Annotated in this window: 100 protein-coding genes, 2 tRNA genes, 1 riboswitch and 1 other annotated feature (2 of these 104 only partly in view); of the genes, 40 read left to right on the top strand and 62 right to left on the bottom strand. The window is 54.3% G+C overall.

Features of this window, described 5'->3' with window-relative positions; all coding sequences use genetic code 11:
* Positions 1-423 carry the final stretch of an efflux RND transporter permease subunit gene (locus tag ELK40_RS14685; protein WP_127731570.1) on the top strand. The gene continues 2640 nt to the left of window position 1, outside the view, so 423 of the gene's 3063 nt are visible here — the last part of the coding sequence; the start codon falls outside the window, past its left edge; it ends in the stop codon at positions 421-423.
* Positions 420-1385 carry an acyltransferase family protein gene (locus tag ELK40_RS14690; protein WP_127731572.1) on the top strand — a complete coding sequence of 322 codons (966 nt, stop codon included), beginning with the start codon at positions 420-422 and terminating at the stop codon, positions 1383-1385. The genes ELK40_RS14685 and ELK40_RS14690 overlap by 4 nt, the downstream gene beginning before the upstream one ends.
* On the opposite strand, the gene pagP is transcribed toward ELK40_RS14690, so the two are convergent.
* Complete coding sequence (gene pagP / locus ELK40_RS14695) at positions 1382-1957, bottom strand: lipid IV(A) palmitoyltransferase PagP (RefSeq protein WP_045403108.1); 576 nt, start codon at positions 1955-1957, stop codon at positions 1382-1384. The two genes, ELK40_RS14690 and pagP, sit on opposite strands and share 4 nt — an antisense overlap.
* Positions 1958-2211: 254 nt before the next feature.
* Between pagP and shiA the strand changes: the two genes are divergently transcribed.
* The 3 genes from shiA (at position 2212) to ELK40_RS14710 (ending at position 6844) form a co-directional block, all read left to right on the top strand.
* The gene (shiA, locus tag ELK40_RS14700) at positions 2212-3525 is read left to right on the top strand and encodes a shikimate transporter (RefSeq protein ID WP_127731574.1); all 1314 of its coding nucleotides are present in this window, start codon (positions 2212-2214) and stop codon (positions 3523-3525) included.
* A gap of 73 nt (positions 3526-3598) precedes the next feature.
* Positions 3599-5053 (top strand): AMP nucleosidase, encoded by a 1455-nt coding sequence (locus ELK40_RS14705; protein ID WP_111966061.1) that lies wholly within the window; start codon positions 3599-3601, stop codon positions 5051-5053.
* An 18-nt stretch (positions 5054-5071) separates the two neighbouring features.
* Positions 5072-6844 carry an aminopeptidase P family protein gene (locus tag ELK40_RS14710; protein WP_127731576.1) on the top strand — a complete coding sequence of 591 codons (1773 nt, stop codon included), beginning with the start codon at positions 5072-5074 and terminating at the stop codon, positions 6842-6844.
* 136 nt (positions 6845-6980) lie between these two features.
* Here the strand turns inward: ELK40_RS14710 and ELK40_RS14715 are convergent.
* Both ELK40_RS14715 and emmdR read right to left on the bottom strand, forming a co-directional pair.
* Positions 6981-7056 (bottom strand) — tRNA-Asn (locus ELK40_RS14715).
* A gap of 103 nt (positions 7057-7159) precedes the next feature.
* On the bottom strand, positions 7160-8614 hold the full coding sequence (gene emmdR, locus ELK40_RS14720) for a multidrug efflux MATE transporter EmmdR (protein WP_127731578.1): 1455 nt from the start codon (positions 8612-8614) through the stop codon (positions 7160-7162).
* A 161-nt stretch (positions 8615-8775) separates the two neighbouring features.
* Between emmdR and ELK40_RS14725 the strand changes: the two genes are divergently transcribed.
* Together ELK40_RS14725 and ELK40_RS14730 are read left to right on the top strand one after the other, a co-directional pair.
* Positions 8776-8851 (top strand) — tRNA-Asn (locus ELK40_RS14725).
* 53 nt (positions 8852-8904) lie between these two features.
* On the top strand, positions 8905-9240 hold the full coding sequence (locus ELK40_RS14730; protein WP_115875766.1) for a gamma-glutamylcyclotransferase family protein: 336 nt from the start codon (positions 8905-8907) through the stop codon (positions 9238-9240).
* Between the two features lie 47 nt (positions 9241-9287).
* On the opposite strand, the gene ELK40_RS14735 is transcribed toward ELK40_RS14730, so the two are convergent.
* From ELK40_RS14735 to dacD, 4 genes are all read right to left on the bottom strand, one after another.
* Complete coding sequence (locus ELK40_RS14735; RefSeq protein ID WP_008499467.1) at positions 9288-9623, bottom strand: DUF496 family protein; 336 nt, start codon at positions 9621-9623, stop codon at positions 9288-9290.
* A gap of 158 nt (positions 9624-9781) precedes the next feature.
* Positions 9782-10840 (bottom strand): FUSC family protein, encoded by a 1059-nt coding sequence (locus tag ELK40_RS14740; RefSeq protein ID WP_127731580.1) that lies wholly within the window; start codon positions 10838-10840, stop codon positions 9782-9784.
* A gap of 91 nt (positions 10841-10931) precedes the next feature.
* A complete protein-coding gene (sbmC, locus tag ELK40_RS14745) occupies positions 10932-11405 on the bottom strand; it encodes a DNA gyrase inhibitor SbmC (protein WP_127731582.1) in 474 nt (157 codons plus the stop codon).
* A 119-nt stretch (positions 11406-11524) separates the two neighbouring features.
* A complete protein-coding gene (dacD, locus tag ELK40_RS14750) occupies positions 11525-12691 on the bottom strand; it encodes a serine-type D-Ala-D-Ala carboxypeptidase DacD (protein WP_032646438.1) in 1167 nt (388 codons plus the stop codon).
* A 207-nt stretch (positions 12692-12898) separates the two neighbouring features.
* Between dacD and sbcB the strand changes: the two genes are divergently transcribed.
* Positions 12899-14326, top strand: a complete 1428-nt coding sequence (sbcB, locus tag ELK40_RS14755) for an exodeoxyribonuclease I (RefSeq protein WP_181574069.1) — start codon at positions 12899-12901, stop codon at positions 14324-14326.
* Between the two features lie 122 nt (positions 14327-14448).
* Here the strand turns inward: sbcB and plaP are convergent, their stop codons facing one another.
* The 3 genes from plaP to ELK40_RS14775 form a co-directional block, all read right to left on the bottom strand.
* Positions 14449-15807 (bottom strand): putrescine/proton symporter PlaP, encoded by a 1359-nt coding sequence (gene plaP, locus ELK40_RS14760; RefSeq protein ID WP_023312362.1) that lies wholly within the window; start codon positions 15805-15807, stop codon positions 14449-14451.
* A 271-nt stretch (positions 15808-16078) separates the two neighbouring features.
* Positions 16079-17008, bottom strand: a complete 930-nt coding sequence (locus tag ELK40_RS14770; RefSeq protein ID WP_115875771.1) for a LysR substrate-binding domain-containing protein — start codon at positions 17006-17008, stop codon at positions 16079-16081.
* A 41-nt stretch (positions 17009-17049) separates the two neighbouring features.
* A complete protein-coding gene (locus ELK40_RS14775; RefSeq protein WP_111966141.1) occupies positions 17050-17874 on the bottom strand; it encodes an SDR family oxidoreductase in 825 nt (274 codons plus the stop codon).
* 175 nt (positions 17875-18049) lie between these two features.
* Between ELK40_RS14775 and hisL the strand changes: the two genes are divergently transcribed.
* The 9 genes from hisL (at position 18050) to hisIE (ending at position 25266) form a co-directional block, all read left to right on the top strand.
* Positions 18050-18100, top strand: a complete 51-nt coding sequence (gene hisL, locus ELK40_RS14780; protein WP_001364200.1) for a his operon leader peptide — start codon at positions 18050-18052, stop codon at positions 18098-18100.
* Positions 18076-18199, top strand: a sequence feature (His leader region). (Overlaps the previous gene by 25 nt.)
* A 45-nt stretch (positions 18200-18244) precedes the next feature.
* A complete protein-coding gene (gene hisG / locus ELK40_RS14785) occupies positions 18245-19144 on the top strand; it encodes an ATP phosphoribosyltransferase (RefSeq protein ID WP_127731584.1) in 900 nt (299 codons plus the stop codon).
* 5 nt (positions 19145-19149) lie between these two features.
* Positions 19150-20454 (top strand): histidinol dehydrogenase, encoded by a 1305-nt coding sequence (gene hisD / locus ELK40_RS14790; RefSeq protein WP_127731586.1) that lies wholly within the window; start codon positions 19150-19152, stop codon positions 20452-20454.
* Positions 20451-21512 (top strand): histidinol-phosphate transaminase, encoded by a 1062-nt coding sequence (hisC, locus tag ELK40_RS14795; RefSeq protein ID WP_115875773.1) that lies wholly within the window; start codon positions 20451-20453, stop codon positions 21510-21512. Before hisD ends, hisC begins: the two co-directional genes overlap by 4 nt.
* Positions 21509-22576: a bifunctional histidinol-phosphatase/imidazoleglycerol-phosphate dehydratase HisB gene (gene hisB / locus ELK40_RS14800; protein WP_127731588.1), complete on the top strand. Its 1068-nt coding sequence runs from the start codon at positions 21509-21511 to the stop codon at positions 22574-22576. The genes hisC and hisB overlap by 4 nt, the downstream gene beginning before the upstream one ends.
* Entirely contained in the window at positions 22576-23166 is a 591-nt protein-coding gene (gene hisH / locus ELK40_RS14805; RefSeq protein ID WP_127731590.1) for an imidazole glycerol phosphate synthase subunit HisH, read from the top strand. Before hisB ends, hisH begins: the two co-directional genes overlap by 1 nt.
* Positions 23166-23903 (top strand): 1-(5-phosphoribosyl)-5-[(5-phosphoribosylamino)methylideneamino]imidazole-4-carboxamide isomerase, encoded by a 738-nt coding sequence (hisA, locus tag ELK40_RS14810; RefSeq protein ID WP_127731592.1) that lies wholly within the window; start codon positions 23166-23168, stop codon positions 23901-23903. Before hisH ends, hisA begins: the two co-directional genes overlap by 1 nt.
* Positions 23885-24661, top strand: coding sequence for an imidazole glycerol phosphate synthase subunit HisF (gene hisF, locus ELK40_RS14815; RefSeq protein WP_111966136.1), 777 nt, complete (start codon positions 23885-23887; stop codon positions 24659-24661). The genes hisA and hisF overlap by 19 nt, the downstream gene beginning before the upstream one ends.
* Positions 24655-25266, top strand: a complete 612-nt coding sequence (gene hisIE / locus ELK40_RS14820) for a bifunctional phosphoribosyl-AMP cyclohydrolase/phosphoribosyl-ATP diphosphatase HisIE (RefSeq protein WP_111966135.1) — start codon at positions 24655-24657, stop codon at positions 25264-25266. Before hisF ends, hisIE begins: the two co-directional genes overlap by 7 nt.
* A gap of 38 nt (positions 25267-25304) precedes the next feature.
* On the opposite strand, the gene wzzB is transcribed toward hisIE, so the two are convergent.
* Positions 25305-26285: an LPS O-antigen chain length determinant protein WzzB gene (gene wzzB, locus ELK40_RS14825; protein WP_127731594.1), complete on the bottom strand. Its 981-nt coding sequence runs from the start codon at positions 26283-26285 to the stop codon at positions 25305-25307.
* Positions 26286-26477: 192 nt separating this feature from the next.
* On the opposite strand from wzzB, the gene ELK40_RS14830 reads away from it, so the two are divergent.
* Complete coding sequence (locus ELK40_RS14830; RefSeq protein WP_127731596.1) at positions 26478-27482, top strand: NAD-dependent epimerase; 1005 nt, start codon at positions 26478-26480, stop codon at positions 27480-27482.
* A gap of 49 nt (positions 27483-27531) precedes the next feature.
* Here the strand turns inward: ELK40_RS14830 and ugd are convergent, their stop codons facing one another.
* The 36 genes from ugd to ELK40_RS15010 form a co-directional block, all read right to left on the bottom strand.
* Entirely contained in the window at positions 27532-28698 is a 1167-nt protein-coding gene (gene ugd, locus ELK40_RS14835) for a UDP-glucose 6-dehydrogenase (RefSeq protein WP_111966133.1), read from the bottom strand.
* Positions 28699-28924: 226 nt separating this feature from the next.
* The gene (gndA, locus tag ELK40_RS14840; RefSeq protein ID WP_028013772.1) at positions 28925-30331 is read right to left on the bottom strand and encodes an NADP-dependent phosphogluconate dehydrogenase; all 1407 of its coding nucleotides are present in this window, start codon (positions 30329-30331) and stop codon (positions 28925-28927) included.
* 167 nt (positions 30332-30498) lie between these two features.
* Positions 30499-31869 carry a colanic acid biosynthesis phosphomannomutase CpsG gene (gene cpsG / locus ELK40_RS14845; RefSeq protein ID WP_127731598.1) on the bottom strand — a complete coding sequence of 457 codons (1371 nt, stop codon included), beginning with the start codon at positions 31867-31869 and terminating at the stop codon, positions 30499-30501.
* Between the two features lie 10 nt (positions 31870-31879).
* The gene (locus ELK40_RS14850) at positions 31880-33307 is read right to left on the bottom strand and encodes a mannose-1-phosphate guanylyltransferase/mannose-6-phosphate isomerase (protein ID WP_115875779.1); all 1428 of its coding nucleotides are present in this window, start codon (positions 33305-33307) and stop codon (positions 31880-31882) included.
* Complete coding sequence (locus ELK40_RS14855; protein WP_127731600.1) at positions 33307-34278, bottom strand: lipopolysaccharide biosynthesis protein; 972 nt, start codon at positions 34276-34278, stop codon at positions 33307-33309. The genes ELK40_RS14850 and ELK40_RS14855 overlap by 1 nt, the downstream gene beginning before the upstream one ends.
* Positions 34271-34819: a DapH/DapD/GlmU-related protein gene (locus ELK40_RS14860; protein ID WP_115875781.1), complete on the bottom strand. Its 549-nt coding sequence runs from the start codon at positions 34817-34819 to the stop codon at positions 34271-34273. The genes ELK40_RS14855 and ELK40_RS14860 overlap by 8 nt, the downstream gene beginning before the upstream one ends.
* A gap of 1 nt (position 34820) precedes the next feature.
* Positions 34821-35627, bottom strand: coding sequence for a glycosyltransferase family A protein (locus ELK40_RS14865; RefSeq protein ID WP_115875782.1), 807 nt, complete (start codon positions 35625-35627; stop codon positions 34821-34823).
* Positions 35624-36700 (bottom strand): glycosyltransferase family 4 protein, encoded by a 1077-nt coding sequence (locus ELK40_RS14870; protein WP_127731602.1) that lies wholly within the window; start codon positions 36698-36700, stop codon positions 35624-35626. The genes ELK40_RS14865 and ELK40_RS14870 overlap by 4 nt, the downstream gene beginning before the upstream one ends.
* Positions 36700-37833, bottom strand: coding sequence for an oligosaccharide repeat unit polymerase (gene wzy, locus ELK40_RS14875; RefSeq protein ID WP_127731604.1), 1134 nt, complete (start codon positions 37831-37833; stop codon positions 36700-36702). Before wzy ends, ELK40_RS14870 begins: the two co-directional genes overlap by 1 nt.
* Entirely contained in the window at positions 37826-38950 is a 1125-nt protein-coding gene (locus ELK40_RS14880; protein WP_127731606.1) for a glycosyltransferase, read from the bottom strand. The genes wzy and ELK40_RS14880 overlap by 8 nt, the downstream gene beginning before the upstream one ends.
* Positions 38937-40280 carry an O-unit flippase-like protein gene (gene wzx, locus ELK40_RS14885; RefSeq protein WP_127731608.1) on the bottom strand — a complete coding sequence of 448 codons (1344 nt, stop codon included), beginning with the start codon at positions 40278-40280 and terminating at the stop codon, positions 38937-38939. The genes ELK40_RS14880 and wzx overlap by 14 nt, the downstream gene beginning before the upstream one ends.
* Positions 40277-41107: an SDR family oxidoreductase gene (locus tag ELK40_RS14890; protein ID WP_127731610.1), complete on the bottom strand. Its 831-nt coding sequence runs from the start codon at positions 41105-41107 to the stop codon at positions 40277-40279. The genes wzx and ELK40_RS14890 overlap by 4 nt, the downstream gene beginning before the upstream one ends.
* Positions 41108-41659 (bottom strand): dTDP-4-dehydrorhamnose 3,5-epimerase, encoded by a 552-nt coding sequence (gene rfbC / locus ELK40_RS14895; protein ID WP_087822992.1) that lies wholly within the window; start codon positions 41657-41659, stop codon positions 41108-41110. It lies immediately after the preceding gene.
* Positions 41660-41674: 15 nt separating this feature from the next.
* A complete protein-coding gene (gene rfbA, locus ELK40_RS14900; protein WP_127731612.1) occupies positions 41675-42538 on the bottom strand; it encodes a glucose-1-phosphate thymidylyltransferase RfbA in 864 nt (287 codons plus the stop codon).
* Entirely contained in the window at positions 42535-43623 is a 1089-nt protein-coding gene (rfbB, locus tag ELK40_RS14905) for a dTDP-glucose 4,6-dehydratase (RefSeq protein ID WP_115875789.1), read from the bottom strand. Before rfbB ends, rfbA begins: the two co-directional genes overlap by 4 nt.
* Positions 43624-43978: 355 nt before the next feature.
* Entirely contained in the window at positions 43979-44875 is an 897-nt protein-coding gene (gene galF, locus ELK40_RS14910) for a GalU regulator GalF (RefSeq protein ID WP_017383282.1), read from the bottom strand.
* 176 nt (positions 44876-45051) lie between these two features.
* Positions 45052-46443 carry a colanic acid biosynthesis protein WcaM gene (wcaM, locus tag ELK40_RS14915; protein ID WP_047741609.1) on the bottom strand — a complete coding sequence of 464 codons (1392 nt, stop codon included), beginning with the start codon at positions 46441-46443 and terminating at the stop codon, positions 45052-45054.
* Between the two features lie 12 nt (positions 46444-46455).
* The gene (wcaL, locus tag ELK40_RS14920; RefSeq protein WP_127731614.1) at positions 46456-47676 is read right to left on the bottom strand and encodes a colanic acid biosynthesis glycosyltransferase WcaL; all 1221 of its coding nucleotides are present in this window, start codon (positions 47674-47676) and stop codon (positions 46456-46458) included.
* On the bottom strand, positions 47673-48953 hold the full coding sequence (wcaK, locus tag ELK40_RS14925; RefSeq protein ID WP_127731616.1) for a colanic acid biosynthesis pyruvyl transferase WcaK: 1281 nt from the start codon (positions 48951-48953) through the stop codon (positions 47673-47675). Before wcaK ends, wcaL begins: the two co-directional genes overlap by 4 nt.
* Positions 48954-48970: 17 nt before the next feature.
* Positions 48971-50449, bottom strand: coding sequence for a colanic acid undecaprenyl disphosphate flippase WzxC (gene wzxC / locus ELK40_RS14930; RefSeq protein WP_044596701.1), 1479 nt, complete (start codon positions 50447-50449; stop codon positions 48971-48973).
* A gap of 1 nt (position 50450) precedes the next feature.
* Positions 50451-51845 (bottom strand): undecaprenyl-phosphate glucose phosphotransferase, encoded by a 1395-nt coding sequence (gene wcaJ / locus ELK40_RS14935; RefSeq protein WP_115875793.1) that lies wholly within the window; start codon positions 51843-51845, stop codon positions 50451-50453.
* Between the two features lie 46 nt (positions 51846-51891).
* A complete protein-coding gene (gene cpsG, locus ELK40_RS14940; RefSeq protein ID WP_127731618.1) occupies positions 51892-53262 on the bottom strand; it encodes a colanic acid biosynthesis phosphomannomutase CpsG in 1371 nt (456 codons plus the stop codon).
* A gap of 111 nt (positions 53263-53373) precedes the next feature.
* Positions 53374-54810, bottom strand: a complete 1437-nt coding sequence (cpsB, locus tag ELK40_RS14945) for a mannose-1-phosphate guanyltransferase (protein WP_111965778.1) — start codon at positions 54808-54810, stop codon at positions 53374-53376.
* 3 nt (positions 54811-54813) lie between these two features.
* Positions 54814-56037 carry a colanic acid biosynthesis fucosyltransferase WcaI gene (gene wcaI, locus ELK40_RS14950; protein WP_115875795.1) on the bottom strand — a complete coding sequence of 408 codons (1224 nt, stop codon included), beginning with the start codon at positions 56035-56037 and terminating at the stop codon, positions 54814-54816.
* Entirely contained in the window at positions 56034-56513 is a 480-nt protein-coding gene (locus tag ELK40_RS14955; RefSeq protein ID WP_115875796.1) for a GDP-mannose mannosyl hydrolase, read from the bottom strand. The genes wcaI and ELK40_RS14955 overlap by 4 nt, the downstream gene beginning before the upstream one ends.
* Positions 56514-56515: 2 nt before the next feature.
* Positions 56516-57481 (bottom strand): GDP-L-fucose synthase, encoded by a 966-nt coding sequence (locus ELK40_RS14960; protein ID WP_024908102.1) that lies wholly within the window; start codon positions 57479-57481, stop codon positions 56516-56518.
* Positions 57482-57483: 2 nt separating this feature from the next.
* Complete coding sequence (gene gmd, locus ELK40_RS14965; RefSeq protein WP_127731620.1) at positions 57484-58605, bottom strand: GDP-mannose 4,6-dehydratase; 1122 nt, start codon at positions 58603-58605, stop codon at positions 57484-57486.
* A 24-nt stretch (positions 58606-58629) separates the two neighbouring features.
* Positions 58630-59178 carry a colanic acid biosynthesis acetyltransferase WcaF gene (gene wcaF, locus ELK40_RS14970; RefSeq protein ID WP_127731622.1) on the bottom strand — a complete coding sequence of 183 codons (549 nt, stop codon included), beginning with the start codon at positions 59176-59178 and terminating at the stop codon, positions 58630-58632.
* A 15-nt stretch (positions 59179-59193) separates the two neighbouring features.
* Positions 59194-59940, bottom strand: a complete 747-nt coding sequence (gene wcaE / locus ELK40_RS14975; RefSeq protein WP_008499420.1) for a colanic acid biosynthesis glycosyltransferase WcaE — start codon at positions 59938-59940, stop codon at positions 59194-59196.
* A gap of 16 nt (positions 59941-59956) precedes the next feature.
* Positions 59957-61177, bottom strand: a complete 1221-nt coding sequence (wcaD, locus tag ELK40_RS14980; protein WP_127731624.1) for a colanic acid polymerase WcaD — start codon at positions 61175-61177, stop codon at positions 59957-59959.
* Positions 61152-62369, bottom strand: a complete 1218-nt coding sequence (wcaC, locus tag ELK40_RS14985) for a colanic acid biosynthesis glycosyltransferase WcaC (RefSeq protein WP_127731626.1) — start codon at positions 62367-62369, stop codon at positions 61152-61154. Before wcaC ends, wcaD begins: the two co-directional genes overlap by 26 nt.
* Complete coding sequence (gene wcaB, locus ELK40_RS14990) at positions 62366-62857, bottom strand: colanic acid biosynthesis acetyltransferase WcaB (RefSeq protein ID WP_115875801.1); 492 nt, start codon at positions 62855-62857, stop codon at positions 62366-62368. The genes wcaC and wcaB overlap by 4 nt, the downstream gene beginning before the upstream one ends.
* Positions 62857-63699, bottom strand: coding sequence for a colanic acid biosynthesis glycosyltransferase WcaA (gene wcaA / locus ELK40_RS14995; protein ID WP_023312403.1), 843 nt, complete (start codon positions 63697-63699; stop codon positions 62857-62859). Before wcaA ends, wcaB begins: the two co-directional genes overlap by 1 nt.
* A 65-nt stretch (positions 63700-63764) precedes the next feature.
* Positions 63765-65927 carry a tyrosine-protein kinase Wzc gene (wzc, locus tag ELK40_RS15000; protein WP_111965784.1) on the bottom strand — a complete coding sequence of 721 codons (2163 nt, stop codon included), beginning with the start codon at positions 65925-65927 and terminating at the stop codon, positions 63765-63767.
* 2 nt (positions 65928-65929) lie between these two features.
* Positions 65930-66373 carry a low molecular weight protein-tyrosine-phosphatase Wzb gene (gene wzb / locus ELK40_RS15005; RefSeq protein ID WP_023312405.1) on the bottom strand — a complete coding sequence of 148 codons (444 nt, stop codon included), beginning with the start codon at positions 66371-66373 and terminating at the stop codon, positions 65930-65932.
* A gap of 6 nt (positions 66374-66379) precedes the next feature.
* On the bottom strand, positions 66380-67519 hold the full coding sequence (locus ELK40_RS15010; RefSeq protein WP_014170829.1) for a polysaccharide export protein: 1140 nt from the start codon (positions 67517-67519) through the stop codon (positions 66380-66382).
* Positions 67520-68211: 692 nt separating this feature from the next.
* Here ELK40_RS15010 and ELK40_RS15015 point away from each other — a divergent pair.
* Positions 68212-69795, top strand: a complete 1584-nt coding sequence (locus ELK40_RS15015; RefSeq protein WP_115875802.1) for a TerC family protein — start codon at positions 68212-68214, stop codon at positions 69793-69795.
* A 90-nt stretch (positions 69796-69885) separates the two neighbouring features.
* On the opposite strand, the gene asmA is transcribed toward ELK40_RS15015, so the two are convergent.
* The 3 genes from asmA to udk all read right to left on the bottom strand — a co-directional run bounded on the left by asmA (position 69886) and on the right by udk (position 73073).
* Positions 69886-71736 (bottom strand): outer membrane assembly protein AsmA, encoded by a 1851-nt coding sequence (gene asmA / locus ELK40_RS15020; protein WP_127731628.1) that lies wholly within the window; start codon positions 71734-71736, stop codon positions 69886-69888.
* Between the two features lie 22 nt (positions 71737-71758).
* Positions 71759-72340, bottom strand: a complete 582-nt coding sequence (dcd, locus tag ELK40_RS15025; RefSeq protein ID WP_111965787.1) for a dCTP deaminase — start codon at positions 72338-72340, stop codon at positions 71759-71761.
* Between the two features lie 91 nt (positions 72341-72431).
* Positions 72432-73073, bottom strand: coding sequence for a uridine kinase (gene udk / locus ELK40_RS15030; RefSeq protein ID WP_008500855.1), 642 nt, complete (start codon positions 73071-73073; stop codon positions 72432-72434).
* Positions 73074-73416: 343 nt separating this feature from the next.
* Here udk and ELK40_RS15035 point away from each other — a divergent pair, with 343 nt between their 5' ends.
* The gene (locus ELK40_RS15035; protein ID WP_127731630.1) at positions 73417-76746 is read left to right on the top strand and encodes a diguanylate cyclase; all 3330 of its coding nucleotides are present in this window, start codon (positions 73417-73419) and stop codon (positions 76744-76746) included.
* On the opposite strand, the gene alkA is transcribed toward ELK40_RS15035, so the two are convergent.
* The gene (gene alkA, locus ELK40_RS15040) at positions 76717-77583 is read right to left on the bottom strand and encodes a DNA-3-methyladenine glycosylase 2 (protein WP_127731632.1); all 867 of its coding nucleotides are present in this window, start codon (positions 77581-77583) and stop codon (positions 76717-76719) included. The two genes, ELK40_RS15035 and alkA, sit on opposite strands and share 30 nt — an antisense overlap.
* Before the next feature lie 130 nt (positions 77584-77713).
* Here alkA and yegD point away from each other — a divergent pair, with 130 nt between their 5' ends.
* The 8 genes from yegD to yegQ all read left to right on the top strand — a co-directional run bounded on the left by yegD (position 77714) and on the right by yegQ (position 91746).
* The gene (gene yegD, locus ELK40_RS15045) at positions 77714-79066 is read left to right on the top strand and encodes a molecular chaperone (RefSeq protein WP_127731634.1); all 1353 of its coding nucleotides are present in this window, start codon (positions 77714-77716) and stop codon (positions 79064-79066) included.
* Positions 79067-79278: 212 nt separating this feature from the next.
* Positions 79279-80481, top strand: a complete 1203-nt coding sequence (locus ELK40_RS15050) for an MdtA/MuxA family multidrug efflux RND transporter periplasmic adaptor subunit (RefSeq protein ID WP_127731636.1) — start codon at positions 79279-79281, stop codon at positions 80479-80481.
* The gene (locus ELK40_RS15055; protein ID WP_127731638.1) at positions 80481-83603 is read left to right on the top strand and encodes an MdtB/MuxB family multidrug efflux RND transporter permease subunit; all 3123 of its coding nucleotides are present in this window, start codon (positions 80481-80483) and stop codon (positions 83601-83603) included. Before ELK40_RS15050 ends, ELK40_RS15055 begins: the two co-directional genes overlap by 1 nt.
* A complete protein-coding gene (gene mdtC / locus ELK40_RS15060) occupies positions 83604-86681 on the top strand; it encodes a multidrug efflux RND transporter permease subunit MdtC (RefSeq protein ID WP_115875809.1) in 3078 nt (1025 codons plus the stop codon). It abuts the gene before it with no gap.
* Positions 86682-88097 carry an MFS transporter gene (locus ELK40_RS15065; protein WP_127731640.1) on the top strand — a complete coding sequence of 472 codons (1416 nt, stop codon included), beginning with the start codon at positions 86682-86684 and terminating at the stop codon, positions 88095-88097.
* Complete coding sequence (gene baeS, locus ELK40_RS15070; protein WP_111965795.1) at positions 88094-89497, top strand: two-component system sensor histidine kinase BaeS; 1404 nt, start codon at positions 88094-88096, stop codon at positions 89495-89497. Before ELK40_RS15065 ends, baeS begins: the two co-directional genes overlap by 4 nt.
* Positions 89494-90216 (top strand): two-component system response regulator BaeR, encoded by a 723-nt coding sequence (baeR, locus tag ELK40_RS15075; protein ID WP_127731642.1) that lies wholly within the window; start codon positions 89494-89496, stop codon positions 90214-90216. The genes baeS and baeR overlap by 4 nt, the downstream gene beginning before the upstream one ends.
* A 168-nt stretch (positions 90217-90384) precedes the next feature.
* Entirely contained in the window at positions 90385-91746 is a 1362-nt protein-coding gene (yegQ, locus tag ELK40_RS15080) for a tRNA 5-hydroxyuridine modification protein YegQ (RefSeq protein ID WP_023312421.1), read from the top strand.
* 161 nt (positions 91747-91907) lie between these two features.
* Here the strand turns inward: yegQ and ELK40_RS15085 are convergent, their stop codons facing one another.
* Positions 91908-92408 carry a DUF523 domain-containing protein gene (locus ELK40_RS15085; protein WP_115875813.1) on the bottom strand — a complete coding sequence of 167 codons (501 nt, stop codon included), beginning with the start codon at positions 92406-92408 and terminating at the stop codon, positions 91908-91910.
* Positions 92409-92549: 141 nt separating this feature from the next.
* Between ELK40_RS15085 and yegS the strand changes: the two genes are divergently transcribed.
* The gene (gene yegS, locus ELK40_RS15090) at positions 92550-93449 is read left to right on the top strand and encodes a lipid kinase YegS (protein WP_115875814.1); all 900 of its coding nucleotides are present in this window, start codon (positions 92550-92552) and stop codon (positions 93447-93449) included.
* A gap of 53 nt (positions 93450-93502) precedes the next feature.
* Here the strand turns inward: yegS and fbaB are convergent, their stop codons facing one another.
* Positions 93503-94555, bottom strand: coding sequence for a class I fructose-bisphosphate aldolase (gene fbaB, locus ELK40_RS15095; protein ID WP_008500869.1), 1053 nt, complete (start codon positions 94553-94555; stop codon positions 93503-93505).
* 250 nt (positions 94556-94805) lie between these two features.
* Here fbaB and ELK40_RS15100 point away from each other — a divergent pair, with 250 nt between their 5' ends.
* Genes ELK40_RS15100 through ELK40_RS15110 form a run of 3 tightly spaced genes read left to right on the top strand, consistent with a single transcriptional unit; the run spans position 94806 to position 98034 of the window.
* Entirely contained in the window at positions 94806-96083 is a 1278-nt protein-coding gene (locus tag ELK40_RS15100) for a nucleoside permease (RefSeq protein ID WP_127731644.1), read from the top strand.
* Entirely contained in the window at positions 96080-97084 is a 1005-nt protein-coding gene (locus tag ELK40_RS15105) for an ADP-ribosylglycohydrolase family protein (protein ID WP_127731646.1), read from the top strand. The genes ELK40_RS15100 and ELK40_RS15105 overlap by 4 nt, the downstream gene beginning before the upstream one ends.
* The gene (locus ELK40_RS15110; protein WP_127731648.1) at positions 97081-98034 is read left to right on the top strand and encodes a PfkB family carbohydrate kinase; all 954 of its coding nucleotides are present in this window, start codon (positions 97081-97083) and stop codon (positions 98032-98034) included. Before ELK40_RS15105 ends, ELK40_RS15110 begins: the two co-directional genes overlap by 4 nt.
* Here ELK40_RS15110 and ELK40_RS15115 read toward each other — a convergent pair.
* Genes ELK40_RS15115 through thiM form a run of 3 tightly spaced genes read right to left on the bottom strand, consistent with a single transcriptional unit; the run spans position 98008 to position 100364 of the window.
* Positions 98008-98754 (bottom strand): GntR family transcriptional regulator, encoded by a 747-nt coding sequence (locus ELK40_RS15115; RefSeq protein ID WP_032646519.1) that lies wholly within the window; start codon positions 98752-98754, stop codon positions 98008-98010. The two genes, ELK40_RS15110 and ELK40_RS15115, sit on opposite strands and share 27 nt — an antisense overlap.
* A 42-nt stretch (positions 98755-98796) precedes the next feature.
* Positions 98797-99597 (bottom strand): bifunctional hydroxymethylpyrimidine kinase/phosphomethylpyrimidine kinase, encoded by an 801-nt coding sequence (gene thiD, locus ELK40_RS15120; protein WP_115875817.1) that lies wholly within the window; start codon positions 99595-99597, stop codon positions 98797-98799.
* On the bottom strand, positions 99594-100364 hold the full coding sequence (gene thiM / locus ELK40_RS15125) for a hydroxyethylthiazole kinase (RefSeq protein ID WP_127731650.1): 771 nt from the start codon (positions 100362-100364) through the stop codon (positions 99594-99596). Before thiM ends, thiD begins: the two co-directional genes overlap by 4 nt.
* Positions 100365-100399: 35 nt before the next feature.
* Positions 100400-100497, bottom strand: a riboswitch (TPP riboswitch).
* A gap of 382 nt (positions 100498-100879) precedes the next feature.
* Here thiM and ELK40_RS15130 point away from each other — a divergent pair.
* The 3 genes from ELK40_RS15130 (at position 100880) to ELK40_RS15140 (ending at position 106089) form a co-directional block, all read left to right on the top strand.
* Positions 100880-102994 carry an MBL fold metallo-hydrolase gene (locus tag ELK40_RS15130; protein WP_127731652.1) on the top strand — a complete coding sequence of 705 codons (2115 nt, stop codon included), beginning with the start codon at positions 100880-100882 and terminating at the stop codon, positions 102992-102994.
* 233 nt (positions 102995-103227) lie between these two features.
* Entirely contained in the window at positions 103228-104604 is a 1377-nt protein-coding gene (locus ELK40_RS15135; RefSeq protein WP_014884533.1) for a diaminobutyrate--2-oxoglutarate transaminase, read from the top strand.
* Positions 104605-104622: 18 nt separating this feature from the next.
* A complete protein-coding gene (locus tag ELK40_RS15140; RefSeq protein ID WP_069598543.1) occupies positions 104623-106089 on the top strand; it encodes an aspartate aminotransferase family protein in 1467 nt (488 codons plus the stop codon).
* Positions 106090-106125: 36 nt separating this feature from the next.
* On the opposite strand, the gene ELK40_RS15145 is transcribed toward ELK40_RS15140, so the two are convergent.
* Positions 106126-106641 carry a protein disulfide oxidoreductase gene (locus tag ELK40_RS15145; protein ID WP_127731654.1) on the bottom strand — a complete coding sequence of 172 codons (516 nt, stop codon included), beginning with the start codon at positions 106639-106641 and terminating at the stop codon, positions 106126-106128.
* 251 nt (positions 106642-106892) lie between these two features.
* Between ELK40_RS15145 and ELK40_RS15150 the strand changes: the two genes are divergently transcribed.
* The gene (locus tag ELK40_RS15150) at positions 106893-107216 is read left to right on the top strand and encodes an RcnB family protein (RefSeq protein ID WP_048992494.1); all 324 of its coding nucleotides are present in this window, start codon (positions 106893-106895) and stop codon (positions 107214-107216) included.
* The gene (locus ELK40_RS15155) at positions 107167-107646 is read left to right on the top strand and encodes a GNAT family N-acetyltransferase (protein WP_127731656.1); all 480 of its coding nucleotides are present in this window, start codon (positions 107167-107169) and stop codon (positions 107644-107646) included. Before ELK40_RS15150 ends, ELK40_RS15155 begins: the two co-directional genes overlap by 50 nt.
* Positions 107647-107738: 92 nt before the next feature.
* On the opposite strand, the gene apbC is transcribed toward ELK40_RS15155, so the two are convergent.
* A complete protein-coding gene (gene apbC / locus ELK40_RS15160) occupies positions 107739-108848 on the bottom strand; it encodes an iron-sulfur cluster carrier protein ApbC (protein ID WP_127731658.1) in 1110 nt (369 codons plus the stop codon).
* 137 nt (positions 108849-108985) lie between these two features.
* On the opposite strand from apbC, the gene metG reads away from it, so the two are divergent.
* On the top strand, positions 108986-111019 hold the full coding sequence (gene metG, locus ELK40_RS15165; protein ID WP_127731660.1) for a methionine--tRNA ligase: 2034 nt from the start codon (positions 108986-108988) through the stop codon (positions 111017-111019).
* A gap of 31 nt (positions 111020-111050) precedes the next feature.
* Here the strand turns inward: metG and ELK40_RS15170 are convergent, their stop codons facing one another.
* From ELK40_RS15170 to ELK40_RS15180, 3 genes are read right to left on the bottom strand one after another with little or no spacing between them, the layout of a single operon-like run.
* Positions 111051-111521 carry a DUF1456 family protein gene (locus ELK40_RS15170; RefSeq protein ID WP_115875826.1) on the bottom strand — a complete coding sequence of 157 codons (471 nt, stop codon included), beginning with the start codon at positions 111519-111521 and terminating at the stop codon, positions 111051-111053.
* Positions 111522-111567: 46 nt separating this feature from the next.
* Positions 111568-112287, bottom strand: coding sequence for a two-component system response regulator BtsR (btsR, locus tag ELK40_RS15175; protein WP_024908144.1), 720 nt, complete (start codon positions 112285-112287; stop codon positions 111568-111570).
* Complete coding sequence (locus ELK40_RS15180) at positions 112281-113966, bottom strand: sensor histidine kinase (protein ID WP_032642882.1); 1686 nt, start codon at positions 113964-113966, stop codon at positions 112281-112283. The genes btsR and ELK40_RS15180 overlap by 7 nt, the downstream gene beginning before the upstream one ends.
* 217 nt (positions 113967-114183) lie before the next feature.
* Here ELK40_RS15180 and mlrA point away from each other — a divergent pair, with 217 nt between their 5' ends.
* Positions 114184-114924, top strand: a complete 741-nt coding sequence (gene mlrA, locus ELK40_RS15185; protein WP_115875827.1) for an HTH-type transcriptional regulator MlrA — start codon at positions 114184-114186, stop codon at positions 114922-114924.
* Positions 114925-114993: 69 nt separating this feature from the next.
* Positions 114994-115107, top strand: a complete 114-nt coding sequence (locus ELK40_RS15190; protein ID WP_008500895.1) for a protein YohO — start codon at positions 114994-114996, stop codon at positions 115105-115107.
* Here the strand turns inward: ELK40_RS15190 and ELK40_RS15195 are convergent.
* A protein-coding gene (locus ELK40_RS15195; RefSeq protein ID WP_127731662.1) for an ABC transporter permease crosses the window boundary here: on the bottom strand, positions 115082-115343 show its 3' end. 476 nt of this gene lie beyond the right edge of the window; the window shows 262 of its 738 coding nt (coding positions 477-738); the start codon falls outside the window, past its right edge; the stop codon is at positions 115082-115084. The genes ELK40_RS15190 and ELK40_RS15195 overlap by 26 nt on opposite strands.

The following is a 115343-nucleotide window of genomic DNA, read 5'->3' on the forward strand; positions in this document are numbered from 1 at the left end:
TTCAGCTCTGTAAAAAATGCCGTCGCAATCTGGCTGACCGTACCGCTTGCGCTGATTGGCGTCACGCCAGGATTTTTAATTACCGGCATTCCCTTTGGCTTTATGGCGCTGATAGGTCTGCTGAGCCTGAGCGGAATGCTCATCCGCAACGGCATCGTGCTGGTGGAAGAGATTGAACAGCAGAAAATGCAAAAGGATCAGCACAGCGCGATCGTTTATGCCGCCACCTCGCGCCTGCGCCCTATCCTGCTCACCGCGTTCACTACCGTACTTGGCCTGGCTCCGCTGCTGCTGGACGTTTTCTTCCAGAGCATGGCCGTTGTGATTATGTTTGGACTGGGGTTTGCTACAATCCTGACGCTGCTGGTACTCCCCGTGATCTACGCGTGTTTCCATCGTAAGGACGAAGCCAAACAACAATGAATGCGACAGGGCTGAACATTATCAAGACGCTGGGCTGTATGACGGCGGTGACCTTCTTTACCATCTACAACACCTGGGATCATTATGATTATGACTATCACTGGATCCTGGGGTTTTTAACCTTTATCTCGACCATCGCCACGCCGCTGTTTTTTGTGGTGTCGGGCTATCTCGACGGACAATCCCGGCACGGCACGCGCTGGCAGCTGGGTAAAATTAAAAGCCTGGTGATTGTTTTTCTGTTCTGGATAACGATCTACTACCTGTGGGAGCCTTATCAGCGCGGGTATTTAATCCAGCCCTGGTTCGTGTTCGCCTTTGTCGTAATTTACACCTTCCACCCGGTGGTGGAGTGGCTTAGCCAGCGGAGATCGCTGCTCAGCGGCACGATTGCTGCCCTGCTGTTCTTTTCTTACGGCTACGATCTGTTATCGGCGCTTTATCCTGAACCGCACGTCCTTTCTCTTTCACCGCAGTATCGGCTGTGGACGTGGCTGCTATTTTATCTGACGGGGCAACTTTTCTGCGACCCTAAAATCGCCGAGTGGATAAGCCGCAAAAATGTAGTCAGGGCGGCGGTTATCGCCATCCCGTTTATCTATCTTTTCACCTGGTTTTACGAGCGCCACTTCTTTTTTGCCCTGTTTAAGGCCGACAGAAACGCCTTTATTCTCACCGGCTCGCAGATCTACATCCTGATTATTGCCCTGGTGATTGCGGCGAACGGCGTGCGCTTTCGCCGCAATGCTGAATTCAAGGAGTCCATTCTGGCCGCCATCAGCAAAACGATGACCGGCGTATATATTGTGCACTACTCGGTGTTTCATCTGCTGACGGCGCTGATACCGGTGACCTCTCTCGGAATGAAGCTGGCGCTGATTGTGCTTACGTTCGTCACCTCTGTTCTCTTTTCCATGCTGGTATTGTCTAACGCCGTGGCAAAAAAGGTGATCACCCTTTAAAAGCCTAAGCGCAGCCAGGCAAAAAGCACGTTGCCGTTGTTATAGGTTCCAGGAATATAGGTGAACTGGACGGTAACGCGCTTGTAGCCGGCAGAGAACAGCGGGAAAATGAACGGTAGCGGTACATAGTTTGCAAAATCATCTCGCGCCGTGATGCCCGCTGCAGCACCGAGCCCAAGGCGGAAATCTTTGGCATTATCCAGATACCAGCCCTTCTCCCAGCCATAGCCCATCGCGGGCTGCCATTCGTTGTGCGAGTCCTTGAACATCATCGCGAAAAGCGCGCTCCAGTTGCCCTCTTCGTTATAGCGGGAAACGCCCAGGCCGCCGCCCCACGGCATTTCGTTGTACTTATCGGTTTTTTCTTTGTCGTACATAAAGCGAGCGTGCCAGCTCAGAAACGGCAGGTACAGATCGTAACGCTGAGGTTGCTCCCAGGTTTGCGAAATATCGTCAGTGAGCGCGTTCCACCAGCCGCTGATACGCTGTTCACCATAGACGTTGGGCTCCGCATGAAGCGGTGCGACGAATAAAAACAGAATCATCCAGAATGCCGAAAAGGTGCGTTGCATCATTATTCCCTCAGCTTAACTCACGCGGCGGTCACTATTACTGTAAACCATTCAGCCTGTAACGGAGCCAGAAGACACAATTATCTCGCTGCAGGCGAAGATGAAATTTATTTATTCAGCACCTTCAGGAAAGATAAAAACGTTTTCTCGGGCGTTTTGTCGCGGTAGTCTCATAGGTTCCGTTTATATGACGGCGCAATGTGAGTGACCTTTTCTTATACCAATAATTAAAAATTAGTACGGACAGGACAACTATGGACTCCACCCTCATCTCCGATCGTCCCAACGAGGAGACCCCTTCGCTCAATCGTGCCCGCCGCGCCGCACTCGGCAGCTTCGCGGGTGCCGTCGTCGACTGGTATGATTTTCTACTTTACGGCATTACCGCCGCGCTGGTGTTTAACCGCGAATTCTTCCCCCAGGTCAGCCCTGCGATGGGCACGCTCGCCGCGTTTGCTACCTTCGGCGTTGGCTTTCTGTTTCGCCCGCTGGGGGGTGTGATCTTCGGCCACTTCGGCGACCGTCTCGGCCGCAAGCGCATGCTGATGCTCACCGTCTGGATGATGGGGATCGCCACCGCGCTGATTGGCATTCTCCCTTCGTTTTCCGCCATTGGCTGGTGGGCACCGGTGCTGCTGGTGACATTACGCGCTATTCAGGGCTTTGCCGTGGGCGGCGAATGGGGCGGCGCGGCGCTGCTATCCGTTGAGAGCGCGCCAAAAAATAAGAAAGCGTTTTACAGCAGCGGCGTGCAGGTCGGGTACGGCGTAGGGCTGTTGCTTTCCACAGGGCTGGTATCGTTAATCAGCCAGCTCACCACCGACGAGCAGTTCCTGAGCTGGGGCTGGCGCATTCCGTTCATCTTCAGCATCGTGCTGGTCATTGCCGCGCTGTGGATCCGTAACGGAATGGAGGAGTCGGAAGAGTTCGAAAAGCAGCAGGAAAAACCGGCCGCTAACAAAAGACTTCCTGTCATGGAAGCCCTTGTCCGGCACCCTGGCGCTTTTCTGAAAATTATCGCCCTGCGCCTGTGCGAGCTGCTGACGATGTATATCGTCACCGCCTTTGCCCTGAACTACTCGACGCAGAATCTCGGCCTGCCCCGTGAACTGTTCCTGAATATTGGCCTGCTGGTCGGCGGGATCAGCTGCCTGACTATCCCCTGCTTCGCCTGGCTGGCTGACCGGTTTGGTCGCCGTCGCGTTTACATCACCGGCGCGCTGATTGGAACCCTCAGCGCCTGGCCGTTCTTTATGGCGCTGGAGGCGCAGTCTGTTTTCTGGATTGTTTTCTTTGCCATCATGCTCGCTAACATCGCTCACGATATGGTGGTCTGCGTGCAGCAGCCGATGTTTACCGAGCTGTTCGGCGCCAGCTACCGCTACAGCGGCGCGGGCGTGGGCTACCAGGTCGCAAGCGTGGTTGGCGGCGGGTTTACGCCGTTTATTGCCGCTGCGCTGGTGACCTTCTCCGGCGGCAACTGGCACAGCGTGGCGATTTATCTTCTGGCCGGTTGCCTGCTGTCGGCGGCAACGGCGCTGCTGATGAAAGAGACGAGCCACCGCTGATCTCACTTTTGTTTCACAGGCGTGTGACATACTATCGGGTAGAGTCGCACACCTGTGGAACAAGGAGACAGAGATGAATAATAAGGGCTCCAGCCTGACCCCGGCTCAGGCGCTGGAAAAACTCGACGCGCTGTATGAACAGTCCGTCAACGCGCTGCGCAGCGCCATCAGCGAATATATCGAAACAGGGAAACTCCCCGACCAAAAGGCCAGAACCGAGGGCCTTTTTGTTTATCCATCGCTCTCTGTGACCTGGGACGGCAGCGCCAGCAGTAATCCCAAAACCCGCGCCTACGCCCGTTTTACCCACTCCGGCTGCTACAGCACCACCGTCACCCGCCCTGCGCTGTTCCGCCCGTATCTTGAAGAACAGCTTACGCTGTTGTATCAGGATTACGGCGCGCACATTTCCGTTGAGCCCTCGCAGCATGAGATCCCTTATCCGTATGTGATTGACGGTTCGGCGTTAACCCTTGACCGCTCCATGAGCGCGGGGCTGACCCGCCACTTCCCGACCACCGAGCTTTCGCAGATTGGCGATGAGACGGCAGACGGGATTTATCACCCGGCCGAATTTTCTCCTCTGTCGCACTTTGACGCCCGCCGGGTCGATTTCTCCCTGGCGCGCCTGCGCCACTACACCGGTACGCCAGTCGAACATTTCCAGCCGTTCGTGCTCTTTACCAACTACACTCGCTACGTTGATGAGTTTGTCCGCTGGGGCTGCAGCCAGATCCTCGACCCCGAAAGCCCGTATATCGCGCTCTCCTGCGCGGGCGGGATCTGGATCACCGCGGAGACCGAAGCGCCCGAGCAGGCTATCTCCGATCTGGCGTGGAAAAAACACCAGATGCCCGCCTGGCACCTGATCACCGCCGACGGTCAGGGCATTACGCTGATCAACATCGGCGTCGGCCCGTCAAACGCCAAAACCATCTGTGACCATCTGGCGGTACTGCGCCCCGACGTATGGCTGATGATTGGCCACTGCGGCGGCCTGCGCGAAAGCCAGCTGATTGGCGACTACGTGCTCGCCCACGCCTATCTGCGTGATGACCACGTGCTTGATGCCGTGCTGCCGCCGGATATCCCAATCCCGAGCATCGCCGAAGTGCAGCGCGCGCTGTACGACGCCACCAAAGAGGTGAGCGGCATGCCGGGTGAAGAGGTCAAACAGCGCCTGCGCACCGGTACGGTCGTCACGACGGATGACCGCAACTGGGAGCTGCGTTACTCAGCCTCCGCGCTGCGCTTCAACCTGAGCCGCGCGGTGGCGATCGATATGGAGAGCGCCACCATCGCCGCGCAGGGATATCGCTTCCGCGTTCCGTACGGCACGCTGCTGTGCGTCTCCGATAAGCCGCTGCACGGCGAAATTAAGCTGCCCGGCCAGGCCAACCGTTTCTATGAAGGGGCTATCTCAGAGCATCTGCAAATCGGCATTCGCGCCATCGACCTGCTTCGGGCGGAAGGTGACAGACTGCATTCGCGCAAGCTGCGCACCTTCAACGAGCCGCCGTTCCGCTAATAACGATAAGGAAAAACAATGTCCAGCACATCACCGCTCTCTGCCCTGCGCCACTGGCTTGAGGCCAGCCATCTCGACGGGATGATCGTCCCGCGCGCGGATGCATGGCAGAGCGAATACTGCGCGCCGTACGACGAAAAGCTGGCCTGGCTGACGGGCTTTGACGGCTCTGCCGGCGTCGCGCTGGTACTGAAGGATAAAGCGCTGCTGTTCGTTGACGGGCGCTATCAGGTCCAGGCCCGCGTTCAGGTGAATCTGGACGAGATTGAAATTCACCACCTGCACAACGAGCCGCTGGCAGACTGGCTGACGGCAAACGTCGAGGCGGGCACTCGCATCGGTTTTGACCCAATGCTGATGACGAATACCGAGTTTACGCAGCTGTCTGCCACACAGTGCGCGCTCGTGCCGCTGAACGCGTCACCGTTTGACGCCTTATGGACCGATCGCCCTGCCGCACCGGCGGGGCTTATCCGTGAAATGCCGGTTGCGATAAGCGGTGAAAGCAGCGAAGACAAACGTCAGCGCGTTGCCGCCGTACTGGCTGCAAACCATGCCGATTATCTCGCCGTTACCCTGCCGGATAATATCGCCTGGCTGTTAAACGTGCGTGGCGCGGATATACCATACAGCCCGGTACCGCTCTCCTTTGCCCTTCTTGGACGTGACGGTCACGTTGAGTGGTTTGTTAACGACAACAAGCTCGGCGCCCTGCCTGAATACGTCCGCAGTGCGTTCACCATTGCGCCACAGAAGGCCTTTGTCGAACGCTGCCAGCAGATTGCTGAAGGCAAACGGGTGATGGTGGATGCCGATTCCGCGCCGGTTGCCCTGCGCTTCGCCATTGAACCACGGGGGGAGATTGTCTGGCGGACCGACCCCATCACCCTGATGAAAGCCACTAAAAACCCGGTAGAACTGGCAGGCTATCGCGATTGTCATTACCAGGACGGTGCCGCGTGGGTCAACTTCCTCGCCTGGCTGAGCCGCGAAGTGCCGCTTCGCGAGGCGGCAGGAAATCCGCTAACAGAGCTGGAAGTCCAGGCGCAGCAGCTGGCGTTCCGCAAACAGCAGCCGGGGTTTATCGAGCAGAGTTTTGCGACCATCTCCGCGTCTTCGAGCAATGCGGCGATGTGCCACTATCATTCGAGCGAGGCCAGCAATAAGCCTATCGGCCATGACCATTTTTACCTGAACGATTCCGGCGGTCAGTACGCTAATGGCACCACTGACGCCACGCGCACGCTGGCATGGGGTAAAGTCGCCCCGGAGCAGCGCCTGCACTACACCGCCGTGCTGAGAGGCTTCCTGTCGCTGATTACCCTGCAGTTCCCTTCCGGGACTCAGGGACATCAGCTGGATGCGTTTGCGCGTCGCCCGCTGTGGGAGATGGGGCTGGATTACGATCACGGTACGGGGCACGGCGTGGGGCACCAGCTGCTGATCCATGAGAACCCGCATCGCATCGCCAAAAAGGTCAACCCGTGGCCGCTGGTGGCGGGAAATATCATGACTATCGAGCCGGGCTACTATCTGGGCGATAGCCACGGTATCCGTATTGAAAACCAGGTGGAGATTGTGGAGAGCCGCCCGGGATTCTGCAGGTTTGAATCTCTGACGCTGATCCCTATTGATTTAAGCCAGGTCGAGCTGGGACTGTTGAGCGAGCAGGAAAAGCAGTGGCTGGATGCGTATCACCAGCAGGTCCGTGAGACGCTGTCACCGCTGGTGAACAGCGATGCGCGTCCGTGGCTAGTAGAGGCGACGGCGCCGGTTCGCGTCAAACAGTAGTTCGGTTTGTTGCCCGGTGGCGCTGCGCTTGCCGGGCCTACAGTCCCGTAGGTCGGGTAAGGCGAAGCCGCCACCCGACAATTTTATCCGGCGCAGAAAAGCAAAAAGCCTGCTTTAAAAGCAGGCTTTTCAAATTTGGCTCCTCTGACTGGACTCGAACCAGTGACATACGGATTAACAGTCCGCCGTTCTACCGACTGAACTACAGAGGAATCGTGTGAACGGGGCGCATATTATCGATGCTCCCCCGGGATGTCAAAGGCAGAATGCATATTTCCGATCGTTTGCCGAATTATTCTCCACTTCGCGCAATTGTCAGGCATTTTTTCGCGGATATTTCCACAGCCAGCGCCCGCTGACCATCCGCCAGTAGAACAGCGCCCCACGTACGGCCCAGTCGAGGAACATCCCCAGCCAGACGCCGACCACTCCCCATCCGAGCATAACCCCGAGCGTATACCCCGCCACAACGCGACATCCCCACATGCCGAGCATCGAAACCCACATCGCAAAGCGGGCATCGCGCGCCCCCTTCAGCCCGGCGGGCAATACCCATGAGGCCGCCCAGATGGGCATAAAGGCCGCGTTGAGCCAGATGAGGATCTTAACGACCTCTTTAACGTCGTCTTCGTGGGTATAAAACGAGGCCATCAGCCCGGCAAAGGGCGCAGTTCCCCAGGCGATCAGCGTCAGTCCAATGGTCGACAGCCAGAAAACATGCCGCAGCTGCCGCTCCGCCTGGCCTATCTGCCCTTTCCCGAGCCGTTTACCGGTGATGATGGTCGATGCCGACCCCAGCGCGTTACCCGGCAGGTTAATCAGCGAGGCGATAGAAAAAGCGATAAAGTTACCGGCTATCACGTCGGTGCCCATCCCGGCGACAAACATCTGCGTCAGCAATTTCCCGCCGTTAAACAGCACAGATTCAATGCTTGCGGGAATGCCGATCCCCATCACTTCCCAGATAATGGCGAAATTAAAGGGGCGGAAATAGCTTTTCAGCGTGAGGCGCAGCGAGGGGGTGATCCCCGCCATCAGTACCCCGATGATGGCTGCCGCACCGATATAGCGTGAAATGGTTAAACCCAGTCCGGCACCGACGAAGCCCAGCCCGTCCCACGAGAACACGCCGTAGATCAGCACGCTGCTGATAATGATATTGAGGATATTCATCCCGCCGTTGATCAGTAGCGGAATTTTGGTGTTGCCCGCCCCGCGCAGCGCGCCGCTGCCAATAAGGGCAATGGCCGCTGCCGGATAGCTTATGACGGTCATCTCCAGGTAGGTCAGCGCCAGGTCTTTAACCTCGTTCGTGGCCTCCCCGGCGACAAAGTCGATAATCTCTTTACCAAAATAGTGGATCACCGCCGCCAGGACGATCGAAAAAATGGTCATGATCATCAGCGACTGGCGGGCCGCCTCGCGTGCACGTTTGGGATCCAGCTTGCCGAGGCTAAAGGCCACCACCACCGTCGTCCCGAGGTCTATGGCGGCAAAGAACGAGATCACCACCATGTTAAAGCTGTCCGCCAGCCCAACCCCAGCCATCGCCTCTTTACCCAGCCAGCTCACCAGAAAGGTGCTCAGAACCCCCATCAGCAGAACACAGGTATTTTCCAGGAAGATAGGCACAGCAAGAGGGGTGATTTCACGCCAGAACAGGACACGATAGCTTTTACGTTTTGCATACCATGGCGTGCGCGTTATCGCCTGGCGTAAGGAGGCAGTGACGTTCAAAATGGACCTTAGCGAGAAAAGTTGAAACTCCATTTCAAATGATGGGGGACAAATGCTAATCCTGCAAAGTATTTTCCAGAAAAAGATGTGTGGATTTACAACAAACTGACGACAGAATCAGCAATCGGTCGATTTTCCCTAAGATCAGGTTTGACAAAACTTTTTTCGCCGCTAAGATAAGCCTCCACAACGATTCCTCTGTAGTTCAGTCGGTAGAACGGCGGACTGTTAATCCGTATGTCACTGGTTCGAGTCCAGTCAGAGGAGCCAAATTTAAAAAGCCTGCTTTTAAAGCAGGCTTTTTGCTTTGCGGATGAGGGAAAATGAACGCTCTGTTTGTCTACGGCACGCTGCGCCCGGGCCACTCTAATGCGCATATTCTTGAGAACATCGGCGGCGAATGGCTGGCCGGTTCCGTATCCGGCACGTTTTACGAACGCGGCTGGGGTGCTGCGGCGGACTTCCCGGGGATCGTGCTCCACCCTGATGGTCCCCGCGTCGAAGGCTATCTGTTTATCTCTGATAACCTTGCCGCACACTGGCAAATGCTGGATGAATTTGAAGACGGCTATGACCGGATTGAGGTCGCAGTGACCACCTCTGAAGGCAAGCAGGTTCAGGCCTGGATTTATCAGCTGCAGCCGCGTTCTGAGTCATAAAAAAAGGCTCTCTGTCACCAGAGAGCCTTTTTCACAATCCGCTGCGATTACTCGCTTTTTGCTTCGCCGTTTTTGATTTCGCCCATCACTTTCAGCTTCTTGGAGATGTCGCGACGCTCTTTGGACAGCTCTGCGTTTTTGATGATGTAGTCATCAACGCGGTCTTCATAGTCGCTCTTCATGCTGGCGATGATGCCCTGGATAGCTTCAACGCTCATGCCTGGCTTGATGTAGTCGCTCAGGTTGTCGAGCAGCAGAACACGTTTCTGGTTGTCACGGATCTTCTTCTCAACGTCCTGGATTTCACGCTGCAGTTTGTTTTTGCGGCGGAACAGGCGGACGAATTCCAGAACATCCTGGAACGAAGGCTTGGTAGTTTCCATTTTTACACCCCTGATAATGTGAGAGTCGGATTCGTTAAGGCAACCGTTGTAACAATAACCTTACTGACAGCGGCTGCGAATGACAATGAGTATATCGTTTAAAGCTATCATAACCCCAATTGCTGCTGAATCGAAGCAGCAGCCGTCACATACGCCTTTTATTTGCGCAGCGCCCGGCAAATAAGGTGCGATAACAGCTCAAGCTGCCGCGCCAGTTCCATGCTCAGCCAGACGTAGCCATGAATAGGCGTTTCCGCCACGTTATCGCTCTGGCGTTCATTGATTAACTGCTTCAGCTCCGCGACGATCTCATTCAGTCGCTCGCTGTTGGCCAGTATCGGCTGCGGGTTGCCTTCATAAAGCGCATGGGCGATGGTCAACAGCGTTTGCTGCGTCATCTGCTGAGTCTCTTTGAGGGTCTGCGCATTAAGCATCAACAGATGGCTGGGACGCGAAGCCCAGTGGGCGTTGATTTGCAGTTCAAGCATGCAAACCAGGTTGCGGCTTACCGTCTGGATAGCTTCGAAAATCGATTTTCGAATGCGGGTTTCTTTGCTGGCGGGCGTGATCAGGCCGCGCATTTTAACCACGTCGTTAAGGATGGTTTGCAGGTGCTTTTCCAGCCGCGGGCGCTCGACCAGATTAGGGGAAAAACCGGCCTGATAAACGCGGTTAAAGGCGGTAACGTAGTTAGCCATCTGAATACGCCAGTGCAGAAAAGCGCGCTGCGGCCAGATACCGGTAAAAAGCATGGCCAGCAGTGACCCCAGGATGACATCCCCGCTTCGCCACAGCGCCGTGGTCATATCCCCGGCGGGCGCCCCGACAACCACCGCGAGAGTAATACCAATCAGCAGCGCCTGATAGGGCTTTTTGCCCAACGCCAGCCAGCCGCAGAGGAACATAGCGGCACCGCACCATGCCAGCATCACCGGAAATGAGATGAGCTCCAGCTTCAGCGCAATAAGACCCAGGGCAGAGCCTAAAACCGTCCCGCCAATTCTTTCAAAGGCGCGCGGGACCACGTTCCCCCAAAACGAGATGGGCCCCATCACCACCACCAGCGTGATGAGCGGCCACGTCCCTTCCGGAACGTCCAGCAAACGGACCAGTACAAACGTCAATACGAAAGCCAGCGCGATGCGACACCCGTGCACAACGCGGTAATATTTATACAACCGAATTTCAAAAGGAGTTAATGATTTGTCGGGACGCACACCCGCTCTCCAGCTACACGGCAAACCACAATTGTACTGTGTTTTCAGCCGGGCGGATCGATCCGGCTGAAAAACCCTTCATTTAGCAGGCTTAAACCGTTTTATGCTCGACGGCGATATACATTTCGATATCCCAGTAACCGTCCGCATTGCCGTCATTGAGATAGCGTTCGAAGCAGGGCTTCAGCGCCATCTGGTATTTATTGTCCTGCAGCAGGGAATTGAAGAACTGATACCAGGGCGTGGCGAAGTCGTAGTTTTCCACGCGAGCCGTCGCCACGGCATAGTCCCCGGCCGCGATTTCCGTCATCATGACGCCTTCGCTGTTTTCCGGAATAACGAAATCGTCCGGTACGGTAACGGCCGTATCACAGCGCAGTTTTTCTGCCGGGACTTCATCCGGGTTATCGTAATAGACCGCAACCCACTCCAGCGGCTCAATGTGACACCCGTCAACCCACATGACCAGCTGTTCAAAGCCCTGCTTTACCGTGTGTTCCCACGGGCCGACCAAATGAAAACCGGCAATCTTACGTTTCTGTTGCTGCTTAATGCTGTAGTCCATGCTGCCTCCATTTATTACTGTATATTTATACACTATAAAACTGGATTATCATTATCAGCAAACGAGGAGTGTTTATTATGTGAGCAGACTCGCAACCCTGCCAGTCTGCTCAGCAGGACTTATAGCGTGTGATGCAGGTAATCGCTCAGTCGAGAGAACAGGCCGCCTTTATCAACGGCTTCCAGCGTTACCAGCGGCCAGTGGGCTACCACTTTGTCGCGGTCATAGAGCTGGATTTCTCCGACCCGCTGATGCGCGGCAATCGGCGCTTCCAGCTCTTTTTTATCCAGCACGTATTTGGCTTTGATGTTCGGCACTTCCGCTTTCGGCAAGGCCAGCCAGAAGTCCTGGTCGGTTCCCAGTTTCACCTGTTCCTTGTCGCCGTACCAGATGCGCTCCGTCCCCACTTTTTTTCCGCTATGCAGGATCTGCACCGTATCGAAATTCTGCTGTCCCCAGTGCAGCAGTTTTCGGGCCTGGTCCTCACGCCCTTTCGGGCTGTCCGCCCCCATCACCACAGCGATTAAACGGCGCTGGCCGTCTACGGCAGACGCAATCAGGTTAAAGCCAGCCCCCGAGGTATGCCCCGTTTTAAGGCCGTCCACGTTCATGGTTTTATCCCACAGCAGGCCGTTACGGTTTTGCTGGGTGATCCCGTTCCAGGTCAGGCTCTTTTCGCTGTACATATGGTAAAACTCAGGCTCGCCGTGGATGATGGCCCGGGAGAGTACGGCCAGGTCATAGGCGGAGCTGTGCTGGCCCGGCGCGTCCAGCCCGTGGACGGTTTCAAAATGCGTATCGCGCAGGTTCAGCTTCTGCACGTAGTCGTTCATCATTTTCACGAACTGCGGCTGCCCGCCCGCCACGTGATCGGCCAGCGCCACGCAGGCGTCGTTGCCGGAATCGACTATCAGGCCGCGGCTCAGATCGCGCACGGAGACGCGATCGCCCTCTTTCAGGAACATCAGCGACGAGCCGTCAAAAACCGGGTTACCTTTTGCCCACGCGTCACGCCCTACGGTGACAATGTCGTCCGGCGTAATGCGGTGGCTATCAATGGCCCGATCCACCACATAGCCCGTCATCAGCTTGGTCAGGCTCGCCGGATTACGTTGTTGATGTTCGTTGCCCGCCGTTAAAATCTGACCAGTCGTGTAGTCCATCAGCACCCAGGAGCCAGCCTGAATGGCCGGAGGCTGCGGCGAAAAATCCAGTGGTTCGGCCGCAAAAGCAGATGAGACACTCGAAGCGAGTAAAGAAACAGCAATAAACAGACGGCGTTTCAACGGTATATCCTCAGGTCAGTAAAAATCGATGACCTTTTTACGGGAGTTCTGATGTCGTTACCTGGCTTAATTGCAAAAAAATGTGACAGAACGCAGATTTTTCTCTGAAGCTGGCGCGCAAATTTGCCACGCGGCGGTGCTTTTTATTCGGTCTGACCCGCGCGATCGTTTACCATAGTGGCGTCATTTTTTAACAGGATGGTATTACTGGTGTCTGACTCTGCCGCTCGCCCGACTTTTTTGTTCCACGACTACGAAACCTTTGGCACTCACCCGGCGCTGGACCGACCGGCGCAGTTTGCCGCCATCCGTACCGACGACGAATTCAACATTATTGGCGAGCCTGAGGTCTTTTACTGCAAGCCTGCGGATGACTACCTGCCGCAGCCCGGCGCGGTCATGGTTACCGGCATCACCCCTCAGGAAGCGCGGGAGAAAGGCGTTAACGAGGCAGAATTCGCCCGACGCATCCACGATCTGTTTACCGTCCCCAATACCTGCGTGGTCGGTTACAACAACATCCGCTTCGATGACGAAGTGACGCGCAATATCTTTTATCGCAACTTCTACGATCCCTATGCCTGGAGCTGGCAGAACCGCAATTCACGCTGGGATTTGCTCGACATCATGCGCGCCTGCTACGCCCTGCGTCCTGAAGGCATTAACTGGCCGGAAAATGAGGAAGGGCTGACCAGCTTCCGGCTGGAACACCTGACGCGCGCCAACGGTATCGAGCACAGCAACGCCCACGACGCGATGGCGGACGTCTATGCCACCATTGCCATGGCGAAGCTGGTGAAAAGCGCACAGCCCCGGCTGTTTGAGTATCTGCTAAGCCATCGCAGCAAGCAGAAGCTTATGACCCTTATCGACGTACCGCAGATGAAGCCGCTGGTGCATATTTCCGGCATGTTTGGTGCATGGCGCGGCAATACCAGCTGGGTTGCCCCGCTGGCGTGGCATCCGGACAACCGTAATGCGGTCATCATGGTGGACCTGGCGGGCGATATTTCACCCCTGCTGGAGCTCGACAGCGATACCCTGCGCGAACGTTTGTACACGCCGAAGAATGAACTCGGCGATCTGCCTGCGGTGCCGGTCAAACTGGTGCACATAAATAAATGTCCGGTACTCGCTCAGGCGAACACGCTGCGCCCGGAAGATGCTGACAGGCTGGGCATCAACCGTCAGCACTGCCTCGATAACCTGAAAGTGCTGCGCGAAAACCCGCAGGTGCGCGAGAAAGTGGTTGCTATCTTTGCCGAGGCGGAACCATTCGTGCCGTCTGAAAACGTGGATGCCCAGCTCTATAACGGCTTCTTCAGCGATGCCGATCGCGCGGCCATGAATATCGTTCTGCAAACCGAGCCGCGTAACTTACCGGCGCTTGATATCACCTTCGCCGATAAGCGCATCGAAAAGCTGATGTTTAATTACCGCGCGCGTAATTACCCGGGAACCCTGGATGAAGCAGAGCAGGAACGCTGGCTGCAGCACCGTCGCAACGTATTTACCCCAGAGTATCTGCACAGCTATGCTCAGGAGCTGGAAATGCTTTATGGCCAGTATGAAGGGAATGCTGAGAAACAGGCACTGTTGAAATCCCTGTTCCAGTACGCGCAAGAGATAGTCTGAAAGTCAGAAATAAAAAAACCGGAGGCGATGGTCTCCGGTTTTTTTTGCCCTGCGGCGCTGCGCTTACGCGGGCTTACGGGTTATGTAGGTCGGGTAAGGCGTAACCGCCACCCGACACAGTCTTACGCGACGTCTTCGTACTGCGGAACCGGGTTACGGAAGCTCTTCGTAACGCAGGCCAGGTAAATCAGGCCGATACCCGCCCAAATCAGGCCAAGCACCATCGAGCTCTCTTCCAGGTTAACCCACAGCGCGCCCACGGTCAGGGCACCACACATCGGCAGGAACAGATACTGGAAGTGATCTTTCAGCGTCTTGTTACGCTTTTCACGGATCCAGAACTGAGAGATAACCGACAGGTTAACAAAGGTAAACGCCACCAGCGCACCAAAGTTAATCAGCGCCGTTGCCATCACCAGGTCAAAGTTAATTGCCAGAAGCGCAATCGCACCGACCAGGATGATGTTCATCGCCGGGGTACGCCAGGTTGGATGCACGTAGCCGAAGAAACTTTTCGGGAATACGCCATCGCGGCCCATTACGTACATCAGACGCGCAACGCCTGCATGCGCGGCCATACCGGATGCCAGTACGGTGATGGTGGAGAAGATCAGCGCGCCAACCTGGAACGCTTTACCCGCCACATACAGCATGATTTCTGGCTGAGACGCATCCGGATCCTTGAAGCGAGAAATATCCGGGAAGTACAGCTGCAGGAAATAGGTCGAGAAAATAAAGATCAGACCGCCAATCAGCGCCGTCAGGAAGATGGCACGCGGGATCACGCGCTCTGCATCCTTCGTTTCCTCGGACAGGTTGCTGATTCCGTCAAAACCGGTAAAGGAGAAGCACAGAATGGTTGCCCCGGTAATCATCGGGATCACATGCGCATCACCAGACCAGAACGGTTTGCTGCTCGCCAGCGTACCAGCGCCTTCGCCGTGGAACACGCCATAGATCACCATGCCAAGAATAACGGCAATCAGGACAACCTGAAGCACAACGATAACAGAGTTAAAGTTGGCAACGGACTTGATGCTGCGCAGGTTAAAGGCCGTCATAAAGGCCACCAGCGCCACGACGAACATCCAGGATGGAATCGATGGCACCAGCGCTTCAAAATAGATTTTTGCCAGCAGAATGTTGATCATCGGCGCGAACAGGTAGTCGAGCAGCGAAGACCAGCCCACCATAAAGCCAACCGTCGGGCTGATGGATTTCTGTGCATAGGTGTAGGCGGAACCGGCAGACGGATAGCGGCGAACCAGCTTACCGTAGCTCAGCGCGGTAAAGAGGATCGCAATCAGCGCGAAGCCGTAAGCCGTCGGCACATGACCGTCTGTGAGGCCTGATACGATACCGAATGTATCGAACAGCGTCATCGGTTGCATATAGGCCAGGCCCATCATAACAACCGGAATCAACGTAAGCGTTTTACGTAATTCCACGCGAGAGGTGTTTGGAGTTGCGTTATGCGACATAGTTATTCTCCTTTAAGGTGATAACCGCCACGTAAGCGAAAAATTGCCCCATTTGTTTCTTCCTCAGCGACAACAACTGTCGGATTTTAGTAAATATCTATCCGGTACGAAGCCCGGCCTCTTGGTTTTTAGTTTCGTTTCGTACATGCAAAAAAAAATAACCGACGCCTTTTATATCGTCGATTATTCATTTGGTTGCAGCGGCGGCATTTTGCCCCACATCGGATACAAAAGGCAATACTTTGCAACGCAGCGGGTAATTTTCTTTTTGCTAACTGGCTGATTTCTCGACGCTGCCCTGAGCATAAACAGCGGCGATAGCACTATTTGCTAAAATTTCGTCGCGCCACCAGGCACTGGCCAGCCCGGCGGTCTGTTCATTCCAGCCCACCCACACCGACTCATGGCTGTTTTGAGCAAGTACCTGTTTTTCAACAAGCGCACCGCTGTCAATAAACCGCTGCGCCAGATAGCGGGGCAAATAACCGCAGCCCAGGCCGCTTATTTGCAGCTCCAGCTTGGTTTTAAAGTCGAAAACGGTGATGGCCTCCTGCTCATCAAGCAGCTGTGAGGAGGCCGAACATTCCGGACGAGAGCTGTCCCCCACCACAATCGCGCGGTAGCCTTTAATCACGCGGCGGTTAAGCGGCTCAGGCTCCTGAGCCAGGGGATGATGGGGCGCCACGGCAAATACCTGCTCCAGCACGCCCAGCCGGGCAAAACCAAAATCGCTCAGCTGGGGAGGCTCATGGAGTGCACCGACAAAAATATCCGCCCTGCCCTGGGTTAAAGCATCCCAGGAGCCACCCAGCACGCCGTTGATAAAGATAAGACGGGTCACGCTGTGGTGTTGATAAAAAGCTTCAATCAGCGGCGTCAGGAGAGAAAACGGAAAGGTATCATCTACGCCAATAACCAGCTCGTTTTCCCATCCCTGATGGAGCTTAACGGCCTGTTTTTCCAGCTCGCGAACGGTATGCAGAACTTCGCGGCCTTTTTCCAGCAGCATCTGTCCGGTTCGGGTAAAACGTGCGCGGTGCCCGGAGCGATCGAGGATCTGAATATTGAGATCGCTTTCCAGTTTTTGAACGGTATAGCTCAACGCAGACGGGGTTTTGTAGAGCTTTGCCGACGCAGCGGCAAAGCTCCCCTCTTTTTCCAGTGCATCCAGAATAATAAGAACATCCAGCAGCGGTTTCATGCTCGCCCCCTTCTGGTGTGCGATCGTCTCCGCTGCGGGTCTTATTCCATGGGCATAACCAGCGGATCGGGATACTGATACTCAAACCCCAGCTCATGACAAATGCGATTGCCATCAACAATTTTGCCTTTGCTGTCATCTTTTGCCTCACTAAAGACCGGCGGAGCCAGGCCAAGCTGACGTGCCATCAGCGGGTAAAAGGTGCTGCGCGCCGGATGAGACGGTGCACATATATTATAGATGTGTCCGCCTTTCGGAGCCTGTAAGAGTAACTCAATCGCGCCAATAACATCCTCAAGATGGACAAGATTCACGCCGTGCTGGCCGTCTGGCGCCGTCTTTCCGGCAAAAAAGCGTCCCGGATGGCGTCCAGGCCCCACCAATCCTGCCAGACGCACGATATCAACCTGCGTGCCGGGAAGATTATGCAACCAGTCTTCCAGCTCTTTCAGGACCTGACCGCTCGCCGTAACGGGACGGCGCTCGGAGCTCTCTTTTACCACACCTTCAGCATCGCCATAGACCGACGTCGAGCTGGTGAAAACAATGCGCGGTACGTGATGCGCCAGCGCGCTGTCAACAATCTCCTGCATCGCCTGCAGATAAAATGATTCGCCCGGGCCGCTGCGCCGCGCGGGTAGCGTAATGACCAGCGCATCCACGTTCATCAGCGTGTCCAGATCGTCCGCATCACACACCAGCTCCGGCTCCAGACGCAGTTCAACGCCATCAATACCGCACATGCGCGCCGCTTCGACCCCATCTCGGGTGGTCTTGCTCCCGGTCACCTGCCAGCCTTTCGCGGCTAATGACATCGCCAGCGGCATTCCCAGCCATCCTAAACCGACAATCGCGACCTTTTTCATGCGAATTCTCCTGACTCTCACTCGTCTTTCATAAGGCTACGCCAGCCCGGCAGAACACACAATTCATAGCATCAATATGAAATGAATTAATGATCAAAAAAAGCCCTTGCAATATGTCGTACAACTGGTTTAGGTTAAAAGACATCAAATGAATAAGCATTCATCGAGAATTTATATGACACGCGTTCAATTTAAACACCACCATCATCACCATCATCCTGACTAGTCTTTCAGGCGATGTGTGCTGGAAGACGTTTGGATCTTCCAGTGGTGCATGAACGCATGAAAAAGCCCCCGGAAGATCTTCTTCCGGGGGCTTTTTTTTGGACCGAATTCAGACAGGTTAAAACAGGTTAACGAGGAATAAAGAATGTTAGATAACTCACGTTTACGCATAGCTATTCAAAAATCAGGCCGTTTGAGTGACGATTCACGCGAACTGCTGGCCCGCTGCGGGATTAAAATTAACCTGCACACCCAGCGCCTGATTGCTCTGGCTGAAAACATGCCCATCGACATTCTGCGCGTGCGTGATGACGATATTCCCGGCCTGGTCATGGATGGCGTCGTTGACCTCGGCATCATCGGGGAAAACGTGCTGGAAGAAGAGCTGCTGACCCGCCGCGCGCAGGGCGAAGATCCGCGTTACTTCACCCTGCGTCGTCTGGACTTCGGCGGCTGCCGCCTGTCGCTGGCAACGCCGGTTGATGAAGCCTGGGACGGCCCGGCCGCGCTGAACGGCAAACGTATTGCCACCTCCTACCCTCACCTGTTAAAGCGTTATCTGGATCAGAAAGGCGTGCAGTTTAAATCCTGCCTGCTGAACGGCTCCGTTGAAGTGGCGCCGCGTGCGGGTCTGGCGGACGCCATCTGTGACCTGGTCTCTACCGGCGCGACGCTGGAAGCGAACGGCCTGCGCGAAGTGGAAGTGATCTACCGCTCCAAAGCGTGCCTGATTCAGCGCGACGGCGAGATGGCGGATGCCAAGCAGCAGCTGATTGACAAGCTGCTGACCCGCATTCAGGGCGTCATTCAGGCGCGTGAGTCCAAGTACATCATGATGCACGCCCCAACCGAGCGCCTGGATGAAGTGATTGCCCTGCTGCCGGGCGCCGAGCGCCCAACCATCCTGCCGCTGGCGGGCGATCAGCAGCGCGTGGCGATGCACATGGTGAGCAGCGAAACCCTGTTCTGGGAAACCATGGAAAAACTGAAGGTGCTGGGCGCAAGCTCCATCCTGGTGCTGCCGATTGAGAAGATGATGGAGTAATGGCCATGAGCTTTAACACAATCATCGACTGGAATACCTGTAGCGACGCACGGCAGCGCGAGCTGCTGATGCGCCCGGCGATTTGCGCCTCTGAAAGCATCTCGCGCACCGTGGCTGAGATCCTGGATAACGTCAAAGCCCGTGGCGATGACGCGCTGCGTGAATACAGCGCGAAGTTTGATAAGACGGAAGTCGGCGCATTACAGGTTACCGAGCAGGAAATCATTGATGCCAGCAATCGTCTGGGTGACGACATCAAGCAGGCAATGGCTGTTGCGGTGAAAAACATTGATACCTTCCACACCGCGCAGAAGCTGCAGACCGTAGATGTCGAAACCCTGCCCGGCGTGCGTTGCCAGCAGGTAACGCGCCCGGTTGCGTCCGTCGGCCTCTATATTCCCGGCGGCTCTGCGCCGCTTTTCTCCACCGTACTGATGCTGGCGACTCCCGCGCGGATTGCCGGGTGTCAGAAAGTGGTGCTGTGCTCGCCGCCACCGATTGCCGACGAGATCCTCTACGCGGCGAAGCTGTGCGGCGTGCAGGCGGTCTATAAAGTGGGTGGCGCGCAGGCGATATCCGCCCTGGCGTTCGGCACGGAATCCATTCCGAAGGTCGACAAAATCTTTGGTCCGGGCAATGCGTATGTGACCGAAGCCAAGCGCCAGGTCAGCCAGCGTCTGGACGGCGCGGCCATCGATATGCCTGCCGGCCCGTCTGAGGTGCTGGTGATTGCCGACAGCGGCGCAACGCCGGATTTCGTGGCATCCGACCTGCTTTCACAGGCGGAACACGGCCCGGACTCGCAGGTCATCCTGCTGACGCAGGACGCCAATATGGCAAAACGCGTGGGCGAAGCCGTTGAGCGTCAGCTTGCCGACCTGCCCCGCGCCGACACGGCACGTCAGGCGTTAGCGGCCAGCCGCCTGATTGTGGCGCGCGATCTGGAGCAGTGCATTGCCATTTCTAACCAGTACGGCCCGGAGCACCTGATTATTCAGACCCGCAACGCGCGCGATCTGGTCGATAGCATTACCAGCGCGGGCTCGGTGTTCCTCGGCGACTGGTCACCGGAGTCAGCGGGCGATTACGCCTCCGGCACCAACCACGTGCTGCCCACGTACGGCTACACCTCAACCTGTTCCAGCCTCGGCCTGGCGGATTTCCAGAAGCGCATGACCGTGCAGGAACTCTCCCGCGAAGGGTTTGCCTCACTGGCCTCGACCATTGAAACCCTGGCTGCCGCCGAGCGCCTGACCGCCCACAAAAATGCCGTTACGCTGCGCGTTGCAGCCCTGAAGGAGCAAGCATGAACATTGAAGAATTAGCCCGCGAAAATGTCCGTCGCCTGACGCCTTACCAGTCTGCGCGTCGTCTGGGCGGCAAAGGGGATGTCTGGCTGAATGCTAACGAATTCCCGACTGCGGTGCAGTTTGAGCTGTCGCAGCAAACGCTGAACCGTTATCCGGAGTGTCAGCCGAAGGCGGTAATCGAAAACTACGCGCAGTATGCTGGCGTGAAGCCAGATCAGGTGCTGGTCAGCCGCGGCGCGGATGAGGGTATTGAGCTGCTGATCCGCGCGTTCTGCGAGCCGGGCAAAGACGCCGTCATGTACTGCCAGCCGACCTACGGCATGTACAGCGTCAGCGCGGAAACCTTCGGCGTGGCGTGCCGCAACGTGCTCTCACTGGAGAACTGGCAGCTGGATCTGCAGGGCATTGCCGACAATCTTGAGGGCGTTAAAGTCGTCTTTGTCTGCAGTCCAAACAACCCGACCGGGCAGATTATTAACCCGCAGGATATCCGCACCCTGCTGGAGATGACGCGCGGTAAAGCGCTGGTGGTGGCCGACGAAGCCTATATCGAGTTCTGCCCGCAGGCGACGCTGGCTGGCTGGCTGGAAGAGTATCCGCACCTGGTGGTGCTGCGTACGCTGTCGAAGGCTTTCGCCCTTGCGGGCCTGCGCTGCGGCTTTACGCTGGCGAATAAAGAGGTCATCGACCTGCTGCTGAAGGTGATCGCTCCGTACCCCCTCTCGACGCCGGTAGCCGATATTGCGGCACAGGCGCTGACGCCTCAGGGAATCAACGCGATGCGCGAGCGCGTGGCGCAAATCCTGGAGGAACGTCAGTATCTGGTGACTGCCCTGAAGGATATCCCGTGCGTGGAGCAGGTGTTCGACTCGGAAACCAACTACATCCTGGTACGCTTCACCGCATCGAGTGCCGTATTTAAATCTTTATGGGATCAGGGCATTATCTTACGAGACCAGAATAAACAACCTTCTCTGAGCGGGTGCCTGCGCATTACCGTCGGCACCCGCGCAGAGAGCCAGCGCGTGATTGACGCCCTGAAAGCGGAGAAAGTATGACCCAGAAGATCCTTTTTATCGATCGTGACGGCACCCTTATTTCGGAGCCACCAGCCGATTTTCAGGTCGATCGATTCGACAAGCTGGCCTTTGAACCGGACGTGATCCCGGTGCTGCTCAAGCTACAAAAAGCCGGATACAGGCTGGTGATGATCACCAATCAGGACGGTCTGGGTACCGACAGCTTCCCGCAGGCAGACTTTGACGGCCCGCATAATTTAATGATGCAGGTGCTGACCTCTCAGGGCGTGGTATTTGATGAGGTGCTGATTTGCCCGCACATGCCGGCCGACGAGTGCGACTGCCGTAAGCCAAAGGTGAAGCTGGTTGAGCGCTACCTGGCTGAAGATGCGCTGGATAAAACCAACAGCTATGTTATCGGCGATCGCATCACCGATATTACGCTGGCGGAAAACATGGGCATCGCGGGACTGCGATACGACCGCAACAACCTGAACTGGACGATGATTGGCGAGCAGCTGACAAAACGCGACCGCTACTCGCACGTTGAACGTAACACTAAAGAGACGCAAATTGATGTGAAGGTCTGGCTGGATCGCGAAGGCGGCAGCAAGATCCACACCGGCGTGGGTTTCTTCGACCACATGCTGGACCAGATTGCCACCCACGGCGGTTTCCGCATGGAGATCACGGTAAAAGGCGATCTTTATATTGACGATCACCACACCGTGGAAGATACCGGCCTGGCGCTGGGTGAAGCCCTCAAGCTGGCGCTCGGTGATAAACGCGGCATCAACCGTTTTGGCTTTGTCCTGCCGATGGACGAGTGTCTGGCGCGCTGTGCCATGGACATCTCCGGGCGCCCGCACCTGGAATATAAAGCAGACTTCAATTACCAGCGCGTGGGCGATCTGAGCACAGAAATGGTGGAGCACTTCTTCCGTTCATTGTCCTACACCATGGGCCTGACGCTGCACCTGAAGACCAAAGGCAAGAACGACCACCACCGCGTAGAGAGTCTCTTCAAGGCCTTCGGCCGCACGCTGCGCCAGGCAATCCGCGTGGAAGGTGACGCCCTGCCCTCATCAAAAGGAGTCCTGTAATGAACGTGGTGATTCTGGATACCGGATGCGCCAACCTGAACTCCGTAAAGTCGGCGATTGCGCGCCACGGCTACGAGCCGGTGGTCAGCCGTGACCCGGACGTGGTGCTGCGCGCCGACAAACTCTTTTTACCGGGCGTAGGTACCGCGCAGGCTGCAATGGATCAGATTCGAGAACGCGATCTGATCGATCTGATCAAGGCCTGTACCCAGCCGGTACTGGGCATATGCCTGGGCATGCAGATCCTGGGCCGCCGCAGCGAAGAGAATAACGGCGTTGACCTGCTGGGCATTATTGACGAAGACGTGCCGAAAATGACTGATCACGGTCTGCCTCTGCCGCATATGGGCTGGAACCGCGTGTACGCCAAAGCGGGCGACAGGCTGTTTCGCGGCATCGAAGACGGCGCGTATTTTTACTTCGTGCACAGCTACGCCATGCCGGTGAACGTGAATACGATCGCCCAGTGCACTTACGGCGAGGCGTTTACGGCAGCCGTACAGAAAGACAATTTCTTCGGCGTGCAGTTTCACCCGGAGCGCTCTGGCGCCGCGGGCGCGCAGCTGCTGAAAAACTTCCTGGAGATGTGATGATTATTCCCGCGTTAGATTTAATTGACGGTACGGTTGTCCGTCTGCATCAGGGTGATTACGGGCAGCAGCGAGACTACGGAAACGATCCGCTGCCGCGTCTGCAGGATTATGCCGCCCAGGGTGCGCAGGTACTGCATCTTGTGGATTTGACTGGCGCGAAAGACCCGGCGAAACGCCAGATCCCGCTGCTTAAACAACTTATTGCGGGTGTTGATGTGCCGGTACAGGTTGGCGGCGGCGTGCGTACGGAAGATGACGTCGCGGCGCTGCTGGACGCTGGCGTGGCCCGCGTGGTGGTAGGTTCAACCGCCGTGAAAGATCCTGAGACGGTGAAGGGCTGGTTCCGCCGCTTTGGCGCCGACGCCCTTGTACTGGCGCTGGACGTGCGTATTGACGAACAGGGCAACAAGCAGGTGGCCGTCAGCGGCTGGCAGGAAAACTCCGGCGTCACGCTGGAAGAGCTGGTTGATATCTATCTGCCCGTTGGCCTGAAGCACGTGTTATGCACTGACATCTCCCGCGACGGTACGCTGGCTGGCTCCAACGTCTCGCTTTATGAAGAGGTTTGTGCGCGTTATCCGCAGATAGCGTTCCAGTCTTCCGGCGGTATCGGTGATATAGGCGACGTAGCCGCGCTGCGCGGTACCGGTGTGCAGGGTGTGATTGTGGGCCGGGCTCTGCTGGAAGGTAAATTTACTGTGACGGAGGCGATTCAATGCTGGCAAAACGGATAATCCCTTGCCTGGACGTACGTGACGGCCAGGTCGTGAAAGGCGTGCAGTTCCGCAACCACGAGATCATTGGCGACATCGTTCCGCTGGCAAAACGCTATGCTGATGAAGGCGCAGACGAGCTGGTGTTCTACGATATTACCGCGTCCAGCGATGGCCGCGTGGTCGACAAAAGCTGGGTGGAACGCGTGGCGGAAGTGATCGACATTCCGTTCTGCGTGGCGGGCGGAATTAAGTCCGCTGACGACGCCGCCAAAATTCTCTCGTTTGGCGCCGACAAGATTTCCATCAACTCCCCTGCCCTGGCCGACCCGGAGCTCATTACCCGCCTCGCCGATCGTTTTGGCGTGCAGTGTATTGTGGTCGGGATCGACACCTGGTATGACGCCGCAACGGGCAAGTATCACGTCAACCAGTACACGGGGGATGAAAGCCGCACGCGCGTGACGCAGTGGGAAACGCTCGACTGGGTGCAGGAAGTGCAAAAGCGTGGCGCTGGCGAGATTGTCCTCAACATGATGAATCAGGATGGCGTGCGTAACGGGTATGACCTCGAACAGCTGAAAAAAGTTCGTGAGGTCTGCCACGTTCCGCTGATTGCCTCCGGCGGCGCGGGCACCATGGAACATTTCCTGGAAGCCTTCCGCGATGCGAACGTGGACGGCGCGCTGGCCGCTTCCGTGTTCCACAAGCAGATTATTAATATTGGTGAGTTAAAAACGTACCTGGCCGACCAGGGCGTGGAGATCAGGGTATGTTAACAGAGCAACAACAGGCGCAGCTGGACTGGGAAAAAACGGACGGATTACTGCCGGTGGTTGTCCAGCATGCCGTCTCAGGCGAAGTGCTGATGCTGGGGTATATGAACCAGGACGCGCTGGCGAAAACGCTCGCCAGCGGCAAAGTGACCTTCTACTCCCGCACGAAACAGCGCCTGTGGACCAAAGGCGAGACCTCGGGTCATTTCCTGAATGCAGTGAGCATTACGCCAGACTGCGATAACGACACCCTGCTGGTGCTGGCAAACCCAATCGGCCCAACCTGCCATAAGGGCACAAGCAGCTGCTTCGGCGAGGCGAGCCACCAGTGGTTGTTCCTGTATCAACTGGAACAGCTGCTGGCAGAGCGTAAAACGGCTGACCCTGAAAGTTCGTATACCGCGAAGCTGTACGCCAGCGGAACCAAGCGTATTGCGCAGAAGGTGGGTGAAGAAGGCGTGGAAACCGCGCTGGCCGCGACGGTGCATGACCGCGAGGAGCTGACGAATGAAGCATCGGACCTGATGTATCACCTGCTGGTGCTGCTGCAGGATCAGGAGCTGGATTTGACGGCGGTGATTGAAAATCTTCGCAAACGGCACAAATAAAAAAACCGGGGAATATCCCCGGTTTTTTTATCTGCAAATCAGGCTTTTGGTTTGTAGTTGCGCAATGCGTTGCGGCCAAGCACCATGCCAGAACCAATCATTCCGCCCAGCAGCACGGCCAGAATTAGAACTATCGCTTTTTTCGGGCTGTCACGACGTACAGGGAGTTCCGGCTTCATGACATAACGGTAAACGTGGATTGTGTCCGGGTTTACGTTCAGATTCTGGATGTCCAGCAGATTTCGCCTGGTCTGATAATAGGCTCTTGGGAAAACCAACGGGAGAGAAGCTTCGTTGTCAATCATTGATTTCAGCCCCTCACTTCCCAGCAGGAACATCGTTTCCTGAGTTACTTCCTGGGTTTGCTGAAGCTGAGGCGAGGTAATTTTCGCCGCTTCTGCGTTCTTCAACGCCTCAGCAATCTGTTTGATACGCAGATCCTTCTGCTCCTGAGCGACCTTCTCCTGGTTTTTCAGAGAATCATTCAGGGTTTTTATCTGCGCTTTGATGTTGTCAGTAAGGTCAGCGGCGAGTTCTTTTGCCGTTTGCTCATCTACCTGCTGAATGTACTGCGCCAGCTGCTTTTGCGCGGCTTCTGCCGATGAACTGGTATACGATACAATTAACGGGAATGGCTGATCTTTAACCTTGGGCTCAATTGTCAGTTTTTCAGGTACAGCCTGGTTTTCGAGCGCCTGCGACAACGCCGAGAATGATGAGCTAAAACGGCCGATAGCACGCGTTTGGTTGTCATTCATTGTAGGTGCGGCGGTACCATACAGGATATTCAACGCATTAGAATAGCTGGCAATCTGAGCTGCGTCAGGTTGTGCAATAATTGCGCTAGAGGTCCACTTTTCTTTTGCAACGGATAAATATCCAATTGCCAGGGCGATACAAACAACAACAAAGGCTGCTATCACCCACTTCCCACGCCACAGCTGGAACACTAAATCAAGTAAATCAATTTGCTCAGGGTCATTGCTTCTGCTGACCTGGCTATTGTTGTTTTGCGTCATACAATCCCTAACTGATAAAAAAAGGGCAAACATAATTAAGTTTGTATAGTTTATCGATTACTGGCGATTTTTCTATAAGAATCCGATGAGTAATATCGGAAAGATGGGTTATGTAACTAACCCCCTTCGCGCTATCATAGACGCCATGTGATGCGTTACGGCATCTAAAGAATAGGGTTTATGAGGGAAGCTATGAAATTTTTGGTCACGGGTGCCGCAGGTTTTATCGGTGCGAATGTCAGTAAACGCCTCCTTGAGGCTGGTCATCAGGTTGTCGGTATCGATAACCTCAATGAATACTACGATGTCAACCTGAAGCTGGCACGCCTGGAACTGTTAAAATCTGAGCGTTTCACCTTTCACAAGCTGGAATTAGCCGACCGGGAAGGTATGGCCACGCTTTTCGCGGCTGAGAGGTTTGACCGTGTGATTCATCTTGCCGCGCAGGCGGGCGTACGCTACTCCCTGGAAAACCCACACGCCTATGCTGATGCCAACCTTATTGGGCATCTCAACGTGCTGGAAGGCTGTCGCCATAACAATGTTCAGCATCTTCTGTATGCCTCGTCGAGCTCCGTATACGGTCTCAACCGCAAGATGCCTTTCTCCACTGACGACTCCGTGGATCATCCGGTCTCGCTCTATGCTGCGACTAAAAAAGCCAACGAGTTGATGTCGCACACCTATTCGCATCTTTACAACTTGCCGACCACCGGGCTGCGCTTCTTTACCGTGTATGGTCCATGGGGCCGTCCGGATATGGCACTGTTTAAATTCACCAAAGCGATGATTGAAGGCAAAAGCATCGACGTTTACAACTACGGCAAGATGAAGCGCGACTTTACTTACATCGACGACATCGCCGAAGCCATTATTCGTCTGCAGGATGTCATTCCTCAGGCCGATGCAGACTGGACCGTTGAGACCGGTTCCCCGGCGACCAGCTCCGCGCCGTATCGCGTTTACAATATTGGTAACAGCTCGCCAGTCGAACTTATGGATTACATTACCGCGTTGGAAGAAGCACTGGGTACAAAAGCAGAGAAAAACATGCTGCCTCTCCAGCCAGGGGATGTTCTGGAGACCAGTGCCGATACCCAGGCTCTTTATGAGGTGATCGGATTTAAACCGCAAACCTCGGTTAAGGATGGAGTGAAAAACTTCGTTAACTGGTACCGCGAGTTTTACAAAGTCTGAAAATAAAAAAACCCGGCTTATCCGCCGGGTTTTTTATGGAGCAAGAGAATTAGTCGCTACCGAAGAGATCTCGGGTATAGACTTTGTCAGCTACGTCAGCCAGTTCTTCAGCCATGCGGTTTGAAATGATGACATCGGCTTCTTTCTTAAATGCATCCAGGTCGCGGATCACACGAGAATTGAAGAACTGATCGTCCGGCATGGCAGGCTCATAGATGATAACCTCAACCCCTTTGGCTTTGATGCGCTTCATGATCCCCTGAATAGAAGAAGCGCGGAAATTATCGGAACCACTCTTCATGATCAGACGATATACGCCCACCACTTTGGGTTGACGCGCGAGGATGGAGTCGGAGATGAAATCTTTACGGGTACGGTTCGCATCAACAATCGCCGAAATGAGATTATTCGGCACAGCCTGATAGTTTGCCAGCAGTTGCTTAGTGTCTTTTGGCAGACAATAGCCACCGTAGCCAAATGACGGGTTGTTATAGTGGTTGCCAATGCGTGGGTCGAGACATACCCCTTCAATAATCTGACGGGTATTCAGTCCAAGGCTCTCTGCGTAGCTGTCCAGTTCATTGAAATAAGCCACTCGCATTGCCAGATAGGTATTCGCGAAGAGCTTGATCGCCTCAGCTTCAGTGGAGTCGGTAAACAGCACCTGAATATCTTTCTTCAGGGCCCCTTCCTGTAGCAACGCAGCAAAACGTTCAGCGCGCTCAGAACGTTCGCCAATAACGATACGCGAAGGGTGCAGGTTATCGTAAAGCGCTCTACCCTCGCGCAGGAATTCCGGCGAGAAGAAGATATTATCAATACCGAATTTTTCTTTAATGGATTTGGTAAAACCGACAGGGATGGTCGATTTAATCACCATCACCGCATCAGGGTTGATCGCGATAACGTCTTTGATTACCGCTTCTACCGTTGAGGTGTTGAAATAGTTGGTTTTAGGATCGTAGTCAGTAGGCGTCGCAATGATGACGTAATCCGCATCGCGGTATGCATCTTCTTTATCTGTCGTGGCGCGGAAATTCAGCGTTTTATGGCTAAGATAGTCCTGGATCTCTTTATCCACAATCGGCGATTTTTTCTGATTAAGCATATCCACTTTGGCCTGCACGATATCCAGCGCAACCACTTCATGATTCTGAGCAATCAGAATGCCGTTAGAAAGACCGACATACCCTGTTCCGGAGATTGTTATTTTCATTCGCTAATGACTTCTGTGAGTTAACTGTACTGATGGCCGCCAGACCATCGCGATAAACATAACTGTTGGGCTTTGTACCTCCTGGGAAACTGAACTGTCAAGGCAAACCAGGAGTAATGGCTACGAGCGGGGCGAGATTCAGACTACTTCGAATAACAGGCGACATTTCTTGCATAAAAAAACCCGGAGACAGGCTCCGGGTTTTGATGACAGCGAGTAAGCTAACTTATTCCATCCATTCGGTATGGAACACGCCTTCTTTATCGGTACGTTTGTAAGTATGCGCACCGAAGTAGTCACGCTGTGCCTGAATCAGGTTAGCTGGCAGAACAGCCGCACGGTAGCTGTCGTAGTAGGCTACTGCAGCAGAGAAGGTCGGAACCGGGATACCGTTCTGGACAGCGTAGGCAACCACATCACGCAGCGCCTGCTGATATTCGTCAGCAATTTTCTTGAAGTACGGTGCCAGCAGCAGGTTGGCGATACCGGCGTTTTCAGCATAGGCATCGGTGATTTTCTGCAGGAACTGCGCACGAATGATGCAGCCCGCGCGGAAGATCTTCGCGATCTCACCGTAATTCAGATCCCAGTTGTTCTCGTCTGATGCCGCACGCAGCTGAGAGAAGCCCTGCGCGTAAGAGACGATTTTACCCAGGTACAGTGCACGACGCACTTTTTCAACGAATTCGGCTTTATCACCCGCTGGTTTAGCCTGAGGGCCAGACAGCACTTTAGATGCCGCAACGCGCTGCTCTTTCAGGGAAGAGATGTAACGCGCGAAGACGGATTCGGTGATCAGTGACAGCGGTTCGCCCAGATCCAGAGAGCTCTGGCTGGTCCATTTACCGGTGCCTTTGTTCGCTGCTTCGTCCAGAATCACATCAACCAGGTATTTACCTTCTTCATCTTTTTTAGTGAAGATATCTTTGGTGATGTCGATCAGGTAGCTGTTCAGTTCGCCTTTGTTCCACTCGGTAAAGGTTTCAGCCAGCTCTTCGTTAGAAAGGTTAAGACCGCCTTTCAGCAGGGAATAAGCTTCAGCAATCAGCTGCATGTCGCCGTATTCGATGCCGTTATGCACCATTTTCACATAGTGACCGGCACCGTCAGGACCGATATAAGTCACACACGGCTCGCCATCTTCTGCAACAGCAGCGATTTTAGTCAGAATAGGCGCAACCAGTTCGTATGCTTCTTTCTGGCCGCCAGGCATGATGGATGGGCCTTTCAGAGCGCCCTCTTCACCACCGGAAACACCGGTACCGATGAAGTTAAAGCCTTCAGCAGAAAGTTCACGATTACGACGAATGGTGTCCTGGAAGAAGGTATTACCGCCATCAATGATGATGTCACCTTTTTCGAGGTAAGGCTTCAGGGAGTCGATAGCTGCATCGGTACCTGCGCCAGCTTTCACCATTAACAGGATACGACGAGGCGTTTCCAGAGACTCAACGAACTCTTTCACCGTATAGAAAGGAACCAGTTTCTTGCCAGGGTTCTCGGCAATGACTTCTTCGGTCTTATCACGGGAGCGGTTGAAAACGGAGACGGTATAACCACGGCTTTCGATGTTCAGCGCCAGGTTGCGCCCCATCACTGCCATACCGACAACGCCGATCTGTTGCTTGGACATTACATACTCCTGTCAGGTGTGGTCACCACGGCTTATGCGCGGCTTGAAATGTGGTTGAGATGTTAACTCAGTATTAGGTGACATGAATAGCTTTTGCTGATCTATGTCACACTGATTGCACAATCCAGGTACAGTCAAGCCGCCAGATATACGCTGGCGGCAGACCCTCACTTCCGGAGCAAAGCCAGAATTTCTTGCGTCTTCTCTTCCATCAGCGCCGTGTCAGCGCGGGACTCCACGTTCAGGCGCACCACCGGCTCGGTATTGGACGAGCGCAGGTTAAAGCGCCACTGCGGGAACGCCATGCTGATGCCGTCCGTACGGTCAATTTCCAGCGCGTGAATCGCAAAGTGCTGCTCCACGCGGGCAATCGCCTCGGCCGGCTCCGCCAGCTTGCTGTTGATCTCCCCGCTCGCCGGGAACGCCGACATACGGTCGCGCACCAGCTCGCCCAGCGTCTGTCCCTTCAGGCACAGCAGTTCGGTCACCAGCAGCCACGGGATCATCCCGCTGTCGCAGTAGGCAAAATCACGGAAGTAGTGGTGGGCGCTCATCTCGCCGCCGTAGATGGCGTCTTCTTCGCGCATGCGCTCTTTGATGAAGGCGTGGCCGGTTTTGGACATCACCGGCGTGCCGCCCGCCGCTGACACCACGTCGACGGTGTTCCAGGAAAGGCGCGGGTCATGAATGATTTTCGCGCCCGGGTTTTTCTCAAGGAACGCTTCCGCCAGCAGGCCGACAATGTAGTAGCCCTCGATGAACTGCCCTTTCTCGTCGAACAGGAAGCAGCGGTCGAAGTCACCGTCAAAGGCGATGCCCATGTCCGCGCCGTGCTCAATCACCGCGTTGCGGGTGTCGTCGCGGCACTCCGGCAGCAGCGGGTTAGGAATACCGTTCGGGAAGTTGCCGTCCGGGGTGTTGTGCACTTTCACGAAGGTCACCGGCACGTTCAGGGCCTTAAAGCGCGCTTCCAGGGCATCGACAACCGGGCCGGCCGCGCCGTTGCCGGAGTTAATCACCAGCTTCAGCGGCTTCAGGTTTGCCACGTTGATGTAGCCCAGCAGGTGGTCGATGTACTCTTTCTGCAGGTTGATTTTTTTGTAGCTGCCGCGCTTCGCCTCGTTCACCGGCGGGAAATCGTTGGCTTCCGCCAGGCGCTGCACGTCGCGCAGGCCGGTGTCGCCGCTGATAGGACGGGCGCCCTTGCGCACCAGCTTCATCCCGTTGTAGTCCATCGGGTTGTGGCTGGCCGTCACTTCGATACCGCCGTCGACGCCCAGGTGGAACGTGGCAAAGTAAATCTCTTCGGTTCCGGAAAGGCCGATGTCCAGCACGTCCACGCCCGCATCCTGCAGCCCTTTCGCCAGGGCCAGCTTCAGGGATTCACTGGTCAGACGCACGTCGCCGCCCAGCACGATGGTCTGCGGTTTTAAGTATTCGCCGTACGCGCGGCCAATGCGCCACGCGATGTCTTCATTCAGCTCTTCGCCCAGCCTGCCGCGAATATCGTAGGCTTTAAAACAAGATAATGTATTCATAGTATATAAATTAAACTCGACCATATCGATCAGCTATCCGAACGATGTCATCGTCCCCAAGGTAAGGACCAGAGCGAACCTCAATAATTTCTAGTGGAATTTTGCCCGGATTTTCAAGGCAATGTTGCGCTCCTACCGGAATATACACCGATTCATTTTCACCTAATAAGAATTGTTTATCCTCTAGGGTAACTTTCGCAGTACCAGCAACGACAACCCAATGCTCCGATCGATGGAAATGTGTTTGAAGGGAGATACCTTCACCTGGATTTACTTCAATTCTTTTAACTTCATACCGCTTACCAGCATCAATAGAATCACATCTCCCCCATGGTCTATAAACTTCTCGATGGATTCTGTATTCACTACGACCGGCCGTTTTCAACTCTTCAACAATTTTTTTAACATCCTGGACGGCATTGTGTTTAGTTACTAAGATGGCATCTTTAGTTTGGACAACAATTAAATCTTCAACGCCAAGCATAGTGACAAGTCCAGATTGTGCATGGACATAATTGTTTGAACTATTGTGAGCTATGACATCACCAATTAAAACATTTCCTCGTTCATCTTTAACACTAATGTCCCATAATGAAGACCATGATCCCACATCACTCCAACCCGCACTCATCGGTACAACAACAGCATTAGCTGTATGTTCCATCACGGCGTAGTCAATAGAAAGATCAGGGCAACGAGAAAAGATATCGTGATCAATGCGGATAAAGCATAGATCCTTGTCAGGCGATTGTATCGCTTTACTACAAGAATCATAAATATCAGGGCAGAATTTATGTAGCTCAGAGAGATATTTCCGAGCACCAAACATAAACATTCCACTGTTCCAATAATATCCGCCGTCAGATAAGAAACCTTCTGCTACTGTCCGTTCTGGTTTTTCAACGAAGGCATTAACTTTGAAGGCACCAGAAACTCCACCACTGCTAATTTCATCACCAGCCTGAATATAACCAAAACCTGTTTCTGGGGAGGAAGGCTCAATACCGAAAGTAACTAAATTACCATCTATAGCATAGGATGTGGAAATCTTAATGGCGTTAATAAAGGCAGTGTTATCTTTAATAATATGATCTGCCGCTAAAATTAATAAAAGCGCATCTTCATTATCAGCAAGATCTTTTAAACACTGAATTGCTGCTAACGCAACTGCAGGAGCAGTATTGCGACCAATGGGTTCAAGAATGATTTCGTTGAGAGCATTTATTTGCCTAAGCTGTTCAGCAACAATAAATCGATGTTCTTCATTACAAATAACTACAGGACATTCAACTTCAAGCTTACTTAGTCGTGAAATTGTTTGCTGAAGCATAGTTTGCTCACCTTCAAGCGTTAAGAACTGCTTGGGATAAGTCAAACGCGAAAGTGGCCACAGGCGCGAACCGCTGCCGCCAGCCATAATTATAGGAATAATTTTCATTAATTATCTCTCAAGAAATCTTTAACCCAGTAATCAACAGAATACTTATTATACAACTCTGCCGTTAATGCTTTATAGTTTTTTTGCAGGAAGTTTTGAATTTGATTTTTTGTAACCGAACCATCAATTACAAGTATATTGTCTTCGTTATAAAAATCATAATGACAGATATTCTTATTAGTTGTGATTAGTTTGCGCTTAGCGCCCAATGTTTCTATAGAGCGCATGGTAAGTCCTTGTTGTAACGGGTGAGATATATCAAGAATACATCTGGAATTAATAACTATCGAAACAACATCTTTTTTACTCAGAGAACTAAATGAAACATCTTTAAGCGAAACTCTTTTAATTTCACGAGTTATATATTTCTTAAATAAGAAAACGATGTAGCTCGGGCAATAGAAAAACACATAACACCTAAAGCCACTACATATTTTTTTTACTTGTTCGTATCTCGATGAATGCACAGTCCCTATAAAAGATATATCGAACTGTGGACTTTCACTCAACTCATCAATCTTATAGACATTTGAATAGAAGAGCGGTTTAAGTTTAATGTTATATAATTCAGCATCATCTGAATCAAAAGTATAAAACGCATCGGAACAGGGTATTAAATCTAGTGCCTGTGGTTTATTTTTAAAAGAATCCCACATATAAACAACTATATTACTGCATTTTTCTCTAAATTTTTTTAGTATTTCAGGCGTAATACATTCAGGGCTAATGATGATCAGAAAGTCCACTGGCTTGGTCAATGTATTAAAAATTTTCAGATAATAACTTTCGATCTTTTTTTTCAAAATGTCGTTGTAACCAAGCCTTATAAGTGCACGAATAAATATATTCGTGGATGGACGTTCATCATGCAGCTCAACATCATAGCCTTGGTTTTCAATTGCTTTCTTTATCTCAATATCATATGAGAAAAATTTTGGGCAGAAAACTAAAGCTTTTTTAGACTCAAACACGAACCCACTCTCCTGATTCTTTATTATATATTTTGATTATTTTTGCAGGAACCCCAGCTATTACGCAATAATCAGGAAAAGTTCCTCGCACTACGGAATTCGCACCAACAATGCACTGTTCACCAAGAATTGTACCAGCCTGAATTGCAACACCCATACCTATGAAACAATTTTTGCCAATGATAGTTTCGCTATATTTGTGGCTCTGCCGTGGAATTGGCACGCCAATTTCTTCATAATTATGATCAATAGAAGTTATATATACATTAGCAGTAATTAATGTTCCCTGCTTGATAACTAATTTAGTCCCAGAAGTGATATGAACATTTTGAGCTAATGAAACATCATCTTCTATAATTATTTCACCATCGCCATGAGTTTCTAACCGACACCCAGGGAAAATACGAACATGTTTTCCAATGGAAACGCGGTTCAGGCCTTTAAAAAAAACTGGAAAGGCAATAAACGTAGGGAATCTAATTTTTTTTAAAAAGAGAGATAAAAATAATGCTGAGAATAACCATTTTATTTTGAAAAACATTTCATCCCCTAAGCTTGACAATTATCAAACGTCTTAAATACTTAATTTTAAAGAAAATATACAAGAGAGCATAAACTAAAAAAGATATATCTCCACGTTTACGAGCCTTGTGCAACATATAACAGGCTCCTTTCTCCATTAACTTCAAGTTCGCTGATAAGCCAGAGTCACCAAAATTATGCTTTCCAGAGCCTGTTAAAACCGTAGATTCAGGGTGGTAATAAAAATTACCTCCACTGGCGCAAATTCGGACCCATAAATCTGCGTCTTCGCTATGTGTCATGTTAGTGTCGTATAGACCACAATCCATTATCACATCTTTGCGTACCAGTGCTGTAGACGTTTGCGGAAAAACTTTAATGAGTAGATCTATTAAACGTGCTTTATACAATGAAGTAATCTTTTTACCATATAAAGAAAGAACTTCTTCGTTGCGAGCGGAACCTATAAAAACGGGTTCAATGCAAGATTCAGTAAGATATTTATATTGTATTTCAAGTTTATTACTAATCCAAACATCATCAGCATCAAGGAAACCAATCCAGTCATGACGCGATTTCTTTATCCCATAATTTCTGGCCCTGGAAACGCCACCATTTTCAGTCGTATATATTGAAATATTTTTCACTCGATGAGCCAAAACATATTCATTCAACACCTGTAGTGTATTATCCACAGAACCATCATTAACAACGATAATTTCAATATTAAAATCGTCAGCAGGTTTTTTTTGTTCAACTACTGACTTGACTGCATTAACAATTGTTTTTGCGCCATTGTATACAGGTATAACTACTGATAAATTCATTTAAAAATATCCTGCCAATACTCTGTTATCTTTTCGTCATTCCATTGCTGTGCTGATTTATAAGCACCAGTACTTAAGCTATCCTGCAACTCGTCTGAATTTATCAATTCAATTAATTTATTTTTGAATAAATCTCGATTACCATCTTCTATTAAAAATCCGTTTTCACCATTGATAATATCCATTGGTCCTGAAGGACAATTAAAACTAATAGCGGGCAGACCAAAAGAAATAGCCTCAAGCAACACCATTCCAAAGCCTTCACTACGTGAAGTCAAAACAAAAATTGAAGAGTTATAATATAAATCTGATACATCCCGGACAGCACAACTTAACTTAACATTATCTTCAAGTTTATTGTTGGTGATAAATTTCTCGATATCTGGTTTTAATTCACCATCACCCACAATATGGAGCAACCAACCTTTTGGTAGTTGGTGTATACACTCTCTCCAGATGTCTAGTAAAAGTAAGTGCTGTTTATCGGGTGTTAGTCTTCCCACACATAAAACAGTTCTAACATCATCAGCATGCATTCTATATTTCAGATTAGGTTTATAGTGAGGCGTATACCGCACCGGAAAACCCATTTCCTTATAAAAGGCAAAATCACTTTTAGTTGGTAAGCAGTACGCATGACAATGTTTATACGTAACTTTTCGAATGAATCTATATATTTTATTATAATTATTACGTGCCCCATGTTCACTTATAATTATTTTTCTCGAGTTAACGCCTGCAAGGAGTAGTATTAAATGGACCAAGGGGTGAGTTACATAGACATAGTCGTAGACGTTGGTCGAAAAAAATCTTTTTAGATTAAATATCGTTATCCAAAAATTAGTGCCGACTTGTATTAAACGCCTCCATCTATGATTCATATCAAGATTGAGTTTTTGATTTAAGGTGTGCCGACCAACATTTTTATCGACATGGTAAAAATAATCTTTATTGTCAAAAGTAAGTACATCACACTCATATAGCTCCGAGAGTTTATTAACGAGTGTTGAAATTACTCTTTCAATACCACCAGCAGGAGACATTGATGGTATTATAAATAAAATACTCTTCATTATATCCTTCGAAAGCTCAGATTATTAAATAACAAAATTATGCGCCAGAGTACTACAGTCTGAAAGGCAATAGATATCTCCCATACATCAAATGACAAAAAAGATAAATACATAATGAGGAAAAAAGCAACTATTCTGTAACGTCTATTGAAAACAGGAATTAGCAAGTAAATGCTGACAAGCACTAATGATATTATTATAACGTTAAATATAAAACTAGTTATATCTCCTTTCATGAGAAAGGCTAAAAAACCCGGCATTCCCATAAATATACTGTATCCAGCATCTTGCCCCACGATTGCCAGGTTGAATATATTTGATGGGGAGGTTGTATCAAAGAGTGTTATCCCAAGCAACCTTTCGAGCATTATTCCCAGACTAAAGAAGTCAGAAACTGATTGACTAAAGTAATTATTGTGCAGAATTTCAATCAAAGAGGATGTTGTCGATATCCGACCAATCGCAAGAGACAGTATTTCATTAGAATCGAAAGCCACTCCACGCATTTCATTCCTAAGCGTATATACATAGCTTATTAAGTCAAGTAATGGACCTATAAAAATGAGTGGGAGTAAAAATAAAAAGTTCAGTGTGATTTTATTTATTTTGTTGTTAACAATGTAATACGCACCAATACATAAAATACTAATGAATATTCCCTGCAAGGAATGTTGCATGTAAGAAAAGAAGATCACAATCAATACACTTACTAAAAACTTTCGGTGTGATATTGCAGAGAAAGTGAGTAATGGTAGTATCGCTAAAGGGTTTAACTTACTTGCAATTTTTATCATTAAACCGGAAAACCCAGATTGCGCAACCTGCCCAATCTGGTTTGCACCAAAGAGTAAAGTAATGATACCAGTTAGTAATAACAATCTAAAAAATATAACATCGAGGCGTTTATTTTCACAATCATATATATATACATGCCCAGAAATTTTCACCATGTAATATATAAAAAGCAATGGCAGTATGTAAAAAAGGAAAATACTGGATGCTTCAGTGAAATCCAAGTTATAGGAATAACTTCTAAAATCACCTAACAGATATCCAGTATTATAAATAAAATATAGTGACACGATAATTGGTGCAATATATACATACACCATATACTTAGAAATTTTATTCATTCCGCATAATCTCTGCGATTCTTACTTTATAATTTTCAAATTTAAAATCTTCACGAACTTTACTTAATACCTCTTCGAATTTATCAAGTAGTTCTCTATTTTGTGCAATTTCCAAGACTGCATCAGCCATTTCCCTTACAGAGTCACAAAGGAAACCAAACTGTCCATATCTTTCAAAATAATGAGCCAGCTGTTTATTGCGCATAGCTATTACAGGCATATTAAAGGCAATACAATCAGCAAAAACACCGCTTGATACCAGGTCATATGTCGTGTCAGAAATTGTAGACTGACCAGAAAAAATAAGTGCGACATCTATTTTCTGAACATTACTATAAAATTCATTTTTACTGATCAGCGACTCTTTAAGATATCCTTTGCATAAGTGCTCAACATTTGTACATTTATCATAAATAAACCCTCCATCACTCACCCCTACGGTCATCAACCTGATACATGTCATATCCATCGAACTTATATAATTCGCAAGCTCATAAATCTTGTCGCTACCTTTATTTCCACTTTGGATGCCAAAGCTCCCAAAGTTTATATCCTTTCTGCTTTTTAGCAATTTTTGATGCGTGGATATAGGATGTTGCACATAATAAAATGTTCTGTTTTTGAAAAGCTGAGACAAACTTTCATGTATTGATGAACTAATACAAATGAATTTTACATCACCAAATCTAAAGCCCAACGAAATAAAGAAGCGTCCTAATTTCTGACCAAAACCAGATGGGGTTTTTAAATAACCAAGCTCTCCGTGCATAAAAAGAAAAATTTTTGGCCTTATAATTAGGCTCAATGTGCTTAATAAGGCGTACTGAAGAGGTGTTGCAGACAGAACAAAGACTGAACTTAATGTTTTAGGTAACTTTAATAAAATGACAGCCAGATGCAATGTTGAATATAGCCAGAAGTATAATTTTGTCCTCAAGATATTAATTTTATTAACTTTAACATCCGATTTTAATTCGGATATTAGTGTTGCATCATCTGATAACCAAATAGTTGCTTTATTCTCTTCACTAATTGCTTTAATTGTTAAAGAATTAAAAACATAATGCTCTTCTTTCTTTCTGAGCAAATCAATTATTGCGACTTCAGCTCTTGACATTTCTTAGATCCTGATAAACAGTTAGCGGCCATTTCCAGTTATTATAGAGTGACTGTACAAACAATTGAGATAATATCACCCCTAACAACCCTGCCTTTAAGTAATAAGTGGCCACAAAAGAAAGAAAAATAATTGACACCCCCGTTATTATCATGCTTTTAACGAATGGAATCTGGTTTTTTGTTGTTAGATATGAAGTGCATAATGAGTAATTCATTTCTAGTAAACTGCAGATCAAATATAACACTAGCATTTCTGTTGGCAAAAAATGTGTTTGCTGCGTTATATATTTTAGAAGAAAATCACCAAGAAAAACCAAGGAAAAAGCAGAAGCCATATAAATAGCATTAGCTGTCAATAGCGATTTTTTAAATAACCGCTTAACAGATGAATATTTCTGTAATGCCTGTTCAGAAGTCATACGTGGTAAATTAAGACCAAACAACATAGAGGCGACAATCACAATAACCATCATTACTTGTACCGTCAATCCATAAGCGGCTGCAGCTTTCAAACCAATGAAGCTTGATACTATAAGGATACTACCCCTTACACACAGGAAGTTACCTAATTGAACTATTCCCATGTCTTTAGCACTTTGCCAGACAATTGTTTTTAACTCTTTTGCTGCTTGAAGAGGGATATAATTTTTAATAATGTAATGATCATTGTTGTAGACACACTTGGTTATAATCCATCTATCGATGATTACAGCAATGACAGATCCTATTGCGAGGGATATTAATCCTTGACCACTTACTAACATGGGGATACTAACAGCCAGAAGGACAGACTTTGTTAACACTATAACTTTATTTAAAACAGTTTGATCCCCCCTTCCTTTCAAAATTGAATTATAATATCCAAAATACAATTGAACACATATACTTATACCATAAAGAGTCCAACAACTCATCACATAGAAAAAATCTAGAGTTGTGTGCAAACTATACAAATATATATTCCCAAGTATCACGATCCCTACAAACGCGAGAGTGGTTATTTTAAAATAAATTTCCCTCGCCGCTATTATTAAATCATTCAGAAGCTCTTTATTTATCTCTTCATCTTTGCATTCTGGTGTTTTATTATAAGATATATCCTTGGCCCCAGAATATACATAAGATATAAACCTAGAAACTGTAGGTAACAGACCAAATTCTAAAAGCTGTACCAGTCCTGCAAGAGCAACAAAAACATACCATAACCCTATTTCTTCTTGCCCCAAATATCTAAGAATAAAGGGCAATAGTAGTAAACTGGATGCAATGCTCAAGAATTGAGAGAGGTATCCCCATAATACATCCTTTTTTCTAACTACATGTTTCATGATTTAATTTGTAATTCACTTTTGAATAATTGAATCATGTCTGACAAATCAGACAGAACAGATCGAGGTTTGTATTCAGGAATCAATTTTTTTAGTAATGAAATATCTGTAATAGGGAATACCTCTTTTGTCGCATTATTTTCATGCCAATTCACAACGCAATTTGTATTTTGAATAAGCACGCTAGCGATCTGTTCTGATGATGTATTAATTCCTGAGGCAATGTTAATTATTTTTCCTACAGCTTCTTTGTTATCACTCAGCTTTATGACGCTTTCCGCTACATCAGTAACTGAGACATAATCTTTTTCATAATTTTTATCAACGTACATATCGATGCGTCCGTTGATTATTGCATTACGTGTTATAGAAGGCAAAAATAAGGGACTTTTTAGTGCTACCCCATAAACATTACTTGGGCGCACAATAGTAAATGGCTTACCACTTTTAAAGCATAATTCTTCCGCGACTAATTTTGTTAGATTAAAGAGACGGCGATTATCATCCTGCCTGACTATCAGATCGCTTGTTTCAGAGCTTTCATCCCCATTCATATATAATCTCGTGGAAGAAACATATATTAAGCGGTCAAAGTCAGCATTCTGGAGAAGTTCAGAGAGTAATAAGCAATTAGCAGTCAAGACATCAAATGGTTTTAGTTGGCAATCGCCATTGCCCGCGCAATAAATCAAGGTGCCAAGTTTTTTTGAAAAAATATTTGGATCGTTCCGTTCAGGAATCCACACATCTTTGTGCAAAAAATGTAGATGTCTTACTATTTCACTTCCAATGAAGCCATTCCCGCCGACTACTGTATAAATACTCATTTACTTTCCAAATTTCAATTGCTTACGAACGTCTTCCAATGAAGGAAGCTCCTTATCTTTTAAAGACAAATTTGGCTCAGAAATCGGCCAATTGATATTTATAGAATTATCATTCCAAATAATTCCTCCTTCATCCGTAGGATCATAAAAATCCGTACATTTATACTGAAAATCAGCAATGTCACTCAAAACGCAAAACCCATGTGCAAACCCAGGTGGGATATAAAACTGGAGCCTATTATCTCCAGAAAGAATAATAGATTCATACTGACCAAAAGTTGGGGAGTCTTCACGTAGATCTACCGCTACATCGAAAACTGTACCAGCGGTGACTGTTACCAATTTACCTTGCGGTTTTCTTTTTTGAAAATGTAAACCACGGAGCACATTACCTGTGGAACGGGAGCGATTGTCCTGAACAAAACTCTCTTTAATTCCAGCGTTTTTATAGCGTTGCTCGTGATATGTCTCATAAAAAAAACCACGTTCATCACCAAACACTTTTGGTTCAATTATTAAAAGACCATCTAATTTAGTTTTTATGATATTCATTTATTCAAAATACTCTTACTTGATAAGGCTTAATAAATAATTCCCGTAACCTGTTTTAGAAAGTGAACTCCCTATCGACTTTATATCTTCTTTACTCAGCCAGCCTTGATTATAAGCAATTTCTTCGAGACAAGCGATCTTGAATCCCTGTCGCTTCTCGACAGTTTGCACAAATTGCGAAGCTTCAAGAAGAGAATCATGTGTTCCAGTATCAAGCCATGCAAATCCACGTCCTAATTGCTCAACTTTTAAAGCCCCCTGGTTGAGATATTCTTGGTTAATACTCGTTATTTCTAACTCACCCCTATCAGACGGTTTCACTTTTTTTGCTATTTCAACTACCTGATTATCATAAAAGTACAGCCCCGTAACGGCCCAATTTGATTTCGGATGCTTCGGTTTTTCTTCGATTGAAATAGCATTGAAGTTATCATCAAATTCGACTACGCCGAATCTTTCAGGATCCATTACTTTATAACCGAACACCGTGGCGCCGCTCAAATTATCTACTGCATGCCGCAATTGTTTACCAAATGCCTGTCCAAAAAAGATATTATCCCCCAGGACTAAACATACTTTATCATTCGCAATAAACTCTTCTCCGAGGATGAACGCCTGCGCGAGGCCATCCGGTGAAGGTTGAACTTTATAACTAAGATTAATGCCTAAATGAGCACCATTTCCCAAGAGACGTTTGAAGCTATCACAATCCTCAGGAGTTGTGATAATAAGGATATCCCTAATACCAGCCAACATTAGCACTGAAAGCGGATAATAAATCATTGGCTTGTCATAAATCGGTAATAACTGTTTCGAGGTTCCCAATGTAATTGGATGCAAGCGTGAACCTGAACCACCGGCTAAAATAATGCCTTTCATTTATTGTTATCTCCATATTGTGTTGAAAGCCATGAAGCATATGCTCCACTTTTAACATTACTTACCCACTGCTCATTCGCTAGATACCATTCCACTGTCTTACGAATTCCGCTTTCGAACGTCTCCTCAGGCTTCCAGCCTAGTTCAACACCAATTTTATACGCATCAATCGCATAGCGACGGTCATGACCTGGTCGGTCAGCCACATACGTAATCTGATCGCGATATGACCCCTCTTTCGGCACAATCTCATCCAACAGATCGCAAATCGTATGAACCACATCCAGGTTCTGCTTCTCGTTATGACCGCCAATGTTGTACGTTTCACCCGGTTTCCCCTGAGTGACAACGGTGTAGAGTGCACGCGCATGATCTTCTACATACAACCAGTCACGGATTTGGTCGCCTTTGCCGTAAATCGGCAGCGCTTTACCGTCCAGCGCATTCAGAATTACCAGCGGGATCAACTTTTCCGGGAAGTGGTACGGACCGTAATTATTCGAACAGTTGGTGACAATAGTTGGGAAACCATAGGTACGCAGCCAGGCGCGAACAAGATGGTCGCTTGAGGCTTTTGATGCTGAATACGGGCTGCTGGGCGCATAAGCCGTGGTTTCGGTGAAGAGCGGCAGCTTAGTTGATGCCGGATGCTCATCAGGATGCGGCAAATCACCATACACTTCGTCGGTAGAGATATGATGGAAACGAAACGCTTTCTTCGCCTGTTCCTCCAGCGTTGTCCAATACGCACGAGCGGCTTCCAGCAACACATACGTACCGACAATATTTGTCTCGATAAACGCTGCCGGGCCGGTAATAGAGCGATCGACGTGACTTTCAGCGGCCAGGTGCATCACCGCATCAGGCTTATGCTTTGCGAAGATGCGATCCATAGCGTCTTTATCGCAAATATCCGCTTGCTCAAAGGCATATCGGTCGCTGTCGCTGACTTCACTAAGCGACTCAAGGTTGCCGGCATAGGTCAGCTTGTCCACGTTGACGACATCGTCCTGGGTATTTTTAATAATATGTCGTACAACCGCTGAGCCGATAAAGCCGGCCCCACCCGTCACAAGAATTTTCACGTTATCTGTTCCGTCTAGTATATATGTCTGGATACTGGCGTTCTGTAACCGGAGAATTTATAAAAAGTTCCGGAAATTGAGCACGCTACCGCCCCTGGCTTAACAGCTACCAGTGTACTGAGCGATGTCTGATTAAAAGATACGACTTACCTGGATACAGGCAAAAAACTGGCGTTAATTGTCGTCCTAAACGACCTCAGAAACAAGCACAAATCGCTACAAAGCAGTCCATGAGTAGACTGGATAACTCCATGTAAATATTGAATTTATAAAGAAAAACGGCAGTCATCATTTTGGTTGGATATCAACACACCAAAATAATGACTGCCGCTTGCGCAGGTCGGAGACAGAAGTATCAGTCGTTAGCCAGCAGCTTCTCGATGCGGCTTCTGAACTTCGCCCCTTCCTTCAGGTTACGCAGCCCATAGTTCACGAACGCCTGCATATACCCCATTTTCTTACCGCAGTCATAGCTGTCGCCGGTCATCAGCATCGCGTCAACAGACTGTTTTTTCGCCAGCTCGGCAATCGCGTCGGTCAGCTGAATACGGTCCCAGGCACCTGGCTCGGTTTTTTCCAGTTCTGCCCAGATATCAGCGTTCAGAACGTAACGGCCAACCGCCATCAGGTCTGAGTCCAGCGTCTGCGGCTGATCCGGCTTCTCGATAAACTCAACGATGCGGCTCACCTGCCCTTCCGTTTCCAGCGGTTCTTTGGTCTGGATGACGGAGTACTCGGAAAGATCGCCCTTCATGCGTTTCGCCAGCACCTGGCTGCGGCCGGTTTCATTGAAACGTGCCACCATTGCCGCCAGGTTGTATCGCAGCGGATCGGCAGAAGCGGTATCGATGATGATATCCGGCAGCACGACAATGAATGGGTTATCACCCACAACCGGACGGGCACACAGAATAGAGTGACCCAGCCCCAGCGGCTGCGCCTGACGGACGTTCATGATGGTCACGCCCGGCGGACAAATAGACTGCACTTCCGCCAGCAGCTGGCGCTTTACGCGCTGCTCAAGCAACGCTTCGAGTTCGTAAGAGGTGTCGAAGTGGTTTTCTACCGCATTCTTGGACGAGTGCGTAACCAGGACGATTTCTTTGATCCCTGCAGCAACAATCTCGTCGACAATGTACTGAATCATTGGCTTGTCGACGATCGGCAGCATCTCTTTAGGAATGGCTTTTGTGGCTGGCAGCATATGCATGCCCAGGCCTGCTACCGGAATGACTGCTTTCAAATTAATCATTATTTCTTCCACCTTAAAATGGTTGACGAATTATAGCTCTTAAACCTGTTTTCGCCAGCATGATTTGCCGTAATCCATAGGCAATGTTACGCCTTAACATCACCAATTTCTGTAGTTGTACTCTGATTCGATCGCGCTTTTATGCCAGGAATAGTCTCAAAACAGATGATTGTCTATTATCTGTGCGGAAGCGCAAAGTTCAGCCTTTCCACATTCACTACCTGCTGGTCGACCCGGTCAATATCCACCGAACTCTGCCCCTTCTCATTCACAGCTTTTATGTTCGCCAGTGACAGCAACGTCTCGTCTTTCGCCATAAACTTGCCCCGCACATCCTTGCGCAGGTCGAAGTTGATCTTCAGGGCAGGACCCACGGCGGCTTCCTGCATCACATTGATATTGCGTAAGAAAAGATGCTGCGGTTTGTTGTGCAGTTCCAGCGTTGCACGCTGCATTTCCACATTGGTTATCGCCACAAACGACGTGGCGTTGCCGGATGAAATCTGTATTCCGCGCAATTTATACGCAAGCTGGCGGTTATCGAGGTGAATATTATTGAGCTTGAAGTTCTGCGGGATGGACAAATAATCGCCTTTTATAACCCCATAGCCGATTAACATTCCGGCACTGTTAACCATGTCGACATTATCAATAATGAAATTATCACAGCCATAAATGGCCACGGTGGCGTTGTCTATTCCCGCTTTTTTACTGAAGTCGGGAGTAATATTTTTGGCTTTGATATTACGAATAACAAAATGCTTACCGTTTTCAACATGCACCAGCTGGCGACAGTTGCTGCCGGTGATGTTTGCCACCACGAAGTTCTTAACGGTTTGTTTTTCCGGGTAGTCGTTGTCGTAGGTGCTGCCGGCGAGGCCAATACCGATGCCCCAGTTGATTTTGCCGTTGGTGCAGTTGATGTTGTCGATAACATGGTCGGAGATCAGGATATTGCGATCGTTGATGGCGACGTTCCACTCGATTGCATCGCCCTGCAGATGGCTAAATTTGCTGTTGGTGATGCGGGCGCCATCCACCTGGTTATGGAAACCCTGGCGCAGAATGGCGTAGTTGGCCTGGCTCACGCTAATGTTGTCAATCAGCAGATTGCGCATCACGCTGGGTTTCTTGCCGCCGATGTAGATCTGCGTCACCGGGCCAAAACCGCTCATGGCCAGCCCTTTGATAACGCAGTCAGAGCCGCGAACGTCGAGCGTAATGTTCTCCGTGCGACCAGCACCTTCGCCTATCACTTTGCTGCCTTCCTGCAGAACAAAGCGGCCGCGCCCGTTGCCGGTTAACGCCCCTCGGATCAGCAAGGTTTTACCGTCGGGAATGAAAATACCCGTATTGATGTTTTCGCAGGTGAGCCCGGCCGGGACCACGACGGTGTCACCGTCATTAAACGCCTGCTTAAAAGCGGCGATCCAGTCGTTGTTATTGTACTGATTGACAGAGACCGTTCTGCCGCTTGCCGCCCGCGCAATGCGGGACGACAGCAGGGGCGTGGCCGCCAGAACGGACAGAGAAGAGACAAAGGTGCGTCGGGTAATCTTTTTCAGCATACATCCTCGGCGTTACAGCGTTTGCAGCAGGCTCGCTAGCTGGCGGTTAATCACCTGCTGGTTAAAATCGGTTTCAACTTTTTGTCGGGCGTTGTGGAGCACGGGCTCCAGCGCCTGCTGGTCGATGTCGCTGAAGGCAGCTAATCGGTCCGCCAGGGCCATCGCGTTATTCTCCGGCACCAGCCAGCCGGAATGGTCAGACTTGATCAGCTCCGGGATCCCGCTGTGCAGAGTCGATACCACCGGAATACCTACGGCCATCGCCTCCATCAGCGCCACCGGAATGCCTTCCATATCGCCATCGGCGCCCGTCACAGAGGGCAGCAGAAACACATCCGCCTCGTCGAGCATGGTCTTGACCTCGTGGCTCGGCTTAAAGCCCGGCATCTCTACGACATCTTCCAGCTGATACTGTTCGATAAGCGTGCGCAGGCGGCGCTCCCACGGCCCAATGCCGAGAATGCGGTAGTGGAAATCCACCCCGCGCGCTTTCAGCTGGCGGCAGGCTTCAATCGCCACATGCAGGCCTTTCTTCTCGGTCAGACGGGCTACGGAGATGATCTGCAGCGGTTTGCCCGGCACCTTCACCGGACGGCGGGTAAAGCGCGTTAAATCGACGCCCATGCGCGAAACGGCAATTTTCTCTCCCGGGCAGCCCATGTTTTTCAGGCGTCCGGCCCACAGGTCGCTGATGGGCAGCATCATGTCACCGCGTCTGAACAGCTGCTGATACTCCGGCGTGTAGTGGTTCAGCACTTCTCGACTGGAGATATCGATACCGTGGAAGATGGTCGCAATTTTACCGTCAATCACGCCCAGTTCGCGCAGCTTCGCGGCGGTGACGCCCGCTGGGCCAAAGTGGGCGATAAACACGTCGGCACGATACGGCTGCGCCGTTTGCCCGCAGATGGCCGACAGGATCAAATTGCGGGATTCGGACCCATAGCGGGAAATATTCAGCGCCCGCCACGTCGACGCGCGGTGGATCCCGCGCAACGTCTGGCTGGCCCGGTGGCGTAGCTTGCTCAGCTTCCCGGACGGCTCATCCTGCAGCCAGCGGGTTTTAGCCTCCAGCCCATACTGGGTATATGCCGCATGGGTATTTTGGGTATCGCCCTTTTGCAGGGCGATAATCTCCACGTCATATCCCATATCGATAAACGCGGTGATTTGGTTCAGGACAAACGTTTCAGATGACAGCGGAAATTTCAGTAAGAAGAAACCAACCTTCATTTCCCCTCCCGCACGCGGTCAAGTACCGATTTCACCATTCCAATGCCTTTTTCGCGCTCTGCTTTCACCGCAACGGCCAGACGCTCATTGATCGCAGGCAGCTGGCCGAGCGTATCCCCCACCATCGCGCCAAGGGAACCATCCAGGAGATGACGAATATCCACGGCCATTTCCGGCATACCGAGCTGCTGCATGATCCCGGCGGACTTGTGTTCGTAGTTGATGGCTATGGCAGGCGTGCCAAAGTTCATGGAGATAATCGCCGAGTGCAGACGCGTGCCCACCGTCAGATCGCAGGCGGAGAGCAGCTTGCCCATCTCCAGGTCGTTCAACTCGTCCATCACCACATGATAGCGGGACGGATCGTTCACCTGGTTGCGCAGGTTCAGCGCCACCATACGATCGTCTTTGTTGTAGCTGTCGATACCGGTGCAGGTAGAAAGCGCCAGCACCTGATAACCGCTGTCCAGCACGCGGTTCACCACGTCGGCGAACGCTTGCTCATACGCCGCCTGCGTCGTGCCTAAACGTTTATCGAAGGGCGCCAGCTCGCGCAGGGTAATCGCGACGGTTTTCTGTTTCGCCGCCACGTCGAGCCAGTGCTTCACCGCGTAGCTCGGCTGGAAGCTGTCGTCCTGGTGATCCACCAGCCAGGCGGTGTCCACGCCGTGCTCAACTTTTGAGGTGTCTATTTCGCTGCGCTTCATCATGTCGAGGCTGACCGACTCGCGCAGGATCAGCGCGTCGCAGTGGCCGAAGACATAGTTTGCCAGCTGGTTAAACTGCGGATCCTGGAATGGCCCCACGCTGTGGCCAATCATAAACAGCGGCTTTTTCGCCATAAAGGTGCAAAGCGCATGCTCAAACTGCGGCACGCCGTAGAGATCGACGAAGAACGAACCGCCAACCTGGATAATAGCGTCATAGCCGGACAGCAGACGAACAAAGTCGGTGAAGCCCTGCGCGATCGCGATGTTGCGCAGCTTGCCGGTATCGGTCACGCGGGAAAGCAGCACCTGGTGCTGGTAGCGACGACGCAACACTTTCTTCACGCGGCCCATCACGCCCGCGGCGTTATTGTGCTGTTTCATCTGGCTGTAGAGCGGGTCGCCCATCACCGGGCGGTTCAGTAACCAGGATGAGCTAACCGGATAACGGCTCATCACGTCCACTTCGGTCTCAGGCTTAAGGGTGTTAATTGCATCCAGTAAACCGCGCAGAATGGCGCTGTCGCCACGGTTGCCGCAGGTATGGTTGCCAAGAATTAATAATTTCATAATGGCCTCTTAAATAACTAGCCTGCGCGAAGCAGCGTTTTCATTTTTTCGTTACGGCAAAACTGGCGCTTCATCTCCACCACCAGCGCATTGCGTGACAGCACAATCATCACGCCAAATGCCAGCGCGCCCGCGGCAACCTGCACCGCCAGCAGCGCGGCCAGCGGCAGGTGACCGCTGAGGATGATGCCCAGGCCGTAGCTCACCGCCAGGGTCGGCAACGAGAGATAGAACGGCAGCCACAGGCTCAGGATGTACTGACGGTAGCTGGAGCCCAGCACCGGCTTGATCATGATGAAGTAGCTCAGAACGGTATTGACGATCTGCACCAGCAGGAAGCCCAGCGTGACGCCGATGGCGCCCGCCATATGCCCGCCGACGATAATCGCCGGAATAAACAGGAAGGTTTTGAACACGTTGAACTTAAAGCTGATATCCACGCGCGCTTTTGCCATCAGCAGGGAACCAATCGGATTCCCCACGGAGCGCAGGAGCCCCACCACGCACAGCAGCTGCAGGATCGGGATGATGCCGTTCCACTTCTCGCCAAACACCAGCGGCACGAAGTTGCTGGAAACCACCATCAGCCCCAGCAGCACCGGGAAGTTAATAATCCCCACCACGGAAAGCAGTTTGTAGAAGTTGACGCGCAGCTTCTCGGTGTCGTCCTGAATCTTGGCAAACGCCGGGAACAGGACGCGGGTGATTATCGGGTTCAGCTTCATCGGCGGCACCACCGCGACGTTGTAGGCCAGGTTATAGCCCCCCGCCACGCTCGCGCCAAGAATACGCGCCAGCACCAGCGTCGACAGGTTGGTATTCACATAGTTGATGATGCTGTCCGCCGTCAGCCACGCGCCAAAGCGCAGGTTGGACGAGACGGACGCAAGAGAGAAATGAAGCCCGGGACGGTAAATTTTGCGGCCAAAGTAGCCGAACAGCAGCGTACGCACGGCAGAGTTAACCAGGTATCCCAGGATTGCGGTCATCGCCAGCGGCCAGAAATGGGCGCTCACGACGGTAAAGGTAAAGCCCGCCAGCACGGCGCTGGTCTCGATCATGCCGATCTTGTTGAACTCCAGCTCTTTCTGCATCAGCGCGCGGAACTGCTGCCCGTGCGGGATCACCACGAAAGCAAAGGACAGCGTGCGCATCAGCGGAGCGAGATCCGGGTTGTGCAACACGCTGGCGATGGTGTCGCTCAGCAGGAATACCAGCACGAACACGAAAATCCCCAGTCCCACGTTCAGCCAGTAGAGCGTGGTCAGCTCAAGATGGCTGATCTCTTTGCGCTGGATAATCGAGTTGGCGATACCAAAATCAGACAGCGTATCGGCCAGCGCGATAATCACCAGCGAGACGGTCAGCAGGCCGAACTGGTGGTTATCAATGATGCGCGCCAGTACGGTCATCTGCACCAGGCCGAGGCCAATGATGACGATGGTCGCCATCGCTGACCACTTCGCCCCGCTGATGGTTTTTTCACGTAAGCTCATCTTAGTACGCCGCTTTGTTCACGAAACCTTTGAAGATGGTCAGAAAAACAATCTTGATATCGAACCAGATACTCCATTCACGGATGTACTCCAGATCGAATTCGATGCGTTTTTCCATTTTTTCCAGCGTGTCGGTTTCGCCGCGCCAGCCGTTGATCTGCGCCCAACCGGTAATGCCCGGCTTCACCTTATGGCGCAGCATGTAGCCTTCAATCAGCGAGCGGTACTGCTCGTTATGCGCCACCGCGTGCGGACGCGGGCCAACAATCGACATTCCGCCGGTAAAGACGTTGATAAACTGCGGCAGTTCATCCAGCGAGGTACGGCGCAGGAAGTTCCCCACGCGGGTGACGCGCGGATCGTTCTGCGTCGCCTGGGTCACCACCTTGTCATTTTCCATCACCTTCATGGAGCGGAATTTCCACACCATAATCGGCTTACCGTCCATACCGTAGCGGGTCTGGCGGAAAATAACCGGGCCGGGAGAGCTCAGCTTCACCGCCAGGGCAATGCAGCACAGCACCGGGGAGATGAGCAGTAAAATCAGCGAGGAGAGCACGATATCTTCCACGCGCTTGAGCACGCGGTTAATGCCCGACAGCGGGGTGTCGTACAGCGGTACCACCGGCACGCCGTTCACCTCTTCAATGCGTGAATGAAGGATGTTGAAGGTAAAGACGTCCGGGATGAGGATCACCGAACAGGTAGTGTCCGCCAGCTCGCGCATCAGCTGCTTAATGCGGGATTCGTCTCTCATCTGCATGGCGATGTAGACGTTGTGAATTTTACCGGCTTTCGCGTCTTCAATAAGCTGTTCGTAATTGCCCGCCCAGTCCGACGGCACGCCGCCCGGCTTCGCATCGTGGTAAATCCCGACCACTTCAAACCCTAACCACGGCTCTTTGCGGAAGCTGTCGAGCAGAACCTTACCAACCGGCAGATCGCCTGCTACGGCAACGAAGCGACGGTTATAGCCGCGGTTACGCAGCCAGCCCGCACCGAAGCGGATTAGAGAACGGCACACCACCATGCCGACGCTGCTTATTAAATACCAGCAGAGATAGGTGACGAGGCGATTATCAAAATCATGGCTGAACGCCACCAGGCCTGCGCTGAAGATCAGGCTGAGGGTCCAGTTCTGCAGCAGCAGCATCAGTTCGGTGGTCATTTTCACGCCGCGCCACGAGCGGTAAAAATCGGTCATTCCGCCAATCATCTGAAACACGACCAGCGCAATCAGGGCCATCAGCAGATGCATGTATAAGAACGGCAGCCCGCCGATCCGACACACCGCCCACAATCCACCGACCATGATGGTGATATCAGAAAAACGCTGCACCATAGAGATTAACGATGCATTCGTTCTCGCTCGTTCGCGTTTTTTTAGATTCGTCATCGTTGTTCCTGTATTCGGTTCCCCCTCCCACCGGGAGGGGCAAGTATTACTGATTCAACAGCGCCAGAATGTCCTTCGTTCGGGCTTCCATCAGCGCCGTGTCAGCACGGGACTCCACGTTCAGGCGCACCACCGGCTCGGTATTGGACGAGCGCAGGTTAAAGCGCCACTGCGGGAACGCCATGCTGATGCCGTCGGTACGGTCAATTTCCAGCGCGTGAATCGCAAAGTGCTGCTCCACGCGGGCAATCGCCTCGGCCGGCTCCGCCAGCTTGCTGTTGATCTCCCCGCTCGCCGGGAACGCCGCCATACGGTCGCGTACCAGCTCGCCCAGCGTCTGTCCCTTCAGGCACAGCAGCTCGGTCACCAGCAGCCACGGGATCATCCCGCTGTCGCAGTAGGCAAAGTCACGGAAGTAGTGGTGGGCGCTCATCTCGCCGCCGTAGATGGCGTCTTCTTCGCGCATGCGCTCTTTGATGAAGGCGTGGCCGGTTTTGGACATCACCGGCGTGCCGCCCGCCGCTGACACCACGTCGACGGTGTTCCAGGAAAGGCGCGGGTCATGAATGATTTTCGCGCCCGGGTTTTTCTCAAGGAACGCTTCCGCCAGCAGGCCGACAATATAGTAGCCCTCGATGAACTGCCCTTTCTCGTCGAACAGGAAGCAGCGGTCGAAGTCACCGTCAAAGGCGATGCCCATGTCCGCACCGTGCTCAATCACCGCGTTGCGGGTGTCGTCGCGGCACTCCGGCAGCAGCGGGTTAGGAATACCGTTCGGGAAGTTGCCGTCCGGGGTGTTGTGCACTTTCACGAAGGTCACCGGCACGTTCAGGGCCTTAAAGCGCGCCTCCAGGGCATCGACAACCGGGCCGGCCGCGCCGTTGCCGGAGTTAATTACCAGCTTCAGCGGCTTCAGGTTTGCCACGTTGATGTAGCCCAGCAGGTGGTCGATGTATTCTTTCTGCAGGTTGATTTTTTTGTAGCTGCCGCGCTTCGCCTCGTTCACCGGCGGGAAATCGTTGGCTTCCGCCAGGCGCTGCACGTCGCGCAGGCCGGTGTCGCCGCTGATAGGACGGGCGCCCTTGCGCACCAGCTTCATCCCGTTGTAGTCCATCGGGTTGTGGCTGGCCGTCACTTCGATACCGCCGTCCACGCCCAGGTGGAAGGTGGCAAAGTAAATCTCTTCGGTTCCGGAAAGGCCGATGTCCAGCACGTCCACGCCCGCATCCTGCAGCCCTTTCGCCAGGGCCAGCTTCAGGGATTCGCTGGTCAGACGCACGTCGCCGCCCAGCACGATGGTCTGCGGTTTTAAGTATTCGCCGTACGCGCGGCCAATGCGCCACGCGATATCTTCATTCAGCTCTTCGCCCAGCCTGCCGCGAATATCGTAGGCTTTAAAACAGGTTAATTTTTCCATGATGACCCCTTTTTCAGGCAACAGTCGGCCCTGACCACTAAATGGCCAAATTGATTTTTTTGTCATTCGCAGGCCCGGTAAGCGTAACGCTACCGGGCATAATGCAGAGTGCTACACCCGCCCGTAGCGGTCCTGGAAGCGCACGATATCGTCCTCTTCCAGATACGAGCCGGAGCGCACCTCAATTAAGTCGAGAGGAATTTTCCCCGGGTTCTCCAGACAGTGCGTCGCCCCCAGCGGAATATAGATGGACTCGTTTTCGCCCAGCAGTTTGACTTCACCGTCGATAGTGACTTTAGCGGTACCCGCAACCACCACCCAGTGCTCGGCGCGGTGATGGTGCATCTGCACCGACAGCCCCTCGCCCGGCTTCACGGTGATGCGTTTCACCTGATAGCGGTCGCCTGCGTCGATGGAGTCATATTTACCCCACGGACGGTAGACTTCGCGGTGAATGTGGTGCTCATGGCGTCCATCCGCCTTGATCTTCTCCACCACTTTTTTAACGTCCTGCACGGCGTTACGGTCAGCAATAAGCACCGCGTCTTTGGTCTGGACCACCACCAGATCCTTCACCCCAACCGTGGTGACCAGGCCGGACTCGGCGTAGACGTAGCTGTTTTCCGTTTTGTGGCTAATGACATCGCCGTGGTGGACGTTACCCTCCGGGGTATGGGCGCTGATCTCCCACAGGGAGGACCAGGAGCCCACGTCGCTCCAGCCCGCATCCATCGGCACCACAACGGCGTCTGCCGTGCGTTCCATCACCGCGTAGTCAATCGACTCTTCCGGGCAGGCGAGGAACGCCTCTTCATCCACGCGGATGAAGTCGAGATCCGGGTCCACCACCGCCATCGCTTTTTCGCAGGCGTGCAGAATATCCGGGCGATATTTGCTCAGCTCTTCCAGATAGCGTCCGGCGCGGAACAGGAACATCCCGCTGTTCCAGTAATACTCACCGCTGGCGACATACGCCTGCGCGGTTTCCAGATTCGGTTTTTCAACGAACTGCGCCACGTCAAACGCCACGCTGTCGCCTTCACCCGGCGTCACGTTGCCGCGACGGATGTATCCGTAGCCGGTTTCCGGCAGATCCGGCACGATGCCGAAGGTTACCAGCTTGCCGTTTTCAGCGTAAGGAATGGCCGCACGCACCGCGTCGCGGAAGGCCTCTTCCTGCTGGATGACATGGTCTGCCGCCAGCACCAGCATCAGGGGGTCACAGTTCGGGCTGCTGCGTTTTGCCGCCAGCGCCGCCAGGGCGATCGCTGGCGCAGTGTTGCGTCCGGCAGGCTCCAGAATGATGTTTTCTGTAAGTTTGTTCAGCTGACGCAGCTGCTCGGCAACAATAAAGCGGTGCTGTTCGTTACAGATCACCACCGGGCTTTCACACTCCACGCCGTGGAGACGGTTCACCGTCGTCTGCAGCATGGTGAGATCCCCTTTCAGGCAGAGGAACTGTTTTGGATAGAGCACGCGGGACAGCGGCCACAACCGGCTACCAGAGCCACCAGCCATCACAACCGGATACAAAGTGGTTTGACTCATGATTTATCCCCGTATATCTGCAATAAATTGGCTCAGCACGTTCTCTTTCTCGAGCGTGCGTTCGGCATATTCACGTGCCACCGTGTTCACTTTTGGCATGGCAAGTGCCAGCTCTATTCCGGTGACCAGCGCCGGAACCGATTCCGGCTCTACGCACACGGCAATCCCCGGATAGCTGTCACACAGCTGGCCTAATTCAGTTTCGGCTTCGGCCGTAATCACCGCGTTACCGCCCACTGCCAGAATGTTGGTCAGCTTGGACGGCAGCACCGCATCAGCCGCGCCGCGTTTTTGCACTACCAGATGACAGTCGCCCATCTTCAGCAGCGCAGGCAATGCCTCGTAAGACTGCAGAGGGAAGAATTTCACGTTGGTCAGGCCGCGTTCGCTGACCATTTTTTCCAGCCGCGCTTTTCCACCGCCCTGCCCGACAATCACAAACGTCCATGGATGTTCGTTCAGCAGTTGAGCCGCCTCGATCACGCTCTCCAGCCCCTGCTTTTCGCCGATGTTGCCTGAGTAAAGAATGATTTTTTGATCTTCAGGCAAACCGAGCTGCGCGCGCAGCGCCTGAGCGTCTTGCTCAGTCACGTCGCGAAAACGCGCCACTTCAGACCAGTTCGGGAAGAAGATCACCTTCTCCGCCGGGACGCCTTTCTCCTGCGCCTTGTTCATCATCGAGCGCGAGATAGTTGAGACGTAATCCACGTTGTGTAAGCCACTGCGCTCAAAGGCGCTGGCGAGCTTCGCCACCTTTCCACCTTTGCTTTTGCCTGCCATCCCCAGGCCCAGCATGGCGTCCACTTCATAATCCTGAATGTGCAGCAGGGTGCGCGCGCCGGAGAGTTTGCCCAGCAGGCGCATGCCCGGCGTGCAAAACAGCGTCGGCACCACGCCGATAATGCGATCCGGCTTCCAGCGACGCTGCGCCATCAGCGGGAAGAAGCTGCTCAGAGCAAAGCTGCCGAGATGAATCAACCGCTTCAGCGTCGAGGGCTGCTTAGGCACATACAGGGGGCAGCGCCAGACGGTCGCTGCGCCCTCTTCGCGACGGTAGCGCCAGCTTGAGTAGCGCTCCCCCACTTTCCATTCCGGGTAGTACGGCGGCGCGGTAATGACCCGCACGTCATGTCCCTGGCTCGCCATCCACTCGACCATCTCGCCGGTGTATTTCCCGATGCCGGTTAATTCCGGCGAGTAGTTGATTCCGTATACGAGGATCTTCATAAGCCAGGCACCCCGGACTGACGTTCAGCGAGGAAATAGGCACGACTGTTGTCATGCACATTGTCGCTCGCCAGCAGCGCCTCTGGCGTCTGCCAGCGGTAGTCGTCGTGCTGAGAATCAGGCAGACGCAGGTCTGCCTCACTCACCTTCAGGCGGAACCCCAGCACGATGTAGTGCGTGGTGAACCCGGTGCCTGAAAAGTTATCGTCATAGAAGTGCTGCCAGACCCCGTAAAACTGGCCCGCTGCCATCGGCAGCTGCAGACCCAGTTCCGCCAGAGTGAGACGCTCAAACGCATCGGCAAGCGTCTCATCCTTTTGCACGCGCCCACCGGGCACGAACCAGAAGCCCTGCGCAGGACGGTTGGTTCGTTTCCCCAGCAAGAACTCGCCGCGTTCGTTCTCCACAATCAGATCAATTGAGATGAGCGGAGTGGAACGCACTACCGTGGCAAAATCTTCCTGACTTAAAAACATCGTTACCCCCGGAAGCGGTGCTGGTTTTCCAGGAACCACTGGTAGGTACTGGCCAGACCCTGCTCCAGTGACACCTCGTGATACCAGCCCAGCTGATGCAGACGGGTCACGTCCAGCAGCTTGCGCGGCGTGCCGTCCGGTTTCGTGGCGTCAAACACCACGCGGCCTTTATAGCCCACCACCTGCGCGATGGTCTGCGCCAGCTCGCGAATGGTGCAGTCAACGCCGGTACCGACGTTGATGTGCGACAGCATCGGCTCGGTGTTCTCCTGCCACACCTCGCGATCCAGCTCCATCACGTGAATGCTGGCCGCAGCCATGTCGTCCACGTGCAGGAATTCGCGCATTGGCGTTCCGCTGCCCCACACCACCACGTCCGGGGCGTTTTCGGCAGTCGCCTCGTGGAAGCGGCGCAGCAGCGCCGGGATCACGTGGGAATTGCTCGGGTGGAAGTTATCGTGCGGTCCATACAGGTTGGTCGGCATCACCGAACGATAGTCGCGGTTGTACTGACGGTTGTAGGACTCGCACAGCTTGATCCCGGCAATCTTGGCAATCGCATACGGCTCGTTGGTTGCTTCAAGCGTGCCCTGCAACAGTTCGCTCTCGGCAATCGGCTGCTTCGCCATCTTCGGGTAGATACAGGATGAACCGAGGAACAGCAGCTTGTTCACGTTGTGCAGATGCGCCGCGTGAATGATGTTGCTCTCAATCATCATGTTCTCGTAGATGAAATCCGCCGGATAGGTGTTGTTAGCGACAATACCGCCCACCTTCGCCGCCGCCAGATACACCTGGTCAATGCGTTCGTTGGCAAAGAAGTCCTGTACCGCACGGCTGTCGAGCAGGTTCAGCTCGTCACGGGTGCGGACAATCACCTCTACGTCACCGCGCTGTTCCAGCTGGCGGACAATCGCGGAACCCACCATTCCGCGATGACCGGCGACAAAAATACGTTGTTTTGTCATTCTCAGGACTCCAGCGCGATGGCAACCTCGTAGCCATGAGACTTGAGCAGGGAGTGTTTTTTCGCTGCTTCAAGATCTTTGGCTACCATCTCGGAAACCATCTCCTGCAGAGTGGTTTCTGGTTTCCAGCCCAGCTTCTCGTGCGCTTTGGTTGGGTCGCCCAGCAGGGTTTCTACTTCAGCAGGACGGAAGTAGCGCGGGTCAACCTGCACAATCACGTCGCCAGGCTTCACGCCCGGTGCGTCATGGCCGGTCACGGAAACCACGATGCCCTTCTCTTCCACGCCGGAGCCTTCGAAGCGCAGCTTGATGCCCAGCTGTGCGGCAGCCATTTCAACGAACTGACGAACGGAGTACTGCACGCCGGTCGCGATCACGAAGTCTTCTGGCTGTTCCTGCTGCAGCATCATCCACTGCATTTTCACGTAGTCTTTGGCATGGCCCCAGTCACGCAGGGAATCCATGTTGCCAAGGTGCAGGCAAGACTCCAGACCCTGCGCGATGTTTGCGATAGCGCGGGTGATTTTGCGGGTCACGAAGGTTTCGCCGCGACGTGGGGATTCGTGGTTGAACAGAATGCCGTTACAGGCGTACATGCCGTAGGATTCACGGTAGTTCACGGTGATCCAGTAAGCGTACAGTTTTGCCACCGCGTACGGAGAGCGCGGGTAGAATGGCGTGGTCTCTTTCTGCGGGATTTCCTGCACCAGACCGTACAGCTCAGAGGTGGATGCCTGATAGAAACGGGTTTTCTTCTCGAGGCCGAGGAAGCGAATCGCTTCCAGCAGACGCAGCGTGCCCATGGCGTCAACGTCAGCGGTGTACTCCGGGGATTCGAAGGAGACCGCAACGTGGCTCATCGCGCCCAGGTTGTAGACTTCATCCGGCTGCACTTCCTGCAGGATACGGGTCAGGTTGGAGGTATCGGTCAGGTCGCCGTAGTGCAGGTGGAATTTCGGGTTCGCCGCGTGCGGATCCTGATAGATGTGATCCACACGTTCGGTGTTGAAAGAAGACGCACGACGCTTAATACCGTGTACTTCATAACCTTTTTCCAGCAGTAATTCTGCCAGGTAAGAACCATCCTGCCCGGTAACGCCGGTGATGAGAGCGACTTTAGACATGTTTATATTCCTCTACTTATGAATTTAATCAGTTTCAACGCGTTCGCGTATCACCACTGCGGGGTTGCCACGGCAAACTTTATTTGCCGGTAGCGATTTAAAAACGCTGCTGCGGGCACCGACTACCGTGCCATCGCCAACAGAAACACCCGGTGCAACAAAAACATCCGTTGCCAGCCAGCATTTTTCGCCAATCACAATAGGCGAGGCGGTAATATCAAAATGCTGACTCATAAAGTCATGGCTTCCGGTACACAAATAACATTTCTGTGAAATCACTGAATTTGCGCCAATCGTAATCTCGCCAAGGGTATATAACACCGCGTCATCCCCTACCCAGGCATAATCCCCGAGCGTTAATTTCCACGGATAGGTTATTTTCACCGAAGGCCGAATGACTACGTTTTTTCCTATTTTTGCGCCAAACAGGCGCAATAAAAATGCTCGCCAGCGGTACAGTATTTGCGGTGACCAGGCAAATAAGGTGGCCTGAACGGCCCACCATAGCTGTACTTTAATACCGCCCGCCCCCCGAAAACCTTTCGGTACGGAGAAACCGTTCAGATCCTGCATTATGTTTCCTTATATTCAGGCTTTGTTATATAAGGCTTTCGTTTTACTCGTGGTGCGCACGCGTAAAAAATAAGATAATTCCGCCCAGAACCCCGGCACGCGTAATATTTTACGCTGTACATTTTTCGCATCCTGGCACAACTCCAGATTATTCGAGGTTGACACGCCGCCCATCGAAAATTCAGATACCAGCCCTTTAATTCGGCGGAACGGGTAACCTGACTTATACAGACTGGCTGCCAGCGCATAATCGGATGACACTTTATACTGCAAATCGTAAGGCTGTTTTTTCAGACCTTTTACCGGAAAGAAAATGGCCTGATGGCTGGCGGGCAAACTATGGTAGATATACCAGCCCGGCTTCGCGCTGCGGCACACTTTATGTCCGTCGCCAAAATCAAGCAGCGCATCGCCAATATACATGGCGTCCTCTTTCTGGCGCGCCAGCTGACGGGCAAACAGCGCCACGTCGTCATGGAAAATATCACCCGAATTCAGGAAGATGGCATAACGGCCTTGCGCCATATTGATGCCTTTGTTCATCGCATCGTAGATGCCTTTATCTTTCTCACTGATGTAGCGTAAGTTGAACTCACCGTTGAGTTTTTCCAGAAACTCCGCCGTGCCATCGTTCGAGCCGCCGTCGACCACAATCCACTCAAAGGTGAGGCTTGGATCGCGCGCCAGGTTGCGCAGCGAGCGCCAGGTTTTTACCACCCCTTCGTAATTACGAAAAGCGACAGTAATGACGCTAAGAAACATAAATCACCTCATTTCGTCATACGTGCGTAATATTAAGCGCTTTGCGCAGAATAAACGGACAGACAATCAAGAAAGCATATTCCGGGCTAAATATTGACCCGGTAAAAAACAGCGACACCGGCGTAAACAGATAAAGCTGAACGCGAAAGTTCTGGTTATCACCAAACGCGTTAATCATCATTTTGAAAACTTTAAACAGATACCACAGCGTCAACAGTACGGCGAACCACGAAAAATAAATAATTAACAGATACAGACCATTGTCTATGGTTTTACCGACATCCGCACCGTTAAAGATTCCGAATGATGCAACATATTCGTAAAGTGAGCCGAATCTTACTACACCATCAATATGGGTTAAGGAATAACCCACCATCACCAGCGGTCCAATGATGCGATAATAGGACGAAGACCCTTCCGTTCCCAAATCACCCAGACGTTCTGAGATGTACGGGAAGGCAAATATCACGCCCACCATAAATACCGTCAGGGAGATAATCGCCAGCGGCAGTTTTTTCTTAATCGCATCTTTGTTCAGGTACTGAAACGCCCATTCCAGCAGGTAAAAGAGGATAAATGTCATTACCCCTGAGAACGATCCAGACAGAACAATTCCTGCAAGAATCATAGCATCGGTCTTAGGCGTTTTGATACCAAACTGTTTGATGCTGAGCCAAATTGAGATTAACGCCAGAGCGAAAAACGCCGGTTCAAAATAGAGGGCCGTGGTACGCTTCCCGCCGAACTTGATGAAGTTCAATACATAGCTGTTGCTGTAAATGAGATATTTCGAAATTATCTCCATCAGGCTGCTGCCGCCGGTAAGAATAATTTGCGCCATCTCCATGGCAGCAAGCATAACAATTAACGCAACGGCAATATAAAAGAACCTGAGGATTTTCCGATAATTGTGTGGAGAAATCGTTTTGAAGCGAATACTCCAGACCATTCCGATAATAATAATGATATAAACAAACAGCATGGTCGAGGTGACGTATTTACTGGCATCCAGCGACTGGCCAAAGATGTAGTTAAACAGCGTCAGGCCCGTGCCCAACCCTAAGGCAATCATCAGCTTCTTAAGGTTGATTTTATCGACATACAGCAAAAGCAGAACGGGCAAGAAGGTGACGATGGTTATCGGAAAGCTTTCGCCGAGCTGGGCAATTTTGACGTTGACCAGCAGGTAGATCAGCGGCAGCAGCAGATAACTACAGATTCTGATAGAACGAGACATATTCCTCCAGCATCTGTTGTCCACTGTAGGCCTTGCGGCTGCGGTTGCGGAACGATTCCAGGTCAGTGCCAAAAACGGCCTGAGCGATCTGCGCCTTCGGCAGCTGAACCAGCGGCAGAACCTCCTGCTCGGCAAAAGTTTTGCCGCCGGATTTTTCCAGCACTTCACGTGCCGCATCGCTGTGGGTGGCAATCACCGGCACGCCGATGGAGAGCGCTTCACAAAGGATCAGCGGATAATTATCCACGCGTGAACTGAATACCAGCGCATCCATTTCATTAAGCGCGCTCATGAGCTTGCGCTTATCGGTTTCAAACCCGTGGTTCACCACGTAAGCCCCTTCAAACGGGGAAAATTTGCCGAAGGTATGAAGCTCAATTTTGTCACCCAGCGCCATCATGTCGCGCACCAGCTGCTGGTTGGTTTTCCCGTCGTAGCGCAGGTCATGCGCAACGATAGCGATTTTCGGTTTGCCCGCGGTTTCTGCCACCGGCGTCAGCTCGGCGAGAATGGCTTCCGTCGCCACGTCGATGCCGTTGTTGATAATCTGACAGCGCCCTGCCCCGTACAGGCTGTTGAAGGCATCGGCCACGTGCTGGCTCGGGGAGATAAACGTACAGCCGAGCGACAGCATGTCGCGGAAAAGCTGGCGCTTTCCGGCGACCAGCTGATGCGCGCGATCCACCTTCACCGGCGGATAGTTGCTCAGCGTCGGGCATTTCTGGCAGTTGTTTTTCCAGCCTTCGCAGCCGTCGGTAAACGCGCAGCGCCCGGTTACGCTCCAGTGATCGTGCAGCGTCCAGACAAAGCGGGTGTCGGGCTTGTGGGCCTGCACCTTCTGACAGAACGCCACCACCTCTTCCAGATTCAGCCAGTAGCTGTGCAGCACGTGAAAATGCAGCACAACCGGGCCGGTGGTACGGGTTACCGTGCGGTATAGCGTGTTCAGGTTGCCAAACAGATCGCGGTTAAACAGACGGAACAGCGCAATGTTAGCAATCGAGGTCAGGCGCGGCGTGTGCTTATGCACCTGCGGGAAATTATCGTGGCTAACGCTTTTCTTGCCGCCTTTGCCATAGCCGTAAATAAAACGAGACTGGAGTCCTTTTTGCAGCGCGCGCTGGTGCAGATCCAGCGCCACGCCTGCCGCCCCGCCTTCTGCGAGGCGTACGTTAAATTGCAGAATGTTCATTTAATCACCTTCACGCGGGCTTTTTCTCCCACCACCAGCGCGTTATCCGGAATGCTGTCCAGCACCACGCTGCCAGCACCAATCGTGACGTTATTACCAATCGTAATGTCACCGATGATCACCACGTTCGCGCCCAGCTCGACGTTATTGCCGATAACCGGGCAGGCCAGGCTGTCCGGCCCGCGGTTGCCAATCGTCACCCCATGGCGGATGGTGAAATCATCCCCGGCGACCACGAACTTGTTGATCACCACCGCATAGCCGTGATGGATGGTAAAGCGGCGGCCAATGGTGGCAGCGGCCTGAATTTCATAGCCAAAAAAGCATTCGGTAATGATGCGGTACAGCACCAGCACGGGTGCCGCCCAGATATTGTTCAGCACATTTTTCTTGCGCCACACCGAGCAAAAGTGCGCGATGCGGTACGCCAGAACCATGCAGCACGGACGCAGGCTCCAGCTGTTAGCGCGGCAATCTTCCAGAAACATTATTTCCCCCGAAGTCCATCAGCCAGACGCTTGCCGTTACGCACGGACAGCAGCGTCAGCAGCGTGCGCCAGTTCATGCGCTTATTGCGGATCTGATAGAGGGTAAAGAGCTGATATTTACGGCTGGCACGGTCAAACTTGTCCTTGTGCTTGCGGTAAAAATGGAAGTAGCCGGAGAACTTCTTCGGCGAGGAGGTGATTTGCATCTCCCCGTGGTTGATGTGCAGGATTTGCGTAGCCTCTTCCACTTTCCACGGCTCGCCGTATTCCACCACCATGCGCAGGAAGATATCGTAATCCTGCGCGGCCTTGAGTTCGGTATCGAACAGGCACTCTTTGAAGCGCCAGGCCCAGGTGAATACCTGGTTACCAATAATGTTGCGCTTGTAGAACAGGCGGCGTGAGTACGGTGATTTCGGGTACAGCGGCAGGCTGGCGGGCTGCGAGTAGACCTCGCCCTGGCAGACATAGTCGTTGGCGTACAGGAAAGCGTGCGTAACCAGCTGTTCTTTATGCGACAGGAAAATAGACAGGCGGTTAGGCGTCCATTCGTCGTCGTCGTCAATTCCGGTGAGATACTGCCCTTTGGCCTGCATAATCGCCTGATTACGCACCGCACAAGCGCCGGAGTTGATGGCGTTGTGGGTATAGACCACCCGCGGGTCGTTGAGGTCAGTCACAAACTTTTGCAGCTGTTCATACGAGGAAGAGCAGTCATCAACGATGATCAGCTCCCAGTTATCGTAATCCTGACGTAACACCGACTTGATTGCGCGGATCGCCAGCTGCTGACGATTCCATGTCGGCATATAGATTGAAACTAAAGGGCGTTGTGTGGTCATGATCTTCCCCTGATCCCTCACCCCGCCCCTCTCCCCTCGGGAGAGGGTTAGGGTGAGGGGGATTGTTATTTGCTGTCAGACTTATATTCGTACTCGTAATACCCGTAATCCTGGTACCCGGTCGCGCGGCGGAAGATGGAGTTCAGGATCACCCCTTTCACCTCAATCCCGTTCTGCTCGAAGCGGCTCAGGCTGGTTTCCACCTCTTTGAGGGTATTCACCGCGTAACGCGCCACCATTAGCGTCGTACCCGCATGGCGACCCACAACGGCAGCGTCGGTCACGGCCAGAATCGGCGGCGTATCGATCAGCACCAGGTCGTAGTTTTTGCTCGCCCACTCCACCAGTTCGGTGAAGCGTTCGCTCATCAGCAGTTCGGACGGGTTAGGCGGCACCTGACCGCGTGGGATCAGATCGAATTTCGGCACCGTTGTAGGTTTCGCGCTCTGGCTGATGTCACCTTTACCGAGCAGGATTTCCGACAGACCGTTAACGTTGTTGGTGCCCAGCAGTTCGTGGGTGTAGCCCTTACGCATATCGCAGTCGATCAGCAGCACGCGCTTGTTGGTCTGGCTGACAACGGCCGCCAGGTTGGCGCAGACGAAGGTTTTACCGATTGACGGGCTAACGCCGGTTAACATCAGGACGTTGTTTTTGGCCTGCATCATCGCGAAGTGCAGGCTGGTGCGCAGGCTGCGGATCGCTTCGATAGCAAGGTCGGTTGGGTTACCCACCGCCAGAAGCTGGCTCTGTTTGTAACGCTTAACGCCCTTGATGGTTTTCACGCTGTCACGGGATTTTTGCCACTCAGACAGCGGAATGCTGGCATAGACGTTGATACCGCTCTCTTCCAGCACCTGCGGGCTTTCGATTCCGCGGTTGAACAGCGAACGCAGCAGTACACCGACGATGGAGAGCATCAGGCCGAGAATAATACTGCCGAGAATAATCAGCGCTTTCTTCGGCTTCAGCACCCCTGGCTGGGTAATCGCCGGATCGACGATACGCACGTCACCGACGGTACTGGCTTCGGTGATTTTCAGCTCCTGCTGCTTGTTCAGCAGCTGCATGTAAACCTGCTGTCCGGACTCCACGTCGCGGGTCAGACGCACGATCTCCTGCTGCGTTTTCGGCATCGCGGTCACGCGGTCATTGAGCTTCGCCTTCTCCTCTTCCAGCGTACGGCGTTTCTCCAGCAGCGTGCGGTAGGCCGGGTGGCGTTTGGTATAAAGCTTGGAAATTTCCGCCTCTTTGAAGGTCAGCTCGTTGAGCTGCGCATCAATGTTGACCATCGAATCAAGGACTGATTTTGCCTCCAGCGGCAGGTCAACGGAGTCTTTATCCTGACGATAAGCGTTCAGCTTGTTCTCGGCTTCATCCAGATGGGCGCGCACTTCCGGAAGCTGTTTTGACAGGAACGCCAGGCTTTTCGCCGCTTCCGCCGACTTACGCTCGACGTTCTGCTCAAGGTAGTTGCGGGTAATGCTGTTCAGGATGTCGCGGATTTGATCCTTATCTTCACCGGTAAAGGTCATGCTCAGCACGCCGGTGTCCTTACCGTTTTCGGTGACGGTCAGGTTGTTTTGCAGATTGTTGATCATCCCCAGCGTGGAGAATTTGGTGACGGTGAATTCACCGCCCTCCTGGGCGTTAATCGCGCTGACCATCATGCTGACGCCGTCTTTGGTCAGCATCTGCCCCACTTCACCGCGGGCGCTAAAACCTGCGTCGCTGGTTAGCTGATACTGTTTCGGGCCAAGCACCGTCAGGGTAAACGTCTGATCGGCAGCCCCTTTCGGCAGCACGAAGTCAGTGACTTTCACCGTGTCATTGCTTCGCCCCATCAGACGGTCCCAGCCGGCACCAAAGACTGGGAAGGTATTTTTGGTAACGGAGATATCGAGCCCGAGATCGTGAACCGTTTTACCCAGCACCAGACGTGACTGGATGAGCTGAATTTCAGCGTCGGATGCCGGCGGCTTGTTCGCCAGCGCGGAGCCGATATCCTGCACCAGCGAGTTACCGGTATTCTGCTCGATCTGCACCAGCGCGTCGGCGCTGTAGATAGGGGTGGCGAACAGCGTATAAACGACGGCCGCCGCGGCGAATACGGCGGTAATGCCAAGCACCCACCACTTTGCCTCTACAACAGTGCCGACCAGGCGCCCAATATCAATTTCATCACTGCCCGAAGTCGGGGCGGCAGAAGGTCTTGTTTTTTCTGTCATTGTTATCCCTGCTGAACTTTCAGTGCCTGCGCCCACTGTTGGGCAGACTGGTCAAGTAAGGTGTAAACCGCCTCAAAGGCCTCATGGCTTTTGCGATACGGATCGGGGATTTCACGTTCATTGTCCCAGTGACCAAACAGCATCACCTTGCCGCGCATCTCCGGAGCGATATCGCACAGCGCATGAATATGGCGTTTTTCCATCGTCAGGATCAGGTCATACTCCCGGCACATGCGGCCAGTGACCTGGCGGGCCACGTGACCGTCAAGAGAGAGGTGATGATCCCGCGCTACGCTCGTTGCGCGCTCATCGGCACCTTTACCGACCAGTGCACCCAGCCCTGCCGAATCAACGGTCAGTTCGGGCTGGTAGTGTTTCAACAACCGCTCAGCCGTAGGGGAACGGCAAATGTTCCCCACGCATACCACCAGAATTTTGTTAAACATCGCGGATTACCAGGTATGAATGTCGCGCGCCGTATCCGTCATGTAGCGAACGCCACTGATGGTTGGCAGCAACTGGTTGATCAGACGGTTCCAGCGGGCAACCGGCGCGGTGGTGACGTACACCACATCGTATGGCTGGAGACGGAACTCCGTCGCCATCACCAGAGAGGTCGCATCGGACATATCCAGCTGGTAGATGTTGGCAATCTTGCCTTTCGCGCTGCCCTCACCTTTCAGCGGACGGATCACGAAGATACCGGTCGCGTTAGAGGTCGTCAGATCGATACCCTCAGCATTGCCCAGCGCTTCGGTCAGCGTCATACCGCTGAAGTCCATCTTGAGGGTGCTCTGTTTCTTCACTTCACCCATCACGAAGACTTTCAGATCGTCATTGCGCGGCACGTAGAGAATGTCGCCCGGATAAAGCAGGCGGTTCTGGGTCAGATCGCCGTTTTGCATCAGCGCCTGCAGCGAAATGCGCTGCTCCTTCCCGTTGTGGGTGAGCACGACGTTGCGCCAGTCGGCGCCGTCGGTTAACCCGCCCGCGGCGTTGATGGCATCCAGTACGGTCAGAGGAACGTTGGTGATGGCCTGCTGGCCGGATTTGTTCACCTGGCCGGAGATATAGGCTTTTTGCGAGCGGAATGCGGCGATATTAACGTCCACCTGCGGATCGGCGATGTACTGCGCTAAGCGGCCGGTAATATCACTACGGATCTCGGCAAGCGTTTTCCCCGCAACATGGACTTTACCAATGTAGGGATAGAACATGGTGCCATCTGACTGCACCCAGTTACCGGTGTCGCTTGAGCTGCGGTACTGGCCCGCAGGCGTGGTCAGTTCGGGGTGGTCCCAGACGGTCACGTTGATCACGTCACCCGGCCCCACGCGATACTGGTAGGACGCAATTTCCTGGTCCAGCGACATATTCGGCTGGGCAACATTCGGACGTGGACGTAATTGTTCGACCAGACGAGGCGTAAGTGGATAAACATTCACCATTTTGTCGAGATCAAAATCGGCATCCTGTTGCTTGATCACATCCTTACCCATTGTTGACATATTGCTGCCGGGAAAGACCGTGCAACCACTCATCAAGGTCACAGACACCAATAATGGCATCAATTTCATTTTGGATTTCATCATTGATTATTTATCACTTTGGCAGAGTAATTATCCTGTGCAATTTAAATAAGCTCGAGTCGTATTGGGTTTCAGCATGCAGTTAATCAAATAGAAATATAACTGGCATCAGTCCTAAAAAAAGCTTATTCATCCATTGGCTCTTGACAGAATAATCGAGGCTGATTCACACGCTTTCAGGCACGCTACCGCCCTTGGCTTTCAGTTACCAATCCACTGACTAAACAATGTGTTATGGATAGACACCCTCTTGAGCAAGGTCTTCTGGAAATATATCAGTCGCTTGAGAAACCCGACGAATAATGAATAACCATCCCTGAAGACCGAACATTAATAGCAACACCGAGATTTAACATTTGATGCTGGGAGAATTGTTGCAGCTAACCTAATAGCAGGCAAGGAGACAACTGTCCTAATATCGGTTTTTAAGATTAATATTAAGAGCAAATTTTTGACCTTTTAGGATTTTCTTTATATTGACAAAATGAAAGCAAAAATCATCACCTGCGATATATCCTAAAATGCTTTCCCTGTAATTAAATATACGTATTTCGCTTATTTACAGATTATTGAGAATGCTCTCTTTTTTACCCGTCGTATTAAGAGAAATCTCAGCCCGGCATTGCAATTTCCCCCAGCTTTATCCATGATCGAAGTGTGACATTTGTCATATTACAGAAGGTATTGCTATTACTATGGAATGGATTGCCGATCCCTCAATCTGGGCCGGGCTGGTTACGCTGGTCGTCATCGAGCTGGTGCTCGGGATTGATAATCTGGTCTTTATCGCCATCCTCGCTGAAAAACTGCCTCCTTCCCAGCGCGACCGCGCGCGCGTAACGGGTCTGCTGCTGGCAATGGTGATGCGGCTACTGCTGCTGGCCTCTATCTCCTGGTTGGTGACACTCACTCAGCCTCTGTTCTCCATTCACGGTCTGAGCTTTAGCGCCCGCGACTTGATCATGCTCTTCGGCGGGTTGTTCCTGCTGTTTAAAGCCACGGTGGAGCTCAACGAGCGGCTGGAGGGCAAAGACAGCGAGAACCCGACCCAGCGCCGTGGGGCGAAATTCTGGCCGGTGGTGGCTCAAATCGTGGTGCTGGATGCGGTCTTCTCCCTTGACTCGGTGATCACCGCCGTCGGGATGGTGGACCACCTTGCGGTGATGATGGCCGCGGTCATTATTGCCATCACGCTGATGGTAATGGCCAGCAAGGCGCTGACCCGCTTCGTGAACAGTCACCCGACCATCGTGATCCTCTGTCTGAGCTTCCTGCTGATGATTGGCTTTAGCCTGGTGGCCGACGGCTTTGGCTTCCATATTCCGAAAGGCTACCTGTATGCCGCCATCGGATTCTCCGTCATGATTGAAGCGCTTAACCAGCTGGCGATATTTAACCGCCGCCGCTTCCTTTCCGCGAATCAGACCCTGCGTCAGCGCACGGCCGACACGGTTATGCGCCTGTTAAGCGGTAAGAAAGAGGATGCCGAGCTGGACGCCGAATCCTCCGCCATGCTGGCCGATCACAGCGACGGGCAGATCTTTAACCCGCAGGAACGGCTGATGATTGAGCGGGTGCTCAATCTCAATCAGCGGACGGTTAGCAGCATCATGACATCGCGACATGACATTGAACATATCGACCTGACGGCCCCGGAAGCGCACGTTCGCGCCCTGCTGGATAAAAACCAGCACACCCGCGTGGTGGTGACCGGCGGTGAAGAGGAAGATGAGCTGCTGGGCGTGGTGCACGTTATTGACCTGCTCCAGCAGCAGCTTCACGGCGAGCCGCTCAATCTCCGCGTCCTGGTTCGCCAGCCGCTGGTATTCCCGGAAGGGCTACCGCTGCTTTCCGCCCTGGAGCAATTCCGTAACGCGCGCACGCACTTTGCCTTTGTAGTAGATGAGTTTGGTTCAGTGGAAGGGCTGGTCACGCTCAGCGACGTGATGGAAACGATCGCCGGTAATCTGCCTAACGAGGTGGATGAGATTGACGCGCGCCACGACATTCAGAAAAACGCAGACGGCTCCTGGACGGCTAACGGCCACATGCCGCTGGAAGACCTGGTGCAATACGTGCCGCTGCCGCTGGATGAAAAACGAGAATATCACACCATTGCCGGCCTGCTGATGGAGTACTTACAGCGTATCCCGCAGCCGGGAGAAGAGGTTCAGGTAGGAGACTATCTGCTCAAAACACTGCAGATTGAAAACCATCGCGTGCAGAAGGTTCAACTCATTCCGCTGCGGGATGAAGAAGAACTGGATTTTGAGGTATAAAAAAGCCGGGTGGCGCTTCGCTTACCCGGCCTACGATATTCGGTTTTTGTAGGCCGGGTAAGACGAAGCCGCCACCCGGCGCTACGGACATCACAGCTTATCCAGCAGCTTCTTCACATCCTTGCCGTCCTGTGAATCTTTATTACGATCCGCCCAGCCGCTAAGCCGACGTTTCGCTTCATCCTGCAGATGCTTGCGCAGGATCTGATCCACCTGCAGGCTGTAATTCAGTGCCTGCCATTTGCCGTATACGGTCAGCGGGACCGGCGTCTCTTTCAGGAAGTCGATGAGCTTGCTTTCACCCTGCCAGCCGGAAAGTACCCGAACGTTAAAGCGCGTATCCGCCGTCTCTTTCACCAGATCCAGCTTGCCTTCACCGGTCACTGATAAGAGTGAAGAGGCGCCCTGCATTCCGTCGAGAGTAAGCTGGCCGTTGTCCAGCGTCAGGTCCGCGGTGAAGCTCTCGAGGCGCGTGGCGCTGTCGTAGTTATCCTGGGCTTTTACATCGCTGCTGCGCTCAACCGCCTGCTGCACCAGCTGCTGGAAGTTAAGCCCTTCCATACGGGAATTTTTCAGATCGAGATGCGCCTGCCCCTGCCACTCGCGGCGGAAAGCATCGGCATCAATCTGCGAACCTGAGAAGTCACCCGCGAGCGTCAACTGCCCCGTCAGGGATATCGGGTAGTTAAACGCCTTCAGGATGGTGCCTATCTCAACATTGTCGAGACGCGGCTGGAATTCGGCGCTGGCAACGTCTTTACGGACATCCAGCGTACCGGGCAGCGAGAGGTTTCCTGCGCCCATCTTACCGCTCATTTCGGAGATCACCAGCAAACCGTTATGGTTAAACATCTGGCTGCTCACGTCGGTAAAGTCCATGCCTCGCCAGCGCAGGCTATTGGCTTTCAGCAGAATATCCGCCGTGAATCCACGCAGGGCGTTATAGTCGGGCTGATCGAGATTAGACGAGATAACCGGACGTGATACCGGAGCCTGGCTTTGCCCCGTCTGCGTGGCATCGCTGTCCGTGGCGCTGGCTGGCAGAGGCGGCAACAGGTTTTCAAGGTTGAACCTGTCAAACTGCAGATTCAGCACCCACTTCGGCTTTTCTTCGAGCGTGACGCTCGCCTGCCCCTTCAGGCTACTGTCATTAGCCTGCAGATTGAGATTATCCAGCTCCAGCTGTTTTTGTTCTTCGCGCCATACGGCCTGCAGCGTTCCCTGCCCGGCGATGCCCTGGGCGGGAAGATCGGCCCCCGTCAGCTGCCAGTTAAGCTGCTGGATATCAGCCGTGAGCTGATGCGGGTAGTCTGACGCATTCACATTCGCATTCAGCGACAGGGTCAAATCACGCTGATCGCGATTCACGCGCCCGCTAAACTCTACCGTCGCAAAGTGGTGAGCATCCTGTTCCATCTGTAGGTTAATGTCGCGAACGGTCACCTGCTCCTGGTGTTCATGCTGGAAAACCAACACGCTATCGGCAACTTTCAGCTTGCCGATATCAAAGGACCAGCCAGTATCGGACGGCTCATCAGGCAGGGTATTCTCGCGCGGCGCGACCGGCGCATTTGCATCACGCACGGCTTCGGTTTGTGGGGTGAGCTGAATCACCGCGCCTTTCAGCATCACCTGCTTAACCTGCAGCTGATGGGAAATGAGCGGGATCAGCGCCACATCAAGGCGCATGTTGTCTGCGGACACCAGCGGCTGGGACGCTCCCGGCGCGGTGAGCGACATGCGGCCAGAGAGAATGCTGAGCTGCGGCCAGACGTGCCAGCGCAGCGGCCCGTCAAGATTCAGTTGATAACCACTGCGTGCCTCGACCTGCCGCACCATGTAAGTGCGGAAATCGTTGGGGTTAACCAGCAGAACCAACGCCGAAAGGCCAGCCACCAGCACCACCAGCAAAATCATCAGCGTTGTCAGAACTCTTCTCATGGCATCCTCAATGGGCTAACGATCAGTCTTTATCAATGCGGCTGGCAACCGCGCCCTGCTGGTCGCGATATTTTGCGTCCTGCCGACGGTTATAAGGACGATCTGCCGGGCCTGACAGCGGTTCAAAACTTAACGCGCCGATCATCATTCCCGGCCGCAGCGCCAGCGGCAATTTACCGGCATTGAAGAATTCCAGAACGATACGCCCCGACCAGCCGGGATCTATACGGTGCGCGGTCACGTGAACCATCAGCCCCAGTCTCGCCAGCGAAGAACGGCCATCAAGCCAGCCGACCAGGTCCGCAGGCAGGGTTACAGATTCAAACGTCACCGCCAGGGCCAGTTCACCCGGATGCAGATAAAAAGCTTCGCCCTCGTCGATAACGATTTCGTCACTCATCACACGATCGAGCGCAGCGCTGACTTCGTCCTTCGGCCCGCTGAGGTCAATGAACGGTGCGGTATGGCCGCTAAAGGTGCGGAATTTATTCCCCAACCGTACATCAACGGTCACACCATTGATACGCTCAATGGGTGGACGTGGGGTAATAGACAAACGGCCTTCATCCAGCCAGGCTTCTATATCGCGATCACAAAGACGCATGGCACTTTCTCCTTTCATGCATCGTACCCTGAGGCGGTAAGCGCTCAGGGTAAAACCAGGTTATCTCTGAACGGTACACAATTCACGCGGCTTATTCAAAAAACTGGCTGATTTTCGCTTTTAAGATATCTATAGCAATGCGGTTTTTACCCCCGCGCGGCACAATGATATCGGCGTATTGTTTGGATGGCTCAATAAACTGCAGGAACATCGGGCGAACCGTTTTCTGGTATTGCGCCATGACGGAGTCCATCGAACGGCCGCGCTCATTCACGTCACGCTTGATGCGGCGCATCAGGCAGATATCCAGCGGAGTATCAACGAAAATCGAGAAGTTCATGGATTCACGCAGGCGGGCGTCGGTCAGAAGCAGGATGCCTTCGAGGATAATGACCTTTTTCGGCTCGATGCGGATGGTTTCCTGGGTGCGGGTGTGTTCTACGTAACTGTAAACGGGCAGTTCAATCGCCTGGCCGCTTTTGAGCGCTTCTAAATGCTGGAACAGCAGGCTGTGATCCATTGCATTTGGGTGGTCATAGTTCGTTTTAACGCGCTCTTCCATCGACAGATGGGATTGATCTTTGTAATAGCTGTCTTCGGGAATGACGCCGATATGCTCATCACCTACTTGTTCACGCAGTTCGCGATAAAGCGTACTGGCAATTAGACTTTTACCTGAAGCCGATGCGCCGGCGATGCCTATAATGACGCACTGATGAGACTTATCAGTCATAAATTTAGCGACCTGATTAACCTGGATGTTAAGGAAGGACGACGCCGGAGCGTCAAACGCGGCAATTATAGGGATTTCGCGGGCGTGATACCAGTCGAATGCACAGGTTCTGCGAGACTGGCTTAAAAGTGACGTCTTATTCCCTGAGTGAAATTTAAATGAGCGTTTTTTCAGCGTTTAACCGTTTTTTTTCACGGAGCTTCTATTTAATAAGTCTGTGGTGTCAAATTCTGAGCGGTCACCATATGAATTGTAAATTGTTTGTACTAGCATAAACCAAATTATCAAATTCACGCGTTCGGACATCTTCCCTGACGGCATGGCGTCTCTGGATAAAGCGGTAATGAATAAACAATACCAGCGGGTTTTGGTTACCACCCCACATCCTTTAATACGACTTGTCTGTCTGGGCCTGGTCACCTTTATCTTTACCTTATTTTCGCTGGAGCTCACCCGGTTCGGCACCCTGCTGGCCCCGCTCTGGTTCCCCACCGCCATTATGATGGTGGCGTTTTACCGCCATGCAGGAAAAATGTGGCCGGGAATCGCCCTGGCCTGTTCGTTCGGCAATATTCTGGCCACATGGATGCTGTTTTCGTGGGGATCGATAAACCTCACCTACACCTCAATTAACGTGGTTGAAGCCTTTACCGGTGCGTTATTGCTGCGCAAATTGCTGCCGTGGTACAACCCGCTGCAGAATCTGAATGACTGGATCCGGGTGGCCATCGGCAGCGCAGTGATACCGCCCCTGGTGGGCGGCGTCCTGGTGTCTCTGCTGGCGCCCGGCCCTGAACCAGCGCGTAATTTCTTCGTCTGGGTGTTGTCTGAAGCCATTGGCGCGCTGGCGGTGGTACCACTGGGACTGTTGTTTAAACCGCATTATCTGCTGCGCCACCGTGACCCGCGATTGCTGCTGGAAACCCTGACCACCCTGGCCGTGACGCTGGCCCTCAGCTGGGCAGCCATTACCTGGCTGCCGTGGCCTTTCACCTGCGTTATCGTTTTGCTTATGTGGAGCGCGGTGCGCCTGCCGCGGATGGAAGCATTCATGGTGTTTCTTGTCACCGTGATGGTTGTATCGCTGATGATTGCCCGGAACCCGGTGGCGCTGACAACCCAACACGTCGGGCCGATGTTGAACGCCCCCTGGCTGCCGTTTCTGATGCTGCTCCTGCCTGCCAACGTGATGACCATGGTGATGTACGCCTTCCGCGCCGAGCGCAAGCACATTACCGAAAGCGAGGAGCGTTTCCGCAATGCGATGGAGTATTCCGCCATCGGTATGGCGCTGGTCAGCATCGAAGGTAAATGGCTTCAGGCTAACAAGGCGCTGTGCAATTTCCTCGGTTACAGCCAGACGGAGCTCCAGTCGCTGACCTTCCAGCAGCTCACCTGGCCGGAAGATCTGAATACCGACCTGGAGCAGCTCGAACAGCTGGTCAACGGCGACATCAACACTTACACCCTCGAGAAGCGCTACTACACCCGCGACGGGGAAGTGGTCTGGGCGCTGCTTGCCGTCTCCGTCGTGCGCCATGCCGACGGCTCGCCGCTCTACTTTATCGCCCAGATTGAAGACATTAACGACCTGAAGCAGACCGAGTGGGTCAATAAGCGCCTGATGGAGCGCATTACGCTTGCTAACGAAGCGGGCGGCATCGGCATCTGGGAGTGGGATCTCGAGCCAGACATCATCAGCTGGGACAAGCGGATGTTTGAGCTGTATGAAATCCCGCCGCATATCAAGCCTACCTGGCAGCTCTGGCACGATACGATGCTGCCGGAAGACCGTGCCCACGCTGAGAAGGTGCTGCGGGACTCGCTGATATCCCGTCTGCCGTTTAAGCTGGAATTCCGCATCCGCGTGAAGGAAGGCGTGCGCCATATTCGCTCCCTGGCGAACCGGGTGCTCAATAAGCAGGGCGAAGTCGAACGGCTGCTCGGCATCAACATGGACATGACCGAGGTTAAGCAGCTTAACGAGGCGCTTTTCCAGGAAAAAGAGCGGCTGCACATCACGCTCGACTCTATCGGTGAAGCGGTGCTGTGCACCGATATCAACATGAACGTCACCTTTATGAACCCGGTCGCGGAGAAAATGAGCGGCTGGCTGCAGACTGAGGCTATCGGCCAGCCGATCCTGAAGGTGTTGCACATCACCTTCGGTGAAAAAGGGCCGCTGATGGAGAATATTCACAGCGGCGATATGTCCCGTTCCGATATCGATCAGGATGTGGTGCTGAACTGCCGTACCGGCGGCAATTTTGATATCCACTACAGCATTACGCCGCTCAGCACGCTGGATGGACAGAATATTGGCTCGGTTATCGTGATTCAGGACGTGACAGAGTCGCGCAAAATGCTGCGCCAGCTGAGCTACAGCGCCTCCCACGATGCCCTGACCCATCTGGCAAACCGGGTCAGCTTCGAAAATCATCTCAAACGACTCCTGCAGACCGTTCGCGAAACGCGACAGCGCCATGCCCTTGTCTTTATCGATCTCGATCGCTTTAAAGCCGTCAACGATACGGCGGGCCATGCGGCGGGCGATGCCCTGCTGCGGGAACTCTCTTCTCTGATGCTGACCATGCTCCGCTCCAGCGACGTGCTGGCGCGCCTGGGCGGGGATGAGTTTGGGTTACTGTTACCGGACTGCAATATTGAAAGCGCGCGCTATATTGCCGGTCGCCTGATTCATGCCATCAACGACTATCACTTTATGTGGGAAGGCCGCCTGCACCGGATCGGCGCCAGCGCAGGTATCACGCTGATTGATGAAAATAACCATCAGGCGTCGGAGGTAATGTCGCAGGCGGATATTGCCTGTTACGCCTCAAAAAACAACGGGCGCGGTACTGTGACGGTTTACGAACCCCAGCAGGAGCGGGATCACAACACGCGCAGCATGATGTCGCTTGATGAACAGTGGCACATGATTAAAGACAATCACCTGATGATGATCGCCCGCAGCGTCGCCTCCCCGCGCATCCCGGAAAGCAGTAATTTCTGGCTGCTTTCGTTACGCCTGTGGACCAGCCAGGGCGAAGTACAGGAGGAGCATGCCTTCCGCTCGGGCCTGGCGGAGCCTGAGCTTTTGCACGCCCTCGACAGACGTATCTTTAGTGAATTTTTCCGTGCCTTCGCCGCTCAGGTGGCCAGTAAAGGCATGGGCGTGGCACTGCCGCTTTCTGAAGCCGGTTTAGCCAGCGTAACGCTGGTCGATGAACTTCTCGAGCTGCTGGATAAAAGCCCCATGCCGGGCCGTCTCCTGCATCTGGTTATCTCTGCCGACGTGGTGTGCAGCCCGGATAAAAACCTGCAACGGGGTCTGCAAAAGCTTCGCCAGGCGGGCTGCCGTGTGATCTTCAGCCAGATAGGACGCGACATGAACGTCTTCACGCACCTGAGCCCGAACATGGCCGACTATCTGATGCTGGACGCAGAGGTGGTCAGCAACGTCTATGGCAACCTGATGGATGAGATGATGGTGACCATTGTTCAGGGCCACGCCCAGCGTCTGGGGATGAAGACCATAGCAGGGCCGTGTAATCAGCCCATCATGATGGATACGCTCTCGGGGATCGGCATTGATTTTATCTATGGCGACACTATCGCCGAGCCGCAGCCATTAGATCTTCTGCTAAACACCAGCTATTTCGCCATCAACTGACGGTGCCCAGCCGTCGGTATACCAGATGTGCAGCAGCGCGTAGGAGCGCCACGGTTTCCAGCGTTCGGCATAACGACGAATTTGCGCGGGCGTCATTCCGGCGAAGCGTTGCTTAATCAGGTAATCATCCGGCAGAAACACATCTTTCGCCTGCCAGCCGCGCAGGGCCAGATAATTTGCCGTCCAGCGCCCTATCCCCGGCCGCTGCTGTAGCGCCTTCATCCCCTCTTCTATATTCACGGGCGGGAAAAGCGGAAACGTTCCGTCGATAACCGATTGCGCCAGATGAATCAGCGACTCCGCGCGTTTTACGGGCATGCCCAACGCTTTCAGCGCCAGCGGGTCCGCTGCCGCCAACGCCTGCGGCGTGGGGAAGCAGAGATACCCCGGGCAATCCGCCACCGGTTCGCCGCATAACGCCACCACGCGCGACGTCAGCTTCGCCGCCATCGCCACGCTCACGAGCTGCCCGAGGATCGCCCGGACGCCCTGCTCGTACGCATCCATCGATCCCGGCAAACGTAAGCCCGGCCTTGCAGCACCGAGATCGCCCAGCGTATCCGCTATGTGCTGCGGGTTGCAGGCGAGATCGAACAGGCGTTCTATGCGCTCGAGACATGCCTGCGCAACCGGAATCAACCCCGGACTGAGCGTCACGGTCAGCGTATGGGCAGCGATATCCGGCGTCACGCGAAATATTCCCTGATGCCCTTCGCAGGCAAAACTGCGCTCGTAGTAGTCGTTTGTGACGGTTTCAATGCCCGTCACCGCACGCGCGCCAAGAAAGCCAAACATCCACTGCCAGTCGTAAGGGGGAAGCCAGTTCAGGGTGTACATCGTCTCTCCTTTCGGGTTCTTCACAGCATAAACGGAAAGGTCCTGTTTCGCCTTGCTTTCATATTCCTGTTGTCGCCATGCGGACATTTCGTTAAAGTCTCGCCCCTTCTCACCGGCATGGGGATTCATCGTGTTTATTGGATTTGACTACGGTACGGCAAACTGCTCGGTTGCGATTATGCAAAACGGGCAGCCACGGCTCCTGAAAATGGAAAAAGAGAGCACGCTGCTGCCGTCAATGCTCTGCGCGCCGACGCGTGAAGCGGTGAGTGAATGGCTGTTCCGCCACCACCAGGTTCCGGCCACGGCGGCGGAGACCCAGGCGCTGCTGCGCCGGGCGGTCAGCTTTAATCGCGAGGAAGACATCGACGTTTCGCCGTCCAGCGTGCAGTTCGGCCTCTCTTCGCTCGGGCACTACATTGAAGACCCCGAAGAAGTCTATTTCGTTAAGTCGCCAAAATCCTTCCTCGGCGCCAGCGGCCTGAAGCCGCAGCAGGTCGCGCTGTTTGAAGACCTGGTGTGCGCGATGATGCTGCATATTCGCAATCAGGCGCAGACGCAGGTCACCGATGCGATTACCCAGGCGGTGATTGGCCGCCCGATCAACTTCCAGGGGCTGGGCGGCGACGAGGCTAACCAGCAGGCGCAGGGGATCCTTGAACGCGCGGCGCACCGCGCAGGCTTCCGCGATGTGGTATTCCAGTATGAACCGGTTGCCGCGGGGCTGGACTTTGAAGCCACGCTGACGGAAGAGAAGCGCGTATTAGTCGTGGATATCGGCGGGGGCACGACGGACTGCTCGCTGCTGCTGATGGGCCCCGAATGGCATAACCGTCGCGATCGTGAAAACAGCCTGCTCGGGCACAGCGGCTGCCGCGTAGGCGGTAACGATCTCGATATCGCGCTGGCATTCAAAAGCCTGATGCCGCTGCTCGGCATGGGCGGTCAGACGGAAAAAGGCATCGCCCTGCCGATCCTGCCGTGGTGGAATGCGATTGCTATCAACGATGTACCTGCGCAAAGTGATTTTTATAGCACCGCCAACGGCCGCTTCCTTAACGATCTGGTTCGCGATGCCCAGGACGCCGAAAAAGTCGCCCTGCTCTATAAAGTGTGGCGCCAGCGTCTGAGCTACCGCGTGGTACGTACCGCGGAAGAGAGCAAAATCGCCCTTTCCGACCGCGCCGAGCATGCGGTCTCCCTGCCGTTCATCAGCGACGAACTGGCCACCGCCATTTCGCAGGACGGTCTGGAGACGGCGCTTGCCCAGCCGCTGCAGCGCATTCTGGAACAGGTGCAGCTGGCGCTGGAGAACGGCAAAGAGAAGCCGGACGTCATCTACCTGACCGGCGGTAGCGCCCGTTCACCGCTGATTAAGAAAGCGCTGGCCGAACAGCTGCCGGGTATTCCGATTGCAGGTGGCGATGATTTTGGTTCCGTTACAGCAGGGCTGGCGCGCTGGGCGCAGGTGATGTTTAGCTAGCGTTGTTGCGGTGCGGCCTGGTGCCCTCACCCCGGCCCTTTCCCACAGGGAGAGGGATAAAACATCAAAAACGGCAACGGATGTTGCCGTTTTGCGTTTACCTCCATTCAGACCATTCCTGACAGTCTTCCATATTTCCTCCATTTTTCCGCTGTGTTAGCTGACTAAACTAGTATCATTCCCCGAAGTCTTCAGGATGAGAACGTATAACGATGAAAGGCAGTAACAAATCCCGCTGGGCAATCGCCGCTGGCATCATTGTGGTGGCCCTTGCCGCCGCCTGGTACTGGCACAGTCAATCCGCGAACTCCGCAGCTCCCGCCGGTGCCAGCAATCAGGCACAGCGCCCGGCAGGCGGAGGGCGTCACGGCATGCGCGGCGGAGCCCTGGCGCCGGTACAGGCGGCGACGGCGGTGAATAAAGCCGTTCCTCGCTATCTCACAGGTCTCGGGACAATTACCGCCGCCAATACCGCCACGGTGCGCAGCCGCGTCGACGGCCAGCTCGTCGCGATCCACTTCCAGGAAGGGCAGCAGGTCAAAGCCGGTGATTTACTGGCGGAAATCGATCCGAGCCAGTTTAAGGTCGCCCTCGCCCAGGCGCAGGGACAGCTCGCGAAAGACAAAGCCACTCTCGCCAACGCCCGTCGCGATCTGGCCCGCTACCAGCAGCTGGTGAAAACCAACCTTGTGTCTCGTCAGGAGCTGGACACCCAGCAGTCGCTGGTCAGCGAAACGCAGGGCACCATCAAAGCCGACGAGGCCGCCGTGGCCAGCGCCCAGCTGCAGCTGGACTGGAGCCGCATCACTGCGCCAATTGACGGGCGCGTCGGCCTGAAGCAGGTCGATATCGGCAACCAAATCTCCAGCGGCGACACCACGGGCATCGTGGTGATCACCCAGACCCACCCGATTGATTTAGTCTTTACCCTGCCGGAAAGCGATATCGCGACCGTCATGCAGGCGCAAAAAACCGGTAAAGGCCTGGTAGTGGAAGCCTGGGACCGCACCAACAAGCAGAAATTGAGCGAAGGCTCCCTGCTCAGTCTGGATAACCAGATCGACACCACCACCGGCACCATCAAGCTGAAGGCGCGCTTTAATAACCAGGACGATGCCCTCTTCCCGAACCAGTTCGTCAATGCGCGCATGCTGGTTGCGACCGAAGAAAACGCGGTGGTGATCCCCACCGCCGCGCTGCAGATGGGTAATGAAGGTAACTTCGTCTGGGTGCTGAACAGCGACAATAAGGTCAGCAAGCACCTGGTAAAAACCGGGATTCAGGACAGCCAGACGGTGGTCATCAGCGCAGGCCTTTCGGCAGGCGACCGCGTGGTCACCGACGGTATTGACCGTCTGACCGAAGGAGCCAAAGTGGAAGTGGTTGAACCTGCGAAACAGGGAGAGAAATCCTGATGCAGGTGCTGCCGCCAGGCTCTACAGGTGGGCCGTCACGCCTGTTTATCCTCCGTCCTGTCGCCACCACGCTGCTTATGGTGGCGATCCTGCTCGCCGGGATTATCGGCTATCGCTTCCTGCCCGTATCGGCGCTGCCGGAAGTGGATTACCCAACCATTCAGGTGGTGACGCTCTATCCCGGCGCCAGCCCTGATGTCGTGACGTCCGCCATCACCGCACCGCTGGAGCGCCAGTTCGGCCAGATGTCGGGGCTAAAACAGATGTCCTCCCAGAGCTCCGGCGGGGCATCCGTCGTGACGCTGCAGTTCCAGCTGACGCTGTCGCTGGACGTCGCCGAGCAGGAGGTGCAGGCGGCCATTAACGCCGCCACCAACCTGCTGCCGTCGGATCTGCCTAACCCGCCGGTCTACAGCAAGGTGAACCCGGCGGATCCGCCGATCATGACGCTGGCCGTCACCTCCTCCGCGATGCCGATGACCCAGGTAGAGGACATGGTCGAAACGCGCGTGGCGCAAAAAATTTCTCAGGTTTCCGGCGTCGGCCTCGTCACCCTGGCGGGCGGTCAGCGCCCGGCGGTGCGCGTCAAGCTGAACGCGCAGGCCATCGCCGCGCTGGGGCTCACCAGTGAAACCATCCGCACCGCCATTAGCAACGCCAACGTCAACTCGGCGAAGGGCTCGCTGGACGGCCCAACCCGCGCCGTGACGCTCTCGGCGAACGACCAGATGCAGTCCGCCGACGAATATCGTCAGCTGATTATCGCCTACCAGAACGGCGCGCCGGTGCGTCTGGGCGACGTGGCGACCGTAGAACAAGGTGCGGAAAACAGCTGGCTGGGAGCCTGGGCCAACAGGCAGCAGGCGATCGTGATGAACGTGCAGCGCCAGCCGGGCGCGAACATCATCGAAACCGCCGACAGCATCCGCACCATGCTGCCGCAGCTGATCGAAAGCCTGCCGAAATCGGTCAGCGTGAAGGTGCTTTCCGACCGCACCACGAATATTCGCGCGTCGGTCACCGACACCCAGTTTGAGCTGATGCTGGCGATTGCGCTGGTGGTTATGATCATCTATCTGTTCCTGCGTAACGTGCCGGCGACCATTATTCCTGCCGTCGCCGTACCGCTCTCGCTGGTCGGCACCTTTGCGGTGATGGTGTTCCTCGATTTTTCGATCAATAACCTGACGCTGATGGCGCTCACCATCGCCACCGGGTTCGTGGTGGATGACGCCATCGTCGTCATCGAGAACATCTCGCGCTATATCGAGAAAGGCGAAAAACCGCTGGCCGCCGCGCTGAAGGGCGCAGGGGAAATCGGCTTTACCATTATCTCGCTGACCTTCTCGCTGATTGCAGTGCTGATCCCGCTGCTGTTTATGGGCGATATCGTCGGGCGTCTGTTCCGCGAGTTTGCCGTGACGCTGGCGGTCGCCATTTTGATCTCCGCCGTGGTGTCGCTGACTCTGACGCCGATGATGTGCGCCCGCATGCTGAGCCACGAGTCCCTGCGCAAGCAAAACCGCTTTTCGCGCGCCTCCGAGCGCATGTTCGAGCGCATTATTGCCGCCTATGGTCGCGTGCTGGCGAAAGTCCTGAACCATCCGTGGGCAACGCTCGGCGTGGCGCTCGGCACGCTGGCGCTCAGCGCGATGCTGTGGATTTTCATTCCGAAAGGCTTCTTCCCGATCCAGGACAACGGCATTATCCAGGGCACGCTTCAGGCCCCGCAGTCGGTCTCCTTCGCCAATATGGCCCAGCGCCAGCAGCAGGTGTCTGACATCATCATGAAGGATCCGGCGGTCGAGAGCCTGACCTCCTACGTGGGCGTCGACGGCACCAACCCGTCGCTCAACAGCGCGCGTCTGCAGATCAACCTCAAGCCGCTGGATGAACGCGACGATCGCGTCAACGCCGTCATTGAGCGTCTGCAAAACGCCGTCGCGCGCGTGCCGGGCGTTGAGCTTTACCTGCAGCCAATACAGGATTTGACCATCGATACCCAGGTCAGCCGCACGCAGTACCAGTTCACGCTGCAGGCCACCACGCTGGATGCCCTCAGCACCTGGGTGCCGCAGCTGGTGAACAAGCTTAACACCCTGCCCCAGCTGTCCGACGTCAGCAGCGACTGGCAGGACAAAGGGCTGGCGGCGTACGTTAACGTCAACCGCGATACCGCCAGCCGTCTGGGTATCACCATGGCGGACGTGGACAACGCCCTGTACAACGCCTTCGGTCAGCGCCTGATCTCCACCATCTACACCCAGGCGAACCAGTACCGCGTGGTGCTGGAGCACAACACGGAGAACACGCCCGGCCTGGCGGGGCTGGACTCGGTGCGCCTGACCAGCAAAGACGGCGGCATTGTGCCGCTGAGCGCTATCGCCACGGTGGAAGAACGCTATACCCCGCTGTCGATTAACCATCTGGATCAGTTCCCGTCCACCACCATCTCCTTTAACGTGCCGGACAATTACTCTCTGGGTGAAGCGGTGGAGGCCATTCAGGCGGCTGAAAAAGAGCTCAGCTTCCCGTCCGACATTCAGACTCAGTTCCAGGGCAGCACCCTGGCGTTCCAGGCCGCGCTGGGCAACACCATCTGGCTGATCGTGGCGGCGGTTGTGGCGATGTACATCGTGCTCGGCGTGCTGTACGAAAGCTTTATCCACCCGATCACCATCCTCTCTACCCTGCCGACGGCGGGCGTGGGGGCACTGCTGGCACTGATGCTGGCGGGCAGCGAGCTGGACGTGATTGCCATCATCGGCATCATCCTGCTTATCGGGATCGTGAAGAAAAACGCCATCATGATGATCGACTTCGCCCTGGCCGCCGAGCGCGAGCAGGGCATGTCGCCGCGCGATGCGATTTTCCAGGCCTGCCTGCTGCGTTTTCGCCCTATCCTGATGACCACGCTGGCCGCCCTGCTGGGCGCGCTGCCGCTGATGCTCAGCACCGGCGTCGGCGCGGAGCTCCGTCGTCCGCTGGGTATCGGCATGGTCGGCGGTCTGCTGGTGAGCCAGGTGCTGACGCTGTTCACCACGCCGGTGATCTACCTGCTGTTTGACCGCCTGGCGCTGTGGACCAAAAGCCGCTTCCCGAAACGTGAAGAGGAGGCATAAGTGAAGTTTTTCGCCCTCTTCATTTATCGCCCGGTGGCGACGATTTTAATCTCGCTCGCCATTACCCTCTGCGGCGTTCTGGGCTTCCGGCTGCTGCCGGTGGCCCCCCTGCCGCAGGTGGATTTCCCGGTGATCATGGTCAGCGCCTCGCTGCCGGGCGCCTCACCGGAAACCATGGCCTCGTCGGTTGCCACCCCGCTGGAACGCTCGCTCGGGCGAATTGCGGGGGTCAACGAGATGACCTCCAGCAGCTCGCTGGGCAGCACGCGCATCATTCTGGAGTTCAGCTTCGACCGGGATATCAACGGCGCGGCGCGCGACGTGCAGGCGGCCATCAACGCCGCACAGAGCCTGCTGCCGAGCGGGATGCCGAGCCGCCCAACCTACCGCAAAGCCAACCCGTCCGACGCGCCGATCATGATCCTGACGCTGACCTCGGATACGTACTCACAGGGGCAGCTGTACGACTTTGCGTCTACCCAGCTGGCGCAGACAATCTCACAAATTAACGGCGTCGGCGACGTGAGCGTCGGGGGGAGTTCCCTGCCCGCGGTGCGCGTGGGGTTAAACCCGCAGGCGCTGTTTAACCAGGGCGTGTCACTGGACGACGTGCGCTCCGCCATCAGCAACGCCAACGTGCGTAAACCGCAGGGGGCGATTGAGGACGGCAGCCACCGCTGGCAGATCCACACCAACGACGAGCTGAAAACCGCGGCGGAATATCAACCGCTCATCATCCACTATAACAACGGAGCGGCGGTGCGCTTAAGCGACGTTGCCAGCGTCACCGATTCGGTGCAGGACGTGCGTAACGCCGGGATGACTAACGCCAAGCCGGCGATTCTGCTGATGATCCGCAAGCTGCCGGAGGCCAACATTATCGAGACGGTGAACAGCATTCGCGCCCGTCTTCCGGACCTGCAGGAGACCATACCGGCGGCGATCGATCTGCAAATTGCTCAGGATCGCTCCCCGACCATTCGCGCCTCGCTGGAAGAGGTCGAGCAAACGCTGGTGATCTCCGTCGCGCTGGTGATCCTGGTGGTCTTCCTGTTCCTGCGATCCGGCCGCGCGACGCTTATTCCGGCGGTGGCCGTGCCGGTCTCGCTGATCGGTACCTTTGCCGCCATGTACCTGTGCGGGTTTAGCCTCAACAACCTGTCGCTGATGGCCCTGACGATTGCGACGGGCTTCGTGGTGGATGACGCCATCGTGGTGCTGGAGAACATTTCCCGCCATCTGGAAGCGGGCGTGAAGCCGCTGCAGGCCGCGCTGCAGGGCACGCGCGAGGTGGGCTTTACGGTACTCTCCATGAGCCTGTCGCTGGTCGCGGTGTTCCTGCCGCTGCTGCTGATGGGCGGGCTGCCGGGCCGGTTGCTGCGCGAGTTTGCCGTCACTCTCTCCGTCGCCATCGGCATTTCGCTGGTTATCTCCTTAACGCTGACGCCAATGATGTGCGGCTGGATGCTCAAGCGCAGCAAACCCCATTCGCAGCCGCGCCGCAAAGGCTTTGGCCGTTTCCTGATGGCACTGCAGGAAGGCTATGGTAAATCGCTGAAGTGGGTGCTGAACCATACGCGTCTTGTCGGCCTGGTGCTGATGGGCACCATCGTGCTCAACGTCTGGATGTATATCACCATCCCGAAAACTTTCTTCCCGGAGCAGGATACCGGCGTGCTGATGGGCGGCATTCAGGCGGACCAGAGCATTTCATTCCAGGCGATGCGCGGCAAGCTGCAGGACTTTATGAAGATCATTCGTGAAGACAAAGCCGTGGATAACGTCACCGGCTTTACCGGCGGGTCACGCGTCAACAGCGGGATGATGTTTATTACCCTGAAACCGCGCGGCGAGCGCAACGAAACCGCCCAGCAGGTGATTGACCGCCTGCGGGTGAAACTCGCCAAAGAGCCGGGGGCAAACCTGTTTTTGATGGCCGTTCAGGATATCCGCGTCGGTGGGCGACAGGCGAACGCCAGCTATCAGTACACGTTGCTCTCGGACGATTTGGCCGCCCTGCGCGAGTGGGAGCCGAAGATCCGCAAGGCGCTGGCTGCCCTGCCGGAGCTGGCGGACGTGAACTCCGATCAGCAGGACAACGGCGCCGAGATGGCGCTGACCTATGACCGCGAAACCATGTCGCGGCTGGGTATTAACGTTGAAGCCGCCAACAGCCTGCTGAACAACGCCTTCGGCCAGCGCGAGATCTCCACCATCTACCAGCCGATGAACCAGTACAAGGTGGTGATGGAAGTTGACCCGCGCTACACCCAGGACATCAGCGCCCTGGACAAAATGTTTGTGATTAACAACGACGGCAAGGCGATTCCACTCTCCTACTTCGCTAGCTGGCAGCCTGCCAACGCGCCGCTGTCGGTGAACCATCAGGGGCTATCGGCGGCATCGACCATCTCCTTTAACCTGCCCGCCGGTTCGTCGCTTTCTGAGGCCAGCGATGCTATCAACCGCGCGATGACGCAGCTTGGCGTGCCGTCCACCGTGCGCGGAAGCTTTGCCGGCACCGCGCAGGTGTTCCAGGAGACGATGAATTCGCAGGTGATTTTGATTCTGGCCGCCATCGCCACGGTTTATATTGTGCTGGGCGTGCTGTACGAGAGCTACGTTCACCCGCTGACCATTCTCTCGACGCTGCCGTCGGCGGGCGTGGGGGCGCTGCTGGCGCTGGAGCTGTTCGGCGCGCCGTTCAGCCTTATCGCGCTCATCGGGATCATGCTGCTGATCGGTATCGTGAAGAAAAACGCCATCATGATGGTGGACTTCGCGCTGGACGCCCAGCGCAACGGCAATCTGTCGCCGGAAGAGGCCATCTTCCAGGCCTGCCTGCTGCGCTTCCGTCCGATCATGATGACCACCCTGGCGGCGCTGTTTGGCGCGCTGCCGCTGGTGATCTCGGGCGGCGACGGCTCAGAGCTGCGCCAGCCGCTGGGGATCACCATTGTCGGCGGCCTGGTGATGAGCCAGCTGCTGACGCTGTACACCACGCCGGTGGTCTATCTGTTCTTCGACCGCCTGCGGCTGCGCTTCTCGCGTAAAAACAGAACCACGGTGACCGAGTAAATGACCGATCTCCCCGCTAACGTTCGCTGGCAGCTATGGATAGTCGCCTTCGGCTTCTTTATGCAGTCGCTGGATACGACCATCGTCAACACCGCCCTCCCCTCCATGGCGAAAAGCCTGGGGGAGAGCCCGCTGCATATGCACATGGTGATTGTCTCCTACGTGCTGACGGTGGCCGTGATGCTGCCCGCCAGCGGCTGGCTGGCCGATAAGGTCGGCGTGCGGAACATCTTCTTTACCGCCATCGTGCTGTTTACCACCGGCTCGCTGTTTTGCGCCCAGGCCAATACCCTCGACCAGCTGGTGACGGCGCGCGTGCTGCAGGGCATCGGCGGGGCGATGATGGTGCCGGTCGGGCGGCTAACGGTGATGAAAATTGTGCCACGCGAGCAGTACATGGCGGCGATGACCTTTGTGACCCTGCCCGGTCAGGTGGGGCCACTGCTGGGTCCAGCGCTGGGCGGCATTCTGGTGGAGTACGCCTCGTGGCACTGGATCTTCTTAATCAACCTGCCGGTGGGCATCATCGGTGCCATCGCCACCCTGGCGCTGATGCCGAACTACAAAATGCAGACGCGGCGCTTTGATTTCTTCGGTTTTATCCTGCTGGCGTCGGGCATGGCTACACTTACCCTGGCGCTGGACGGGCAAAAAGGGCTCGGGATTTCCCCCCTGACGCTGGGTATTCTGGTCGCTCTCGGCGTCACCGCTATTCTGTGGTACCTCCGGCACGCCAGAGGAAACGATAAGGCGCTGTTCAGCCTGAACTTGTTTAAAAACCCCACCTACCGTCTGGGCCTGTCTGGCAGCTTCGCCGGACGCATCGGCAGCGGGATACTGCCGTTTATGACGCCCGTTTTTCTGCAAATTGGCATGGGCTTTTCGCCGTTCCACGCGGGCCTGATGATGATCCCGATGGTGCTCGGCAGCATGGGGATGAAGCGCGTTGTGGTGCAGGTGGTCAACCGCTTTGGCTATCGACACGTGCTGGTGGCCGCTACGCTGGGGCTGGCGCTGGTCAGCCTGCTGTTTATGGCCGTGGCGCTGATGGGCTGGTACTACGTCCTGCCGCTGGTGCTGTTCTGCCAGGGGATTATCAACTCCATGCGCTTCTCGTCGATGAATACCCTGACGCTGAAGGACCTTCCTGACGATCTGGCGAGCAGCGGCAACAGCCTGCTGTCGATGGTGATGCAGCTCTCCATGAGCGTGGGCGTCACCATTGCCGGCCTGCTGCTCGGCATGTACGGCCAGCACCATCTCAGCGTCGACACGCCGGTGGCGCATCAGGTCTTTTTGTATACCTACCTCAGCATGGCGATCATCATCGCCCTGCCCGCTTTCATCTTCGCCAGAGTGCCGGATGATACCAGCAAGAACGTCGTGATTAGGCGCGGCAAAAGGAGTGGCTCATGAAATTCTGGCGTCCGGGTATTACCGGCAAGCTCTTTGTAGCGATCTTCGCCACCTGTATCGTCCTGCTGATCACCATGCACTGGGCGGTGCGGGTAAGCTTCGAGCGCGGCTTTATTGATTACATCAAGCATGGCAATGAACAGCGTTTACAGGGCTTAAGCGATGCGCTGAGTGAACAGTACGCCCAACACGGCAACTGGCGTTTTCTGCGCAATAACGACCGCTTTATTTTCCAGATCCTGCGCTCTCTGGAGCACGATACCGGTGACGATCGCCCTGGGCCGGGCATGCCGCCACACGGCTGGCGCACCCAGTTCTGGGTGATCGACCAGGATATGCGCCCCCTGGTTGGGCCGCGCGCGCCGATACCGCCGGACGGCACCCGGCGGGCAATTAAAGTGAATAACGCCACCGTGGGCTGGGTGATCGCCTCGCCGGTGGAGCGCCTGACGCGCAACACCGACATCAACTTTGACCGCCAGCAGCGCCGCACAAGCTGGCTGATTGTCGCCCTCTCCACGCTGCTCGCCGCGCTCGCCACCTTCCCGCTGGCGCGCGGTCTGCTCGCCCCGGTAAAACGGCTGGTGGAGGGTACGCACAAGCTCGCCGCCGGGGATTTCACCACTCGCGTCGATACCCGCAGCCAGGACGAACTGGGCAAGCTGGCGCAGGACTTTAACCAGCTCGCCAGCACGCTGGAGAAAAACCAGCAGATGCGCCGCGACTTTATGGCCGATATCTCGCACGAGCTGCGCACCCCGCTGGCGGTGCTGCGCGGCGAGCTCGAGGCCATTCAGGACGGCGTGCGCCAGTTTACGCCCGAATCGGTGGCTTCCCTGCAGGCGGAGGTCGGCACGCTCACCAAGCTGGTGGACGATCTCCACCAGCTCTCCATGTCCGACGAAGGCGCGCTGGCCTACCAGAAAGCGCCGGTGGACGTGATTAATATTCTGGAAGTGATCAGCGGCGCGTTCCGCGAGCGGTTTGCCAGCCGCAACCTGAAAATCGACCTCTCCCTGCCGGACAGCGCGGTGGTGTTTGGCGACAAAGACCGGCTGATGCAGCTGTTCAATAACCTGCTGGAAAATAGCCTACGCTACACCGACAGCGGCGGAGGGCTGCACATCTCCGGCAGACAGGAAAACGGGCGCTTTGCCCTCACCTTCGCGGATTCCGCCCCCGGCGTGCAGGACGCGCAGCTGGAAAAACTGTTTGAACGTTTCTACCGTACCGAAGGCTCCCGCAACCGCGCCAGCGGCGGCTCCGGCTTGGGGCTGGCGATTTGCGTTAACATCGTCGAGGCGCATAATGGCACGATCCGCGCAGCCCATTCGCCTTTTGGCGGGGTTAGCATTACAGTAGAGTTACCTCTGGAACGGGATTTATCGAGAGAAGTATGACCGAGTTACCGATTGACGAAAACACGCCGCGCATTTTGATCGTTGAAGACGAACCCAAGCTGGGACAGCTGCTAATCGACTACTTACGCGCGGCCAGCTATGCCCCGTCCCTGATAAGCCACGGCGACCAGGTGCTGCCGTACGTGCGCCAGACTCCGCCGGATCTGATCCTGCTGGATTTAATGCTGCCGGGCGTTGACGGACTTACCCTGTGCCGGGAAATTCGCCGCTTCTCCGACGTGCCGATCGTCATGGTCACCGCCAAAATTGAAGAGATTGACCGCCTGCTGGGGCTCGAAATCGGCGCGGACGACTACATCTGCAAGCCCTACAGCCCGCGCGAGGTGGTAGCCCGCGTGAAGACCATTCTGCGCCGCTGCAGGCCGCAGCGCGAGCTTCAGGTGCTGGACGCTGAAAGCCCGCTGATTGTGGATGAAAGCCGCTTCCAGGCAAGCTGGCGCGGCAAGCTGCTGGACCTGACCCCTGCGGAGTTCCGCCTGCTCAAAACCCTCTCCCACGAGCCGGGCAAAGTCTTCTCCCGCGAACAGCTGCTGAACCACCTGTACGACGATTACCGCGTAGTGACCGACCGCACCATCGACAGCCATATCAAAAACCTGCGCCGCAAGCTGGAAGCGCTGGACGCCGAACAGTCGTTTATTCGCGCGGTGTATGGCGTGGGGTATCGCTGGGAAGCGGATGCGTGCAGGATTGCCTAGCCAGCAGAGGGTCAATCCAGGCCGGGTAAGGCGAAGCCGCCGCCCGGCACAATAACTTTACCTCCCTGCCCCGCAGCGCTACAATGCCCGCCCTTAAAGTGGGGGATCTCCCCTTACCGCTGCACCGGGTGCACGCGGATCTGACCTGTCATCAGAACGAGAACAAACATGTTTAAACCGGAACTCCTTTCCCCGGCGGGAACGCTGCAAAATATGCGTTACGCTTTCGCCTATGGCGCCGACGCCGTGTATGCGGGCCAGCCGCGCTACTCGCTGCGCGTGCGTAACAACGAATTCAACCACGAGAACCTGCAGCTCGGCATCAACGAAGCGCATGCCCTGGGCAAAAAATTCTACGTGGTCGTGAACATCGCGCCGCACAACGCCAAGCTGAAAACGTTCATCCGTGACCTGAAGCCGGTGGTGGATATGGGGCCGGACGCGCTGATCATGTCGGACCCGGGTTTAATCATGCTGGTTCGGGAGAACTTCCCGGAGATGGATATTCACCTCTCCGTGCAGGCAAACGCCGTCAACTGGGCAACGGTGAAGTTCTGGAAGCAGATGGGACTGACCCGCGTCATTCTGTCTCGCGAACTGTCTCTGGAAGAGATCGAAGAGATCCGCACCCAGGTGCCGGATATGGAAATCGAAATCTTCGTCCACGGCGCGCTGTGCATGGCCTACTCCGGCCGCTGCCTGCTTTCTGGCTACATCAACAAGCGCGACCCGAACCAGGGCACCTGCACCAACGCCTGCCGCTGGGAATATAACGTCCAGGAAGGCAAAGAGGATGACGTCGGCAACATCGTCCACAAGCACGAGCCTATTCCGGTGACCAACGTTGAGCCGACGCTGGGCATCGGCGCGCCAACCGACAGCGTGTTTATGATTGAAGAAGCCAAACGTCCGGGCGAGTATATGACCGCCTTTGAAGACGAGCACGGCACTTACATCATGAACTCAAAAGATCTGCGCGCCATCGCCCACGTAGAGCGTCTGACCCAGATGGGCGTGCACTCCCTGAAGATCGAAGGCCGCACCAAATCCTATTACTACTGCGCGCGTACCGCGCAGGTGTATCGTAAAGCCATCGACGATGCGGCCGCCGGTAAACCGTTCGATACCAGCCTGCTGGAAACTCTGGAAGGCCTGGCGCATCGCGGCTATACCGAAGGCTTCCTGCGCCGTCATACCCACGACGACTACCAGAACTACGAGCACGGCTACTCCGTTTCCGAGCGCCAGCAGTTTGTCGGTGACTTCACCGGCGAGCGTAAAGGCGCGCTGGCGGCCGTCGCGGTGAAAAACAAGTTCACCAAAGGCGACAGCCTGGAGCTGATGACCCCGCAGGGCAACATGAACTTCACGCTGGAGCATCTGGAAAACGGCAAAGGCGAAGCGATTGACGTGGCGCCGGGCGACGGGCATACCGTATGGCTGCCGGTTCCGGAAGAGGTGGAGCTAAAGTTCGCGCTGCTGATGCGTAACTTCAACGGTGAAAGCACCCGAAACCCACACGGCAAATAGTCAATCAGGGAAATTTTTTCGCGCTGGGATAATTCTTAGAATCGGATCACATACCGCTTCGTTCAATACGGGTATTATCCCCCCGCTGAAAAACATAACCCATAAATGCTAGCTGTACCAGGAACCACCTCCTTAGCCTGCGTAATCTCCCTTACGCGGGCTTATTTTTTGCCTTCTCTTTCCTCAATCCAGGCAATGAGTTCGTCGATTTGCTTCTCTGAGAACACGGCGATCCCATGCTCAGCGAGCAACGATGCCGCAACCCCCCTCCCCGCTTTATGTATGCCGCGAAACGATCCGTCATAAATAAACTCGCTGCCGCACGTTGGGCTGCCATCGGTTAACAATGCAGCGCTACACCCCGACTCCTGAGCAGCGCGTAGCGCAAGCCAGGCTGCAAGCTGATAATGTGCGGTCACATCCTGCCCGGTATTTTCAATAATTCTGGCTTGCCCGCGCATTACGTCTTTGCCATCAGCAGACATAATCTCTGCCGGAGGACGAGGTACAGGCAGCCCGGCCGCCAGTTCAGGGCAGTGGATAACCAGACGTTGTTCCTGTTGCCAGCGAGCGAGTTGCGCGTTCATTCTCGCTTTTTCACTTGCGTTATAACGAACCCTGAAGCCCATCAGGCACGCGCTTACCAAAATTTTATTCATCATCACTTTCCTGTGATTACGTTAATATCATCGCTGGAGTGTAACGCGCTTTCGGGCATATTTTGTTCCTTTCATCCTGTTCTTACCCGCTTTTTTCCTCTCTGCTATACACTCTTACTAACGCTAAAAAAGGGAGCAGCGCGGATGGCAACCTATCCAGACAGTTTATTGATTCTCAATGGCAAAAGTGCGGGCAACGATCTGTTGCGTCAGGCAATTCAGGGTTTGCGTGACGACGGCGCGCGCATCCACGTAAGGGTAACCTGGGAAAAAGGCGACGCGGCACGCTATATCAATGAAGCCCTCGGGCTTGGCGTTGAGACCATCATTTCCGGCGGCGGCGATGGCACTATCAATGAGATTGCCTCAGCGCTAATCGACCTGCCCCCGACAAACCGCCCGGTGATGGGCATTTTACCGCTCGGCACCGCCAATGACTTTGCCACCAGCGCCGGGATCCCGGAGGAGTTAGAGAAAGCGCTCCAGCTGGCGATCCTCGGTAAAGCCACCGCTGTAGATATTGCGCAGGTGAATGATAAAACCTGCTTTATCAATATGGCGACCGGCGGGTTTGGCACGCGCATCACCAGCGAAACGCCGGAAAAACTGAAGGCGGCGCTGGGCGGCGTGTCGTATCTGATCCACGGTCTGATGCGCATGGACACCCTCAAGCCTGACCGCTGCGAAATTCGCGGCGAGGATTTTCAGTGGCAGGGTGACGCGCTGGTCATTGGCATTGGCAATGGTCGACAGGCAGGCGGCGGTCAGCAGCTGTGCCCGGAGGCGCTGATCAATGACGGTCAGCTACAGCTGAGGATTTTCACGGGCGACGGCCTGCTGCCCGCGCTGTTTACCACGCTGACGCAGCCGGAAGAGAGTCCAAATATCATTGACGGGAAATCGGCGTGGTTTGAGGTAAATGCGCCGCACGGGATGACGTTTAACCTCGACGGAGAGCCGCTGAGCGGGACGCAGTTCCGCATTGAGGTGTTGCCCGGCGCGCTGCAGTGTCGGTTGCCGCCGGACTGTGTGCTTTTGCGCTAATGGTATTGCCGGGTGGCGGCTACGCCTTACCCGGCCTACACTTCGCCCTCAGGTCAGGCAATCGTGACTTTGCTGTCCAGATAGACGTCCTGAACCGCATTGATCAGCTTCACGCCGTCGGCCATCGATTTCTTAAACGCCTTGCGGCCAAGGATCAGCCCCATGCCGCCCGCGCGTTTGTTAATAACCGCCGTACGCACCGCGTCTGACAGGTCGGTATCACCGCCCGCCGCGCCGCCGGAGTTGATCAGCCCCGCGCGGCCCATATAGCAGTTCGCCAGCTGGTAGCGCACCAGGTCGATCGGGTTATCGCTGGTCAGCTTGCTGTAAACGCGGTCATCGGTGTAGCCAAAGTTTACCGCTTTATAGCCGCCGTTATTCTCGGCCATTTTCTGCTTCACGATGTCTGCGCCAATGGTCGCCGCCAAATGGTTCGCCTGGCCGGTCAGGTCGGCCGACACGTGGTAATCCACGCCGTCTTTTTTGAACGCCGAGTTACGCAGGTACGCCCACAGCACGGTCACCATGCCGAGCTCATGAGCGCGCTCAAACGCCGCAGAGATCTCTTCAATCTGACGACGGGACTGTTCAGAGCCAAAGTAAATCGTCGCCCCAACTGCAACCGCCCCCATATTGAACGCCTGCTCGACGCTGGCGTAGAGCGTCTGGTCATATTCGGTAGGGTAACTCAGGGTTTCGTTGTGGTTCAGCTTCACGAGGAACGGAATGCGGTGGGCATAGCGACGCGAAACCGAAGCCAGCACGCCGTAGGTGGAGGCTACACAGTTACAGCCCGCTTCAATCGCCAGTTCAACAATGTTCTTCGGATCGAAGTAGAGCGGATTCGCCGCAAAGGAGGCGCCCGCCGAGTGCTCAACGCCCTGGTCTACCGGCAGAATCGAGAGATATCCGGTGCCGCCGAGCCGCCCGGTGTTATAGAGCGTCTGCATATTTCGCAGCACGGCAGGGGGACGGTTGTTATCGACCATCACGCGGTCAACGTAATCATGACCAGGCAGGTAAAGCTGGTCGGCTGGAATGGTCATACAACGATGCTGTAAAAGGCTGTCGGCGTCTTTGCCAAGCAACTGCGCAATATCAGTCATGTGATACTCCCGTAAGTTCGACGTCATGTCGGTGTGCGTTAATCCAGTCCCATTATTTATGGGCAGACTAAGCCTGGTACCGACTTAACAGATTTTCCACCCATTGCATTTTTTTTCAGCACAATCTGCTGGCTCGATTCGTGTACAACAAAACTGTTACATTGATCAAACAATCGCCATAAAGGTATTTAAAAGGTATTATTGAATGGTATGTTAAAGGCGTACCCTCTCTGACATGCAGGATTAAAAAATGAAAACGAAAGTCCAACTGTCATTCATGATGTTTGTTGAATGGTTTATCTGGGGCGCGTGGTTTGTGCCGCTGTGGCTGTGGCTGAGCAAAAGCGGTTTTACCGCGGGGGAAATCGGCTGGTCTTACGCCTGTACCGCCATTGCCGCTATCCTCTCCCCAATTCTGGTCGGATCGCTGACGGACCGCTTCTTCGCCGCGCAGAAAGTACTGGCGGTGCTGATGTTTGCCGGCGCGATTCTGATGTACTTCGCCGCACAGCAAACCCAGTTCAGCACCTTCTTCCCGCTGCTGCTGGTTTACTCCCTGACCTATATGCCCACCATCGCGCTGACCAACAGTATTGCCTTCGCGAACGTGGATGACGTCGAGGCCGATTTCCCGCGTATCCGCGTGATGGGCACTATCGGCTGGATCGCCTCCGGGCTGGCGTGCGGCTTCCTGCCGCAGATGCTGGGCTATAGCGATATTTCCGATACCAATATTCCGCTGCTGATGACGGCCGCCAGCTCCGCCCTGCTCGGCGTCTTTGCCCTCTTCCTGCCGAACACCCCGCCGAAAAGTACCGGCAAGCTGGACTTCAAAGTGATGCTCGGGCTGGACGCGCTGATCCTGCTACGCGACAAAAACTTCCTCGTGTTCTTCTTCTGCTCGTTCCTGTTCGCCATGCCGCTGGCCTTCTACTACATCTTCGCCAACGGCTATCTCACCGAAGTGGGAATGAAAAACGCCACCGGCTGGATGACGCTCGGCCAGTTTTCTGAAATCTTCTTTATGCTCGCCCTGCCGTTCTTTACCAAACGCTTTGGTATTAAGAAGGTCTTACTGCTGGGTCTGATTACCGCCGCCATCCGCTACGGGTTCTTCGTATACGGCGGTGCGGAACAGTACTTCACCTACGCCCTGCTGTTCCTCGGGATTCTGCTGCACGGCGTGAGCTACGACTTCTACTACGTCACCGCGTATATCTACGTGGACAAAAAAGCGCCGGTGCACATGCGGACCGCCGCGCAGGGCCTGATTACGCTGTGCTGCCAGGGCTTTGGTAGCCTGCTGGGTTACCGCCTGGGCGGCGTGATGATGGAAAAAATGTTCGCATACAAAGAGCCGGTGAATGGGCTGACCTTCAACTGGGCCGGAATGTGGACGTTTGGTGCAATCATGATTGCCGTGATTGCCGTGCTGTTTATGCTGTTTTTCCGCGAATCGGACAAAGAGATCGCCGCAATTGCGGTGGTTGATGGCGATACCGCGCTGACACAAGGGGAAGTTAAATGAAACAAGACCGTGTTCTCGGGGCCCTTTACGGGCAGGCGTTAGGGGATGCGATGGGCATGCCGTCGGAGCTGTGGCCGAGAAAGCGCGTCAAGGCGCACTTCGGCTGGATCGACCGCTTTTTACCCGGCCCGGCAGAGAATAATGCGGCCTGCTATTTCAAACAGGCAGAGTTTACTGACGATACCTCAATGGCGCTGTGCCTGGCTGACGCGATCGTTGAGTGCGACGGGGAGATTAACGCGGATGTTATCGGCAAGCATATCCTGAACTGGGCGCTCGATTTCGATGCGTTTAATAAGAACGTGCTCGGCCCGACCTCCAAAATCGCGCTTAACGCAATTCGTGACGGAAAGCCGGTCAGCGAGCTGGAAAACAACGGCGTGACCAACGGGGCGGCGATGCGCGCCTCGCCGCTGGGCTGCCTGCTTCCGGCCACGCGTCTGGAACACTTTGTTGAGCAGGTGGCGCTGGCCTCCAGCCCGACCCATAAATCGGACATCGCCATTGCCGGCGCGGTGGTGATTGCGTGGGCGGTTTCCCGCGCCGTCGACGGCGAAAGCTGGCAGAACATCGTCGATGCTCTGCCGGGTATCGCCCGCTATGCGCAGGAGATGAAAACCACCACCTTCAGCGCGTCGCTGGCGGCGCGTATTGAGCTGGCGCTTAAGACCGTACGGGAAGCCAACGGCATCGACTCCGCCAGCGAGCAGATTTATCAGCTTGTCGGCGCAGGAACCAGCACCATTGAGTCCGTCCCGGCGGCCATTGCGATGGTCGAACTGGCGGAAACCGATCCGAACCGCTGCGCCATTTTATGCGCCAACCTGGGCGGCGATACGGACACCATTGGCGCAATGGCGACGGCCATCTGCGGCGCGCTCCAAGGCGTCCAGGCAATTGACCCGGCGCTGAAGGCCGAGCTCGACGCCGTTAACCGGCTCGATTTCGGTCACTATTGCGAAAAACTGCTGCACTATCGGGAGCAAAGGGAGGGCGTATGAATGCATTTGCCCAACGTCTCGACACCCTGCACGCCACGCGCCCGGTGACGGTGCTGGGCGCAGCGGTGATAGACGTCATCGCCGACGCCTACGCCCTGCCCTGGCGCGGGTGCGATATCGAACTTAAGCAGCAGGGCGTGAATATCGGCGGCTGCGCGCTGAACATTGCCATCGCCCTGAAGCGGCTCGGCATTACGGCGCAAAACGCTCTGCCCGTCGGTCACGGCGTCTGGGCGGGTATTATCCGCAACGCCATGGCGAAGCAGGATCTGCACAGCGCCGTGGAGGCCGATACGGGCGACAACGGCTGGTGCCTGGCGCTGGTTGAGCCTGACGGCGAACGTACCTTTATGTCCTTTAGCGGCGTGGAGAACCAGTGGCAGCAGCGCTGGCTGGATGCGCTTTACGTTCCGCAAAACAGCCTGGTTTATTTGTCCGGCTACCAGCTGGCATCGCCGTGCGGCGAGCTACTGACACGCTGGCTGGAGGGATTACAGGACGTGACGGCATTGATCGATTTCGGCCCCCGCATCGCGGATATCCCCGACGTGCTGATGGAGCGGATTATGACCTGCAGGCCAATCGTGTCGCTCAATCGTCAGGAAGCGGGGCTCGCGGCTGAAAGACTGGGCGTAGAGGCTGACAACCTGGGTGAAGTGTGGCAGCAACGCTTCGACGCCGCGCTAATTGTGCGCCATGATAAAGACGGTGCTATGTGGTATGACGGTGACGCCTCGGGCGTTGTTCCGGCGTTCACGGCGACGGTTGTGGACACCATTGGTGCTGGCGACAGCCACGCGGGCGGCACGCTGGCAGGGCTAGCAGCGGGATGGTCGCTGGCAGACGCCGTTCTGCTGGGGAATGCCGTGGCGTCCTGGGTGGTCAGCCACCGCGGCGGCGATTGTGCCCCGACGCGTGAGGAATTACTCCTCGCACACAAAGACGTATAGATCGCTGCGACAGTAGCTGATGCTGTACTCAATCGGACGGTGCTGCTGGTCAAGCGCAACCTGCTTGATCACCAGCACCGGTATTTTTTCATCCATCTTAATGTGCGCCTGAAACTCGCTGTCCGGCATGCGGGCGCTCACCCTTGAGCGGGTGCGCTGCGGGAAAATATTCTGACTGCGGAAGTAGTCGTACAGCGAAATGCCAATTGCATCCGGATCGGGAATTAACCCGACCGGCACCCAGGACTCTTCAATCGACACCGCATCGTCATCTACATAGCGAATGCGCTTAAGTAAAAAAACCTCGCTGTCCGGGGAGATCGACAGGTGGTTAGCCACCTCTTCCGGGCATTTCACCACCCGCTTGTTGACCCACAGCGTATTGGGCTTTTGGCCGCGCAGCACCACCTGCTGCGAGAACCCGCGCGCCTCTTTCAGCGAATATTCAAAGATGTTGTTGATTTGCGTGCCATATCCACGGGAACGCGTCACCACGCCCTCTTCCTCCAGCGCCTGCATTGCCTTTCGCACGGTAATGCGCGACACGCCGGTTAACTGGCTCAGATCGCGCTCGCCGGGCAAAATATTCCCGTGCTCCAGTACCCCGCTGCGCACCGCGTTTTTTACCGTTTCGGCAAATTTCAGGTACAACGGCGTGTTGTCCGGCGCGGCGATCCGTTCATTCAGTTGAGCGATTAACCGGGTATGCGCTTGTTCCATCTCTGTTTTCTCAGGCGTGGTGTTTCCTGCCAGTATACTGGGTTACCACCATGCATGAAAATGATGAACCGGCCCAATACCGTGACCGACTTCCAGAGTATCGGCTTTTGCCAGCGCCGCCGAGAGCCAGGCTTTCGCTTCGCTAACCGTATCGGCCCAGCCTTCATGCCGGGGACGCAGCGCCGCCAGCGCGGCGGAGAGCGTGCAGCCCGTGCCGTGGGTGTTTTTGGTCTGCACGCGCGGCGCGGTAAAACGTACTTCGCCATCGCGGGTAAAGAGCCAGTCCGGGCTTTCAGCGTCGTCAAGATGACCGCCCTTCATCAGCACCGCGCCGCAGCCCATCGCCAGCAGCGCGTTTCCCTGCGCTTTCATCTCGCGTTCCGTTTGCGCATGCGATGTGCCTAACAGCGCGGCGGCTTCCGGCAGATTGGGCGTGATAAGCGCCACCTGCGGCAGCAGTTTTGTACGCAGCGTCTCCACGGCGGAGGCCGAAAGCAGCGGGTCGCCGCTTTTTGCCAGCATGACGGTATCCAGCACCACGTTTTGCACCTGATAGCGTTTAAGCCGCTCGGCCACCGCTTCCACAATATCCGTCTCGGCCAGCATGCCGATCTTGGTGGTATCGATGCGCACGTCGCTGAACACAGAATCCAGCTGCGCGGCAACAAAATCTGGCTCGATACGGTAGACCGACTGCACGCCGCGCGTGTTTTGCGCCACCAGCGCGGTAATGACCGAGCAGCCGTACGCGCCAAGGGCCGAGAATGTTTTCAGGTCAGCCTGGATACCCGCGCCGCCGCTGGGATCGGTGCCGGCAATGGTCAGGGCGTTAATCCGCTTCATGCCTGCTCCTCCAGCGTATAGAGCGCATCCAGGAACGCGCTGGCAAAACTGCCCGGGCCAAGGGAGTGCGTAACGGCTACCGTTCCGGCTCGCTTCATCCATCCGCAGACGGCTGCAATGTTATCCAGCCGGTCACCCGGCAGCGAACAGCTCGCCGCCACAACGGCAGAGAGCGCGCACCCGGTGCCAACCACGCGCGTCATCAGCGGATCGCCGCCGGTAACCGTTCGGGTGCGTTGCCCGTCCGTGATGTAATCCACCTCACCCGTGACGACCACAACGGCATTGGTCTGGCGGGCCAGCGCCTGTGCAGCGGGCACCGCGCTGGCGGCGGTATCGGTCGTATCAACGCCGCGCCCGCCAGCGCTCATACCGGCAAGAGCAAGGATTTCAGAGGCATTGCCGCGAATGGCCGCCGGTTTCAGAGCAAGAATTTGATGGCAAAACCGGGTGCGGAACGTCAGGGCGCCCACGGCAACCGGGTCCAGCGTCCAGGGTTTGCCTGCCGCCACCGCGCTCTCAATCGCCCGGCGCATCGACTGGGCCCGCGGCGAGGTCAGCGTGCCAACGTTGACCAGCAGCGCATCGGTGATCGCAGCAAACTGCTCGGCCTCTTCGGCCTCAATCACCATCGCGGGTGATGCGCCAAGCGCCAGCAGAACGTTGGCCGTAAAGGTCTGTACGACATCATTGGTCATACAATGGGTCAGCGGAGAACGGGTGCGGAAGTGATGTAAAACGTGTAAATCGAGCAGGTCAGGCTGCATGGGTTCGCTCCTGCCTTGCGTGAAGAAGCGATGACCGGGAAGGCATCTGACTTCCCTACGCTGGCATTATCCAGATCAGGTAATACGGGTATTTCTCAGCCTTCAACGAAGAAGGGCACCCCGAGTCATTTACTACAAAATCAAAAGTTTGCGATTAACGCTCTTCATTAATCCATGCTCTGGATAGTAATGCCAGCGGGAAGTCTTGTAAACGGCCAAAGTGGCCCTTCTGATGCATGAATGACAGAGAATTTTCTTCACATACAAGACTTGTCAGACTTATTAGATTTATAAATTTCGTTCATTTAAAGCAACGCCATCTCAAAGCAAGATTTTCATTAAGGCTATCCCCCGCCAATCTACGCAGTTGTATCTCACTTGAACGATATGGTTAACTTCAACGAAAATCAGCGTGGGGAAGAAATATAATGGTGTCAGCATCAATAGTATCCGAGCACGTCTCGGCCGACCGTGTTGACGTGTTAACATTCGGTGTAGGGCATGGGGACTGCCAATTGGTTGAATTTTACCAGGGCCAGACTATCGCTTTTCGTTTGCTCTACGATGGCGGGCCCAGCCTTTCACCCGAACTAGTAAAACATCTGAAAGGCCATCCACGTGATGTCGGAGCACCTTCTCTGGATATTGTCGTGCTCAGCCATGTTGATTATGACCACAGAGCTGGCCTTCATACACTGCTGAAAAATACTAATATCACCATAGGTGAAATGTGGCTCCCTTGTCTTCCCGCTTTCCAGCGTTTAACTACTCTTTTCCCGGCGCGTGTGCAACAAGGGATTCTTCAGGCCCTTAAACTCCAGGAAGAGGCACAGAAGCGTTCAATTCCGGTAGTTTATCCGCTTGAAGATCATGTTTTCCGCGCTGGTAAACATTCGGCACTGAGCGTCACGGTTATTTCTCCCGCCAGAAGATTGATGAGGGAGTTATACCGCGCTTCTGCAAACAGATTACAGATGCTGTTGACACATGACCCGCTCCCACTCGAATGGTTAATTCGTTCTGAACCTGATGAAGAGGAGGATAATGATTTTGAACAGACCGCTCTCTTTACCACCCGTTCTCTGTTAACGCCAGCTGAACTACCCGCTAGCCGAGTGCCCCTTACCCTTCCGCAAGTTATATTCGACGAGATTGTTGCCTTCCAGCGCAAGTATAACGATCCGAACTTCTTTGGTAATCCGGTCTTAAATGACACATCGTTGATTTTGGTTATTGATGCCGTTCTGGATCGTAGCCATCGTCGTCGTATCGTGCTGACCGGGGATCAGGAAAATTGGTCTTGGATCAGTTCTGAGCACCCAATGGGTCTGTCGGCTGATGTGATGAAAGCCCCTCATCACGGCGGCAAAATCTACCTTTCAGATAAAGGTGACGGCATAAGCGATGTAAGCCAGTTCTGGATTTGGACACATCCGCGCATCGTGACGGTCAGTGCAAACGGCAGATATAACCTTCCGCATAACCAGTTCCGCGACGCGTTACGCATGACTGGCGCAACACTTGTCTGCCCCAACAAAAGACAGAAAGAGTGGATATTTTCGGATACAGATACAGTTGTGCCTAAATCCTGCGCTGAATATTACAACTGCTCAAAGAAACAGCATCCTGTATTAGTATTAAGTCTAAGTGCGAAAAGCGAAAACCTGAGTGCGGCGGCCTGCTTAAGCGGCAATGGACATCGCGGTCCCTCGCCGATTGTGGTCATGCAGCAAAAGCTAATTGAGCCTGACGAATCGTTCGTGCGCTGGACCCAGACGGAGGTCAGGAAGAATGCTGAATGGCTAAAAGAGATATTGGTAAAAAGCAGGCAAGACGAGTTGGCGGCACTTAACGATTGGATAAGAATGAATACTCTCTTCAATGCAAGAGGGCTCATTGAGATACTTAATGAGGCGGCAGCGAAAGATAAATCAGCATTGATTTTTGATCCGACCCCCGTGCTACGCTACGGTGCAGCACAGGGCCTGCTATGGCTAAACGAGCAATCCTATTCCCGCTATACTATGCATTCTGACACGGGAGTGACGGCCCCGCTCGAAGAAAAAGAATATAAATTACTATTAAAACGCATTTTATCCTTTTCACACCTGTTCTTCTTAATGGATGATATTGAACAACTAACGCTACTGACAAAGAACCGCTATCAGGCACTTCTACAGGCAGATCTGAATGCGTTGGAGGTGCTTTCCGCTGGCTGCGTGGGTCTCCCAGTGGAGATTTTCAAACGGCATGTTAAACCCTCGCTATTACATGATCTTAGCAGCTGTTATCACTTCAGGATCGCTAACGCTAGCGGACACCCCTTTAGCTATGGCCCGAAGGTATTACACCTATACAAAAAATCACCAACAGTCACATCCGCCGAATTCATACCACATAAGTGGCTGAATATAAATCATAGTGAAAGTAAGGCTTATGATTTCACTCTTGACGAAAGCTCGGCCGCATTCATCTTCGACAACCCGTCACAACAAGTTCTGCCACCGCTGAGCTTCAAATACTCCAGATATGAAATCGCCATGGAGTCGCTTGTAGGATTCAGAGAATGGGAAAATGATGAGTTAAGATACAACCCTAACATTTCACGGCTGCAATGGCACGATTTGTAACATCTCAAGCCGAGTATTTACAGTACTCAGCCAACGCTCCAACACATTGATTTTTCATCAGGAAAACCACATTTTCTCAGCAAATAGCCTGCGTAATAAAACAGTAAACAAATTAACCATTGAGCCCCGTGGCAAAAGGCTCTATATTGGCGGCGTTTTTTTCAGGCCCCCATCTGTTTTTTAACTTTTTATTCAATCGTGGCTCATAACGAAGCGGCGGTTGTAGGAGTGATATGATGACGGATAAAGTCCGTATTGACACCGTAGATGCCCACAAAAGCAACGAAACCTATCTGGCCCGTCAGGCCGAGTTTGAATCTAACGTCAGGAGTTATCCGCGCAAACTGCCTTTAGCCATCACTAAAGCAGAAGGCGTGTGGATCACCGATGCAGATAATAAAGAATACCTTGACTGTTTAGCAGGCGCGGGGACCCTTGCGCTTGGCCATAACCATCCTGATGTGCTGAAAAGCATCCAAAATGTCATTACCAGCGGCTTGCCGTTACATACCCTGGATCTGACTACGCCTCTGAAAGACGCGTTTTCTGAATACCTGCTCTCTCTGCTGCCTGGTCAGGGCAAAGAGTACTGCCTGCAGTTCACCGGTCCATCCGGTGCTGACGCCGTTGAAGCGGCGCTGAAGCTGGCGAAAAAAGTAACCGGTCGTAGCGGTATCATCAGCTTCTCTGGTGGTTACCACGGCATGACTCACGGCGCACTGTCCGTGACCGGCAACCTGTCTCCGAAAGAAGCGGTTGACGGTATGATGCCAGAAGTCCAGTTCATGCCTTACCCGCACGAATACCGTTGCCCGCTGGGTATCGGTGGTGAAGCGGGCGTGAAAGCGCTGACTTACTACTTTGATAACCTGATCAACGACGTTGAAAGCGGCGTGCGTAAGCCTGCTGCGGTGATCCTGGAAGCCGTTCAGGGCGAAGGCGGCGTGAACCCGGCTCCGGCTGAGTGGCTGCAGCGCATCCGTAAAGTGACTCAGGAACACGGCATTCTGCTGATCCTCGACGAAGTTCAGGCTGGCTTTGCCCGTACCGGTAAATTCTTCGCCTTCGAACACGCGGGCATCGAGCCAGACATCATCGTGATGTCTAAAGCAGTAGGTGGCGGTCTGCCGCTGGCCGTGCTCGGCATCAAAAAGCAGTTCGACGCATGGGCGCCAGGTCACCACACCGGTACCTTCCGCGGCAACCAGCTGGCGATGGCCACCGGTCTGACGACGCTGAAAATCCTGAAAGACCAGAACATCGCAGGCAAAGTGGCGGCACAGGGCGAATGGCTGAAAGGCCAGCTGAAAGAGATGGCGAAACGTTACCCGGTTATCGGCCACGTTCGCGGTCTGGGCATGATGATCGGTATCGAGATCGTTAAGCCACACGAAGCCGCAGACCACATGGGCTGCTTCCCGGGCGACGGCGAGCTGTCTGCACTGATTCAGAAGAAGTGCTTCGAAGCCGGTCTGATTCTGGAGCGCGGTGGTCGTAACGGTATCGTTCTGCGTCTGCTGCCGTCTCTGCTGATCAGCGATGAAGAGCTGAAGATCTTCCTGGATAAATTTGAGCAGGCACTGCTTGCTGCGGGCGTTCGCCCGGCGTAACCGGAGTTGTTGATTACGATGTCTGATTCAAACCCAATTTTGTTCTCCTCTGCGCAGAGCATTGAAGCTTACCAGCAGGCGATTGAACAAAGCACTCAGGCTGTGATGCAGTGGCTGAAACAGCCTGAGATGTACCAGGGCAAAACGGTCGCGGAACTGCGCGACCGTATTAAGCTGGATTTCAACCCGAAAGGGCTGGGCAACGAAGCGGCGATTGAACGCGCCGTGGAGTTCTTCCTGAAAGACAGCCTGTCCGTTCATCACCCGCAGTGTGTGGCGCACCTGCACTGCCCAAGCCTGGTCGTAAGCCAGGCGGCGGAAGTGCTGATCAACGCCACTAACCAGAGTATGGACTCCTGGGATCAAAGCCCGTCCGCAACCATCATTGAGATCAAACTGATCGAGTGGCTGCGTACCCGCGTGGGTTATCAGGCTGGCGACGCGGGTGTCTTCACCAGCGGCGGTACCCAGAGCAACCTGATGGGCCTGATGCTGGCGCGCGATGCGTTCTTTGCGCGTCAGGGTCATTCCGTTCAGCAGGACGGCCTGGTGGGCGATCTGCGTAAGATCCGCGTACTGTGCTCCGAAAACGCGCACTTCTCCGTGCAGAAAAACATGGCGCTGATGGGCCTGGGCTACCAGTCCGTGGTGCAGGTGAAAACGGACGAATTCTCCCGCATGGATCTGACCGATCTGGCGGCGAAAATTGAACAGTGCAATGCGAACGGTGAGCAGATTCTGGCGATCGTCGCGACGGCAGGTACCACCGATGCCGGTGCTATCGACCCGCTGCGCGCGATTGCAGAACTGGCCGCGAAGCAGAACATCTGGGTACACGTTGATGCAGCCTGGGGCGGCGCGCTGCTGATGTCTGAGCAGTATCGTCACTACCTTGACGGCATTGAGCTGGTGGATTCAGTGACCCTGGACTTCCACAAACAGTTCTTCCAGACCATCAGCTGCGGCGCGTTCCTGCTGAAAGAAGCGCGTCACTATGAGCTGATGCGCTATCAGGCGGCTTACCTGAACTCTGAGTTCGACGAAGAAGCAGGCGTGCCTAACCTGGTTTCCAAATCTCTGCAGACTACCCGTCGTTTCGACGCGCTGAAGCTGTGGATGAGCCTGGAAGCGCTGGGTCAGGAGCAATACGCGGCGATCATCGATCACGGCGTGACCCTGGCGCAGCAGGTTGCGGCCTACGTGAAAGCGCAGCCTGCGCTGGAACTGGTTATGCAGCCGCAGCTGGCAAGCGTTCTGTTCCGCTTCCGCGGTCAGGTGCAGACGGATGACGCGGGCATCGCCCTGCTGAACCAGAAAATTGGTGACGCGCTGCTGGAATCCGGCCGTGCGAACGTCGGTGTGACCGAGCATAACGGCGTGACCTGCCTGAAGCTGACGCTGCTGAACCCAACCGTGACGCTGGAAGATATCAAAATCCTGCTGTCTCTGGTTGAGCGCACCGCGCAGGAAGTTCTGGCTAAGTAACACAAAACCCCTCTTCCGCCGGAAGAGGGGTTATCTTTACAGCCCTGCCCACCACATTCTGATTTTCAATCCCCAGTAGCTCGTCCAGCCCGTTGTGGTACTCACCACGTTCCCCTTCGACACAACCACCAGCGTTGGCGTGACGCTCACCTGCCATTGCTGCGACAAAGCACCGTTTGCATCGTTAATCACCGGCATTTTCAGCTGTTTCTTGTCAACCCAGCGCGCAAGCTTTGCATTGTCACCAGAGCGCATGGCGATACTCACCACGTTCCCGCCCTCGTCTGCCAGTTGATTAACCGAGGGCGTCGTATAACGGCATATGCTGCACCAGGTCGCCCAGACGTAAATCAGCAGCGGGCGCTCCTGGCTGAGCGCAGCGATATCGTGAATGTTGCCGTCGATGCTCTGCATCGGTGTTGCGCTAAAACTGGCGGGGAGCATCGGTTTTCGGTATTGATCCACACCCCACACTACGGCCAGCGTCAGCAGAACGAGTATTATCCCTTCCCGCGCCCAGCGGCGCAGTCGATTGATTTTGCGGTTGTCCATTGTGACCTCGTGTTTTAACGGAGGTCATCTTAGCGGGCATTACACCACTATGCTGTAAAGAAGTGTCGCGTCTGTTTGCTGGTGAAGATCATTTCATCGATGAGGCTTACCAAACGGAAAACGGTTATCAGGTAGGTTCATTTTTGTTACATTTTTTTTCGAACAAGCCATTGTCTGATATTTAAAATAGGCAGGTTGCCGTATTGTTGACAGGCAAAATCAAACTTAAAAACCGTTCAACTGGAGAAAAAATGGCTAAGTGTAAATGGCTGCTTCTGGGTGTCGTGATGTCTCTGGCAAGCGCGGCGAATGCAGCACCACAAGCGGCATCCGGCATCAAGGCCTATGAAGAACAAGAGTTCATCGCTGACTTCACGAAATTCAAAATTGGCGACACGGCGCCGGCGCAGTATCAAACGCCGGAGTACACCATCAAACAGTACCAGCTGCGTAACCTGCCGGCTCCGGATGCCGGAACCCACTGGACCTACATGGGCGAGAACTATGTGCTGATCGGCGATGCGGATGGCAAAATCTACAAAGCCTACAATGGAGATATTTTCTATCACCGCTAATACCATCCTGATTCGCCCCTGGCAGGAAAGCGATCGCCCTTTCCTGCGCACGCTTTTCCTCCACGCCCGGCGTGAAGCCTGGCCATGGCTGGACGGTTCAGACTGGCAGCTTGAAGACTTTGACGCGGTAACGCGTGACGAAGTGATTTGGGTTGCCACGCAGAACGGCCATCGCCTGGGTTTTGCTTCCGTCTGGACGAACGATAATTTCCTGCACAATCTGTTTGTAGATCCGCAGTATCAGAGCATGGGCGTCGGGCATGAGTTGCTTGAACACGTGCAGAAAACGTTTACCAGTACGGGTTCGCTTAAGTGTCTGGTGAAGAATGCGCGGGCTATTGCGTTTTACCAGCGGCACGGCTGGCACATTGAGGCGACGGGTGATTCTCCGGACGGAGAGTACAATCTGATGCATTATCGGCTTGGGTAAAGTCAGGTGGCGCTTCGCTTACCTGACCTACAAAACCGTATTTCGTAGGCCGGGTAAGGCGAAGCCGCCACCCGGCACTAAGCGAAGAGGTATTACACAGCACGGAACGCGATTTCGCCCGGGATCACTTCGCCCTGCCAGTAAAGCTGCGCAGCAACGCGTCCCGCCAGCTGGCGATACATATCTGCAAATTCGCTGTCCGGACGGCTGACGACCGTCGGTTTTCCGCTGTCCAAATCTTCACGCAGGGTAATGTGCAGCGGCATCTGCCCAAGCAGTTGGGTGTGATACTTCGCGGCCAGTTTTTCTGCGCCACCGGTACCGAAGATAGGTTCGTGGTGACCGCAGTTGCTGCAGATGTGCATGCTCATGTTCTCAACGATACCGAGCACCGGCACTTCCACCTTCTCGAACATTACGATGCCTTTTTTGGCGTCGATCAGCGCGATATCCTGCGGCGTCGTCACCACAACGGCCCCCGTGACCGGAATGTTTTGCGCCAGCGTCAGCTGAATGTCACCGGTGCCCGGCGGCATATCCAGTACCAGATAATCCAGATCCGGCCACATCGTCTCCTGCAGCATCTGCAGCAGCGCTTTGCTGGCCATCGGGCCGCGCCAGACCATGGCGTTATCGTCAGTCACCAGATAACCAATGGAGTTGGTCGCCAGACCGTGAGCCATGATTGGCGCCATGTGGGTGCCGTCCGGCGAGGTTGGACGCTGGTTTTCCGCACCCAGCATGTTCGGAATAGACGGACCGTAGATATCCGCATCCAGAATGCCGACCTTTGCCCCTTCCGCCGCCAGCGCGAGCGCCAGGTTAACGGCGGTAGAGGATTTCCCTACCCCACCCTTACCCGAGCTGACGGCAATGATATTTTTCACGCCGTTCACGCCAGGCTGGTTTTTCACGCGCTTCAGCGTGGCGATGCTGTGGCTCAGCTTCCAGTCAATCGCCTTCGCGCCGGTAATGCGCAGCAGCTCAGAGCTGGTCTGCTCTTTCAGTGCGTCAAAGGCGCTGGTCCAGACGAACGGCATCTGCAGCTCAATGTGCAGGGTATCGTCCAGCCAGGCAACGTGGTGTAACGCTTTCAGCGTAGTGAGATTGTGCTTCAGGGTTGGATGCTGAAAGTTAGCCAGCGTCCCGGCGACCATTGCTCGTAAGGCTTCCGGTGATTTGGCCTGGGATTGAGAACTCATCCCGACTCCTTTGTTCTTGTGAATAAGACCTTAGATGAACAAGTTTACCTGAAAGGCCGTGGTTTGTGCTTACTTAATAATGCCCCTTTTGGTAATATCGAAAACCCTTTTCACAGTTAAAAGAAGTAATGCCTACTATGACTCAAGTCGCGAAGAAAATTCTGGTAACGTGCGCACTGCCGTACGCCAACGGCTCAATCCACCTCGGCCACATGCTGGAGCATATCCAGGCTGATGTCTGGGTCCGTTACCAGCGAATGCGCGGCCACGAGGTTAATTTCATCTGTGCGGACGATGCCCACGGCACGCCGATCATGCTGAAAGCGCAGCAGCTGGGGATCTCCCCGGAGCAGATGATTGCCGAAATGAGTCAGGAGCATCAGACTGATTTTGCTGGCTTTGACATCAGCTATGACAACTATCACTCCACGCACAGCGACGAAAACCGCGAGCTGTCGGAGCTGATCTACACTCGTCTGAAAGAGAATGGTTTTATCAAAAACCGCACCATCTCTCAGCTGTACGATCCGGAAAAAGGCATGTTCCTGCCGGACCGTTTCGTCAAAGGCACCTGTCCGAAATGTAAATCCCCGGACCAGTACGGCGATAACTGCGAAGTGTGCGGCGCAACCTACAGCCCGACCGAGCTTATCGAGCCAAAATCCGTGGTTTCAGGCGCCACGCCTGTGATGCGTGACTCCGAGCATTTCTTCTTCGACCTGCCGTCCTTCAGCGAAATGCTGCAGGCGTGGACCCGCAGCGGCGCGCTGCAGGAGCAGGTGGCGAACAAAATGCAGGAGTGGTTCGAATCCGGCCTGCAGCAGTGGGATATCTCCCGCGATGCGCCGTACTTCGGCTTTGAAATCCCGAACGCGCCGGGCAAATACTTCTACGTCTGGCTGGACGCGCCAATCGGCTACATGGGCTCCTTCAAGAACCTGTGCGACAAGCGTGGCGACACCGTGAGCTTCGACGAATACTGGAAGAAAGATTCCACGGCAGAGCTGTACCACTTCATCGGTAAAGACATCGTTTACTTCCACAGCCTGTTCTGGCCGGCCATGCTGGAAGGCAGCAACTTCCGCAAGCCAACCAACCTGTTCGTACACGGCTACGTGACGGTGAACGGCGCGAAGATGTCCAAGTCCCGGGGTACGTTCATCAAAGCCAGCACCTGGCTGAACCACTTCGATGCGGACAGCCTGCGCTACTACTACACCGCGAAGCTCTCTTCCCGCATCGACGATATCGACCTGAACCTGGAAGATTTCGTGCAGCGCGTGAACGCGGACATCGTCAACAAGGTGGTGAACCTGGCCTCCCGTAACGCGGGCTTTATCGCCAAACGCTTTGAAGGCGTGATGGCTGCGGAACTGGCTGACCCTGCCCTGTACAAAACCTTTACCGACGCGGCGGCTACCATTGGCGACGCGTGGGAAACTCGTGAGTTCGGTAAAGCCGTGCGCGAAATCATGGCGCTGGCCGACCTGGCAAACCGCTATGTGGACGAGCAGGCACCGTGGGTTGTCGCTAAACAGGAAGGTCGCGATGCCGATCTGCAGGCGATCTGCTCTATGGGCATCAACCTGTTCCGCGTGCTGATGACATACCTGAAGCCGGTTCTGCCACAGCTGGCGGCCCGTGCCGAAGCATTCCTGAACACCGAACTGACCTGGGATGCCATCCAGCAGCCGCTGCTCGGCCACAAGGTGAACACCTTTAAAGCGCTGTACAACCGCATCGAGATGAAGCAGGTTGAAGCCCTGGTGGAAGCGTCTAAAGAAGAGGTTAAAGCGGCTGCGGCACCGGTTACCGGCCCGCTGGCAGACGATCCGATTCAGGAAACCATTACCTTCGACGATTTCGCTAAAGTCGACCTGCGCGTGGCGCTGATTGAGAACGCGGAGTTCGTGGAAGGCTCTGACAAGCTGCTGCGCCTGACGCTGGATCTGGGCGGCGAGAAGCGTAACGTCTTCTCCGGCATCCGTTCTGCGTATCCGGACCCGCAGGTGCTGATTGGCCGTCAAACCGTGATGGTGGCGAACCTGGCGCCGCGTAAAATGCGCTTCGGCATCTCTGAAGGGATGGTGATGGCCGCAGGCCCTGGCGGGAAAGATATCTTCCTGTTAAGCCCTGACGAAGGCGCGAAGCCGGGTCAGCAGGTGAAATAACAAAAAAGCCGGAGATTATCTCCGGCTTTTTTTATGGTTTAGGGTGATGCACCCGATGGGTCAGCCCGCGCAGGAAATTACGCAGGAACTGGTCGCCGCACTCGCGGTAGTTTTTATGATCCGGCGCGCGCATCATGGCGGTGACTTCCGGCACGGATACGCGGAATTTTTGCTCGGTCATGATCGCCACGATATCGTCCGTTTTCAGCGAGAACGCGATACGCAGCTTTTTCAGCACCGTGTTATTGTTCACGCGACGCTCCAGCGCCAGCTCTGGCGCGGCAGGATCTTTGCCGCGCTTATCGTAAATCAGGCCGTTCAGGAAACCCGACAGAATGATATCAGGGCAGCGGACAAAGCCCTCTTCGTCTTCTTTGGTCATCCACGTGTCAAAACTCGCAGACGTGGATTCCATGTCGGACAGCGCAAGAATGCGCACCATGTCGTTATTGTTCGCTTTCAGGGTGTAGCGCAGGCTACGAAGAATATCGTTACTTAGCATAGAGCCTTCGAATGTCGATGATGCAATGGCGCGCAGTGTACCAGCTTTACAGCCCAATCGCCTCTTTCAAACTCTTCAGGTAGCGGCGGCTGACGGGTACCGTTTGCCCGGCACGCAGCACCAGTTCGGCCTGGCCGTTATCTTCCAGGCGGATCTCCTTCAGGTGCGCCATGTTCACCAGATACTGGCGGTGGCAGCGGATCAGCGGCGTGCGGCTCTCGAGCGTGCGCAGGGTCAGCTCGGTAAATCCTTCGTTCCCTTCCGCGCTGGTGACAAACACCCCGCTCAGGCGGCTGCTGACGAACGCCACGTCATCCATCTGCAGAAGATAGATCCGGCTGTGCCCGGTGCAGGGGATAAACTTCAGCGGCTGCTGGTTCTCCGGCAGCAGCGTGACGTCCTGTACGGTTCTTTCCTGGCGTAAACGGGTGAGCGTTTTTTCAAGGCGCTTCTCTTCGATCGGCTTGAGCAGATAGTCAAACGCGTGCTCCTCAAAGGCCTTAACGGCATATTCGTCGAACGCCGTCAGAAACACGATGTAGGGACGATGTTCCGGGTCGAGCATGCCGACCATCTCCAGGCCGCTGATGCGGGGCATCTGAATATCAAGGAACAGCACGTCCGGGCGCAGCTTGTGCACCGCGCCGATGGCCTCAATGGCGTTGGCGCACTCACCCACAATCTCAATATCCGGCTGCTCCTGCAGCAAAACGCGCAGGTTTTCCCGTGCCAGCGGCTCATCATCCACAATCAGCACTCTTAACATGCGTTTTCCTCCAGCGGCAGTCGTACGGTAATACGGGTAAATCGGTCGGGCTCGCAGGCGACGGTAATGCCACAGTCATCGCCAAAATGGGCGCGCAGGCGTTTATCCACCAGGCTCATCCCTAAACCGCCGGAGGCGGAAGGCTGGTAAAGCCCGGCATTATCTTCAATATCCAGCACCAGATGGTGGTTAAAACGGCTGGCGGCAATGGTTATCTCCCCTGTACCCAGAAGCTGTGACGTGCCGTGCTTAATGGCGTTTTCGACAATAGGCTGCAGGGTAAAAGCCGGGAGGTGCTGATACGCCAGCTCGTCCGGCACGGAGAGCGTCACCTGCAGGCGCGACTGGAAACGCGCCTGCTCAATCTGCAGATAGGCGTTCACGTGCTCAATCTCGTCGGCGAGGGTCACGATCTCAGACGGCCGCTTCAGGTTCTTGCGGAAAAAGGTCGACAGAAACTGCACCAGCTGCGCGGCCTGATCGCTGTCGCGGCGGATCACCGCTTTGAGCGTGTTGAGGGCATTAAACAGGAAATGCGGGTTGACCTGGGCATGCAGCAGCTTAATTTCAGACTGCGTCAGCAGGGCTTTCTGCCGCTCATACTGTCCGGCGAGGATTTGTGCGGACAGCAGCTGGGCTATCCCCTCCCCCAGCGTGCGGTTGATCGAGCTGAACAGACGGTTTTTTGCCTCATACAGCTTGATAGTCCCCATCACCCGCTGATTTTCCCCGCGCAGCGGAATCACCAGCGTGGAGCCCAGCTTGCACTGCGGATGCAGCGAACAGCGATAAGGCACTTCGTTACCGTCGGCATACACCACTTCGCCGGTTTCGATGGCGCGCAGCGTATAGGCTGAGGAGATCGGTTTACCCGGCAGATGGTGATCGTCCCCTGTGCCGGTAAAGGCCAGCAGCCGCTCGCGGTCGGTTATGGCCACCGCGCCGATATCCAGCTCCTTGTAGAGCACCTGCGCGACCTTCATGCTGTTTTCTTCGTTAAACCCCTGGCGCAGGATCCCTTCGGTCGAGGCGGCGACCTTCAGCGCCGTGGCGGAAAACGCCGAGGTGTACTTCTCAAACATAGCGCGCTTGTCGAGCAGAATGCGCATAAACAGCGCCGCCCCCACGGTGTTAGTCACCATCATCGGGGCGGCAATGCTGCTGACCAGGTGCAGCGCATCTTCAAACGGACGGGCAATGAGCAGAATGATCGCCATCTGCGCCATTTCGGCCACAAAGGTAATGGCTCCGGCGGTGAGCGGGCTGAAGACTTTATCCGGACGGCCGCGCTTAATCATATAGCTGTGCACCAGGCCGCCGAGCAGCCCTTCCACGATCGTGGAGATCATGCAGCTCAGCGCCGTCATCCCTCCCATGGAATAGCGATGCAGTCCTCCGGTTAAACCGACAAGGCCACCGACGACGGGACCGCCCAGCAGCCCGCCCATCACCGCGCCAATCGCGCGCGTATTGGCAATAGAATCTTCGATATGAAGACCAAACCAGGTCCCCATAATGCAGAATATGGAAAATACGACGTAACAGAGGAACTTGTGCGGCAGACGAACGGTGACCTGCATCAGCGGGATAAACAGGCGCGTTTTGCTCATCAGCCAGGCAATGACAAGAAACACGCACATCTGCTGAAGCAACAGCAGCACCAGATTAAACTCGTACATACTCAAAACCGCACACGCTAAAAACGCGTAACATACACTGATGCGGGGTTACTTTCTTAGAAGCATTCCAAAAAAGCACAAAATCGTGTCCGTTATCACACCTTTTTCTGAATATCGTGCATGCTTCGCATTGTTTGTTCAAAAATCAATCAACCCTTCCTGGTTCGCAAAAGTGGGTCTACAGTTAAGCTGGGAACGCGTAAGCCAGGGGGCGAATATGGCGTTTTACACGATAGGTGAAGTGGCACTCCTTTGTGATATCAATCCCGTTACCCTACGGGCGTGGCAGCGACGGTATGGATTGCTCAAACCGCAAAGGACCGACGGTGGGCATCGCCTTTTCAATGAGGCCGATATTGACCGCATCCGCGAGATTAAGAGCTGGATCGACAACGGGGTGCAGGTCGGCAAAGTGAAGTCCCTGCTGAGCCATGACGACCCGGACACGCAGCACCTCTGGCGCGAACAGCAGGAAACCCTGCTGCGGCTCCTGCAGGCAGGCAATCTTCAGCGCCTGCGCGCATGGATAAAAGAGCAGGGCCGCGACTATCCGGCACAGACGCTGATCTCCCATCTTTTCATTCCGCTCCGTCGACGCCTGCAGTGCCAGCAGTCTACCCTGCAGGCGCTGCTCAGCATGCTCGACGGGGTGCTGATCAACTATATTGCCGTCTGCCTTGCCTCGGCGAAGAACAAAGCCGGAAAAGATGCGCTGGTAGTCGGCTGGAACGTGCACGATACCACCCGCCTGTGGCTGGAAGCATGGATTGCTACCCAGAAGGGCTGGCGCGTGGATGTTCTGGCGCACTCGCTGGCTCAGCTTAAGCCTGAGTTTTTCGACGGCCAGACCCTGCTGGTCTGGTGTGGCGAAGTGCCGTCCGCCACGCAGCAGCAGCTTCTGATGGAATGGCGAGAAAATGGTTACCCGGTTTATTCCCTTGGGCCGGATGAGCCATAACGGCATTTAATGGTTCATTAACAGCTGCGCTTCACCGTATAATTGTTCCGTTAACAACAGGAGCACATGATGAAGGCAACCAAACTGGCCATTATTACCCTTTTTGTCCTGATGGCCGTGAGCGGTATCGGCGGCGTGATGCTGGCAGGGTACTCGTTTATTGTTCGCGGCGGTGTCGGCTGAGGTACAGCGTCAGCCGCTCAAAAAGGCGATCGACGACGATGGCCGCCAGCGCGACCAGCACCGCCCCCTGCACAATATAAGCCGTATTAAACCCGCTTAAGCCGATAATGATCGGCGTCCCCAGCGTATTGGCACCGACCGTCGACGCAATGGTCGCCGTCCCGATGTTAATGATGACCGACGTGCGGATCCCGGCAATAATAACCGGCGCCGCAAGCGGCAGTTCAACCTTGCGC

Source organism: Enterobacter sp. N18-03635, assembly GCF_004006055.1.
GTDB lineage: Bacteria > Pseudomonadota > Gammaproteobacteria > Enterobacterales > Enterobacteriaceae > Enterobacter > Enterobacter vonholyi.

Coding starts and splice junctions, on each gene's coding strand:
- ELK40_RS14690 (WP_127731572.1), top strand. CDS start 420: ATGAATGCGACAGGGCTGAACATTATCAAGACGCTGGGCTGTATGACG.
- pagP (WP_045403108.1), bottom strand. CDS start 1,957: ATGCAACGCACCTTTTCGGCATTCTGGATGATTCTGTTTTTATTCGTC.
- shiA (WP_127731574.1), top strand. CDS start 2,212: ATGGACTCCACCCTCATCTCCGATCGTCCCAACGAGGAGACCCCTTCG.
- ELK40_RS14705 (WP_111966061.1), top strand. CDS start 3,599: ATGAATAATAAGGGCTCCAGCCTGACCCCGGCTCAGGCGCTGGAAAAA.
- ELK40_RS14710 (WP_127731576.1), top strand. CDS start 5,072: ATGTCCAGCACATCACCGCTCTCTGCCCTGCGCCACTGGCTTGAGGCC.
- emmdR (WP_127731578.1), bottom strand. CDS start 8,614: ATGGAGTTTCAACTTTTCTCGCTAAGGTCCATTTTGAACGTCACTGCC.
- ELK40_RS14730 (WP_115875766.1), top strand. CDS start 8,905: ATGAACGCTCTGTTTGTCTACGGCACGCTGCGCCCGGGCCACTCTAAT.
- ELK40_RS14735 (WP_008499467.1), bottom strand. CDS start 9,623: ATGGAAACTACCAAGCCTTCGTTCCAGGATGTTCTGGAATTCGTCCGC.
- sbmC (WP_127731582.1), bottom strand. CDS start 11,405: ATGGACTACAGCATTAAGCAGCAACAGAAACGTAAGATTGCCGGTTTT.
- plaP (WP_023312362.1), bottom strand. CDS start 15,807: ATGTCGCATAACGCAACTCCAAACACCTCTCGCGTGGAATTACGTAAA.
- ELK40_RS14770 (WP_115875771.1), bottom strand. CDS start 17,008: ATGAAACCGCTGCTGGATGTTCTTATTATTCTGGATGCACTGGAAAAA.
- ELK40_RS14775 (WP_111966141.1), bottom strand. CDS start 17,874: ATGAAAAAGGTCGCGATTGTCGGTTTAGGATGGCTGGGAATGCCGCTG.
- hisG (WP_127731584.1), top strand. CDS start 18,245: ATGTTAGATAACTCACGTTTACGCATAGCTATTCAAAAATCAGGCCGT.
- hisD (WP_127731586.1), top strand. CDS start 19,150: ATGAGCTTTAACACAATCATCGACTGGAATACCTGTAGCGACGCACGG.
- hisC (WP_115875773.1), top strand. CDS start 20,451: ATGAACATTGAAGAATTAGCCCGCGAAAATGTCCGTCGCCTGACGCCT.
- hisB (WP_127731588.1), top strand. CDS start 21,509: ATGACCCAGAAGATCCTTTTTATCGATCGTGACGGCACCCTTATTTCG.
- hisH (WP_127731590.1), top strand. CDS start 22,576: ATGAACGTGGTGATTCTGGATACCGGATGCGCCAACCTGAACTCCGTA.
- hisA (WP_127731592.1), top strand. CDS start 23,166: ATGATTATTCCCGCGTTAGATTTAATTGACGGTACGGTTGTCCGTCTG.
- hisF (WP_111966136.1), top strand. CDS start 23,885: ATGCTGGCAAAACGGATAATCCCTTGCCTGGACGTACGTGACGGCCAG.
- hisIE (WP_111966135.1), top strand. CDS start 24,655: ATGTTAACAGAGCAACAACAGGCGCAGCTGGACTGGGAAAAAACGGAC.
- wzzB (WP_127731594.1), bottom strand. CDS start 26,285: ATGACGCAAAACAACAATAGCCAGGTCAGCAGAAGCAATGACCCTGAG.
- ELK40_RS14830 (WP_127731596.1), top strand. CDS start 26,478: ATGAAATTTTTGGTCACGGGTGCCGCAGGTTTTATCGGTGCGAATGTC.
- ugd (WP_111966133.1), bottom strand. CDS start 28,698: ATGAAAATAACAATCTCCGGAACAGGGTATGTCGGTCTTTCTAACGGC.
- gndA (WP_028013772.1), bottom strand. CDS start 30,331: ATGTCCAAGCAACAGATCGGCGTTGTCGGTATGGCAGTGATGGGGCGC.
- cpsG (WP_127731598.1), bottom strand. CDS start 31,869: ATGAATACATTATCTTGTTTTAAAGCCTACGATATTCGCGGCAGGCTG.
- ELK40_RS14850 (WP_115875779.1), bottom strand. CDS start 33,307: ATGAAAATTATTCCTATAATTATGGCTGGCGGCAGCGGTTCGCGCCTG.
- ELK40_RS14860 (WP_115875781.1), bottom strand. CDS start 34,819: ATGTTTTTCAAAATAAAATGGTTATTCTCAGCATTATTTTTATCTCTC.
- ELK40_RS14865 (WP_115875782.1), bottom strand. CDS start 35,627: ATGAATTTATCAGTAGTTATACCTGTATACAATGGCGCAAAAACAATT.
- ELK40_RS14870 (WP_127731602.1), bottom strand. CDS start 36,700: ATGAAGAGTATTTTATTTATAATACCATCAATGTCTCCTGCTGGTGGT.
- wzy (WP_127731604.1), bottom strand. CDS start 37,833: ATGAATAAAATTTCTAAGTATATGGTGTATGTATATATTGCACCAATT.
- ELK40_RS14880 (WP_127731606.1), bottom strand. CDS start 38,950: ATGTCAAGAGCTGAAGTCGCAATAATTGATTTGCTCAGAAAGAAAGAA.
- wzx (WP_127731608.1), bottom strand. CDS start 40,280: ATGAAACATGTAGTTAGAAAAAAGGATGTATTATGGGGATACCTCTCT.
- ELK40_RS14890 (WP_127731610.1), bottom strand. CDS start 41,107: ATGAGTATTTATACAGTAGTCGGCGGGAATGGCTTCATTGGAAGTGAA.
- rfbC (WP_087822992.1), bottom strand. CDS start 41,659: ATGAATATCATAAAAACTAAATTAGATGGTCTTTTAATAATTGAACCA.
- rfbA (WP_127731612.1), bottom strand. CDS start 42,538: ATGAAAGGCATTATTTTAGCCGGTGGTTCAGGTTCACGCTTGCATCCA.
- galF (WP_017383282.1), bottom strand. CDS start 44,875: ATGATTAATTTGAAAGCAGTCATTCCGGTAGCAGGCCTGGGCATGCAT.
- wcaM (WP_047741609.1), bottom strand. CDS start 46,443: ATGCTGAAAAAGATTACCCGACGCACCTTTGTCTCTTCTCTGTCCGTT.
- wcaL (WP_127731614.1), bottom strand. CDS start 47,676: ATGAAGGTTGGTTTCTTCTTACTGAAATTTCCGCTGTCATCTGAAACG.
- wcaK (WP_127731616.1), bottom strand. CDS start 48,953: ATGAAATTATTAATTCTTGGCAACCATACCTGCGGCAACCGTGGCGAC.
- wzxC (WP_044596701.1), bottom strand. CDS start 50,449: ATGAGCTTACGTGAAAAAACCATCAGCGGGGCGAAGTGGTCAGCGATG.
- wcaJ (WP_115875793.1), bottom strand. CDS start 51,845: ATGACGAATCTAAAAAAACGCGAACGAGCGAGAACGAATGCATCGTTA.
- cpsG (WP_127731618.1), bottom strand. CDS start 53,262: ATGGAAAAATTAACCTGTTTTAAAGCCTACGATATTCGCGGCAGGCTG.
- cpsB (WP_111965778.1), bottom strand. CDS start 54,810: ATGAGTCAAACCACTTTGTATCCGGTTGTGATGGCTGGTGGCTCTGGT.
- wcaI (WP_115875795.1), bottom strand. CDS start 56,037: ATGAAGATCCTCGTATACGGAATCAACTACTCGCCGGAATTAACCGGC.
- ELK40_RS14955 (WP_115875796.1), bottom strand. CDS start 56,513: ATGTTTTTAAGTCAGGAAGATTTTGCCACGGTAGTGCGTTCCACTCCG.
- ELK40_RS14960 (WP_024908102.1), bottom strand. CDS start 57,481: ATGACAAAACAACGTATTTTTGTCGCCGGTCATCGCGGAATGGTGGGT.
- gmd (WP_127731620.1), bottom strand. CDS start 58,605: ATGTCTAAAGTCGCTCTCATCACCGGCGTTACCGGGCAGGATGGTTCT.
- wcaF (WP_127731622.1), bottom strand. CDS start 59,178: ATGCAGGATCTGAACGGTTTCTCCGTACCGAAAGGTTTTCGGGGGGCG.
- wcaE (WP_008499420.1), bottom strand. CDS start 59,940: ATGTTTCTTAGCGTCATTACTGTCGCTTTTCGTAATTACGAAGGGGTG.
- wcaD (WP_127731624.1), bottom strand. CDS start 61,177: ATGTCTCGTTCTATCAGAATCTGTAGTTATCTGCTGCTGCCGCTGATC.
- wcaC (WP_127731626.1), bottom strand. CDS start 62,369: ATGAACATTCTGCAATTTAACGTACGCCTCGCAGAAGGCGGGGCGGCA.
- wcaB (WP_115875801.1), bottom strand. CDS start 62,857: ATGTTTCTGGAAGATTGCCGCGCTAACAGCTGGAGCCTGCGTCCGTGC.
- wcaA (WP_023312403.1), bottom strand. CDS start 63,699: ATGACCACACAACGCCCTTTAGTTTCAATCTATATGCCGACATGGAAT.
- wzc (WP_111965784.1), bottom strand. CDS start 65,927: ATGACAGAAAAAACAAGACCTTCTGCCGCCCCGACTTCGGGCAGTGAT.
- wzb (WP_023312405.1), bottom strand. CDS start 66,373: ATGTTTAACAAAATTCTGGTGGTATGCGTGGGGAACATTTGCCGTTCC.
- ELK40_RS15010 (WP_014170829.1), bottom strand. CDS start 67,519: ATGATGAAATCCAAAATGAAATTGATGCCATTATTGGTGTCTGTGACC.
- ELK40_RS15015 (WP_115875802.1), top strand. CDS start 68,212: ATGGAATGGATTGCCGATCCCTCAATCTGGGCCGGGCTGGTTACGCTG.
- asmA (WP_127731628.1), bottom strand. CDS start 71,736: ATGAGAAGAGTTCTGACAACGCTGATGATTTTGCTGGTGGTGCTGGTG.
- dcd (WP_111965787.1), bottom strand. CDS start 72,340: ATGCGTCTTTGTGATCGCGATATAGAAGCCTGGCTGGATGAAGGCCGT.
- udk (WP_008500855.1), bottom strand. CDS start 73,073: ATGACTGATAAGTCTCATCAGTGCGTCATTATAGGCATCGCCGGCGCA.
- ELK40_RS15035 (WP_127731630.1), top strand. CDS start 73,417: ATGAATAAACAATACCAGCGGGTTTTGGTTACCACCCCACATCCTTTA.
- alkA (WP_127731632.1), bottom strand. CDS start 77,583: ATGTACACCCTGAACTGGCTTCCCCCTTACGACTGGCAGTGGATGTTT.
- ELK40_RS15050 (WP_127731636.1), top strand. CDS start 79,279: ATGAAAGGCAGTAACAAATCCCGCTGGGCAATCGCCGCTGGCATCATT.
- ELK40_RS15055 (WP_127731638.1), top strand. CDS start 80,481: ATGCAGGTGCTGCCGCCAGGCTCTACAGGTGGGCCGTCACGCCTGTTT.
- ELK40_RS15065 (WP_127731640.1), top strand. CDS start 86,682: ATGACCGATCTCCCCGCTAACGTTCGCTGGCAGCTATGGATAGTCGCC.
- baeS (WP_111965795.1), top strand. CDS start 88,094: ATGAAATTCTGGCGTCCGGGTATTACCGGCAAGCTCTTTGTAGCGATC.
- baeR (WP_127731642.1), top strand. CDS start 89,494: ATGACCGAGTTACCGATTGACGAAAACACGCCGCGCATTTTGATCGTT.
- yegQ (WP_023312421.1), top strand. CDS start 90,385: ATGTTTAAACCGGAACTCCTTTCCCCGGCGGGAACGCTGCAAAATATG.
- ELK40_RS15085 (WP_115875813.1), bottom strand. CDS start 92,408: ATGATGAATAAAATTTTGGTAAGCGCGTGCCTGATGGGCTTCAGGGTT.
- yegS (WP_115875814.1), top strand. CDS start 92,550: ATGGCAACCTATCCAGACAGTTTATTGATTCTCAATGGCAAAAGTGCG.
- fbaB (WP_008500869.1), bottom strand. CDS start 94,555: ATGACTGATATTGCGCAGTTGCTTGGCAAAGACGCCGACAGCCTTTTA.
- ELK40_RS15100 (WP_127731644.1), top strand. CDS start 94,806: ATGAAAACGAAAGTCCAACTGTCATTCATGATGTTTGTTGAATGGTTT.
- ELK40_RS15105 (WP_127731646.1), top strand. CDS start 96,080: ATGAAACAAGACCGTGTTCTCGGGGCCCTTTACGGGCAGGCGTTAGGG.
- ELK40_RS15110 (WP_127731648.1), top strand. CDS start 97,081: ATGAATGCATTTGCCCAACGTCTCGACACCCTGCACGCCACGCGCCCG.
- ELK40_RS15115 (WP_032646519.1), bottom strand. CDS start 98,754: ATGGAACAAGCGCATACCCGGTTAATCGCTCAACTGAATGAACGGATC.
- thiD (WP_115875817.1), bottom strand. CDS start 99,597: ATGAAGCGGATTAACGCCCTGACCATTGCCGGCACCGATCCCAGCGGC.
- thiM (WP_127731650.1), bottom strand. CDS start 100,364: ATGCAGCCTGACCTGCTCGATTTACACGTTTTACATCACTTCCGCACC.
- ELK40_RS15135 (WP_014884533.1), top strand. CDS start 103,228: ATGATGACGGATAAAGTCCGTATTGACACCGTAGATGCCCACAAAAGC.
- ELK40_RS15140 (WP_069598543.1), top strand. CDS start 104,623: ATGTCTGATTCAAACCCAATTTTGTTCTCCTCTGCGCAGAGCATTGAA.
- ELK40_RS15145 (WP_127731654.1), bottom strand. CDS start 106,641: ATGGACAACCGCAAAATCAATCGACTGCGCCGCTGGGCGCGGGAAGGG.
- ELK40_RS15150 (WP_048992494.1), top strand. CDS start 106,893: ATGGCTAAGTGTAAATGGCTGCTTCTGGGTGTCGTGATGTCTCTGGCA.
- ELK40_RS15155 (WP_127731656.1), top strand. CDS start 107,167: ATGGCAAAATCTACAAAGCCTACAATGGAGATATTTTCTATCACCGCT.
- apbC (WP_127731658.1), bottom strand. CDS start 108,848: ATGAGTTCTCAATCCCAGGCCAAATCACCGGAAGCCTTACGAGCAATG.
- metG (WP_127731660.1), top strand. CDS start 108,986: ATGACTCAAGTCGCGAAGAAAATTCTGGTAACGTGCGCACTGCCGTAC.
- ELK40_RS15170 (WP_115875826.1), bottom strand. CDS start 111,521: ATGCTAAGTAACGATATTCTTCGTAGCCTGCGCTACACCCTGAAAGCG.
- btsR (WP_024908144.1), bottom strand. CDS start 112,287: ATGTTAAGAGTGCTGATTGTGGATGATGAGCCGCTGGCACGGGAAAAC.
- ELK40_RS15180 (WP_032642882.1), bottom strand. CDS start 113,966: ATGTACGAGTTTAATCTGGTGCTGCTGTTGCTTCAGCAGATGTGCGTG.
- mlrA (WP_115875827.1), top strand. CDS start 114,184: ATGGCGTTTTACACGATAGGTGAAGTGGCACTCCTTTGTGATATCAAT.
- ELK40_RS15190 (WP_008500895.1), top strand. CDS start 114,994: ATGAAGGCAACCAAACTGGCCATTATTACCCTTTTTGTCCTGATGGCC.